Here is a 115,343-nt window from a genome sequence, read left to right as displayed (position 1 = left end):
GTTCCAGAAGATTGAGGGCTTCTTCAATCTGTTTTTTCAGTGCGGGCAATTCCTGATTGAAACCATTCAGCATCAGGATACAAAGATTCCGGACGGTTGGTTTGAATTCCTTGACGTATTTGACCAGGAATAGCGTCTTCAACAGCTGGATTGCAAAGGGACCATCAAGATGGTTTTCTGCCTGGATGATGACTCTCTGGATATTTGATTTCAGCGCAGTGCGAATGCCTTCAAACATCAGATCAAAAGTTGCTAGCTGACCAATGTCGTGCTCTCCGATCTGGATCGCCACCTGTTGAAATACACCAAGCATGGAGCGTTCACCCACCGAGCTGTGTTTGCCCTCAAAAGCATTATGCTGCGACAGATTTTGAATGGCCGATTGAAACAGTGCAAACTGATACGGAATGAACGGGTAACTGTGAATAAAATGTTCCCGGTCCTGAAAATTCCGGTAGGTTTGCGAGCCGTCGGCAAAATCAAACAGGGTCTTAAAATTATTAAACTGTGCATGATAAATGTCTGAAAGCCATTGAGCGCCTTCTTCGGTTTTCATGAGCAGACGTTTCTGGATAACTTCAGCCACGTCGGCGCTGGTCAGCTTCATGCGATTGGCAAACCGTGCCTGAATTTTTGAGAAATCGTTGCCTTGCTGTCTGCCCATCTCGCCAACAACCGATACCATGTCTTCCTGGGCGGTTACGATGATCCATGCGCGCCCCCGGCATTTGGTGGCCAGACTTTCGGCGATGGTTTGGAGGTTGGTCATTAGTTTGATGTTTTCAGCGATGTACTGACCCACTTCATCGACAAAGAAATTCAAACGGAAATCGGTGGATTGCCGCTCGATATATGCATGAATCTGTTCGGCAAAATCTTCGATGGAGACACGGTATTGATTGCGGTATTTGTCGAGTATACCCATGGCGGATGCTTCGTCACCACCGGTTGCCTGGGCATAGGCTTTGGCAATGTTTTTTGCTTCGAGCAGCGCCTGTTCGCGCCCTTTCTGCCAGGTTTTGCCAGCTGTAGACTCATACGCCGATTTAAACTGTTCATAGTGGCCACGATTGTCGAGATCGCGCTCAAACTGGGCGAGGTGCCCCTGCTTGCCGTAGTATCCACACATTTCATCGAAAACTTTGACGAAGACAGCGAGGAGTGCATCGATCTGGGTTTTGCTGATCACATCCGCTTTCTGGTCAATGTTGAACAGGATGCTTTTCGACGGGATAGAAACCGCTCTCTTGAGATCACCACGCAGGATTTCGTTATCACCACATTTGGGCAGGAACAGGTCAAGAGCCGAGGCTCCGTCTATTTGGCGGTTTTCAAGTAACAGCGCCAACATTTTCAGCAGATGGGATTTGCCTGACCCAAAGAAGCCGGAAACCCAGACACCATTGGCTCCTTCGTAGTTGTTGTAGGCATCCAGGAAAGATTCAAGCCGCTTCTCCACTTCGTTGGTCAGTACGTATTCTTCAATCTCGAGGCGAAGGCTGGCTTCATCGTCAGCTTTAATGACACCTTCAATCGGGCGGTCAACTGGCTTGTTAAAGATGGTCTTAAGCGTCATCATCTCTCCTTGTTTATGCTTCGCAGTGAAAAATATTGAATGCCCGGTAATACTTGTCGTCATGCAGTCTTCCGAATAGATCGAGCGACGCACCTGCTTCCTGAGAGTGGGTGTAAGCTCCCGGAAAAAACATGACAGTCGGTTTTTCCTTTGCCGTACTTTGCAAATTATTCAAAACATTGTGTGAACGGATATAGGGGAACACCTCGCCTACGCCGGACAGAAAAAGAACCTCGAAATCCGTGCTATCCAGCTTGATCGCGATGGCTGGAACAAGATGCGCTTCAGGGTCCAGTACGCCTTGCAGCAGTTCTTTAAGCTGTTCCTTGGAAACCGATTCCTCCATCTCAAGAATCTGATTCCAGATATCACGTTCCTTGAGAATTTCTATAGCAAGGTCATACAGATTGATTTCCAGAATCCTGATGCCAGCTTGTCCTAGACGATTGATCAGTTGACGCTGGAGTCGCTCCATTTCAACAGCTTCTTCCGGTTTGAAAGGACAAATGAAGAATGGAATTTCGTTACCGAGACCTTGTTTGTTGAGAAAACGTTGGCCCGAGATTACGGCAAAGAGATGCTGAAATCTGTCTTGTATTGGCATTCTGGCGATATCCGATTTCACTGCGCTATTCTCTTTAAGTCTGATTCAAATATTGGGAAGTAGAGTAGATCCCGGCGGTTAGTGCGAACTACCAAGTCAATTAACTTTGGAGTGAGTATGGTGGTATTTATCATGTTGTTCGCTGTTAGCAGGCCAGCTTCGTGTAGCATTTTGAACAAAACCTGCCGCAATTTATTTCTTGTTGTTGGGCGAATCACATCAAGCTCCGTGTGCCATTCTGATTTTCTGTTTAGAAAGGCATCAAAATCTTCGTGGTTCAGATCAGTTTTTAAAGTGATAAAGCGTTCTCGAAGGACTTCTACTGCAAAATCTGCAATAAACTTGTATCGACGACATGCAGCGATCCAAAGCAGATAGCTCTGCTCTTGACGACTGGCATCGATCAAAAACCTCAATTCTTCAATGCTGAATGCTTTTAAGCGCGCGATAACCTCGCGGCATATCCGCTTCTGGGTATTTAGTGTTCTGGCTTGTAAAAGGTTTTCATCAATTACTTTATTTCGTACCGCGATCCAGTCTCTGAATTCAAGATACAACCCGGCCAGCTTCGCTGATTCGCGGTGAAATAGCCCACCGGTTGTAAAAGACATGATGTATCTATCGTGACTCATTCGTGATCTTGAATCCTTTTGTATGCTTGACCGAACCATTGATCAGCAATCGATAAATTTAACAATTATATCCGGTTCAGAATGATCTGTAGAACACGAAACGACACAGGGCTGAGTATTTGTTTCTTTATTAACTCAAGAAAGCTGTTTTATTTATCAAATTCCTTAATTGGTAAACCAGGTAAAACCTAATTTCAAAAGGTTAGATGCCGTCATTAATGAGATGTCAGAACAACGAAATTCCCGGCAAATGGACTCAGATCAGCAAACCGCACCGCAAAACCTGGAAGCTGAAGTGTTACGAAAAATCGGTAGGAATCTGCTGATTTTCCAGCAGATTGAATATATGCTGAAAAGAATTCTAGGTAATTCTCGAGTGCAGGGGTATGTCCATGAACTGGCAATTAACAAAGAAAATCGTGTCAATGGGATTCAGAAAGATATGCTGGGGCAGCTTTTTCAGCGGTATAAGGATGAAATTTTATCGAATCCTGATGAAGAACAGCAAGGGCCGTCAGATTTGCACAAACCCTGGATTTCTTCTTGTTTCAAAACCATCGGTGATAATGATTTTTATAAGCATCAATGTCAATCCTATGAAATGGTCCGTGAGGAGCGCAATAAGCTGGTTCACAATTTTCTGCCTTACTGGCGTCCTGATTCTCAAGAACATTTGATTGAGGCCATGAGTTATCTTGACGGGCAGCGTGAAAGAATCCTGCCTGTTTGGGAACATTTGAAATCAGTCTATGAAAATTTCAAGCGGGCAATGCAAATGCATGCCAACTTATGGGCTTCAAAGGAGTTGAGTCAGCAATTCGAGTTGATGTGGTTACAGATAAGTCCATTGGTTAATTTATTTTGCGATATCGCAAGCAGAAATGCCGGTGCTGATGGTTGGGTCTGTCTGGCTTATGCCGGAAGACTGGCGCATAAAAATGCTCCTGATGATGTTGCCAATATGAAAACAAGGTATGGATATCGCTCTTTCAAGAAGCTACTGATGGCGTCCGAATATTTTGAAATTTTCGACGAACCATTACCGAATGGAAGGTTCCGGACATTTTATCGATTACGGGATATCAATCTTCATCAATCTCACAATGAGTCTGGAAAAACCAGACGAATTCAATTAATCACTGAGATTAATTCTTCAAATAACTCGATTAATGATTCCAACACAACAGAATAGATAAAATTATGGGAAGAAGAAAAACCGGCCTTGTCGACGATATATTAACCATAACTGCAGCATTGCCCTGGTGGATAGGCATAACTCTTGCAGCTACCGCTTATGTTGCTCTGCACCATTATGCCTCACTTGACGCGCCTAAGACCAATGTTGCGCTTGGACAAGTGGGTCATATGATTATTGATCAGGCAGGAAAAAATCTCGCCTACTACGGGCAATATATTCTGCCAGCCCTGTTTTTTATCGGCGCCCTGGCATCTTTCTTCGGGCGAAGCAAGCGAAAAGACCTTGTCAAAACGGTTACTCATGATACTTCCGGCAATATGCTTCGCGAAATGGATTGGAAAGATTTTGAGTTGCTTGTTGGTGAGATTTTTCGAATGCAAAGTTATTCGGTTGTTGAAACAGGCGGCGGCGGTGCAGACGGCGGCATCGATTTAATACTTAAAAAAGACAATGAATTGTTTCTCATACAATGTAAGCAGTGGCGTGCGTATAAAGTTTCAGTTAACGTCGTGCGCGAACTGCTCGGAGTAATGGTAACAAAAGGCGCTACGGGCGGATTTGTGGTAACGTCCGGTATTTTTACAGCTGAAGCACAATCTTTCGCTAAAGGGCAAAATATCGATTTAATTGATGGTGTCAGGCTTACAGCTATGATTGAAAAAATCACCAAGGATAACTCGAACCAGACTGCTAATAAACTGATGGCTTCTTTGAAAACTTTGCCTGAAACTGAAATATCAACGACTGTACCGGATTGCCCAAAATGTGGACAGTCGATGGTAAAACGAATAGCCAAGAAAGGCGCAAATGCCGGAAGCAGATTCTGGGGATGTTCCAGTTTTCCAGTATGTCGAGGTATCCGGATCATAAACTGAAATAAGATAAAAACATTCTGAGAACTTCCTCATTCAAAAGAATTAACTTTCACTTTTTGATTTTAGGAACTGAACTTGCTATTCTAATTCTACTTTTTACTCATTGTGTCACAGCAAGTTAAGTACCTATGCGACCGTCAATTGCGCTCAATCTGAACTAGATACAACGATGCAAATTATCAGTGCATGTCTAATTACTAAGCAAGAGAAAAAAATTTATGAAGAAGGCTAATATAAAAGATGAATTGAGATCTGAATATAAACGAGAAGATCTAGGGAAAGGCATTCGTGGCAAGTATGCCATGGAATATGCTGAAGCACATAATATAATTCTACTTGATCCGGAAGTAGCTAAGGCATTTCCAAGCGATGAAGCTGTAAATAAGGCATTACTGTCCTTGATGAAAGAAGCGCACACATCAAAAGAACTTACCAAGAATTAGAACAAATACCAGCAAATTAGTGCGGCGCTTAGAACCTTGCAAAAAACGCTGTCAGGTTAAGGAATTAATCGTTCCAAATATTGATGCGCAGAATTTTTATATCTGCATGTTGTTTCAACAACTCGTCACATCAGTTGTAAGTGATTTAGGGTACTCCCAAATTGACTGTGTCAAATTTGTGTCAAGCCGTAACTGAAATACCGTTATTTGAGGTTTGTTGACACTGATTTTGGCTGTGGCAAGCGTTGTAAGTGTTTGATTTATAACTATCTATAATTTGCAGCCAAGTTTCGTAATCAGTAGGTCCGCGGTTCGATTCCGCGCAACAGCACCATTAATATGATGCAGTTATGTTTAGTTATTAATGGCCACAGTGACAAATAAACAGTACTGACTAAATTTTTAGTCCCAGTTATAGACCCAGTAAGCAGTTGACCTAGAATTATGTAAATCAGCTTCCAATATTTTCGTAAGCATCCAAAGAGACAATGCATACAGAAGAAATTAAATTTAAAATTTTAAATTTTAAATTTAATTATCAACATTAATTCTTCAAGATTAGCTAATGATCCAGAGTCAACTGACAACTCGAATTCGTTATCTAGTTTAATGTCACTGTTGTTGCCACGACACAGTTTCAGTTCATTACTGATTTTTGACAAATCAGTAATCTCGCCATCAATATTGATCGAGTAAGAATTTGGATTATTCTTAATTTTGGCAATAAACATTACGTCTTCTATAGCTGTATTTGCAAATACCTGTGTAAAGTACGGCAATCTGGATTTAGCAATGGTTAACTTAACGGAGCCATTTTTCTTCAGAGATTGCCATTCATTTGATAAGTCGTGCCTCATATTTAACATGCTATGCAATCCCGTCTCATTCAGTGCTTGCTCAATATTTTCAAGCTGTTTTGATAAAGATTGCGTTGCTGCCAATTTGAGACGTTCGCCACCTTCACTGGCAGTGTATTTCAGTTGGAGAATCGCATCGGCAATCGTATGGTAGTCATATTGGCGAATTGCGGGTAATTCCAGGCGCCATTTGCTGACAGCACCCGCACCTTCGAACGGCAGATAGCGTTCATCCCTGAAATTAAGTTCAAACATTCCGCTATCATTCTGCGCCGAACTCACAGCTACCGCACTGATTGGGATGATATAAGTACTAAAGCGCTCATCCGTCTCTTCGGTATTTTCTTGGTATCCCTTGCCACCTATCGCCGTGTTGCGGAATTTGTGCTCCAACAGACTGAGGGTTGCATTAATGCCAGTATAAGGACCGGCAACACAGGGAATTGATAGCGATACCGATTTGACGCGGCGTTTGTAATGACCGGGATAATCCAGGTCGAATAACACTTCCGGTATGACAAATTCACATTTTCCGGTTTCTCTCAACGCGATCAATGCCAACGGATCGAGTTGATTGAGAGAAATGTGCCTGGTGATTTCATAATCATAGCCGCGCTCATTTTGATAAGCAGCTTCCAGCTGTTTGAGTCCCACGTAAAGTTGCTCGCCCGCCAGCAAACCCTCGCGTCCTGCATCGAAATAACCTGCCTGAATGAAGTTGGCGCTACTGATGCCGCGCTCAAAACAATAGGTTTTCTCGACTTTTTTAGCGAGATCATATGCAAGATTATAAATCTGACGACACAAGGTTTTTAAAGTACCGTGCATCCAGGTATATAGCTCTTCGCTGGTGTATTTGTTCTTCAGGAATTCTTCAACTTCACTGGCATTGTCGATTGCTTTTTGTTGATTGGTGATTTCCTGATTGGCGATATTGATGCGTATTTCCTGGACGGTTATTTGCTTGTCAATCTGTTTGAGCTCATAACCGGCAGCATTCGCCTGGAAGATGCGCTCTTGCAAGGTGCGGGTAAAACCACCTTTCTTACCGGCGCTTGTTGATGCATAAGTGAGTTCACTGGCATCAAGTTGTAAAAATTTAGCCCACGCTTGTGAAGCGGCGCCAAAATTTGAACCGCCAACAGAAATTGACATGCCAATCCCAAAAGGCTGAATGTTTCCACTAAAGTTAGGAATAATATGCAAAATACTCGCAATTTTCTCTGGCAGTGCAGCTGCTAATTGTTTGTCCTGGGCTTGACCCGCCTTATCCATATCCTCTTTCTCAAACGGAATCAATTTTAATCCGCTATCCCCATCGACGGTCACAATGTCATTGGGTATTCCGTTGAATTCCACCGTTTCATTGGGCATCAAACTTTCATCCAGGCCGCTCAGTTTTAGGTAGTATTTCATCCTGGCTTCCGGCCCCTTACGGTTTTGTTGCAGGCTGTCGATATTCTTTTGCGCTTCCTCCAATTGTTTTTTCTTGATTTCCATCACCAGATTTTGCATCACGTTCTCATGCCTTGTCCGGATTAGCGCGATGGTTTCGTTGTCTTTTTTCTCAATTGCTGACAACATAGCGCCACCCAGTGATTTTAATTCATTGCATAATTCCAATGCCTTTTGTAATAAGTAATAGAAGCGGTAATTCGGCATCGGCGTATTAAGGTCATTTAAAACCGATGCGATGCTTAATCCCTGCGCAGCCGCTTTAACCAATAAGGCGGGATCAATTGGCGGTTCAAATAACGGAAGCTTACGGAATACGCCTTGTATATTGAGACAATGTCGTATCTTATATAGCCGGTCAGCCAATGTATCCCAATACCCCATCAGTTTTGGATTGTTGGGGATACAGAAATATAAAGACGAAGCGATACCATAAATATTGGCAAAAACCATTTCGTTATTGATCGTCCCAAAAGGTAAAGCAGTCTGATTACTGAAAGGTGCTGCCAACTCCAGTTCAACCACCGCATTGCCAAAGGCGTCCCACTTATCCAGTAAGCCAAGATAGGTTTGCGGTTTAATTTTGCCACGTTTGGGTATCATCATGGGTTTTGGTCCGAGGATATGCCCTGCCAACACATAAATTTGAGTCGCTCGATTAAGTGTTTCAATGGTGTCTTGGCGGAACAGATAATCACCCCAGGCCAGAAGATTATCGATGTATTTCATCACCACCCATTTCATGTAGGCAACCGGCCGGCTTCTGGCCACAACATGGGGCATGAAAGGCTTATTCCGCCATTCGTTAATGGCATCATTCTTCTCATTTGGTTTGAGATTATTAAAAATGCTATCCAGAACCTGCTGACTGTTAATTTCTTTGAATGGCTTGAATTGCCAGAAACGGTTGTCCGCATTACCTGCAGCAATGGGATTAAATACGAAGTGGAGCCACTGCATGGCCTCCTCAAATTGCTGGGCCTTACTTAACGCATCCGCCAGAAGAATGGGCGTATGAAAAAATAACTCCCAGTTGTACAACGAGTAAGGGCGTTTGAGCTCATGGTAAATGTCCGGGGTAGCCGCACTTGCATCCTGATCAAAAGGACCAAAATCATTTGCGGGCATTGATAAGTTGTCGCTAAAAAAAAGAGTTAGCTGACCGAGATTGATTCTGCCTAAAAGGCTTTGCGTTTTCGAATGATAAAATTCGCTTTGAGAAAAATCTAATCCCTGTATTTTTTCTTTTGCGTTATCTTCATAAAAGTAAATATCCGTATTTTGCCTTGTTAAGTTTGCAGAATCTATCTGCCATGAATACATCTTTCCATCATTTTGATTAAAATAATTAATAGGGATCGGTGACGTAACAACCGCAGTGCCAGTTCGTAGCGTATTGCCGTTAAATTCAAATGCGCCTTTAAATCCGCCATCACTATCCAGATTATCATCAACTTCAATCAGCACTTTTTCTTCATAGATAATGGGAACAAATTTGAAATACTGGATATCATTAGCAGCATCTCTTGGGTCCGATAAAACAGCACTCCTGCTTATTTGTTTCTGCGTCCATTTTCCATTGCGATACTCACTCCACCCCATTTTTATTTCATAATATTCCACGGGTTTGGAGGTGTTAACGCTATCCTCAGCCACGTCTTTTATTTTTTTACTGCCATCATTTGAAGGTTTGGTTTTCTTCATTATTTGCGGAAAGAAGATCAGCAAACGGCCATTCCAGACGACTGGAACAAGGTAGCAGCCATTTCCTTTTATTTCCTGTGTGAACGCGTTTTCCTCGTCGTAACTGGGGATATCCACCTGTATTTTTTCCCATGAATACCAATTCATTTCATCCAGTGCCAAATAACGGTAATAAAAGAAAAAAGGCGCATTGCGAGTACGCGAAAATACATGGAGTTTTGCACTGTTGCTCCACTTCACTCTACCTTCTGGCGTTGTTGTTCTCTGACCATCAATGTATAGACCCACAACTTCCATATTGGCCACGTCATCAACTTTATACAGATAAGATTTCAGGGCATCGGTGACATTCTGTTTATTGATGTCTTTCTGCAAAAGCTCACCCTCAAGCTCCTTGAAGAATGCGCTTTTATCATCGCGTAAATTGCTTTCTATCCAGTTTTCGGGATACAAAAATACTTTTCGATTGGCTTCCCATACCCGATAATGCTGCACCCAGTTCCAACGCGGCCTGTCTAAAACATCTGACTGAATTCCATTATGTTCTTCTTCCAAACCCAGGAAGCAACGCTGTACAAAGAGCTGAACGGATGAAATGGCTTGTTTGATGCGCGAGGTTTCCATGCAGGCATCCATCTGCACGTCAATCAGGAAATATTCGAACAGGCCATCGGCATCGGTGACATTCCAGGCAATTAACTCCGGTTGCTGCAGCAGATAGGCAGTCAAAGCATCGCGTTGATGATTGCGCAGTTCATCGTTCAAAGGTTTGACGACTTGTTCCCAATCCGTTTGATTATATTTGGCACGGATGCTGTTCTTGATGCCATCAGCTATTGCACGGCATTTTTTGAATCTGGAGGTCGGTATCGCCCAATCAAACAGCGAGTCAATATCCATGCCGATTTTGTCAGCGACGTTCAAGGCTTTTTGCAGTTTGAGCAGATTTTCTTCGTTACGATAATCTGCTAATTTAACGAGATTAAAATGATCCTCGGCAATCAATTTTTCGATGCGATCTTTCTTCCACGCCGTCAATGCAGCAATCTTTTCGCTGAGCCCGGCAGGGTCGGATGCGTCATCATAAACCCAATTCCAGAAATCGAGCATGTTCAGTATGGCTTGCGGCAACGAATTACGCAGCCGGACGTAAGCCTCCAGGCGCAACCAATGTTCAAGTGTCAGTGCATTGAAATCCAGATTTTCAAATTCAATTTTGTTTTTATCGAAGAACCGAAGCTCATCCGCGCTTAAATCAAAACCAGAAACCAGCATGGCGGCTTTTTTCAACGCTATCAAAGCCGGCTCGCATTGTTTGGAAGCAAAATCAGGTATCAACGCAGATGATGGCAGGACAGTAATTGCAGAAGCAGGCGTTTTCCAGAAAATATGTCTAAGCTCGATACCTGTCGTAGACAATTTATATAATTTACCGGCCTGGAGCGACAGCATCGCACTCCACCACTCATTGGTTGGATCTTCCTGCACGGTAAAATCCAAACTAACCCCATCAATACTGATAACAGGTTTATTATCGCTGTCTCTGGCAATAAATGTATAACTGCCATCTGCTGCAGGAATCAGGTATCCACTCCAATTTGCTTCAGCAGGCTTGCTGCTATCCTTGATTTTTTCAAAGGTGTCATAAACGGGCGCAACGGGCGTTCCCTGTTTGAGTATTTCTGATACCAGTACGTCGGTAATTTTACTGTCGACTCCGGCAAAATTGGCCAGTGTATCAATTACAAAACGATACGTTAATTGTTGGCGCAAATAAGGTAAGAAAATATCCAGGAATGCTACGCGTTTTTGCGGTGCCGTATTTGAGTCTGCCTCACCTTCAGGGATTTGGTCGAGTGCAACAGTAATGTCTCCTGATTTGATAATCGCTATGAGTGACGCTTTTTCGGCACTCGTTTTGGTTTTTTCGTCTTTAAAAATGCCGATTAGCAATTCCTTAAACAGTTTATCCTGTTGTTTCTGAATGCGCTCAAGCGCCTTGACCCACAATGGGTCATTGCTAATCGTTTGATAATTTGCCGCTTCACTGTCGGTTAAAATACCGGTGATCTGGATCGTGCCTTGCGTTTTGTCATATTTTAGTTTTGCTTTAAGTGTTTGGGTATCCGGCAAAGTGAAATCAAGATTTTTTGGCGCATTAGTTATAAATACATTGCTGCCTTCCAAATAGGCTAAAATTTTCTCAACAATACCGGCATCAAACAATAAACTGGCTTTTGCACGCACTAAAGTACTCGTACCCTGTTCCTGAATATTGATTTTTTTCAACGCTGCATCGGTAATCGCTGGATCGGCTGTCAAATCCTTGTGCGCTTCATCAATCGCATTCAAGCCATCGTACAGCGTTTTGCTGAGTTGTAGAATTTCCTTTTGAGTGGGCGCAAACGGTTTCCTTTTATCATCTACATTTCTTATGATGTAATTCAATTGCTGATGACTGAATCCGGCATCTTCCATTTTGCCCCAGCGCTTCATGAATGCCAGCGTCGCATGGGCATTTGCAAAGATATTGCCGAACAATGGCGAAACCCCGACAAAGGCAGGAATTCTTAATCCGAGTATTTTGGCTAATAACCGGTAGCGGTAAAGCAGGGATAAGTTATCAAGGGTAAGCTTATCTTCCATCGCAGTTGCTTCTTTGACTAACTGAATGTCATCGGCGGAATAATTGAGCGCCGCCATCACCACTGGAACGTGTTCGGACAGTTTGGCATCCCCCGATAAATAATTACCGCTACTATCCGCTCTGAAAATTTTGTCGATCCCCAAGACGTTGTGCGTCAGGAATAAGCGTTGATAAAGGGATTTCTCTCCGGAAGTACTGATTGCTGCCCAGAAACTCAGCAATTTGATGAGCTCAAGACCGGTTTTATCGAGCAGTTTTCTGACGGCTGCTAACTGATGGATAAGTTCAGGGGTAATATCAAAAACTTGAGCGCAGGCTTCCTCTTCGTAATCGCCACAATCACCGTCAACATCGCCACATTCATCGCTACCATCATCGCAGATGCTCTCGTCCGAGTGACTCAAACCGCCACTTTCCTGATTTCTGGCAACACTCAATCCGACAACCGCTTTGTCAATTTCGTCAATCGTCCAGCCCAGCTTGCGCCATAAACGAATAAAACGATGAATCCGGTCGTATTCCTCAACTGTCAGCGCAGTGCCATCTAAATGTTGCAATAATGCAGTATCTAAATTGCAATTATCTTTTTGTTCGGTAAAGGTCAGATAAACTTCATTTTCAATGACCAGGAAGATTCCTCTCTCACCTTTTTCGCCAATGAATGATAAATTTTTAAAATTATCTGGATTTATTTCTTCTGGATTATTATTTAATAATGTTATTTTTCCAGTTTTCTTGTCAATACTTCCCAGTTCTACAACTCGATCACGGAATTCATAAGAGATTTTACAGTCCTCAACCTTATACAATGCTGCAATACTGGAAGTGACATTCAGCATTGAAGGTGGATTATTACCACTCAGGATTCGCCCATCAACACACCCTTTTCCGCTCTCAATCACGATCATTTTGCCGATTTTTTCGAATTGGTATTTCACCCAGCAGATAATGTCCTTATCGCAAATCCCGGTTTCACACGAACGGGATTCCGGGCAACTCAACACCTTTTTGTTGGTCAGCAGTTCAATCTGTTCTTTGATTAATGGCACCCAATCGGCGAATTTTTCCATTTTCACCAGATCTTCTGCCATTTTATCGATACCATGAATCCTGGCGTAATTCTGCAAAAACCGGTAGCTGAAACGCAGGCTCTCCATGATCACTTTTGATCTGCCCTTAGGCAGACAGGGATTGATGGTCTGGGTTTTTAACAAATCGACTAAATTGAAGTAATCAATGCCGGTGCGCCGCAGAAACGTTTTCTTAATGAGCGTCAGTCCTTCCTCACCCAGCATCGTAGCTTCGTCATCATAACCGTAATACTCGTTAACCGGCTTAACGCCAATCAATGATTTGTATTCACCATCGGTATGGTTCCTGTTTTTCAGTCTATCCATCAATGCTTTGGTTTCAAAGCATTCTTTGGTCAAGATGACGTACTCTTCCATGGTTATCGCTAAGAATTCGGCATCCGCTGCCCGATTCAAGGCCTCATCCTTAAGGTCGGTCAGACCGGCATCTTCTCCGTCATTATTTTTTCGGAAAGTATCGATCAATTCATGGCGGCTGGTATCAAGGAATTTTAGATAAATTCGTGCTGCATCGATGGGTTGGTGATAAGGCAGGGTAAATGGATAGACTTCTTTTTTCAGGATGCAGTAGGCCTGATATTCGGTATGCTGCGGGGCGGCGAGTAACTCGCCACTGGTTTCATCGTTGACATTGAAGGGTTTTAGGTATTTAAAAGCGACATAATTTTCCATCACCTCGTTCACCAGATCGACATAAGGGATCAGCGTATTGGTATTCTGACAAGTCAATTCTAGGCAACCAAGGTCTGGCCTGCGATCAAAAAGCTTTTCCAAAGGCGTATCGGAAATATCCTTGGGATTGAATTTAATTGCTATCGAACCGCCTGCATCAGGATCAAGGTTGTTATTGCGCAAAAAATTGAGCAGTTCCACATAATAAGCCGCTGCACTATAGACTGAATTGCACTCGCCACACTCACAAAAATCCGCATCACCGAACAGCAGGTCCCACGAGAGATTGTGTTTGAGAATATTTTCATTGAGTTGATCTGCAACTGACTGTGTTTCAACCACTGCTGCGCCGACTGGCCTCAGGTTTTTAGCTGCTGCGTGTTCCGTCAAGCCCAGACTCTTATCGATCATTGCCACGCCTGTAGGCTGAGCCGCTTCTCTAATAGACATCAGGAAATGTTCATTGCGTACTTGCGCTTGCTGGGCATTGTCATGGATCTGCAACAGCGTATTTTCGTCCAGGTCACTCTCGTCGAGCGCCGCGATGAACTGTGCTTTGGGTAAGGCAGCAATACGCATTGCCGATTGCAAGTTGGCATTAAAAAGAACTGGTACTGCATCTGCTAGCGGGCTGACGGCCGCAATACGTTGCAGGTTTTTGAATTGCATTTTAACTGCTTCCTGCGATTCCACCGGAATGCCTTTCCAGACTGCTTCATTTTTAAAGAGCTCATAAATGGAAGTAGTCCTGATATTGAAATCGGGTTGCTTGACCAAAACCGATGCAACATTGGCGCCCACCGCATCATTTAATATCGGGATTTCGGGGTCTTTGATCATATTCACCAACATGGCTGTTGGTTCAAGATGAAACAACTCGCGATGCAGGTTCAGTGCAAAAGTTCGTCTACCTTCCTCGGACTCCCCCGGCGCAGCCACTTTTATTTTTTCGACGAGTGCGGTTTTGTTCAGATTCAATGCAAGGTCACGCATTGAATTGATTTGGCTGTCTTTCTGAAAGACAGAAACCAGCCTGGCGTTGTTATGGCTCCAGTCGGCCAACTGATGGGTAAATTCCAGATTCTGGATCACCGCATCAGTGAAACCTTCCTTCCCGGAAAGCTGGGATTTGATGGCGGCCCAATTGCCGTTATTTTCATTGAACACTGCTTCAAAAGCTTTTTGTTGTTTCTCGGCTTTTAAGTCAAATTTAAAGAAATTGATTTTTTGATTAAAAGTTACCATCGTATCCTCCTTAACAGGGGAAGGTTTTTATTTCAAATTAAAATTCAATAAAACAATTTTTCCACTTGCCTATTCTCGTTCAGCCATTGTCACACGCCACGTCCTCCTTTGGCGACGCTTACATTCGAACGTCGTCCGGTACACGGCCGTTTCTGCACAAAACGTATTTTGATAGCTTTCCAACGGTTGGAAAAATCATCATCGCCTGACGGCAATGTCCAAACCATGTGCATGTAATCCGGAAGCACCGCCCAGGCATCGAAATGAAACGGTGAATCGCGCCCGGCGGTTCCTTCTTACGGACTTCATCTTCACAACAATCTCATCGCATCGCGCGAGACATCAGGTACCCAAAACCTGCTGTAAGTCCGCCAACGATAGCAGCCCCAGCTAAAAGAGGCACAGTAACGGGTGCAGAAACAATCACTGCGCCTACAGCGGCCACTCCCATTGCGACACCAGCACCAGTAACTACAGCAGTGCCTGCTCCAATTCCTGTTGAAGCTGCTTCACTCATTCCGGCGTCTCTTGCAACGCTTTCTGCAACTACTCCTGCTGGAGCGCCTACTGCACCGCCAACCAATCCTGGTCCGGGAGCTCTTGCTCCTGAAGCTGCAGCGGCCATCAATCTTGGCAAACCTGCCTGTGCTGCCAATGGCACTAAAGCTTCAGTTGTAACAACTGCTTCAGCTGCTCCGGGTATCAGCATTGTGCCAACAGCGGTACCGGCGCCCGGGCCTCTTGAAACAGTAGGTGAAGATCTTGGAGCAGGCGTACTTGTTGGGCTATCAAAATCAAAAGATAATTGCACCCTCGGAGTTGAAGGAGTTGGCGTTGAAGCCGGGGGGGCAGAGCCAACACCAAGACGCGATGTAGTCCCAGGGCTCGTTGTAGAAAGTGAAATAGCTGGTGCAGGAGTACTGGGAGAGGGTGTCCAGGTAATAATGCTTCTTAAATCGGGCGAAAGCACGGTAGGCGGTGGGTTAGGTATTGGCGCTCCTGTGTGAGTCCTATCAGTCCGGAAGTATGCACCGGGTATTGCTGTTGCTGCTCTCCGGTCAGCCGCCTCCTGCGCTGATTGCGCCAGGTTTGCCAACCGGTGCTGTGGACCAAGCCACTGCACTCCGCCAGGGGGCGTACTCCATTGAGGCGTAGCAGGATGATGTCCCGCTTGATAATCACTGGGATTTTCGCCCCACATTAATGCGATATTCCTGACATAAAGCCGGATATTAGCTTCCTGGGAGAAAGAAGTCCGTGTTGCCCTGGTTTGAAGGGTAAACTGCTCAATTAGATGTATTTGAGGTGGCGGAGGTGTCGTCTCGGTTCCCTTTTCGTCTTTAAATAGTAAAGGATTCCCTTTAGCATAGATGTATATATTCACCCCATCTTTAATCCCAATTGGATCACCACTCCCCCACCTTCCCAGCCAAGGCAAATAATACCTCGCCGAGTGATATTCCAGTCCGCTTTCCTCATCCCGTTCCATACCCGTATAACGATAACGCTTGGCCGCCGCCTTAATCCCGGCATTCTTCGCCTGAAACGCCGTCGTGCCATAGGGATGGTATTCTTCGTAACTAATCACCTGAGCCGACTCATTCAGTTCCAGTGCCGCCGAACCGAGATGATTATGTAACTGATAGCGCACCGTTTGTTCAGGACTGGTGCGCCCTGCTGGTATGCCTACAATCACTCGGGGTTTGGTTTCGACATCAATCATCACAAAGCGGTGTTGTTGATCCATCAGGCTCAGACTGGTGCGTTCCAACCCGGCATCGGTACCGCTATGCTGCTTATACAATTCATAACCAGCGATATAAATCCGCTCGTTTTTTTTTGTCGGTTCCGCACCCGCATTTGCGGCATTCTCGGTAATTTTGCGGATGCGTTGGCCCTGGCCGTCGTACTGGTAATAAGTGGTTTCCGGCGTGCCGCCATCGGTGCGGCGCTGACGGATGGTCTTTATCAGCTCTTCTTTAAAATTCCAGCCAATGTCTTCCAGGTGCGGCATGGCCGTCATGAAGCCATGTTGCGCATGATGCGGATAAGTGTAGGTATTCACGCCGATTTGCGTACTCATCAATCGGTTGTTAGCCGCCTGATAATTGTAATTGCGCACCCAGGCATTACCGGATGCCTGATGGCGCATTTGCAGAATATTGCCGACCGCATCGTATTGATACGACTGCGTGTAATTGCGCATCGCCATCGGGTCGCCAGGATTTAACTGCTGGATATACGCAGCATCATTCCAGTTATCCTTACTGTCAAACGATAAAGGCTGATTGTTTTGCCGGCCGCTCGCTGCTGTCAGGCGGTATAGCGCATCGTACGTATACTGTGCAACGCTGGTAATTTTCTGGTTATCAAAAAAGACTACAGGACTGTTTTTGTCCTCGATATGCGTGATATTGCCCACAGCATCAAAGTTGTAACGCCAATCCTGCAACGGATCGCTGTTCTGCCGCCTGGTTTCCAGACGAATGAGGCGGAAAGTCTCTTTGTCGTAATAAAATTGGGTCATGACATCATTGCCATAGATAATCTTATTGCGCTGGCCTTTTTCGTTGTAATTGATGTCTTTGATGTAGTCCGTAGCTGTTGCCAGATGAGTATGTTTTACAGTTTCAGCATTCAATAAACCCGCTTCATTGTAGAAAGGGATAATGAGACTGCCATCCGGCGCGGTTTGGCTGGTAATACGCCCCAGTGCATCGGTTTCGGTGGTGAAGGTAAAGCGCTCCGTTTCCAGGTCGATAGCTAAATTGGCCTCCAGCCAGTTGGCTACGTTTTTGTAATCCTTAAAGAGCCTGCGGGTAGTGAATTTCGGCTGGCTTTTGAAATCATATTCCGGTGTTTCAATCACGCCGCCGGTGTCGTAGTGTTTAACGATCTGGCCTCGGAGATTTTTCAGTTCGGGGTCAGTTTCAGCTTCACCGTATAAAATCCGGTCGAAAATATGATCCAGCAGTGCGCTGCCATCGCCCCCGATGACTTTGCTGTGCGTGGCACGGTGCAAGACATCGTAAAAATATTGAAATTCGTGGTTGCGTTCGTCCCAGGTACGTAACGGGTTACCGAGAATATTGATCAATAGCCAGCGCTGACCGGCATCCATGCTGCGCTGATAAACCTTGTTACCGAGCAGGTCGTATTTGTACTGCATTACGACATTGCCACGGGCATCGGTCACTTTCCGTAAATTTCCTTCAAGATCGAGAGCGACTTGGGTGTGATAAAACTCATCCGCGCCGTTTGTCACGCTTCGATTATGATCGATCGACAGAATAGGCCTGCCCAGTGTGTCGAAATGCAGCACTGTAGGCGTATTGGCGTGTTTGGCTGCTTGATCGGCAGCGAATTTCTCTTTGTCAGGATCTTTGCCTGCCACAAGCAATTCAGTATCGATCAGATGGTTGGTTCGCTTTTGATACCAATCCGATTCCAGAACAGTGTCGTTGGGATCATAAACCACTTGTTTCCAGCTATCGAATTCAGTTCGTGAAAGCGTGCCGTCGGGCAGGTCGGTTCTAATCAACCGTCCCAAGGCATCGTAATACATAATCGGTGTCACCCCGGATTCGACCAGTTCCTTAAGGTCCTCATATTGGTGTGTGACAGAAAAATACGGCTCGTATTGCTTGACGGCGTTGCCTTTATTGTTCAGGATAATTCTGCCATTACCGATCCAGCGCAGTTGTTCAGGATTTAGCGCAGCCGTGTCGATATCGGTTATGGTGTAGCTATTATCCGGATTTACAATGGCTTGCCTGGCCACACCTGGCTCAGCTTGCACCTTTTTCATTACGACCTGACCGAGGCCATTGGAATATTCGAAACTCAGCTGAATGGGCGAATCACTGTTTTTCTGAAAATGCGCTTCCCGCAGAATTGAGGCGACAACGGCGGGTTTCCCAGAATGTTGATAGGCGTGCAGGTCATAAACAAACCGTGCTGTAGCGTGTTGCAACAGGCTTTTGCCATGTGTCACCAGCCTATCGGAAGTTGTGGCCTGAATAAAATCATCAACCAGATTATTTTCCGCATCTGTTACAAATTCACTCAAGCCATTGAGATCATCGGCCTCATTTCCCTTGCCGAATAAAGCAAACGCTTTGACGAAACCAAGTTCATCGACCATTACTTCCGAGAAATTATGGTTGGGATCTTGCATTCTTGTGGGCGCTAAAGTACGGAAGTTATACTGCGCTGCCTTTTGTCTGTTACCTAAGGCATCCTCGGTTTCTTCAATGAAAAGAAAATAATCGCTGTAATATCTGACCCGAGTTTTCGCACCATAGGGTTCAGTATACGAAACAGGCACATAGAAACGATTTTGCGCATCGACAGCATTTTCTGCGGCTTCGACATATTGCGTGGTGCCTGAACGAATCCACCAGTCGCCGTCGCCGGCAAACTGCGTAAATTTCCCTTCAAGCATTAGCGCTGAATCCACCTTATTCGAATAAATATCAGTCAAAAGATTTTGGGTGCAGGCCAGTTGGTAGTTCTCAAACGGCAATGCCAGCGACTCAAGCTGGTGCAGCGCTAATGGTGTGGTTAAATTGTTACTACGATAAAGTGTGCAAATATGCTCGATTAAACGTTTTTGTGGCGTTCCAGATACCGGATTGACATCAATCTGGTGATATTCCACCTCAACAGCTGAGGTCAAAATGTTTTTAAAGTCACTTACTGAGTACAGCGACTTGGTTTTTGCCACTCCCTTTAATTCATAGGTAACGGTTTCCGCAGGCATTCTTAACCGGTAAGCATCACCGGTATGAATATCGTTCGTGTAACGATTGTGCGTATACGTAATCAGCGTCTGATTTTGCGCAGCTTGTGTTTCAGGTGGCAAGGCAGTCTCGGTTTTTACCCTTGGATAAACCACCGAGGCGGATTCCAGAATATTGCCGTATTCATCCAGTTTGATATTCAGAGTATGCGCTATGCGCGGATCCTCGTTATCACGCTCATAGCCATAGGTAATGGCTTCGCTTTTCTTGACGATGAAAATGGCGTGCTGGTTTTGTCCTTTGGGTTGCAGCAATTCAATGACACAATTATGGGTAGCCACGGAATAGGGCGTGAGCGCTTTCTTCTTCGCCGCTTCAGTATTGCCGGATTTAATGGCATCTTTGGCAAATACTTCCGCGCGCAATCCCATACTCTTACAGGCACGTAACGCTTCCCGCCATTCATCGAAATTCAAATGATCTAAAATAGAAGAATCCAACCCTGGCGCTACAATCAATCGAGCGTCGTTCAGTGGCGTTTCGAGGTTTGATACGGTAAAGCCCTGCCGTCGCATTTCTTCATGCCAGTAGTCACTGGCAAATTGATTGAGGATTTTCTCTGTACTGATAAAAGCGCCGGTATGAAACCAGGATTTAGTAACCACAGGTTCCTGATGCAGTGTTTTGTCGGCAATATTCGTGGCATCGGCTTTTATCCAATGATCGAAATGTTCACTATCGGTTTGTGCCACCATGCCAAAGCCCCTGAATTCCCGTTCGGCTTGATCATAATAGCCATGATGGTAGGTATAAGAACTGACAAAACGATAACCGGATATGTTGTCCCGGGTTTCTGTTCTGGAAATGCAATGCACTGGAAAGTGTAATTGGGTGATCCAGGGTTTTCCGGCAAGCTTATCGTCAATATAAAACCTGGTGGAAGGGGTATACTCCAGCGAAACTTCCTTACCTAAATTGGTTTTGTAGAAGACCATGATGTGTGGTTTTTTACTGCTCATCAGGTCGATGTACTGCAATGGCGATCGGGCATTCTTAGTTAAACGACTGGACCAGACAATACAGGCCACCCCGTTACCAAGCAGGTCGGTTACAGTAATTTTTGCCTGGTTGTGAATGTCCGGAAAACTGTCGATTTCAAATGGCGTCGCGGCAAAGCTATTACCGCTCAAATTCATCCAGCAACTCAACTTATTTCTACCCAGATAAATGATATCTGTGGTGCCTGAGCCATCAATATCTGCCAGGCGTAAATAAGCTGAGTTGAAAGCATCAGGCGCATCAAATACCGGCGCATGATCCATCGCTATCTTCTGCCCGAATTTTCCATAACCCTGGTTCGGCCAATAACATACTTCACCATTTCGAATCCGAACGATATCGGTTAACCCATCGCCTGACATATCCGCTAAAAAGATGGTTTGCCTACTGTCCGCAAAAACGATATGCGAACCTGCTTCTTCATCAATCGGTTTTTCAGTTCTAAGTGCGGATTCGTAACCTTTCCTGCCTCTTGATTCATACCACGTAAACACTTGATCTTCGGTAATCAGAATGTCTGGTCTGCCATCTCCATTCAGATCAAGTATGCGCGTATTCGAATCGTTAAAATTGATATTAGGCAGATTTTCAAAGGTCCGGAACGACTCCCAGTCTTCCTCGTCATTCAACTCGAAATAGCCCCTCGGCTCCTGATTAAGGCTCACAAGCTGCTTACCTCCATCAGCGTCGAGATCCATTAATTGCAGTTGCGAACCCAGTCCGGCAAATGATGGCTTAGGCGTGACCAATTTGGCTGGTTCAAACTTTCCGTTGCCCAGATTATGTTTATAAAACCAGCCATTGCCTTGCTCGGATAGTATCCCCGAAAGCCCTTCATTGAATAAATCAGTGAATTGATAATCGGATTCATCCAACCCTGCTGGTGCATGCATTAAATCCTCTAATGGGAGAGATTTGATTTCATTATTCCAGGCATGTTGTTGATATTTAAATTCGGTGGCTGGCAGACTTTTATGGCTATAACTGCCATCTGGCTTTTTAATGTAACCGAAAGACGTAATCGATTTTAGAAAAGTAAAACCTTGTTGCCGAGATGTATCGTAAGCAAAATTCAGCGATTTAACCAATGCTGAACCACCCGGTAATTCGCTAAAAAAATGGAACAGTAAAACACGATTGCAAAGGCGGCTGGTTCTAATTTCAAAGCCGGACTTATAATCCGAGAAGGCATCCGCTCTAAACTGCCAATCGGCTATTTTCGAATAAGGCGCATTGTTATCGTACTCGCCATAATCGAATACGGTCTGGAACATGTAATCAGATTCAGCGGGATAGGAATCATTGAATTTTTTATAGGGTGTTTTGTTTCCATACAGTACCTTTTCCAAGTAGAGGTTGGTGTAGGTGATTTTGCCATTCTTAAGACGGTTATTATGGTGCAGTGCTTTATCTGAGAATCCTTTCTCGTCCTCTTTCCTGTAGAGATAATGCGCACAATTGCCTTTATCATCAAAAACAAATTCTGGAAGCCATTCATACACTTTACTGCTATCTGCCGGGTCAACAATGACCGAACCGGCGCTCCAGCCAAACAACGTGGTGACGTTTTCTTTGGTGATCACACGCCATTTGATCAGGCCGTTTGTTTTATTCTGCCATCTCTCAATCCGGGCAAATAATCCTTCAATGCGAGGCCGATAAAAACGAATAATAAATTGGCCATCGGCTGAATCAGTTTCCTTGATAATATAGTTTTGTACCGCATCCTTGCTAAAGCTGCCATCCGATTCTTTTTTGAATTCGGGCACAAGATCTTCTGCCTCAGAAAAAAGATAAACATCGGAATCTATATGATCGAAGTATTGTGGGAGTTTTTTGTCAGTTTTGCGCTTGATGGAAGGCAAGCTGATCGACCACCCCAACCCAAATACACCATTCCCGCTTCCAGAGCCATAAGATAAATTAAGTGCGGGTGATGTGCCCCGGGCAGGTGATACCGGCAAAGGAATAGAAAAGGAGGCCGTACCATTGACAGCATTGACAGAAAACTTTTCATCGATACCTTTGATAGCACCCCCACCTTTGGGCAATGCAATTGATGGAATTTCGATTGCATTGGATTCAGTTTTGCCGCCGTCCGTTTTCAGGATGCCAGGAGATGAATCTTTCTTTTTTGGCTCAGTTGTCATAGGAATCAGCTGTTGAAATAACGATTTAAGCTACGACTCATTTCTCTGCCACACCTGCTACAATTTCAATAATACATGATACCGATACAGATTCTTATAATTATTTACTGATGAATAATTAATTCAATTAAACATAAGCTTATGTACAATTATTCTGAAACATTAAATTCAAAATTTTCTGGGGTATTAATTAAAAACCCTTAAACCGAACGAATCAAATGCCAGTATTTCGCCTGTCTAAAAGAAGCAATGTGTAATAGCGAGGCAACAGTCGATGTCGCAGCAAAGGTTCTGGCATGATTTGAATGCCATCCCCGGCATAAAGACAAAAAAGTTATTTGATGAGCGCGGTCTCTATCTTGGCATTTCACCTGCAAATGGAAAATGGCGTAAATCTCGGCAAAAACCGCAAAGCGCAGAAATCAGCAAGACCCAACTGCGTGGCAAACAGCTTCGAGGTGGTCGCGCGCAAGTGATTCAAAAATAATCTGTAACGTGGAGGGAAAATCACAGTGATAGCACTATTCGAAGATTTGATCGGAGCTAATACAATTTACCCCTGAATCGGCGGTCGGAGACATACGATGTTATGACAGAGTCCCCTAGTAATTAGTCCGCCAGTTTCCCTTGGTAATCACACTAATGCACATTAGCCTGTTAACACTAAGGGTGACTTCCTTTACGCGTAAATTTGATCCGCGCTAGAGTTCTCCTGGAGCGCCAGGTCTTGGAGGCCTTCCTCGCTTGCTAAAACCTACACTACGACCTAAAGCAGACTCAATTTGTTGTTTGAAACGTTCATTACCCAGCGGCGTTCCAGAATGCAAACTTGCACTGATTAAATCAAGTTCATCCGCTTGAATTGAGGTTGCAAATAACGCTCGATAAGCCGCTTGCCGTGCTTCAGGCGTTTTGCCTAAGCCCACATAAATCTCATGTGGGCGAACAATGGCATTATCAATCCCCTGGACATTTGTTGCATAACTTGACCAACGATACATCGCACAATGCCCAACCATTCCAGCATGCACAGGGACACCTGGCAGGTAGAAGCGTCTTTTTCTGGGCATCAGGAACCCGCTAATGCTAGTGGATAACGAACCTTTAAGCCTTTAAAACGCTTAAAACCTTTATCAGTCGTCACCCAGATACAATTCCATTCCATTGCCAACGCCGCATGATACGCATCAGGTATGTCATTTCCTTTAGCATCGATTTGTTCGACACACTGCAAAAATATCTTCCAGTGCATAGGCCCCGGCGCGAGGCAGACTGCATGATTAGACGCTTTGATTTGATTAACAAAACAGATCGCACTGGGTAAGGCAGATGGCATTTCAAACACCCTAGGATGGGTAACTACTCGCAAAAAGCCACTTAACACTGATTCTGAATACCCATAAGCAGTATTACCATTAACGATTAATTCCAACCAATCGCGATAGGCTTCATGATGGGGCGTATCCTCTCTATGCGCATAAACCAATGTATTGACATCCATCAAAAACATTAACGACCAGCATCCATAATGTTGTTCAAGCTATGGCTATCACCAGATTAACACCATGTTTTAGGCCTGTGCCAGCAGCAGTTTCCAGCGTAACCGGTTCAGATTCCATACTCTGGCGTGCAAGTGACTCACGCAACGCATCTTCTATGACCTGTTATAAGCTGCAACCTTGTCGAACCGCCTGATGCTTAGCATAACTCAGCAACTGGTCATCGATATTTTGTGGTTCGCATAGATTAAGCCTCCAAAGAAGAAGAATTATGCCGCAAACACTACAAAATAACACATGCATGCATATATTTAATAGGATACGACCCCTTTTCATTCTTGGCCTTAACAATCAGTACTACAATTTCGCGGCTTTTATTGCGCAGCTTAATACCCAGTCTGTACTTATGATAACGCGAAGAACCGGCTACCACTTTCTCAAAATGCACCGCCACACCCATCGCCTGCTTATAAATGGGTAAAAGCTCAAAACGCGCCACTGTAAAATATTCCGATAACAGGAGGGGAAATTGAGTCAGCAAGGGGAAGTCTCCCCCTGCAACCCCCTCAAAAGGAGCGAAGCACTCGAATTACCAAAGCATCAACGTTGACGCTGATGACGTCCGAAGCCTAGCAATCCCGCTAGCCCCAATCCCATCAGTGCAATAGTTCCTGGCTCCGGCACTGACGCCGCGCCGACATCGCCCGAGTGAACAGCCCACGCGGACAAATTGAAGTCCTTGTTGGTAGCGCCCTGGTAGCCGACACTGACGTGGAAGAACAACGCGTTGCCTGGACTCGGCGCAAACTCCGTACCGGACCAGTAGTCGTTGGACTGGACGTTAGAAAACAGTGCCAGGTCAGGATCACCGCTACTTAGAATCGAGTTTTGTGCTGTGCCACCCAATTCGGTATAAAACAGATGCCCCATCTCGCTACCAGTACAATTGTATTCAGAACAAGGACCAGTTCCATCTGCATTCATTGCCGTAGGTAAACGCCAACCCGTTACACCACCCACATTAAGGCTGGCCGCCCAGGCATTGGCATTGTCCCAGGTCATGCGACCATCCGTCGCGCTGAACCCATCATCAAAGCTCGTTCCTGCCGCTGCGTTAGCGTCTGCTAACCACGATATGTCCCGATCCGTATCGTATACCGCTAAACCGCCCAGCGTCGATACTAATGCCGCATTGGCTGTTGATACCAGCCCGAGCGTCAAAATACTTGCACATAATATCCCTAAATTTAATTTTTTCGAATGACGAGTCATTTTTTTTCTTATTCCTTATGAAAAAAGCTTCTTTCAAAGAAGCAAGCGTTAGAAGTAGGCATTATCCATGCCAATATTACTTTACCATTACTATCAATAAATTAGAAATACTGGCTTTTATTTATCAGCCCGGTCTATAACACATGTCGGGGTCAAACACATGTCGGGGTCAGGTCTAAATAAGATGCCCCATGTCGCTACTATCAACCCCATGAGCAGACCCATAAGAATTGAATTTTCTGGTGCTTTTTATCATGTAACCACTCGTGGTGATCGTCGTGAGAATATTTATGATGATGATATTGATCGAGAAAGATTTCTAACCATTTTGGGGCAAGTCATTGATGACTTTAATTAGGTTTGTCATGCTTATAATATTTGGGGTCACCCATTAGCCTGCTTCTGTCAATAATGAAAATAAACCCCTGCTGTCAAACAGCATAAATTTAACTTTTATCCACCGTTATTACGCGCATCGCACCCGTTTCATCATTAACTTTGGCGGCTAAAGCATAATGCTTCGCACAAGCCACCCATCTGGATTGTTCCAAAGCTGAATCCTTATACGTTTCTGGAAACAATATTTGTTCAAGTCTGGCATCATCCCACTCATCCGGTAATGGCCAGACCAATCCAGCTTGCTCGGCCCGTCGCAGGTATTCGTTAACTTTGTTGGAGTTTACCCAAATCGGGGCGATTCACAAAAAGGCTTCTGCCGGGATTCTCCATCATCTGATAAACCTACACTGAACGATTGAGACAGCGCTTACAGATTCCATGTAATTCCAGTTGTCTATGCGTCAAGGTAAAACCAGTATCCTGAACGCTACGCTCAATCTCATCGACTATAGGTTTTTTCATACCAACTTCATTAACGCTGCCGCAGTGATCACATATAAGAAACTGCGGTGCTTCATGTTGATGATTACATGTTATATGCGCGCATGAGATATATTGGCCGGAAGTTTCCAGTTTATGCACCAACCTCTCGTTGATCAAAAAGTCCAACATGCGATAAACTGACATTACCGGCACCGATTCCTGAAATTGCACTTTGTATCTGTCGGCAATATCGTATGCAGAAAGCGGTGTTTTGGAATTTAATAACACTATCAACACATTTTTGCGCTTGTTGGTCAGTTTCACCCCAGCCAGGGCACAAGTTTCCTGTGATTTTTTGATAATTTTCTCAATCTCAATCGGCATTCCGTTAACCCAAGACAATTAGATAAATATTCAGAGACTTTTGGCTAATATACTTATCATAAAATGAAAGAAAAGTATGCATTTTGAATTCACAAATCACTCTTAATGGGCAATATCCAGTGACAACAACAATCGCATTCCATCTACATCAGGTGAGCGATGTATAACCCCATAATCTCCGTTCTCTTTCCATTTGTCACCTTTAAGCAAGGCAATATCGCCCGGGCTCAACCTTTGTACTGAATGAGAGTTTTCAGGTTTTTGGTTGAGTGTTTCAAGAAAATCCGATGTATTTGCCATACAATCAAGCCATTCAGTCCCTTCTCCAGAATATGTTGTAATTAAACGACAAGGTACTTTGTCGGTATGAAAACGCGGACACATGGTTTTGTTTAAAACACACAATCTAAAACCAATTTGATGGAGTCCGAATAAACATGCATACATTTCCGCCACAGTGTGCACATCCCTGATAAAAGATTGACGAAATTGATGTTGTGGCAGTGATACACACAGCAGATCAGTCAATTTATGCAATGGCACAGTTTGCGTTAATTGGAAATTATGAAGAGTGTTTTTTAGAAAAACTGCATATCCTTTAACATCAGCACGCATTGTGCGCTTATAAATACACAGTCTGATATGGGCATCATAGATTCTGGTCATTATTTCAGGTGTATATCCGGATATACATATACCTGATTCCGGCCGGGAACGACCACTCAAATCATCGTTTATTGCGAGCACTGTTTCCATATATCACGTCTGCCAGAGATCAAATGGATCTTCCAATGCAGCCCAGCAATCCGTTCCGGCCTTCAGCTCTTCATCCGTCAGCAGGCATTCATCCAGCCATTGACACAAAGCATGCCGATCAAGATTCTGCCCTATAAAAACCAGTTCCTGCCGCCGGTCGCCGTGGGGCTCCTGCCATTTTTCCATGATCGACTGCATATAGGTTTCATCTTGCGGCCATTCGTTTCTAGGTACCGCTTGCCAGAACATTCCGGCATAACCATAACGGGCAATACCGCCGGCCTGACTCCACTGCCCGGCGTAATCCGGCCGTGACGCAAGCCAGAAAAAACCCTTGGATCGAAGCAGTTTTCCATCTGTCCAGGGCTGATGAAGAAAGTCATAGAAACGTTGCGGATGAAACGGCTTTCTGGCCGAATAGCTAAAACTGCTGATGCCGTATTCTTCGGTTTCTGGAACATGCTCTCCACGCATTTCCTTTAACCAACCCGGCGCCTGCTGCGCATGCTCGAAACTGAATTTACCGGTATTCAGGATTTTAAAAATATCGACGCATCCGTTTTCGATTGCAATAATTTCAGCTTGTGTATTCAAATAACTGAGAATGCTGCGTAATTTTTCTAATGCCTCTGAATTAACCAGATCGGTTTTATTGATTAAGATCACGTCGCTGAATTCCACCTGCTCGATCAGCAGATCAGTAACACTGCGTTCATCGTCTTCTCCCAGGCTCTCGCCTGCTTCTTGCAGCATTCTGGCCTCTTCATAATCTTTCAGAAAATTGACTGCATCGACCACTGTCACCATCGTATCGAGACGCGCAATTTCAGACAAAGCAATGCTCTGTTTATCCGCAAAGGTAAACGTTTCTGCAATCGGTAACGGTTCCGATATGCCTGTCGATTCGATAATTAAATAATCAAACTTTTTCTCACCAGCAAGTTTGCTCACTTCGATTAATAGATCTTCGCGTAGTGTGCAGCAAATGCAACCATTGCTAAATTCAATCAATTTTTCTTCGGATCGATTTAATGATATTTCTTTACCGATAACTGCGGCATCAATGTTAACTTCACTCATATCATTGACAATTACTGCAACACGCAGCCCCTGCCGGTTTTTTAAAATATGATTCAAAACGGTGGTTTTACCCGCACCCAGGAAACCTGAAAGAACAGTCACCGGCAGACGATTATTATGCATAAATTTAAATATAAAAAAGTTGATATAAATTATGATATATCATATCATTTAAGTTATGCAACAGATTAAATTTTTCTTTTATTAAAAGCGTAATGCTTCTATAAGCCATTCTATATACAGCAAATAATAAAGAAATCCATCCTGAAGATTACAAAAAAGGAATTTTGAACTGACAATAAATCAAAAAGCACAAAATGGTAAAGAGAACCCACTTGCAATTCACGTTAATAAACTATCACTGTATTCAGAATGCATCCATTTGCTCGATTAATAGTGATTACCCTTGTTGTGTTATTTAACAACGTCTCAGTCCACAAAAACGCTTTAGCAGAAGATAAGACTAGTGAAGCAGTCCACCTTAATACCTCATCTGCGCCTGACGGAGAAAATCCCTTAATTAAGATGAATCCAATAAACGTTATTGGGATAAAACCGGAACAAGCACCAAAACCAGGTGCTTCCACGCTTAAAGGACGCGCGCTACAGTTGCAGCAGAATGATACGCTTGGTCAAACACTGAGTGAAGAACTTGGCGTCAGTAACGCATCTTTTGGACCCGGTGTAGGCATACCGGTTATCCGGGGTTTGACAGGTTCACGCGTACGTATTCTGCAAAATGGCATAGGCACACACGATGCAACCAGCCTCAGCCCCGATCATGCACTCGCGATCGATACTCTGTTTGCGCATGAAATTAAAGTTTTGCGAGGTCCCGAGACCATCCGTTATGGTGGTGGCGCGATCGGCGGTGTTGTCGATGTCAGCGATGACCGCATTCCGCAACGTCGTGCAAAAGAAACCGTAAGCGGCACAATCGAGAGCCGTTACAACACCAACGCAAACGGCACGCATTCAGCCTTTACGTTAAACACTGGAAAAGACCGTTTAGCATTCAATCTAGGCGGCTTTTTTCGTGACCGCAATGACATCAGAATACCTGGCAAAGCTATTGATGAAACTTTTGCAGTGCAACAGCTTGGGCTGACGGAAATATCCAACGCCAGCGGTAAAATACCAAACACTGACAATAAAGCTATTGGCGGTTTTACCGGCCTTTCGTGGCTGGGGGATCAGGTGATGGCAGGCATGTCAGTCTCCCATACCGACAATCGCTATGGTATTCCCAGAGGCAGCCATCATCTCGACCCGAATCATCTGGACGGCCTGGAGACAATCCTGCCAAGGCTTGACGATATTGCAGGGTTTGAAGACATTTTCGGCCCACAAGCTTTGTTTCCCAATATTCGTGTCAATATGCGGCAAACGCGTTACGATTTCAAATCCGAATGGTACGAACCGGTACAGGGCATTGACAGTATCAGTTTTCGATATGGCCTGGTCGACTACGGTCATACCGAGTTTGAAGGTGGATCACCATTTACCCGATTCAATAACAAAGCCGGAGAAGGTCGTGTGGAAATGCAACACAATTTGCTGCACAACCTCAGCGGCACCTTTGGTCTGCAATGGATCGACCGGAAATTTTCCGCACTTGGCGTGGAAACGTTTGTGCCAGAAACTAAACAACTGTCAATCGGCCTTTATACTACGCAAACGTACACCCTGAACAATTGGTCTTTGCAGGGTGGCCTGAGATTTGAACACGCTCAAGTTAATCCCAAAGAAAATGAATTAAAACTTCGCGGCAGCGCACTGTCGCCAGTGTCATTACCCGATTCACTTGATTTCCAGGCAATATCCGCTTCTCTGGGCTTGCAGTGGAATCCACGGCAGGATTTCACGGCTACGCTTACGTACAATCATGGCGTGCGCCCACCGGACATCCAGGAGCTGTTTTCATTCGGCCCACATTTGTCTACACGCAGCTTCGATATCGGCAACGTGCAGTTAAAAAACGAAACCGTCAATATGATCGATCTGGGTTTTGAATGGAAAACCGCGCGCGCAAGTATGCGCATCAATGGCTACTATAACCGCACCAGCGATTTTATTTATCAGCGCAATACCGGCCTGTTTTATGAAGTTGACAACGAAGTCATTCGTCAGCGCTGTGTCAGCGTTGCGCAATGTGTATCAATGTTTGCATACGACCAGCGCAGTGCAGAATTCATCGGTTATGAATCAAGCATCGACGCCACGCTTTACCAGTTACCTCAAGGCAATCTGTCGCTGACGTTATTTTCGGATTATGTGCGCGGCCGTTTCGTCGACAATGATCGTAGTGACGTGCCTCGTATGCCGCCCCTGCGCTACGGCAGTGAACTTGGGTTTGGCAACCCGGTCTGGAATATGGCACTGCGTTATACCCGGGCTGAGGAACAACTCCATCCCGGAACAAACGAAACATCGACACGTGGATACCATTTATTGACAGCATCGGCAGACTATCAGCTCAAAGCCAATCAGTGGATGGACTTATGGTTTTTCGCGAAAGGATACAACCTGCTCAATGAAGAAATCCGCAATTCGGTTTCTTTTTTGCGCAATTTTGCGCCGGAACCAGGTCGCAGTTTCATTCTGGGTGTGCGTGCTACCTTTTAATATGACTAATAAACCTGAAAAACTGCCGACATCAATGAGCCTACGATTACCACCCTGCACAGATGGATATTTCCAGAATCATTTTTTCTATCTTGTGCTCGCAACCGTACTGATGACTGGCCAGTCTATTTCTGCCCAACATCTGGATATCGAAGTCTGGGGACAAGGCAATGCTTTGTTTGCAGGTTATTGTCGCACGTCCGGCGCACTTGGCTGCGATCTGGGCGGTTTAACAGACACACTGGAGCTGCCGGCAGGTACACTGACGATAGAAACAGCAACAAAAAAACTCATTTTTCCGGTCGACTTTCGCGATTTGAGCGGTGGTAACTTCAGCACCAGGAATCCAGGTTTTCAATCCGTTCGTACTGCGCTGCTGCCCAATGAGCTGCTCAGTTACCGTGCTTTAGGCAAACTGAAATATTGGGACCCGGCAATATCCACCTGGGATGATGCACCACCAGATGTGCAAATCCGGTTGTTCGGCGGACTCGAAGCCAGCACCGAGATACTCAACGATTTTTCTCAGTGCGCCGGTCAATTACTCTGTTTCAACGAAAACATCCTTGGCTTTGACGGCAGTACAGTTTTTTCGAGAAACGGTATAAGTGGCAGCCAGGAACTGGTCGTCGATATCACCGACACGAATGGCATTTTACATACGCATCTCAGCTTTTTTCTGGAAAATCAGGTTGGTGAAGCCGGCGGTCCAATCGGTGCTTATTTGATTGAAATGCAATTAATCTCCAATGCACGCTTCTTTCCATCCGATCCGTTTCTGATCCTGTTTAATGCCGGAATCGACCCCGGTGAATTCGGTGCGGCTTTGAATGCACTCACGGGAGACTCAGAAAACAATGATCTGCCACAACAACCTGAACTACCAGTATCGATTCCCGGTGATGTGGATCTGGACGGCGATGTTGACCGCATTGATGTCGCCTTGATTCTTCTGGCCGCTCAGAATAACGAAACGTTAAATACGACCAATGCGGCATTCGATGTCGACCAGGATGGCTTCATCACTCGGGCCGATGCAATGCTGGCAAAAACGCTATGCACACTCAGGCTTTGCAATATTCCGGTTGAAGCGCCGTCAACCGCATTAAACGTGGCTGCAATTTACGACCAAACATCTGGCATGTTAAGTCTTAATGATATACAAACGGATGGCAATCATTACCGTGCGCAGCTGCAAATACAGGGTGACCATACGTTTGCTTTGGTCACCCTGCAACCCGATATCTCCCGATACGCAACGCCGGTTCAATATGATGCAGTATCTGAAATGATTGAAATCCCGGCGGTTTTTGTCAATGGAAAATTCTACCGGGTTGCTCTGAAAAACACCGGAAATTCACACTTTAAGATAGAGTCTCTGGAGGAAATTCATACCTTATCCAATCAAATTGCTGAATAAAAAAAAGTACTTGGTTCGACTAACTGCGGATATCAATTACCACAGTAAAGTAAGGATCATGCCTGTAACACCTCAAAACCAATACTACAACCAACCAAGGAGATCGAAACATGATAAAACAGTTAAAAATTGTTGGTAACATTGCAGCCTTAGTTTTATTGTTTGTGACAGCAAATGCAGCAGCAGAAGATGATAATCATGATCTGCATGCTGGCGACATTCGGCCATGGCGCGCTGGTGCCGAGATTTTTGTCAACAGCACGTTGTTTGAAGCCGATTTTGGTGATCTGAGTGGCGGCCCGTTCGTTACTGATGATCCGGGTATAGATGTCAATATTCAGGAGGGCGCATTCACACCTGGTAACTGGTTACGTTTTCAACCTGTCAGCCAGCTGCTCTACTGGGACGGCACGCAATGGAGTGAAGCAGTACCCAACGGCGAAAGGATTGAGATCACTGATGCACTAAGCAATGCTATTTCGTTCAGCGCCAACAGCGTCAGCGAATCCGCAGGCGTAATAGGTGAAATTGATAGCAGCGGTGGTCTGCATACACATCTGAGTTTCAAGATATTCGATGCATCGAATACGCCCAATGGCAGCGCCGGCGCGTACCGCATACAGTTCAAACTATTTGAATCCTCGCCACAAAGCGATACGTCGGTCTCTATCACCGCGTCTCCGATTGCCATTGTGCTCAATCGCGGACTGGAAACAGAAAATTTCGAGCTGGCTGTATCAGCGGCGGACTATCTGGACGAAAACACAGTGTTTGTGGCTGAAACCGGCGCACTTACTATTAAGCGGGTTAAAGTTTCCGGTACCGCCTACACAGTAAAGATGCAATACATCGGTAACAACCAGTTCCAACTGGTCGAAGCTGATGAAGTCATCGATGAGCATTAGATGGCATTGCCAACTTCATGATAAACAGGTCAAACCATAGGCATGAAAGCTATTAATCAGTTATGTCATGGATACCTGTTTGCTGTGGCAATTATCAGTCACGCCGTCTGGTTATATCATCGCTTCTCTCTGAGTTTTCGCGACGTTTAAGACCTTTTGGCCGAACGCGGGATTGCCGTCTTCAATAAATCTATTCGTCAATGGTGTAACCGGTTCGGGCCGGCATTTGATGCGGGCAGTTCACTATCGCCAATTTCGCTGAAAAGTACTTTGTGAGTGGCAGCAGGTGGCGTGCGCTTAAATTATGACTTTTATAGTATGGTGCAACCGTCTATCGGCACTCATTTTTTTGATATAGCCAGCTTGACAATGCCATCAATACAGGCGCTTCCGATTTCCATCGAGGTAAAAAGCAATTCAGCCATATTGCGCTTTGTCGAAAAGTCGCTGAATCTGAAACGCCATTCTCTCGCCCAATGATTTCTTGTGCACATATTTAATTTCATAAATATCGGCATCTTGGCTACTTTCCAGCAAATAGTCATCACTGGTTTTCAGCTCATCGACCAGCTTCTTTTCCAGTGCGCGTGTTCCGGGCCAGCTTTCACCGGTAGAGACCTTCACGATGTCGACATCGGGCCGGTGTTGAACAATAAAATCTTTAAACAATAAGTGAATATCCTCTATTTCTTCTCGAAATTTAGTCTTCGCTTCATCAGTATTTTCACCAAACATGGTCACGGTTCTTTTAAATTCACCCGCGGTAAACTGTTCGTATTCAATGTTGTGCTTCTTCAACACTTTATTAAAATTGGGTATCTGGGCAATTACGCCAATGGAGCCTATGATAGAAAATGGCGCAGCCATAATACGATTTCCGACACATGCCATCATATAACCCCCACTGGCAGCCACTTTATCGACTGAAACCGTGAGCGGAATGTTTTTTTCCCGAATACGCATAAGCTGGGATGCCCCCAGTCCGTATCCGTGGACTACGCCACCACCACTCTCCAATCGCACAAATACCTCATCATTTTCGGTGGCCACCGTCAAAATAGCGGTAATTTCTTCTCTGAGTGAAGATACGGCTGTGGCACGAATATCCCCGTAAAAATTCAATACATAGATGCGTTTTTTTTGGGAGCCATTTTTTATGCTTTTAACAATTTCTTTCAGTTTTTCTTTTTCATCTTTTAGATATTGTTTGAATCCCTCTTTGTGTAACATGCTGGCATTCATCATCATCGCCATATCATCATATCTTTTATTCAATCTTCTGATTTCAATAGACTCTTTTTTGCCCGCCTGCTTTTTACTGGCCATAAACGCAAAAAACACTGTAACCACTGCAATAGCAGCTACAATTGTTGCAGTTTTTGCCAAAAATAATCCGTAGTCAATCAAGAATTCTGTCACTGTCTGAATACCATCCTATAAACTAAAGAAGTCAATTGTTTCGCCATCTGTTAACAGCCAAAACCCAAAAGCCGGTACAACCATCTCTTCATTGCGCATGCAAATCTAATTCGGAAAGAAAAGTAAAAATAAATGCATTATTTCATTGAAAGGCAATGTACTGAAAACCCACTATACAGTCAAACAACATAGTAGTGTAGTCAACAAACGGGCATCTACTTTGAACAGAGAAATTACTGAGAAAATGGTCAGCCCGACCTCAGATAGTTAATTCCAGGTTAATTTTCACAGGGCACCCCACTCTGAGATTATCTCACTCAATTTAGTCCCGGTTATATTCCCGGTTATAAATCTGGCTGGAATGAGCATACTCACTTCGTCAGCTTCAACAAATCAAACACCACCTTCGCAAATCCAGCAGCTTTGGCTGGATTAGATAGTAACTGCATCATTTGATTCTGATGTGCGTCATTACTGTCCATAATGGCATCGTCAATTGCTTTGGGGAAGTCGCCCAGCATCGCCTGTTCAGGGGTGTTGTTGGCGATCTGGCTCATGACCGCTGCATTCTCGCTGACTTTGTCCCGAATGGTATAGGCATAGTTCACCAGATCTTTCTCTGTCAGATGATCGGTAACAAACAGCTCATTCAGGCGGCTGATAATGCGCGATAAAAATTCCTCGTGTTTGTCTTTAGGCTTTGCCGTTCCCAGTTCATCGCCCGGTTTCAGTCCGTATTCGCCGGAATTCTCTTTTATTTGTAAAGCCTGCTGGCGGATTCTGGAGAGGCGGTAATGACTCAGTACGACGTTACTCAAGTCCACATCGTCGTCGTCATCAACGCTGACTTCACGCAACATCGGACGAAGGTTCTTCGCATATAAACTCAGTTTTTCAAGGTCCTTACTGTCATAGTCAACGATCTGCGACATGAATTCATAGAAACGTACAAAACTGCCCAAATCTTTTTTGAATATTTCCAGCGCATCTTTTTCCTGTTTGCATTCCTTAAAGCTGTTTTCTGCGTTGGCAATCAAAACCGCATCGCCGGTTTTTTTGCTGCGCTCGAACATGTCTCTGGCCTGGCGATAGGCCTCGCTGGCGGACTGATAGCGTTTCTGCCAGCGCTCCACCGCCGGTTTACAGATGTTGGCAATCGCGGCATTACTTTTATTTTTTTGGAAAAATGCCTGACAAAACTGTTCCACTTCCTGCCACAGGAAAATACCCGCCGCGCGCAGTTTGTCAAACAAGTCGAAGATCAGGTCGGGATCAGAGACATCGGCCAGTTCCGCGGTCTGGTAGTAAGGCCGGAATGCCGCGAGAATGTCTTCTGGCTGATTGAAGAAGTCCAGCACAAAAGTACCGCTCTGCGCTTTGCCGGGATAAATGCGGTTTAACCGCGACAGGGTCTGCACGCACTCCACCCCGCCCAACAGGCCCATGACATTATCTTTGAAATGTTCAATGATCACCTGCACCTTTTGCGCAATATTGTAGTCATGCAGGCGCATCCATTGGTTGAGTTTAATCTTGGCTTTTTTACTCTCCACTTCCCGGTCGGATGCCTGCACCTTGAGCGCCAGGTTATACGCCACCTTGTAGTTGGTGTAATTCTTTAACACATCCAGAATAAACCCCTCTTCAATCGCCTGGCGCATGCTGTACACATGAAAGGCTTCAGGCTTGTTGGTGCTGGAAGGCGGTTCGGCAGGATCGGGCAGGCGGCCAAACAACTCCAGGGTTCTGGTTTTGGGTGTGGCGGTAAACGCAAAATAACTCAAGTTGCTGGACGCGCGGCGTGAAGCCACTGCCGCATCCAGAATATCTTCTGACGTCAGTTCCTCTTCGTCATCTTCCCGAACATCCGTCATCAGCACTTCTTTGAGTTGCCGTGCAGTGGTGCCGGTCTGCGATGAATGTGCTTCATCGGCGATGATGGCGTAATGCCGTGCTTTTAAACTGACACTGTTTTCAATCGCCTTTAATACATACGGAAAGGTCTGGATGGTGACAATAATAATCGGCTGGGAAGTTTCCAGCGCCATCGCCAGTTTTTCCGACTTGGCGCCTTCGCCTTCGTTGCGATTGATGCGCGCCACTACCCCGTCCTGATGTTCAAACTGGTAAATGGTATCCTGCAACTGATCATCCAGCACCGTTCTGTCCGTCACCACGATAACAGAATCAAACTGCTTATTGCCCTCCTCGCCATACAGGGATGACAATTGATGCGCCACCTAGGCAATGGAATTGGACTTGCCGGAACCGGCGCTGTGTTGAATCAGGTATTTATGGCCGGGGCCTTCGGTACGTGCGGCGCGGATCAGTTGATTGACCACATCCCATTGATGATAACGGGGAAAGATCATGGTCTCAGTTTTGTATTTGCGCCCTTCCCAGGTTTCTTTCTCTTCAATCTGCAAATGCACATAGCGGGCGAGGATATTTAACAGGTTATCGGGCAACAACACCTCGTTCCACAAATAGTCAGTGGCGTACTGGTTGACATCCTCAGGTACCTCATTGCCTGCCCCGCCGTCTTCGGTGCCTTTGTTAAACGGCAAAAAGAAAGTCTCATCCCCTTCCAGTCGGGTGGCCATAGCGACTGCATACTGGCTCACCGCAAAGTGCACCAGCGCGCCGCGTTTAAAGGTTAATAACGGTTCGGGCTTTTTAGTGACAGGGTCGATGGGCAAGCGCGTTGTTTGGTACTGTTTGATGGCTTTATCCACCGCCTGCTTGAATTCGGATTTCAGCTCCAGCGTTGCCACCGGCAGCCCATTCACAAACAACACCAGATCGATGCGCCAGGCTTTGGCTTTCATACCGGTTTCGGCCAGATGTGCTTCGGTCGCCCACGGACTATAGACCAACTCAGGCACCACGCGCAGACGATTTTTCTGATACCGCGCCAAAGTGTCCGGGTTCAATTCATGCTCGGGTTTGAACTGGCACAGACTAAACCGCGTACCCCGGTCACGCAACTCATGGCGCAATACCCCCAGAGTGCCAAACGTGCGCAGCTCGGTATTCGCGGCATTGGGGTCGGCCTTGTTTAACTGTGAGGCGACGCGCGCCAAAAACTTTTGTTCCGGGTTGTTTGGGTAGATTTTGCAGTACTGTTGCCATTGCGCATCCTGGGTGTCTTTGACAAAACCCAGCACATCCTCAGGATACAACGCCAGTTCACGATGGTAGTTCTCCGGCTTGCCCAGCAACCAGCCATTGGCGAGCAATTGCTGGATCATATCGTTTTGAAAGGTAAACTCGTTGGCCTTGTCGCCGCCGAATAGACTCATGCGACGGCTTCCTGGTTGGTTGAGCTTTGTTCCGGGGCTTTCCAGTTGCGGACGTCGATCTTGCCGGTGACGGCGGCGAAGATTAGGGCGGTGCGGCGTTCCTTTAGTAGCTCTATCGAATCTTTAGCTCTAGACTCAAGTAACGAGAATTTGCTTACTACTTTTCCCATATATTGGACTAACTGCATTTGTTCATCTTTCTCAGGTGGATAAGCAACTGGGATATTCCTTAAAGCATCTGCTGTTAATTTTGGCTGCCTCATGCCAGTCACAAAGAGATGTAAAGGTGTTTGCTCGATACATTCAGCCAGTAAAGACGGTTCGACAACATCAGCTCTCAAGATATGCGCGTGATTATTTACCCATATCTTCCCGTTAACTGGACGAGCCACAGGCTGTGATCTCAACATAAGATTCCAACCATCTTCACATACCAAGACTAAAGGTTCATCGAACAAATAGTCATCCACATAATCAATGATCCCTGATGTCCCATAATATGGATATTCGCCCTGTCGATCACCCCGCACTCCTGCTTCTATAGGAACGCGGCATTGATCTAATGAACTGGAACAGTACGCAACTTTCCCGACAATCCAATGTTTCGGCACTTCACCCAACCACTCAACACCGGAGTCGCGCATGGGGGCGTTGGGGTTTAGGCCTTTGGTGACGGCATGGCTAATCACTGTCTGGCGTTTTTCTTTGAGCAGTTTGATGAGTTGTTGTTGTTTTTCGATCAGGGTATCGATTTTGGCCGTTTCGTGGTCGAGAAAGTTGGCGATTTGCTCTTGTTCATCGACAGTTGGCGTACAAATTAAAAGTTCTAATAAATCTGAAGCATATAACGCTGACCTGACACCTTGCCCACCTATGTCGTTATAAATTCCTCTCAAATAAAGATCGAAATAAAAATAGTAAAAAAACCTTGTATTTACCTTTTCATTTGGCGTGGCCCGAATATACGCAGGACTCATTATTCCTTTCTTAGGAACAATTCCGACTCTACTTGTTTTAAAGTTTTCTAGGTCAATAAGTTTAAAAACCAAATCACCCTTTTCAAATATCTGATAACCGCTGAACTCTGCAGGTTGTAAGCCTTCATCAGATTCAATACTTCGCTCAATGACTCCATTCATTGTTAGAGCCAATCGCTCCATACATTGAAGTTCTTTATTAACTACTTTTTTATTAGTAAATTTAAACTTACCTCTAATAAGATTCCAGTGTTCTGGAATATCACCAATCCATTCAACTAGCGTACTTCTATAGCCAGAATAGTTTTGATACCTACCCATAAACACATCCTCCTGGTGAGGATTTTTTCGTGAGTGCAAGGCGTGTCTGCACGCAGCGAAGGAGCGTATGTGTAATACGTGACTGAGCGAGTACAGCCACAACGCAGCAATCGCGGGAAAAGACCATCAGGAGTGCACCTCTTGTAGTAAGGCCATGATCTCCGCGCTGACCTTATCCAAATCGGCATCAATCTCCGCCAAATCTCGTGGCGGCTGATACACATAAAAATGCCGGTTAAACGGGATTTCATAACCAACAATCCCGATCTCGCCATCCTTCTATCGGTTTTACTGGCATCGATCCAGGCATCGGGCACATGGGGCTGCACTTCTTTGGCGAAATAGGCTTCGTTGATTTCATTGACGGTTTTTGACGGGTCAAGCGCGACGTTTTCAAAATCGCGCAGGTCGCCATCGGCTTTGTACTCAATGACTTTGCCGCTGACTTCAAATAGTCCATACATCGGATTGGCTTTGCCTTTGTGGATTTTCCTGATGACTTTTTTCGCCTGCGGGTTCTTCCAACTCACCGCGCTGGTGATTTGTTTCTTCTCGTTGGCGTCGAGTTTGATACCCTGCTGATTACATGCGGTTTTCAGGGCGTCTTCATAGCCGTTCATATCATCGTGTTGTCCGGTGCCGATGGCTTGTTGCAGTTGTCTGGCTTTGCGCAGGATTTGTTGCTGGTTTTGCCAGGTTTTTTTATCCAGCAGGTCTTTGATTTGTTTTTCTTTGAGGTCGGTGAAATGTTTTTTGATAGTGTTGCGAATGGTGTCCTGGTGTTCTTTCAGGTCGCCATAGTGGTTACAGTCGGCGGCATCTGTCCAGTACCGGCCGAATTCCTGATAAATCCATTGCATGGGCGCGGTGAATGGTTTGGGGGCAAAACGCAACCCGGCAAGCCGTTCATCGCTGAACTGGTAGGATTCTCTTAACGGGCGCTCAATGGTGATACGGCGGTAGCCAAATTCATGGGTGGCGAAGATCTTGCTGGCAAAAGTTTTCGGCACTTCGATTTTTGCGTTGTCTGACTGGCGGCCACGATTGCTTTTTTGTTCCTGGGGTTTGTCCAGTTGCTGGTGATCAATGGCTTCAAAGCGGCCGAAACAGCGGGTAATGACAGCAATGTCTTCATCGGCCATGACATTGCGTTTGGAACCCAGGGATTTGCGCATTTTGCCGCAGAGGTTGACGCCGTTAATCAGTTGTACCTTGCCTTTGCGCTCGCTGGATTTTTTGTTCGACAGTACCCACACATAGGTGGCAATGCCGGTGTTGTAGAACATGTCGGTGGGCAAGGCGACGATGGCTTCCAGCAGATCGGCTTCGAGAATATAGCGGCGGATTTCGGATTCGCCGGAACCGGCGCCACCGGTAAACAGCGGTGAACCGTTGAGGATGATGCCGATGCGGGCGCCGCCTTGCGATGCATCTCTGAGTTTGCTGATGAGGTGCAGCAGGAACAACAGCGAGCCGTCGGAGACTCTGGGCAGACCGGGGCCAAAGCGGCCGTCAAAACCTTTGAGCGTGTGTTCGTCTTTAATATTGCCTTCGATCTTTTTCCAGTCGACGCCAAACGGCGGATTGGACAGCATGTAGTCAAATTTGTCGGCATAGAGCTGGTCAGTGGACAAGGTGTTGCCCAGTTTGATGTTGTTCACCTCCTGGCCTTTGATCAGCATGTCGGCTTTACAGATGGCATAACTCTCGGGATTAAGCTCCTGACCAAAGGCGCGCATCACTGCCTGTGGATTTAACTCATGCACGTATTCCATTCCCGCAGACAGAAAGCCGCCGGTGCCTGCGGTGGGGTCATAGATGGTGCGGATAATGCCCGGCCTGGTGAGCGCGTCATCATCTTCCATAAACACCAGCGCGGTGGTAAGGCGCACAATATCGCGCGGGGTGAAGTGTTCCCCGGCGGTTTCATTGGAGCTTTCGGCAAAACGCCGGATCAGTTCTTCAAACACCAGACCCATTTCATGATTGGTTATGGCTTTGGGGCTTAAGTCCATGGTTCTGACTTTCTGGACGATTTTGTACAGCAGGTTGGCGTCATTGAGCTGGCCGATAAACTCACCAAATTTGAAGTATTCAAAAATCTCGCGCGCATCTTTGGAGAAATCGCGAATGTAGGATTCCAGATTGTCCTTGATATCGGCCTCACCCAATCTGGCAAGATCCATTTTGGAGATGTTGAAAAACGATAAACCGCCGGTGGCGCGTAACAGCAGTTTTTCCTGCGCCTGTTCCGGCAGGTTCATTTGCCGGACTCTCTCATTTTCGGCCAGCACGGCACCCTTGCCGGGCGCCAGCACGCATTCCAGACGGCGCAGCAAAGTAAACGGCAAAATCACGCGGCCATACTGGCTTTGTTTGAAATCGCCGCGCAACAGGTCAGCCAGAGACCAGATGTAGGCGGCCAGGTTGTTGGTGGTTTGGGTCATTTTATTGTTGGTTTTTTTGTTTATGTTCGATTCAGGGTGCAGTGAAAATCGGCACCCACCCGGCCCGACTACAAGCAGGGACAGACTTCAGATTTCTTGAATGGCCAGACGATTACTATGTAAAACCCGATAATGTACTGGAATGTACGGAATAATCCAAATGATTGGATCATCTGCCCGGGGAAAAGCATGGCATCTGCATCGTTCCGGGTTTACAGTCTGGCGTGGGTTGACGGGTGAGAAGATTGAATACATGAAGAAAACAATTCGAGTGTTAACCGTTTCAGCGGGTTAACCTGGCGATACCACTGACTAAGCCTGCATTGACAACGCTATTATTCCTTAGTAGTCTTACCCTATGGGTTAGTAGGGTTATATTGCTATCAGTTGTTGAAATTAATTTCTAAAATTAAAAGATTGTTTATTAATCAAGTGGTTAAACTATTCTCGGTTAATCAATAAATTCTTTATTACCATACGAGCGGGAAATTCAATAACTGACTACGACATCGCCTTAAGTTTCATCTGAATGAAAATTAAATCATTGATCCAGGCTCAATAATCCAGTCGTTTATATTGGCCTATCTTTAGGGGGGCAAGAATGAAATCCGACTCCGTAATCCATAAGGCAGTGAGCCCTTTTCTGGACTCTCAAAATCACCCTTCCCTGACAGATAAAGGGGTGGTTGACGAAAATTTTTCAGCACACTCGCATTTCGAATCACAGACCCCCTTCTTTGCGTCATACCAGGAACTTGAAGGAATGGATGGCGCATCCGATCCTCGCCAGACCGAAATAAACGCATTGATGTCTGATCTCTATGTCGAAGAATTTAATGACGAGATTTATCAACTCGTTGCAGAGGCATCCGAATTTTATCACAACCGGCTTCCCAAGCACGATGCTGGCGACGGCGAACTTGCAGAAAGACAGGCCTGGCGGGAACTAGAAACCCATTTTGCGCCGCTCCATGAAGATTTGGAAATCATCCTTGAGAGCATGATTGGTGAAGTTGACGCGGCAGACCTTGAGGGTATGAGCGACCACGAGAAGGATCTTTGGGTTGATTCCTTCTTCTCGGGAGAAGGGGAATTAGAAGAAGAAGCGCCAGAAATTGAGCATGGGTGGTTAAAAAAGAAATTAAGGAAGGCCCGAAAAAAACTCAAAGGTATTAGAAAAAAAGTCGGCAAACTGGTCAAAAAAGTCGGCAAGAAACTCAGCAAGCCACTGCTAAAAGTTATGTTGCGGCGACTGAAAAAATTTGCCAAAAAACTGCTGATTCATGTCCTGCAGGTTGCCAGCAAAAACAAACGTTTTCCCAATCGTTATCGTCCGCTTATTGCCATGCTTCGCAAGAAGCTTGTCAAGAAAGAGTATGCTGACGATGTGATACAGGAAGAATGGGTTGCAAACAGCGTGGCGTCTCTGCAAACTGAACTGGATTATTATCTGGCTACCGGGCTGCTGGGAGAACACGCCGCTTCTGGTATGGAAGAAGAATTGCTTGAACTCGACTCTCCGTATGAAGAAACATCGTGGCAGGATATGGAAGAAGCACGCCAGCTATTTGTCGAGCAGATGCTTGCCCTGGAAGAACATGAGGACCCTGCTCCGCATATCGAACAGTTTGTTACTGCTATCTTACAGGCTATCAGAGTCATAGCCCAGCCTGTCATTGCAGCGGTTGGCCGGGACAAAGTCATCCGATATCTGGCAAAATATGTTTCCAGAATTACCGGGAAATTCATTAAAAAAAAGAACCTCAACAAATTAATTGCTACGGCTCTGGTAGATGTTGGCCTGCGGCTAATGAAACTTGAAGTTCAGCCGGAGGATGAAAAAATGGCTGCTGCAGAAGCGCTGGCAGGAGTGGTTGAAGATACCGTCATGAACAGCCTGCAATTACCCGCCGCAGTTTTTGAGAACGAACAATTATTAGAGGCTGAAGTGGTCGCAGCTTTTGAAAAAGCTGCTGCCGATAACCTGCCTCCTATGCTGCCCGAAGAAATCTATCGTAAGCGACCGCATTTGCGGCCATCCGGCAGTATGAAGAATGCCTGGGTTCAACTGCCGCACAGAAAGTCAAAACATCGCAAGCGCTGCCGGTGTTATAAAAAGGCAATCAAATCTCCCTCACGAAGAATCAGTGCACATACTGCCAAGGAAATCAAAACCTTTGATGAAGTTTCTCTGGAAATGTTTTTGGAAGAGCAGCTGGGCATCGAAATCGGTGGTGGACTGGATGCGCAGATTCATCTCTACGAAGCGCTTCCAGGCACGGCGCTCTTTGATATTGCGAACCAGGAGAGTTATGTACCAGGACTTCGCAGCAGGCACGCCTGTAATTACAACATGTTGCACCCTTTGACTACCCACGCGGCAGGGCTTCTTCTTGGAGAGCCTGCGCTGGGTAGAAACGTCCCGGCGCCTTACCTGATGCATCGTCATTGCATTTTGCCTGGACAGCGCTTCTACTTCCTGGAAGTTCCGGGTGTTCAGCCACAAACCTTTTTGGAAGAGGGATCACTGAGACTAAGGCGTCCCTCCAAGACAAAATTAAGTCTCGATTTTATTCGAAATGAAATCAAGATCGATCTGTTTATCAGCGAAAAGGCAGCCCAAAGCATTGCTGTGGACATGAGGGAAAAACAAATCAGCCCAATCGCCTCGAATAAAGTAGTTGGCATCTTGTCGGATGGGTTAAAGCAAAACTTTTCACAGATAGGACAAAACACAATTCATGTTATTCATCCTTCAGTCATACCTGGGTGGGGGTCTGGATTTGCATTGAGGCGACTTCCTCTCTACGTCATCGAGCTGCTTGCTTCCAGCATACAAAATTGGGCTGTGAGCGCGTTATCCAAAGGACTGACCAACCAGATGGAACAATTTGTTTCGGCGACGGAACACCTTGAGGACGGTGTTATGCTGCGCATTCAGTTGGTCAGCATTCCTGGATTAGATGACATTGGAAAGGCCCTGGGCAATGTCCGTAACATTCTTTCGCATCCTTTTGATGGAATACCCGGTTCAGCTCGTCTGGAAATTTATCCAGGGTACGTTTGATTATGACGCATCTGGAGATCAACACATACACGCAGCTGGAACGGCAGATTGAGCACTGGATGGCTGCTGTCAGCAGACTGGAAGATCTGGAACTGTTTGCTGCCACCGATGCCTGGGCGGAACTGGAAGACTATTTAAGCCTGCGCTTGAAAGAATCATTACGGGGTTCTGTTGCTAATTTAAAGCAAGAAATCGTGCTGCTGCGCAGACTGTTGATGAACGCAGGCACTCATCAACCTTTAGAAAAGTTAGCGCAACGGACTGTGAAGGTACGTGTTCGTTATCAGAAGGTAGAAACCTTACTTGATTTTTATATTGACGCCATCAACACACGCGCCAATCCACATATGGCCTCACTCTTAACATCCTGCGACCGAATGGTTATTCATAGTATGAAAAACATTTTAGTTGCCTTGAATAAACAAACGCCTCCAGTTCTGACATATATTGGCGAGGGTTTAGGGGCTGCTATCTTAAAAGCAGGACTTCGGCTCTGGGATGGCCGCACGGAGAGCCCCGTAGCATCTATCAAGTTAGCACGGCATAATTTATACCGGCCTACGGCTCTCATTCACGAAGCAGGACATCAGGTTGCGCATATTCTGGGATGGAATGTAGAACTTGCAGAAATTCTATCTGACGAATTACCTCAGACAATCGCACCCACCTGGGCAGGCTGGGCTTCGGAAGTTGCTGCTGACACCTTTGCCTTTGCCAATACAGGGTATGCTGCCATTGCCGGTCTGCACGATGTGGTAGCGCATACTCCTCACTCGGTGTTCCGTTTCCTTGATGGCGATCCTCACCCAATCAGCTATATACGTGTCCTTCTTGGAATTGAGATGTGCCGCCAGTTCTACGGTGCAGGCCCCTGGGATGGAATGGAAAAAGCCTGGCAGATTCGCTATCCCCTGTCGGAAGCTGATCCTTCGACTCAGTTTTTAATCCGCGAATCGATCCGTGTTTTACCCAGGATCGTGTCGCTCTGTTTACGAAAGCAATTACGTGCATTTGATCAAAAGACACTGGTACATTTTGTCAACCCAGATAAAGTTGCGCCACAAGTACTTTTGACGATGGAAGAAAAACATGGAAAGAACCTTTTTCACTCAACTTACTGGCTGGAGAATGAGCCACTACGTTTACTGGCACTAATCGGTTATCGAATTGCTGTTGAGCCTCGTCAAAGTAGTTTATTAATCCGACAGCAGGAAGAGTGGATGTTGCGTGCAGGTTCTAGAATCAAAAATGCAGATGTTATTCCATTAAATTTCTCTACGAAAAGGTATCAAACGATATGAACACGAAATCAGCGACGGAATACAAAAAATCGACACAAACCACATCAGGATCAGCGCAAATGAATCAGGCAAACATTGACAGTTCTAACCCGCCGGAAAACGCGGTAACCAAAGAAATAAAAAATATTGAAAGATTACGAAAACTGGTGGAAGGGCCGGAGCCATTGTGGCCAATCCCCGTGCCAGATGAAAAACAGGTCACAAACCTAAAATGAGTAATCAGATGCCATAATTCAAAAATCTATAAGGAATAGTCGTCATGTTCAGAAGAATTGTCGTGGATAATACAGGAAAAATTGATCTTGAACGTTTGAATGCTTTGTTCCAGGCACATCCCATACAGATAACCACACTTCTGGAATTAGCGTGGAGAGCTCGGGAACATCAGGATTCTGCTGAACTTCTTCTGGGTCAGCCAGATCGTCGAAGTGATTCGCGCGGCATTCCCGATTGCCTTTTAGATGGATTAATGTGCACCCTTCGGCAACGCGGTTCAGATGCCACCCTGGAACCTTTTAATCGTGCTTCCTGGACTAATGTTCAGCTCTGGATGCATCTGATTTATGCGTATTTAATAGAAAATACGAGAGTCTATGAAATTTTCCGCAAAGTTATTTACGAGTTTCGGCATGGTGAGAAATTAGGTATTCCCCGGCCCGAAACTCAGCACTGGATGCGTATCACGGAAGAACTGTTTTACCGCTCCCCTGCTCCCTTCTTCATTTTTGCAATAGACAGCGATATACGCCCTGATCAGGGGGCCACTCGCAGGAATGCATATTGGAGATTGTTTGGCATGGAGCTTAATCATCCTATGAAAGAAGGTATGCCTTACGCTTTTGTCAAGCCTGAGACTTCAAACATAGAGTTCGTAAATGTACTGGAGAACCTGCTTCATCATATCTATATTGGCTTAATAAACGTTAGCAACGAAAGCGGTGCGAAACCAACTGACGATGCCATTATCTTCAATTATGCCAATCAACTCTTTGATTTGATGATAACACGTAAACAATACGGCATCCTGGCACGTGAAGAATTTTGGTTTGTATCCATGATGTCCTGGTTCCATCTCACTTTAGAGCAGAACACATCTGTAGTTTTAGATTTACGTGCAGAAGGATCTAGTCCGGAACAGCGCTTGTTTAATATTGCAAAACGAGTAGAGATGCCAGCACATAGTAAATCTGAGCAATTTTTTCGAATGGCCCCCTTGTTATCCGAGTTGTTGATATTCATTGAATCAAATGGCGTGAGTAATGCCCCTGCAGCGCAGACGCTATATGACGATGTACCCGGAAGTTTACGTGGCATCAATTACCAGATTATAGCTGATTGGGAACAAGCCACGGGCCACAACATCCGCAAACGTGATTACAGTAATGTTAAATAAACATGTCTAAATCTAATAAATCCAGCCATCTTGAAATTTATTCTGAATTTTTGGATGATGAACTGATTGAAAGCAAACTGATTTCGAAAGAAGCAGTTAGTTCTCGTCCGAATTTTGAGAGTTCATTTTTAGAAAATTTTTCAGGCGCTGTTTTTGAAGAATCTACTTTAGACGAATCAAACGAAAATAGTGAGCGCGAGGTAGAAAGCTTTGAGGAAACTGACTGGGAAAGTGAAGGTCTGGAAGATAGTGGTATTGAAAGTGACGACTTATATGAAGATATAGAAAATGAATCGAGAATTGAAAATGATTTTTCGTATTTTAACTTTGAAGCGGTAGAAGATGAAATCGAAGAAACAGGTGAAATCGGTATCGAGTCTGAAGACCTGCATAATGATGAAACACAATACGAATTAAACGATGACGAAGACGAATTGTGGAAAGTAAGCGATCGGGAAGATGAACTGGGCATAGAGACCGACGGCTTATATGATGATGAAATCCAAAACGAATTGGATGATTATGAAGACGAGCTGTGGGATGAAAGTGACCAGGAAGATGAATCCAGTCTTGCAGGCGAAGGCTTCCATGATGATGACGACACACAAGATGAATCAGGGGTTGAAACGGAAGGCTTATATGATGACGAAACACAAAGCGGATTAGAAGAATATGAAGACGCATTGTGGAATGAAAGTGATCAGGAATTCGAGTCCTATCCGGATAGCGCGTATTCTAAAAATGAAACGTATCTGGAGGAAGAAACACTTTCAGCCAGCCAGTTAAATAGCGCCATTGAATATAACCGGGTCAAGATGAAGACTTTGGGCTGGCAAGAACACTTTGATGAGATTGTCAGCAATATACTCAAACTCAATTACTCTCCGGACGAAGGGGAATTCGCCCAAAAGGTGGCGGACTGGCAAGACAGTAAAGGTTTGACTCCCGATGGCAAAATCGGACCCGGTACCTGGAAAAAAATGAAGCCGATTCTAGGAACCGGTTCTTCAAAAAGTACAACAAAGCCCCCCTCCTCTACCAGGGCAAAGGATTTGATAAGTTTCAAGATGCCTGTCTCAGTGGGCAGCAAATATATCGTAAATGCATCTTCAAGGGCTTATGGAATTGCTGAGGCCATCGAGGCCATTGAATGGATTGGAAATCAGTGGCATAAAAGCAATCCGGATATAGTACTTAAAATAAGGGATATCAGTAAAAAAGGCGGCGGGCCATTAAGAAATGGAACCAAAAATGGTAAGCCTTCGTACCACAAATCACATCAAATTGGTTTAGATGCAGACCTGCAATTACTAAAAAACGGGGCAAAGATCAATACACTTGCGGGCAAATCCTACACCCTTGAAAAGCAGAATATACTGCGAAACTTCATCAAAGTGATTTTAAGCAATCCCATCCTCGGCATTAAGATCATTGGCTGCACCGACAGCGTTCTGGCAAAAGAATTTAAAAAAGTTTCAGCGTGGTCTGGGCACAATAAACATCTTCATGTCCGCTTTTGTGTTTTAGAAAAATACCGGTCTATTTTAAAAAAGGTGTCTGTTCCATCGATTTCCAACTATCAGTGCAAAGACTCTCAAGGTGAAATCGGAGAGAGCCCCCATGTTTTGAATGATGGGGCCCATATGGAAGAAGAACAGCTTTCGGCCAGCAAATTAAATAGCGCTATCGAATACAACCGGGTCAAAATGAAGACTTTGGGTTGGCAGAAACACTACGATGATATTGTCAGTCAAATATTAAAACTCAATTACTCTCCCGACGAGGGCGCATTCGCCCAGACGGTCGCAGACTGGCAGGACGGTAAAGGGTTGACCCCTGATGGCAAAATCGGTACGAATACCTGGAATAAAATGAAGGCGATATTGGGTATTGGTACTTCAAAAAGCAAACCCGCAAGTTCTGCTTCTAAGGTTTCTTATAAAAAAATGGATTGGAATACATCCGAAGAAGACAGCCTTTTTGAAAATTTTTTAAATAATTTTCATAGCACCCGATTCTCAGATGCCAGTGACATCAATTCCTTTTTCAAAAAAACAACGGGTTATGAATTTTGCCAATGGTTTAGAGAAAAAATAGGCAATAGTGGTTTTTTTGGAAGCATGCCTTATGACCCTACTTATACCGGAAAAAAAGGAAGAACGCCCAAAAATATTCCTAAAGGCCAGGAACCTAATTTTATTAAAGTCTTTGACAATATACCCCTGCTGTTTAATGGGAGCCAATACAGTAAAACAAAGATCAACTTTTTTCAATTTTTTGCCCTGACTTCGATTATTATCAATGAGCATGCTGGAAAATTTACAGTTGGAACAGAGCTCGGTAATTTGCCCTATTTGTACAGATACAATTCCAAGGCAAACGGAAATCAGGGCATCGCGTATAATCTGCTTCACAACCCGGTCTTTTTAGCGGCGCATGGCCACAAAGGAAATGTTCCCGCCAAACCCTATAGCAATAAATGGAAATTAAAGGGGAAAAGCAATTACCCCTTGGCGCACCCCAAATCAGTAAGTTCGGGTGGAATCATTGCGGAAATGGACTTCTGCAAATTCAGAGGAAGGGGTCTCACTCAAATTACATTCAGAGGCACGTATAAATGGTTGATTAACCATATTATAAACGGTGGTTATAGTAGTTCAAATTTGTTGGTGAAGAGTTTTAAAAGCAAATACAAAGAAAAAGGACTGGACGAAATAGCCACCCGGTCTTCTAACAAAGAATGGGATGATTTATTTCTTAAGACAGATTATGAAATTGCCTGTCTGGCAACTTACATTTTTCAGAAAAATAAGAGGAATTTTTTAGATCTAGGGCTGGGAAAAACTCTTCTAAAAAAAGAAAGCACCAAAAGTTCAGGCACCGGGTCATTATTTTATGTTGGTTACCGGCAGGGAGGCACCAGGCATTATGGGAGAGTGGTCAAAAAAAGAGTCCTGCAATTGATGGAGGGGTTATTAAACAGCTATTGACATTGACAACCATCTCTTCATAGAGCTCATTCAGTAGTTGACGAAATAAAATGGTGTTAAACCGTTTTCTGCGTCCTCGAGAATTTCTGGCATCCTCGCCCTGATACAAGCAATTCCTTTGGGGATCATGACGCCATATTCTAATAATAACCCTCGGATCTCGTTCGCTTGCGCAGTCCGCCGGGAAACCAGCAGACTCCGTATGCGATGGATACCTTGTTTTTAAAGCGTCGTGCTGCTCGACAAAAGTAGATGCTTAAGCTTCAATGGCTGCAGTAAGCATTTTTCGTGCGCCTTCCCGTAATACTTCCCGCAACGGATCATTTTTTTCCGGTTTGTTCAGCCTGAAATATTACTATCTGTCATCGCGGTGTTTTCCTTTTTTATTGGTTGATTTTCCCAGATATTCACCAACAGGTTACACCGCTTCCTTCTCCATTGTCATACACCAACCAGAAATGATCATAGCTCCAGTTTAATTCAGATGCAGATAGGAGTTTCATCAATTTATTCATTGGTTTTTCCAACTAATTATGCAAAACTGTAGATTGATTCAATACCTTAATGATTATCTGACAAGAGAGTCAACAGATATGTTATCTCTAATGTATAAATTCGAATCTGAGCGTGTTGTTGTTAACCTGGCAATTAAATTCGCCTGATAATAGCTCTTTTATGCCTTGCTTTTAACAACGCCATAAATATAACGATTGGTCAAAATATCGTGAAATGATAAATACACATTTTTCTATCCGGTTTGTTTGGTATGTAGCCTTTTTACTTTTCGGTTTTTCTGGATTACTTGTTTTTTCCAGTGCTGTTTTGGCGCATGAAACCTGGATTTTAACGCCCGAGCAAATTGATTACTGGAATGCTCAAAAGCTACCAGACATTTTTACTCAAGTATCTTCTCTTAATGTGTTGATGATTTCGGCTTTTTTAGCTTTTATCATCGGCTGGGTATGGCTTGGTTTCACAGGAGCACGTGAACTTTTTCCTGATTTGCAGGCAAGACTGTCTTCTTATGGCGATCATGTGCCGCGTATATTGCGCGTGTGTGTGGGCTGGATTTTATTATCTTCGGCTTTCGGGGCGGAACCACGTTTTGGAGTAGAAGCATTTACCTCACCTACTTTTTTAGCGCCTGATCTTGAACTAAATCAGCTAGGTTCTGAATGGGCCTGGATAAGGTGGGCTGAAATTATATTAGGCCTAACCATTTTGTTTGGCGTTTATGTCAGATTTTTTTCTTTCCTGCTGATATTGTTAAGTCTTTTAGGCTGGTATTTATTTGGCGAGGCTATTTTTCCCTATTTAGGCGCCATAATTGGCGCAAGTATTTTTCTCGTTTTACAAGGTGCGGGTAGGCATTTTTTACCACTGCCGATCCCGGCTGCCTTTCGTGGTATACAATCTTTTCTGGCTAACCAACCCCGACAACGTGCTCAGGCCATAATGCGCATTCTGACCGGCACTACGATATTGTACCTGGGGGTATTCTATAAGCTGCTGCAGCCCAATCTTTCAATGGGCATAATCGAAACTTATCAGTTACCCATTCTGTCGATCCACCCTGAAGCCTTTACATTGCTAATGGCGCTTGTTGAAGTAAGCGCAGGCGTTTTGCTAATTGCTGGGATATTGTTACGTCCTCTGTCGATTTTTTTAATTAGTGCCTTTTCTATTTTTGCTTTATTACTTCCGGAAACACCTACCGCACATATTCTTTTTTACGGGGTTGTTTTGTCATGCTTTATAAATTCTGCCGGTCATTTGCGTCGACCTGTGCCAAGAGACAAAGCCGCTGACATTGTCATCATTGGCGGAGGCCTTGCTGCCCTGCAAGCTGCTGTTAAAATAGAGAAACTCATCGGCCAGTACTCCAATGTCCGTATTACACTGCTTCATGAGCAGGGAAACTTTTTGTTCGCACCGTTCTTACCCGAAGTTATCGGCGGTACGGTACAACCGGGCAATGTGGTAAATCCATTTCGTCGTATTGTTCAACGAACAAATGTCGTTGTTGCACACTTGGATGCTATTAACGAGAAAGAACAAAAAGTAATCGCAAAACGAAAAAACAATGAAACTATAGAGCTAAAGTACGATAGCTTGATATTGGCATTGACACCATCGTCTCATATTACGAAGATTCCAGGCATGATGGATCATGCATGCCCAATCGACTCGATTGCTGACGCGCTTCGCATCAGGCAGCGTGTTCTTGATCTGGTTGAAGAAGCAGAAATGGTTAAAGATGCTGACGAGAAAAAGCGTTTACTTACTTTCGCTATCATTGGTTCGAGTGAAATTGCGTCCGCAATCGCTGTCGAAGTCAGTCAAATACTGCAATCGGCAGAACCATCGTACCCAGCTTTACAAAACTCAGGGTGGCAGGTTCATCTTTTTAATGAATACGATAAAAGCAGAACCAAATTTGAGCATCAAATAAGTTCAAAGCGATCTCAATGTTTGAAAAAGGCCGGTGTTATCGAACACCTGGAAGAAAAAATTTCTGGGCTTACTCAAAAAGGACTGGTTTTTGAAAAAGGAGACCCCCAGGCATTCGGTCTGCTAATAAACGCCTCTTTCGAGTATCCAACCATTCGCTTTGTTGAACATGGTAGTTTGAACTGGCCTTTTGTAATTGACAACGAATTGCGTTTGCAATCTTTTAACAACATTTGGGTGGCAGAGTCGCATCAAAATGCGACAACTCCTCAATTTGTTTTTGCCAGTGATCAGGTCAATTTGGGGCAAAGTACCGGCTTTAATGCCTGGGCAAATTCACAAGGATTTTCCCGGCGCCCATTCAAGCAACAACGACATTTTGTCCAGCCATACAACATGCGTCAATTTTCCTTGTGTCGCGTGAGTGGGTTAATTTTTACCGGAATACTAGCCTGGTTTATTTCGCGTTTTATAAATCTGCTCTCAGTACCTGGATTGGAAAGGAATCTGCGCATTATTATTGATTGGTTTTTAGTGCTGGCATTTCGTAGCGATATTGCAGTCTTGGCACAAACTTCTTCATCTAGTTTGGAAAAATCACATTTTAAAGCAGGCGATGAAATTTTCAGTCAAGGTGACACCGCTAAAATGGCTTATGTAGTTGAATCCGGACGTTTAAAAGTAATCCAGAACGGCATAAAAATAAGAGAACTGGGTCCCGGAGACCATTTCGGTGAAATATTGCCGATACATCAAAATAAACGCACAGAAACAGTCCAGTGCCTTACCGATTGTGAATTAAAAAATGTTTCGCAAGAAGATCTTGGTGCATTGATAAAAAGTGGTTGGTTGATGAGTAAGGCAATCCGGAATCTAAGGGATTTTCAACCTGATACTTCGTTAACAGATACCTCGCTTGGGCTGAAGCGACTAACCTACGTTAGTAAACTAAGTGTACCGCTTGATCAGAAAGGAATTCTTGAGATAGGACGTAAAGCAAGTTTGAACAACCAGAAGATAGATGTAACTGGCATCCTAATTGGAGTAGGAGATTATTTTTTTCAGATTTTGGAAGGCGAGGAAACAACTATCAATGTGCTGATAGAGAAAATAAGTCGCGATCCACGGCATCGTGATGTGACCATACTCAGCGCAGAAACCGGTTGTGAAGAGAGACTTTTTTCAGACTGGAACATGAAGGCAGTAACTCTCAATGAAAGTAATGATCTCATACTGCTGGCCATCAGTTTGATGTTACAAAACATTGCTCAGTCACATAATGCCATGGGGCGATACACCCAACCGGCCTTGCTTAAATTCCTAATGGAAGGGATTGATCCACTGACTATTCCAATAAAGAGCGCGAGAAAAATAGTCGTTTCAGGAAGTCTTACCGACTTTGTAGCGCTACGGAACCAATTCTCTGACGAGGAACTCGTTTGTGCAGTGAATAACTTTCTGGAAATTTGTTCGATAGCGTGCATTGAATATGGCGGTCAGGTAATAAAGTATTCTGGTGGGTGTTTCGTCGCTCATTTTGAAATACATCAAATAGATTCTGCGATAGCTTCATGCGTCGATGCATTTAACAAGTTCAAAGAGCAAGCAAAATTATATCCGAGTGATAAAGTAATGAATTGTGGATTTGGTTTGGCTTCTGGAATGGTAGCAGAAGGCAATATTGGTTCGTCAATAAAAATGGATTACACAATTTTAGGTAATGCGGTAAATCAAGCTATCCGGTTAGGTGAAATTGCTCGAAACATAAATAAAGTTATCCTCATTGATGAGTCTTTCCAGATTGATATTGTTAAATCTTGGAAATTTGAAGACGCAGGGACATTTGAGTTCAAAGAAACCAATGAATCAAGACGTGTTTACGCACTGGAATACTCAATTGATAGTTAACGTGTCAATCTACAATCAAATTTTACCATCTGTCTACATCCAGCAGTTTTCAGTCAAAATTTTTAACCCATTGTATTTTAATATACTATGAAATTAGGTAGAAAATCTTGAATATAGATTCCGATCCTTTCCTGGCAATTGTTGTATGTTAATTAGCACACCTGAAAATAGTTTGACCAGTTATAAACCGGTATCAACCATTTGAGTCGTGGTTTCACGATAACTGATATTCTCAATACCGTGGCGATCACTGCCACCCAGGCGAAAACAGGAGCAGAAGACAGATGAACATACTGGTTCTGAATTCAGGTAGCTCGTCCATCAAGTATCAATTGCTGAAGATGCCAAGTGCTATGTTGCTGGCTGTCGGACAGGTGGAACGTATTGATGAAGTTGAAAGCCGTTTGACACACCGTCGACGCAATGCGGAAGGCAAGATGGAAGTACATGTTCACATGGCCCACATTCGAAATCACCGTGCAGGCCTGGTGGCGATTACCGAGTTACTGGTCGATACGATGCAGCTTACAGCCATTGGTCATCGCGTGGTGCATGCCGGCGAAGCATTCAGTGCACCGATACGTATTGATGCACAGGTTATTGAAATTCTACGTGGTGTGAGTGAGCTTGCGCCTTTGCATAATCCGGCCAACCTGGCCGGTATCGAGGTTTGTCTTGAGTTGTTTCCAGATATTCAACAGGTTGCAGTTTTTGATACGGCTTTTCACCAAGGCATGCCGGCACATGCTTATCGATATGCCTTGCCCAACTCGCTGTATTCAAAACATGGCGTGCGCCGCTATGGATTTCACGGCACTTCTCATACTTATGTCGCCAGACAGGCTGCACTGCATTTGCAAAAACCGCTGGAAACGCTCAATCTCATCAGTCTGCATCTCGGTAACGGCGCAAGCGCTGCCGCAATTCATGGTGGACGTTGCATCGATACTTCCATGGGAATGACACCGCTGGAAGGCCTGATGATGGGTACCCGCTGCGGCGACATTGATCCAGCCGTTGCGTTTTATTTGCAGCGGGTTACCGGACAAAGTAGCGCAGACATCGAATCACTTTATAACCATGACAGTGGGCTCAAAGGTATTTGCGGTGAGAACGATATGCGTGAGGTGTTACGCATGGCCGATGCTGGCGACAATGCTGCACAACTTGCTATAGATATGTATTGCTACCGCATTAAGAAATATATCGGTGCCTATCTCGCTGCGCTAGGTCGCATCGATGGCATCATATTTACCGCAGGCATAGGCGAGAATGCACCGCGTGTTCGCCAGTTAAGTTGCCACGGTCTTGAAGCACTCGGTATCGTCATAGACGAAAACAGAAATGTCCGGGCCCAAGGCGATGTTTGTGAGATTCAGTCTTCGAATGCAAACATTAAGCTGCTGGTGGTGCGAACAAACGAAGAACTGGAAATTGCGCGACAGACAGTTGAATGTATTGAGTGTTAAACTGGTTGGTGCATTGTAATCAATAGTAAACAGCCAATCGTTATTATTAAATAGTATTAACAGAACCAGAATAGAATAGTGCTTTCCTAAATGTGTGCCATTCAGAACAATATAGATCAGTGTTAACCTGAACTGATGAGCCCACAGTCAGCCGATACACTATGGCTTTGCAGATGGTTAATTGTTAGCGCAGGAATCCAGATAAACTTCAAACCCTGAGGTGCTGCAAATGACAACAAGTAATAAAAAATCCGCCGTTCAAGCCAGTTCACTTTCTGCCGACGAACTGCGCAAGCTCGACGCTTACTGGCGTGCTTGCAACTACCTCGCCGTTGGCATGATTTATCTGCGGGACAATCCTTTACTGCGCGAGCCGCTACAGGCTGAACATATCAAGGTGCGCCTGCTCGGTCACTGGGGTGCAAGTCCGGGGCTGGCGTTTATGTATGTGCACATGAATCGCTTGATCAATAAATATGGCCTCAACGCTATTTTTCTCGCAGGTCCCGGTCACGGTGCACCCGGTGTGCTCGCGCCGGTATATCTGGAAGGTACCTACTCTGAAGTTTATCCAGACAAGAGCGAGGATGAGGAAGGCCTGAAACGTTTCTTTAAACAGTTTTCTTTTCCCGGCGGCATTGGCAGCCACTGCACGCCGGAAACGCCGGGCTCGATCCATGAAGGTGGCGAGCTTGGTTACAGTATTTCACATGCCTTTGGGGCTGCTTTCGATAATCCGGACCTGATTGTTACCGTAGCGGTGGGTGATGGCGAAGCCGAGACTGGCCCGCTAGCCACGGCCTGGCACTCCAACAAATTCCTGCACCCGGGACACGACGGCGCCGTATTGCCCATTTTGCACCTGAACGGTTACAAAATTAATAACCCGAGTCTTTTATCGCGTATCTCCCACGAAGAACTGGATAACCTGTTCCATGGCTATGGTTGGATTCCGCATTTCGTCGAGGGTGATGATCCGGAAACCATGCATCAGCTCATGGCTGAAACCATGGAGCGCTGTATACTTGAGATTCGGGAAATCCAGGTGAAGGCACGTAATGGAGGTGCGATCACACGCGCCCGTTGGCCAATGATCGTACTGCGTTCACCCAAAGGCTGGACCGGCCCCAAGGAAGTTGGCGGGCATAAGGTCGAAGGTTCCTGGCGAGCGCATCAGGTGCCCTTGTCCGGTATGCACGATAATCCGGCCCATCTAACACTACTGGAACAATGGATGCGCAGTTATCGGCCGGAAGAGTTGTTTGATGTCAACGGTCGTCTTATCCCTGAACTAAAAGCAATGGCGCCCCAGGGTACGCGTCGTATGAGTGCTAATCCCCACGCTAACGGTGGACTGTTACGCCGGAATTTGCGCATGCCGGACTTCCGCAACTATGCCCAGAAGCTGTCGAAACCCGCCGTTGAAAGAGCGATGAATACCAAACCTTTAGGCGTCATGTTGCGCGATGTGATGTTCCGGAATATGGATAACTTCCGTGTGTTTGGCCCTGATGAGAACTCCTCCAATAAACTCGATGCAATTTACGAGGTGAGTAAAAAATTATGGTTGGCGGACTACTTGCCTGAAGACAAAGACGGTGGTGAACTCAGTCCTGATGGGCGCGTGATGGAAATGCTTTCGGAACATACACTGGAAGGCTGGTATGAAGGTTATGTGCTCACCGGACGCCACGGATTCTTCGCAACTTATGAAGCCTTCGTTCACGTCATCGACTCCATGTATAACCAGCATGCCAAGTGGCTGGCCATCTGCGAGCATTTACCCTGGCGTGCGCCAATCGCCTCCATCAACATGCTTATCACTTCTACAGTATGGCGACAGGATCACAACGGCTTTACTCACCAGGATCCGGGCTTTCTGGATGTTGTGGTTAACAAGAACCCGGAGGTTACACGCATTTATTTGCCGCCGGATGTCAACTGTTTGCTTTCAACCGCAGATCATTGTCTGCGCAGTTACAATGACATAAACGTGATTGTTTGTGACAAACAAATGCACCTGCAATACCTGGATATGGATGCAGCCATCAAACATTGCACCAAGGGCTTGGGGATTTGGGAGTGGGCGAGTAACGACCAGGGCAATGAACCGGATCTGGTCATGGTCGGATGCGGAGACATTCCAACACTGGAAGCGCTGGCGGCAACCGCCTTGCTGCGCGAATACTTCCCCGAACTAAAAATCCGTTTTATCAATGTAGTCGATCTGTTCCGTATGGTGTCAGCCGGTGAACATCCCCACGGGCTTTCCGATCGTGACTTTGATAGTTTGTTTACCATCAACAAACCCATCATTTTTAACTTCCATGGTTATCCCTGGCTGATTCATCGTCTTGCTTATCGGCGTACTAATCATCGTAATCTCCACGTGCGCGGTTACAAGGAGAGAGGAAATATCAACACACCTCTGGAACTCGCCATCGAAAATGAAATCGACCGATTCAAACTTGCAATAGATGCCATCGATCGCGTACCTCATTTACAGGTGGCCGGTGCTCACGTCAAAGATAAACTGCGAGACATGCAAATCGATTGTCGCAACTATGCCCACGAGCACGGTATTGATAAACCGGAAATGCGTAACTGGGTGTGGCCGTATTGATGGTGAGTTGCAGGTTTGATTTTGATCACAGTCCTGTTTGTCATGTGGTGACCTTACAGGTTAGTCTGGTATCCTGGATAAATTGAGCTATGTGTGATTCTCACAAACCGGTGGTGCTTTACTGTTTCATTTACTCTCCATACTTTATGAACATACCACTGTCATTATTACGACTAATCTGGTGTTCGCAGAATGAAGCAGCATATTCATCGACGCCAAAATGACCACTGCGCTGCTGGATTGATTAGCCCATCATGGTCACATTATTGAGATCGGCAACGAGTCTTTACGCTACAAACAGAGTACCGCTAATAGCAAAAATGAAAATACAGGAAAGAGAAAAAACACATTATCACCAAAGAATAATCTTGGCGAATTATAGCGGGTCCCGATCAAATTAGGACATCAACAGGAAGCACAAAACCAATTCAGTCTGGTCAATTTTCAACCGTAACGGGGGCCAGTTTTAAGCCGGCATCAACATGGAAGGAGCTCAACATGAAATTTTATACTTCAATGCAATTCTTTCTCGCTTTGCTAAGTATCCCTTTCTTATCTCAGGCTGCCGAAATCAATACCAGTTTTGAATTCAACAACACCAGCGGCTCTTTTACACTCACTGACGAATCAGCTTCCGCAGTATTTAGTGGCGGCGAAGCCAAATCAGTAGGTAATTTCTCACTCTATCATACGGGTTTAAGCGCCTGGATGGTCTCGCCAGGCGCAACAGGGAACATCGATTTTAATCCACCCGCCGAACAGATTACGGTATTTTTCCGTACAGAAAACGGTAACAATAACAGTATACTCGAGCTTTTGGATAGTGACGGTCAGATTCTAATCAGTTTTCCAGGTTCATCTTCCAATTGGGCAGAAGTTATCGCCAATACGGCGTCACTGGGAAAGCCTGTCGCGCGGGTGATTCTGCGAAACGAGTCAAGTCAAGGTTATGCCGTGCTTGATGATTTAATCACTGTTACTTCACAAGCACCGACAGGCCAGCGCCTGGAAAATCCGATTCCCGCATTGATCCAGAAAGGAACTAATCGGCTCAGACTCAAGCAGATTACAGACGGTCTGACCGCGCCGAACTGGGCAGTTGCCGCCCCCGGAGACAGTCAACACTTGTATGTGAGCGATCAGAACGGAAAATTATGGCGTATTGATTTGTCCAATGGCGACAAAACCATTCTTCTGGATCTTTCAGACCGGCTGGTGCCATTGGGGGCGTTTGGAGTCAGTACATTTGACGAGCGCGGTTTTTTAGGTTTTGCCTTTCATCCACAGTATGCTGAAAATGGCTTGTTGTACACGTATACCTCGGAGCCGGCGGATGAAGCGAGTGATTTCTCTACAATACCGGAGAATTCAGCTCCGAATCACCGTTCGGTAATCCGGGAATGGCGATTAAGCTTTGCTGACTCCATCCAGGATCAGGCAACTGTGGCAGAAGAGCGTGTGTTGCTGACTGTTGATCAGCCCCAGTTCAATCATAATGCCGGTGGACTTAATTTTGGTCCTGACGGCATGCTCTATATCGCTTTCGGTGATGGTGGAGGGGCTGATGACCGCGATGGTCAGGAATTTGCAGGAAGTCCGATGATCGGACACGGCATGGCAGGGAATGCGCAGAATAACGCAAACCCACTCGGCAGTCTGCTACGGATTGACCCAATGGGAAATAACGCAGCAAACGGTAAATACGGCATTCCCGCTGACAACCCATTTACTGGATCAGAAACCGAACTGAACGAGATATACGCTTACGGCTTTCGCAATCCATTCCGGTTTTCATTTGATACGGTAACCGGTTTACTGGTGCTTGCGGATGTCGGACAAAACGATATTGAGGAAGTGAATCTGATTCAGGCTGGCGGTAATTATGGCTGGAGTACTAAGGAGGGTAGCTTCCGTTTCGATTCCAATGGAAATGATGCTGGTTTTGTGACCAGCGAGCCGGCTTCAGGGAACTTGATCGATCCTGTCGTTCAGTACGATCATAACGAAGGTACCGCAATAATTGGCGGTTTTATCTACCGTGGTGAGTCAATTAGCACGTTGCAACAGTCCTATGTGTTCGGTGATGTTGCCAGAAGGGGCAATGGTGATGGCCGAATATTCTATACCCGTGGCGCTGAAATTCTTGAACTCGACCTGACGCTGCGTGATACACCCGGTTTCTGGGTGCTTGGTTTTGGACAAGATGCAACGGGTGAACTCTATGTCCTTGGCAATGCAACCGGTATACCGTTTGAAACAACTGGCGCAGTTTACAAGCTCGTTTCCAATGCCGCTTTCAGTGCTGGGACACTCAATATACCGGCTATCGACCTGATACAGGCAGGCGGTAATGATGCATATCGAGCGCGACTGCAAGCTGTACAGGGTAGTCAACCGTTGCGTTTCGAACTGATTCAGGCGGAAAAACTGGCTGAAAGTTTTCGCGGAGATAATGCCACGTTCGATCAAGAAACCGGTATCTTGAATATTCCGTTTGTTAATATTTCAAATGCAGATAATTCGGTATCGACCTATTCGGCGAAGCTTGAACTGATACCTGGTTTGCCATTGTTGACTTTCGAACTGAAACAGGTGGTTCTGGTAAAATAATTGCAATTAGTAATTGAGAAAGCCGGATTGAGTAAAAGTCTGTACGGTTTTCATCTTTTGCATTAATTGGCTCGGTAAATGTCGGTTTGTGGATGAAACGCGTACCACGCGAACCAGAAGTATACTGGATTCCGGGAATCTCAGAAAATACTCTAATCGTCGCAGACAAATATAAAACCAAAATTACTATATAACATTTGGTCCTTTCCTAACTTTTTACCCTTACTTGACATACTCGTATCTTATGATATCGACTGTGGGTTTTTTCACATCGTTGATATTCAACTTATTGGTAATCTACAAACCTGTTGTAGAAATTGTTCTTTGATTTTTGCAATAGAGCCAGGTTTATAGGCTAAAGAATACTCTGCCAGACGGGCTCAAGTAGTTCTGAAATAATCTGGCAAAGTAGATGATTCATAACCACCAATAAGGAGGTAGTGATGCCTAATATTTCTGAAGCACTAAACAGTGCAATTCAAGAAGCTGTGAGACGAGAAGTCGCTAACCTTTCGCAACAATCGGTAGCGTCCGAAGTTGAAGCAGCTGGTAAGCAGCTCGGAATTACTCAACCAGCAGATAATGTGCGTTACGTAATTTACTGGACTGCAGCGGCACCAAATCTTACTAATAGACAGGTGTAATTTACCGGACTGCATTTAGTGATTAATTGGGAATTCCCCTGGCATTTAAGTTAGGTTCAAGGGGTGTTTCCGTAGGTGTCTGGGAGATTGTTGAGAATTGTATGCTATGTTCATGACAACATGTCAGACATCATAAACTAAACGCAGAAATACCAAAACCCCATCGTGGATGCCTAGCAGTATTTCATTACACGATGGGTTTAGGATTACTTCAGGTCCACAGGGTTTTCTTCAGCTCCAGATCTAGGCAGTTAGTAGCCTATGAAGAGTTTGCTCTTATATCTAGCCCTCAAGCCTGCAATGCCGTCTTCTGTGCCTTCTTGGAATCGACCTTGATGCCAATAGAATGTTGATTTCACCGAGACCGCTTTATTAATGGCCATATATTCAGGAGGATAACGATGATTAATTCAAACGCTTGGAAGGGAGTAATATCTCTACTAGATAATTATTTAGAACTGCGTTCAGATGACACAGTTGTTGTGGCTTATACGAGCGATAGTCACGAGGCAGCCGCCTGGGTATCGGTCGCGTTGGAGATGCGAAATTTATCTGCTACGAAAGTATGGATGGCACCTCTGCATGATGTCGAATTTAGTAATCGATTTGCAGCAGCACTTCCTGATCCCAATGAGCTTCCGGGGCGACTTGTTATTATAACCTTTGAAATGGATACGCTGTCGCATGACCGTATCATTCGTTCCGAATTATCGAAATACGACGCTAATAACACCATTGTATTTAGAGCTATTAGTGCTTGCGAGAGTTTGTTTTCAGATGCGCTAAACGTTACTCCGCAACAGCTATCTGCGAGAAACACGACAATTCTTGAACGTTGTATGGGGAAAAAACAATTACACATAACAACGGAAGGTGGGACCGACCTGCGTGTTGAAGTGGATTCTAGTAAGTATCGATGGGTTAGTAACCGTGGAATCTGGCGACCAGATAGTTTTGTAATACTTCCTGCTGGAGAAGTTGCGACTTTCCCTGTTTCAATTGAAGGGATTTTAGTTGCCGATTTTGCATTTAATTTGAATGTGATTACGGATATGGATGTACGACTCGATCAGTATCCGGTGACTGTATGGATAGAGGGAAATCGTGCTGTTAGATATGAATGCGACAATAAATCCATGTCAAAATTTCTTGATGAATGTTTCAACACTGACTGTGCCCACATTGTGGGTGAGCTGGGTTTTGGAACAAATATCGGGGTGAAAACCGCCATTTCTCTGAACTCTCACATAAATGAACGTCATACTGGAATTCATTTAGGTTTTGGTGAAAGTAATCAACCGCCTAGTGTTGTAGGTTATTCGTGCAATATACACTTAGATTTGATTGCGAGAGGAGGAATGGTTTGGGTTGACGACAGTCTTGAACCGCTCGATCTGCAAAATATTACTCCTTCATCCCTACCACACCCAACGCGTACTCTTGATGAGGATGCTAGTTCGCCAGATGGGATAGCTGATGTTGGTTGTCAAGACGATTGTTGCGGAATTCTCACACAAGATGGAATGAAATTGTGGCGCGATCGTTATAGCGAAACTTAGCGTTTCAATCGAGTGAAGCCAACGTCTGTTGTGTGACGGGACATCATGGTTAGAAATATACTGACAGCGGTGTCGTTTATGGCACCTGCATGTTAATAATGTATTCGGGTTCTCCAAATGAGAAAAACTGAACAAATCAATGACGTGTCGAATTTAAATCTTGGTGAGATTCTCTCAGAACACCAACCAGTCATATTTAAGAATATAAGCTCAGATTCATTATTGCTGGGTAACAATAGCTCAGCCGGGGAGGATCTGATGAATAAATTATCCGATGAAATTGGCTCAAAAGTTGTGTCTGTCATGTCGGGTTTTTATGAAGATGGAGGATTACTCAGCTACTCTAATCCCAACGTAGATACACGAACGAGAAATACTTTAATCGGCCCATGCGCTTTTGATAAGTTCGCGAGACAAGTCTTAAAGATGTCTAGAGATGAGAGGCCTGGATATCTCTACAGTCAGTTATTGGATATTGGCAACTCAATGCCAGAATTACTCCCTATGGTTCGGCCGTTGGATGCAAAGCTCAACGTTAAGGGTGAGGCTATATGGAACCTCTGGTTAGGATCAGGAAAGCACCGAGTGAATACACATTATGACAAAGTCGAAAATTTCTATTTTGTATTGCACGGAAAGAAGGTATTTAATATTTTCGAACCAAAGTTGTTACCGGAATTATACTCTGGGCCATATGAAGGAGGCCCTTCAGGGATTCCGGAAAGTGTTGTAGATTCAAACAACCCAGACCACAAGACATTTCCGAGATACTCAGAAGCGCTTGAAAACAGCCAAGTCGCGGAAGTTTGCGCTGGAGATATGCTCTATTTACCGGCGAATTGGTGGCACAATGTCAGCTCGGAAAGATTGAATGTTTCTGCAAACTTATGGTGGAGTGATATTGGGAAAGTGGAGCGATTTCGAGCCGAACTTGCATTTTTACAACTATTATATTCGGTAAAAGCACTTCCGAAGCATTGGAGAGATTACTGGATGACAAACATTGATCACTATGTTTTTTGTAAAAATGGGAATCCTTTAGAACACCTTCCGAAGGAAAAACAAGGAATAGCAGGGGAAATAGAAATAGAAGTATTGACAGGAATAAAACAAAAAATACGAGACCTTGAGCAAGAGATTTTTCGCCTTGAATTAGATATAGATCTATCTGACGATCGGTTGAAATTAAATTGTTCGCATCTTTTGAATATCAAAATTGAAAGTATTGATTATATAGAAATAAGTATTGGTACACACCAGGTTTTCACTGAAGAGTATAATGTTTTGGAGATATTGAGGGCATTTTCTGGAGGGCGGCGTCCTTTGGAGGTATACGAGGGAAAAATTGCGCAATTGTATAAAATTGATCAATTCTCAGAAAAACTTGTGAAATTTATTCGACATGGTGTGCTTGTTATGAGCCATGAGTGAATTGAAAATGATTCAGATTTTCCTGATTAGTTTTGTTATCTGCCTCAGAAATCTGAGCTGCATCGGTTCGGTTTTTCCGGAGACGTTTTAGTTTGAATAAGTTTTATTGCCAATCAGCGTTGAAGTTCTGCCGATTTTTCCAAAAAATGGCGTACATATTTACCAGATGAAATTTATACCGGAGCCTAGTGACTGGAAAAACGGATGCTGATACCGGAAAATATTGGAAGCTGATTTATAATTAAGGCACAACAGTGTGGCTGACTCAAAGACAAATGCGGGGTGTCATGGCAGATTATTCCGTCAGAAATAAGCGCGTAGATGAACAATCTTGATCCTACGAAATCTGGTCGAGTGATGCAAGCCATGCTACAAATGGGAAAAATTGATATTAAAGTCTTACAACACAAGTTTATGCGCAATAATAATGGTATCGCTAATAGATAGCGCCTAGAGAAGACCAATAAAAACCCATGAACTTGCGCACATATGCAGTGACAAGTGCTTTATATGCCATCTGCTTAACGAAAGCAAGGATGGCATTATCGTTCTAAATTTTCCCAGTGTTAGTCAATCAAGTATGCTTCGAAATTAGGCAGTTTTAGAAACTCTGCGTCATTCTTTTGCGATTAAATTTTACAGGGGTAACACAAAATTTCTAATATTCCCCTACGTAACCCACCGTACTGAGAAAAAATTGCATGGCGCAGCTGCCTCATCAGATAGAAGAATACCTCATTTTTTGCAGCGTTCCTTCAAATCAATGTCAGATTAGCAGCGACGCTTTCCCCTGCAGTTAATTCAAATCCATGTAATTATCCTTATTTTCTAACAACTGTCCTCGAATCACACCGGCTGGAAAAGCCGTACTATGCACATTCGCATAGATTTTTCCTGCACGCATTGCAAAAGCTAAAGAAGCAATGTTATTGAGCGGTACGCCACATGCATCCATAGTTTCAGGTAGTATGATATCGCTATTGTCCAGGGTAACTTCAAGTGCTCCATTGCTCACATCCACTGGCGGATCTACAGGACCGAAGAGGAAGGCCACTACTGGCCCATTCACACCGCAGGTGCACAATGAAAATGTGCTTGTGTGATTCCGGTACCGTTACGCACAGCAATACGGAACTGCACTTTGGTTAACGCCTTATCAAATTCGACTGTAATTGCGCGCCGGTAGTGTCAGTAACAACCCCGCCTGCCGGATTAGTAACCTCTTGCGCGCCACTTGAATGATGTTGATCGGCCAGGTTAAGCCACCGTCTGTATCATACGCCGTTTACGACATGAAGGATAGAATCCGCGCCGTTTGCAAGATAAAGCAGCAGTTTCTCATGGTGGAGCCAGAATAGAGTGTAATCTGATAATTACACTCTATGTAATACAAGACACCTTTATAACACAGCTTCTTTATTACAAATTGCGATGACAGGTAACATTGGTTCAGTGCAGTCCAGCAACCAATATTGACTTATACATACCTACTCAGTTATTGTTTGTTGGGACTATTTCTGTTAATACTAATAAACAGGAAACAAACAATGACAACTACAAAGTTGGATTCAAGTACTTCAATTTGGGAACACTTTTTTAGCGTTTATCCTTTGGTGTTAATAGGCAGCCGAGACCCTGAGGGCAGTTACGATCTGGCGCCCAAGCACATGGCGATGCCGGTCAGCTGGAACAATCATTTTGGTTTTGTTTGCGCCCCACATCACCGGACGTACCAGAATATCCGTGACAGGCATGAATTTACCGTCAGCTATCCCCGGCCCTCGCAAATTGTACTAACCAGCCTGGCGGCAGATCCCAGGACGGAAGATGACACCAAACCCGCGCTCAAAGTACTGCCAACTTTCAAAGCGGAAAACATCGATGGTGTTTTCATCGAGGATGCCTATTTGTTTCTTGAGTGCCGTCTGGAGAAAATTGTTGACAATATTGGTGGCAACAACCTGATTATTGGAGAAGTCGTTGCAGCGCAAGTGGATAATGAATTTATACGCATCGTGGAACGCGACGACCAGGAACTGATTCACGCATCGCCACTGCTGGCTTATCTGTATCCTGGCCGGTTTGCCAAAATCGAGCAAAGCTTCTCCTTTCCTTTTCCAAAAGGCTTTAGCCGGTAAAATCCCATGCCACAAACCCGCGCTCGTGAACTTCTCGCTTGGTTTCAGCAACATCAGGATGAAATGGTCAATTTTATCCGTCATCTAGTCGCACTGGAATCGCCTTCTGATGTTCCGGCTGCACAACAATCTGTTTTCGATCTGCTTAGCCAGGAATTAAAAAAACTTGATTACCGCATTATACGGATACCGGGCAGGCTTTCCGGTGGTCATTTATACGCCAGGCCGACAAAGCGTATCAGAAAAAAACCTGTGCAGCTTTTGATCGGGCATTGCGATACGGTGTGGCCGGTGGGAACAATCGACACCATGCCTGTCGAGTTTAAAAGCGGCAAGCTCCACGGTCCGGGAATTTACGATATGAAGACCGGGCTGGCACAAATGATTTATGTGCTTAAAGCCCTAAAGGCAATTCAGCATGAGCCTGAAGTGACACCGATATTATTCGTTAATTCGGACGAAGAAGTGGGCAGCAAAGAATCATCCCGTTATATTCATCGCCTGGCGCGTGTTGCCAACCGCAGTTTTGTTCTGGAGCCATCTATGGGGCCTACAGGACAAATCAAAACCGCACGAAAAGGGATTGGCCGGTTTACCATTACAGTCAGAGGCAAAGCGGCCCACGCCGGTTTAGATCCGGAAGGTGGCGCCAGTGCAATTTTAGAACTGTCGCATGTCATCCAAAAATTATTTGAGCTGAACGATATTGACAAAGGGATTACAGTCAATGTCGGCATGATAGATGGCGGCCTGCGCCCCAACGTCATCGCGCCTGTCAGTACAGCGATCTCCGATGTGCGCGTGCTGACGCAACGTGACGCTGAGCACATCGAACAGGCGATATACAATATCCAACCTGCCACGCCAGGGGTCAAGTTGGAAATTGAAGGAAAAATTGGCCGGCCGCCACTGGAAAAAACGTCAGCTAACCGTAAACTCTGGAAAGTGGCTGTTCAACTCGCGCAGCAGCTGGACTTACAGTTGGAGGAAGGCACAGCAGGTGGTGGATCGGATGGCAATACCACCAGTTTGTACAGTGCCACCCTGGACGGTTTGGGCGCAGTGGGCGATGGCGCTCATGCCATGCATGAGCATATCGACCCAAGTAAATTGCCGGAACGCAGCGCATTGTTGGCGTTATTAGTACTTTCGCCCGCTTTGCATCAATCATGAATAAACGCTTTGACCTGTGCCGAAACACATTCGACAAAATTTCATAAGGAGGCATGCTGATGAAATGCCGTTATATTTCTACCTCGTTAACCCGAATCAGTAATCTGGATGCGTGTGACTTTGAGGTCAATGCGTTACCGAGAGAACAATGGGAAACCGGGGATTATGTTGTCGGCCGGGTATTAAATACCAGCGGTTGCCTGCGCCATATAGAATTACCCAATGGCCGCATGGCTGAAGTGTCGGAGGACGATCTGTTAATCGGTGCTTTTGGTCAGCGCGCGGCGACTCTAGAAGCGGTCGGCGATTGGCGTGACATCGCACCGGACAATCGCTTCGACATCATGACTTCGGCCGGGCTATTCGGAAAAATCACTTCACGGTCAACTTATCTGCCGCAGGCCATGTCGCTGGCTTATCAGGGGCATGTTATGGTTGCCGAAAAAAAAAGCTGCATGGCCAATTATGTCAGACCCGCGATAACAGAAACCTTCGACATACCGGTGATACTGTTGATCGGCACGTCAATGTCTGCCGGCAAAACCACTTCGGCGCGCGTGATTATTCGGTTACTCAAACAGTCCGGTTACAAGGTGGCTGGCGCCAAGCTGACCGGCGCCGGCCGTTACCGGGACGCTTTGTCCCTTGCAGACGCCGGTGCTGACCATATTTTTGATTTCATGGATATCGGCCTGCCTTCCACGGTTTGCGACCCGGATCAATTCCGTCCGCTACTGCGCCAGCTGATGTATCGTATTGACGATACCAAAGCCGACGTACTGGTTGCCGAGGCTGGCGCTTCTCCCCTGGAACCCTATAATGGCTCCGTAGCTGTTGAAGAACTCGAACCCTGGGTTCGCTGTACGGTTTTATGCGCTTCCGATCCTTATGCGGTTGCCGGTGTGATTGCGGCATTTGCAAGCAAACCCGATATCATTGCAGGCGGCGCAGCAAACACCTCGGCAGGCATAGCTTTAGTGGAAAAACTGACCCATCTAAAAGCAATGAACTTACAAAATAAAAATTCCATACCTGAACTGAAGAAAATTCTATCCCGGTGCCTTGGTTTCAATTTATAAGCAATAAAGAAAAGGAATTCAGGTTCTTAGCGATAAAACGGATAATCTCCAGTAACATGTATGTAACTGGATCAGTCTGAAACATTCCTCAGTAGTTCATTTCTTATTAGTACTTCAAAAAAATGTTTTCAGAATAAATCCAATCACTGCACAGGCTGAAATGACTTCAATCACATTGCGTTTAAAGCGAAACAGCGCAATAGCAGCCATCAGAGCAATCAAGACCGATGTCCAATCGAAGGCTCCTGTAAAACCTTCCGGCCATAGTACGTGATAACCAAAAAACATGGCCAGATTAAGAATAACTCCGACAACAGCTCCCGAAATTGCAGTTAGTGGTGCAGTAAATTTCAGTTTACCATGCGTAGACTCCACCAACGGGCCGCCAACAAGAATAAAAATAAAAGATGGCAAAACCGCATATGCGCCTCCGAAAGTCAATAAAGCAGCCTTGGTAAAAAACCATCCCATTTGTGTCAGAGTGTGACCCCATCCATAGCCTGTCGTCAGAAGCATCATTGCAGTAACCACAACAATCCACCAATAGAGACCACCTTAGCCAGTCGTGACCAAAGAAAGCACGCATGCTCTGGTTTTGGTGTATGGTCATCTATCAATGCTGCGCAATGAGGTTATTAAACCGAGGGCACCAATACTGAATAGCAAAAAGATTGGAGGTTCTGGTACTGCAGATATAGATTCTGAGAAACTAATTCCGTTTATTGGGAGAAAACCGTTAGTGTTGGTTCCGTCGAGATTGATCGTAGCAGATGCAGAAGTTGCAGTAAACAGGATACTTGTAACTCCGAATGCACTGTCCGTTTGGATACCCTTTAGATTGGTAATTGTTCCGATAGACTTTGACAGTTCAATCCCGCCAATGACTGAAGGAGTAACCGTTCCGCCACCAGACCCAAATCCCTGATTAACCAGATATGAATCATTATGCCAGGTCTGGAACAGATAGTCTTGCCCAATAGTAAGGCCGGTTATGGAAACAAAGGCATCCTGATCTTGCGTTGCGACCAGATCCTCAAGTAAGTCATTAAACGAAGTTCCTGTAATTTGACCTCGCTGCTGTGATGAGCCCCCTCGTGCTTCCCAACCATCACTGTCACCGCCAAGTGTGGCGCTGATACCAGCCGCAGTTCCATCACTTGTCAATACCAAATCAAAACCACCCGCTCCTGCAGGACCAGTTGGTAATTCTTGCGGGGTCCATCCAGCTTGAGTTTGCTGGTTTGCCGCGCCAATATTCTGTAAGTCAACCTTGATGAGGCTAGCACCTGATGATTCAGCCCATACAAAAAATAGTGCTGGTAGAAGTTTGAAATAAGTATTCCTCTTCATATTGAACGCCTCCCGGTTTGTACATTGACAGAATTGAATTGATAATAGTTGATGAATGTGGCTTGCCTAACGGGCGAATTCACTAGCAGTAATATAGTTTAACGAATTGACGTTCGTTGGAGCTGTGCATATTGTATATGCAGGGTCAAGTCTTGCAATATAATATACTTATTCGATTTTTTAACAACCCGACAGAAAACAGCATAATAATACACCCCAAATTCATCCGCAATGGCTTCTTAAAGGGTATCAAAGCGGTCATCAATCCGCTGGATAAATTGTAAATAGACCAGCTGGATGCATGCATATTCATTATTTCAAACTTGTCGGAAATAAACATATTTACGTGCAGAAGTACAGAAGGCTTTTAAGATCGCCCTCCCCCAATATAGCTAAACTCCCTGCAGTTTCAAAGATTATGATTCCACATGAAAACCGATTCAATGAGGCTTTCACCGATGCAGTGAAAGACCGCGGCATTGTTATCAGCCCGGATGGCAAGGCACCTGAAGAAACAATGTGTTTGTCGAGCGTTAGTGGCGCAGTGTAAAGTACGAGGAGGTTTATCTCAATGCTTATGAAACAACGTCTGAGGGCAAACAATCACTGGCAAGATATTCTCGGTTTTACAATGAGATCCGAAAACACCAGACCTTGATGGCAATACCGGATCAGGTCTATTATGAGTCCATTAAGCTGCCTAAGGCAGATTGATGCGAAAGAAAATAGCTTCTTAGATACCTGTCCAGAAATGGGGCCCACTTCGGTGTGTATCAGGTTCACGATGTAGAGGACCAAGGCCAGACTGCGCTGTTTCAACACTTACATTGATTGATTGTTACGTTTTGAGTCGAGACGCATTATCCAGTCGACTGTTTGATCAAGCAATTCTTTTCGCCACTCCAGTCGGGAGAAGGTATGATCTGCATCTGGAATATCTTTTAGAGTAACTTGTCCCGAAGCAATTATTTCTTGCCAGATTTCAGATGATTTAAGATAATCTTTAAATTCTCTTGCAATGAAATCAAACCCACTTGTCAAAATAAATATCTGGCCCTGAAATTTTTCACAACTTTTAGCCAACCGTTCTGGCAGGGGCAACTCGATGAAATTATCGCTCATTTCGGAATGTGAAACATTTTCTGGTCTTGTAAAAATTGATTGCATCATTTTCACGATAGATTTCAACGAGTTTGTTGCTGAAAACTTACCAGACATGACTTTTTTCCAAAAAGATTTTTGCATTATACGCTGCCAGTAGTAATGCTTGATTATGGTTTTCGCCAGACCGACATCCGTTCTAATCCAGGGATTAACCATAAAAATACCTTGGACACGCGTGTCCAAGTAGCTAAAGAATGCGCTGGCGGTCGCAGATTCGCATTCTCCCCACAAAACAACCTTCTCAATCTCAGGCACACGGTCGAATAAAGTATCGATTGCACTTTGTATGTCCGCATTCATATCTACAAAGCCTCGCAATTTACCTGTGCTGTCTCCGGTGCCGCGATGATCAAATCGAATGGAAGCAATACCTCGTCCAGCGAGTAATCTTGCAAGGGTTACAAATTGTCTGTGAGCACCAACACGATATTGCGGCCCTCCGGCCACGATAATAACAACGCCTGTCCTGCAAGCTTTCACCGGTTTGTTGACAATTCCGATTAGGGTCTCTCCTTCGCAGGGAATAGAAACCGGTTGTTCAGACTGATTCGGTAACATAGCGTACAGTCGCATCAACCAATTCTGGAACCAGCGTACGTTCGTGTGCCAACCAGAACGGCGGGCCTACAATTTCCTGATGATTAACTGCCACACCTTTTTGGCGCCACTTCTCAATCATCATCAAGTCTCCACGTGGCGTTTTCCTGTCTGTACTGCTGATTACAGTAAACCAGCCAACAGGCACAGACACAGCGTCAATATAAGATTCAAATTTTGCAGCTTTAATACCTCTAAACAAGTCCGGTCCGACTTCGTATCCTGATACACTGATATACTGACCGTTTTCAATCTGCTTTTCCATCTCTTGGGTCGTTTCAACTTTTTCATCCCGCTGCATTGATGCTGCGATTTTTATACGCAGAAACTGGGTCAGTGTTGCTTGCCCATTAATAACAGGTTGCCAGAAAATCAAGCGTTTCAAGTTTTTAATTGCACCAGAAATTTGCATTGCCTGTAACGCACCCAGTCGCACACCCATTATTGATACTTGTTTATAACCAAGTGTATCCGCATAAGAAACCGCAGTCATCAAGTCTTGACAGCTTTGTTCCCAATTAGAATCCCTGAACTCTCCATCGCTATCACCTGTGCCATAAGCATCCACTACTAAGAAACCAAAATTCTGTTGCGTCAATTGTTGAGCGAGCATTGTGCCCATATAACGACAGCGATTCATTTCTTCTGCAAAAGACGATGCCACAACAAAACACTCAGATTCGCTGGTAATGCAGTCCGGCGCATAGTGTATGGAAAATAACTTTCCTACACCGCCTTGAATGAAACTGGGTGTAATTCTCAATCTTGGGTGCATACGGTATCTTCTACAGTTTTGATTCTACCAGCTGCGTTAAACTGCCAATTGTTTTAAAAACATCAGCAGTAATCTCGTCATCTTCAAAAACACAGCCATATTCTTCTTCTAACGCAGTAATAATGGCCACCACCGACATTGAATCAAATTCAGGAATATCACCCATTAAAGCTGTTGATTCGCTAAAGTCATCCGCCCGGTCTCCAAGCACCAACACATCACGCACAATATTGATTATTTCATCTTCAAGTTTCATTTTTTTGATTGAGTTCTTACAAAGATTATAGATCCAGTGTTACTAATTCACTGTATAAATTATGAATGCTATCGGCTGACAGTTCCTTACTCAAAAAAAACTTTCGAGCACCCTGTTCCGGATCTAGCCATGTTTTCATCCGAATGTTTTCTAATAAACGTGCTTCAATTTTGCTGGTAAACAGACCATGTTTAATAAGTAAATGCGTCCGTATAGCAGGCCAACACTGACAAAATAAAGCGGCATCACTCACATACATAATCCATGCACTGGCCAGTCTTTTATAACGTTGTTTTTTAAAAATTAAAAACCCGTATCGGTCCCGTTCGTTAAAAAACATGAAATTAAGCCAGGGAAAATCAATGTGATCCACATAATGTTGTGTAGCATGCTCCGGTAATAATGCCTTAATTTGCTTAAAACTCTGTAGACTCGGGATCTTCCCGGCCCCAAGCAGTGAAGGCATATTTAAAAATATTAAGATCTGATCATCTAACGGTTTGAATTTTAAATACTTGAAAATCTCAATCCCATCTTTATTAGGTGAAAACATAGTATATGTGTATCCTTCCTGACGTATCAGCGACAACACCAGATCAATACTGCGCGTACGAAAATCGGATAGTACACACCAACTATGTGGATTACAAAATCGTTTCAAACAACCTGCTATATTTTGTTCAGAATAAATAGCGCATAAGGTACCTACAATTTGCGAATTACATCTTAGCATGAAGCCAAAATTAGGCGCATCAGGCAGCCATGACTTACTGATACCCTGTTTCCATTCCTGCTGTGTAAAACGACTATTCATATGATGATGCAAAAACCCGGCTACCTCATCAAGATCATGATGAGTAATTGCAGTCACCATTGTTTTATCGGTAATTAATCGATCATTTGTCATTTTCTAACGGGATAAACAATTCATCAAGTTAAGTGCATCCAGCATAACTTCAGTTGTGTTCTGCGTCGAATCGGTACCCAGACCGCTGGTTTGGTCTGTCAACATTCTCGGCAGTCTTGGCGCGCAAAATACCCAGCCAGAATACTTGGCAGCCAGTTGCCGCACTAAAGCTTCAACCGCAGCCTTTGATGCAATATATTCATTAAACCCCTTTTGAGGTTGTTCCAGAAAAATTGTAGAAGGAGTAAAAACAGTTAAAAAATTTCTACTGTATGCAACATCAGATAGAAATTTTTCAATGAGATTAACAAAACCATTTATATAATAGCTGCAGAATTTCTGAAAAATTGCATCATCCCAAATTAGATGATCCCCTTTCTCAATCAATGGAGATGCAAAGTAGTAAATATGCGTTATACGTTTGCCCGGAAAACAGCTCGTAATGTCTGATTCCGCAGAGGATAAGACATTATATGAAATTGTATCGCATTTTCCGCCATGAGACCGGATTTCATTGACGATTCTGGCCGCATCGTCCTTTCCCTGATGATAAGTAATTACAGAATGACCACCGCCTGCCGCAATTAATTTAGCCACAACCTCACCAATACCACGCGATCCTCCTATGATAAGCGCTATTTGACCTGCAAACTGATCTTTTGACACAAGTGCCTGGAATTCTGTGTATTTCTCCTGAGAAATCGGTTTGGGTCGAAAAAGCGCAGTGATTTCGCCACTCGCTTTATTATGCGATATGCCAATGGTCACCATTGAAAAACGGCTATCGCTACGGATTACTTTAAAATGCATTTTTGCGTCACTGGAAGATTCATTCTGGACAAAATGAACATTAAATCCGGCAAAAACAGAATGCAATCCAGGGCACTGCATACCCACAATGTTGGTCAAACCCAGTAATACAGCAGACTGATTGTCTGGTAAATACTTTTTAACATGCGGAAACAACGATTGTATTGAATCTGGATCCCACACAAGATTAAACTGGCTTTCCAAAGCCGTCGCATCTTCAAACTGTAAGTCTACAGGTTGAGGCCTGTTTACCGGAATCGAGATATACTTTGGCATCTCTGACTTTTTGTCAGAGTCTCCCATCCATATCAGATCAATATCCTGCGCACGTTTCCCATGAACTAACAATCTGAGCTTCAGGGCGTGCGCCGCGGATTGATGCATGACAACTTCTACGTTGTCATTAGGCAAAATGGGCCTGGTGAATTGAACCTTTATAGAAGCGATTGATACCGGACAACCTAAATGCCCACATAGAAGATCGAGTGCTTTAAAGACACCGCAAACACCATGTATCACAGTTGAGCCAAATTGGTAGCGACGTGCAAGAATGGAATCAACATGTAAAGGATTAAAATCACCCGACGCCTGTGCAAACCGACAGCTAGTCGCATGATCAACCTGAAATGCTCCAATTTTATTCCAACTCATCGTCATTAACTAACCACCATTCATCTGATTAAAGATGATTTTTCTATATTCAAGGGAGGATTTTTCATGTGATATCGATCTGTCAGAAGCTCCCAGACTTCTTCAGAATCACTTGAGTTGATCAACTCAAATCCAAGTTTATGATAATGTTCTTTTACCAGCTTGTTTTTTTCAGTAGGACGATAAAAACCACGTAATTTATTGATACCGTACGAACGAGCAAGTGCAACTATCTCATCGCACACAGCCTCTTCTACCCTGCGCTTAATAACGCGGCAACTCATCAACCAGGTGTCGATTTCCCAATGATCATCGTAAACTTTGCAAATAACAACGCAAACCATACCATTATCACCAAACTTATCTTGCAAATGTACTTGCAAAGTTACAAAGTGATCAGATTTTTCGAACTCCAATACGTCAGCTTCTGTGTAACGACGTGTAGTCAAATTAAACTGGTTTGTTTTATTAATCAATTGCACAATCCGCTTACGGCCCATTTCATCAAAAGGTACAAAACGGATGTGCATCTCCAATGAAGCCAGATACTCCGTCAGATTGGGAGTAGTTTGCAGCATTTCCTGACGCCGAAGATTGCTTTTATACTGCGCACTGCGTTGTGCATCGTCATCGGTAAAGTCTATTTTTTCAAAATAACGTGCCGCACATAATATGCGCAAAAATTGCGAAGGATCTTTTGGTAACTCCGGGACACTGATTTCAGGTATCATCGTTCGTATAATTTCTCGTTCGGCCGGATTATCGTCGACAAATACCATCGCATCAAGGCCAATGTTCAGTATTTCTGCTATTTGTCGAATATTTGACGCCTTATCGTTCCAATTTGCAATAAAAACAGCAATATCGTCTTCCTCAAGCAACATACCCGAATGTTTGTTAAATGCTTCCAGTGCTATGTTTTTTTCATTCTTGGAACATATCGTAATAATGATTCCCAGATCTTTAAGTGCCTTTACCCACTGCTGAACAGCCAAAAACGCTTCACCCACCGGGTGCCCCTGTCCGACCTGAATTCCTTCGAGTCCATCATCGCCAATTACTCCGCCCCACAGAGTATTGTCAAGATCGAGAACCAGACATTTTTTGCTTTTTCCACGTAATGCAGCAATCAATTTTGTTAGATATTCGGTATAAAGCGGGATAAAAGTATTGGCCATCGGCACTCTTGACATATACCATTGTCTCTCATCGAACCATTGATTTACACCGACCATATTCGCCAATGCAGCTATATCAAGCATAACATCGGCACACGTTCTTACGTCTTCTGTCAATGCAAAATTAAATTCTGATAGCGCCCTACGCAGCATGCCATCAAGCTGGGCATCAAAATTTCCACTTAATTCGTAAGGTGGACAAGCCAAAGTTTGCGTGATACAGATCATGCCACCGTAATTTGTGAACGATTCTCGTATTTGTTGTAAGTAACCCAATGCTTCATTACTTAGGGATTTTTCATTGGAGCTGCTGAATTCACCGGCAAAAATTGGATAAGCACGATAGTCAAGAGCGAGCAAAACAGCATCCAGATGCGACTGGTTGAGTTTAGAAACCGGATCAAATGCCTCTTGCGCCACTTGCCCAAAATCTGCAGTAATTACTTCAAGATCTATACCATTTCGAATGGCTGCTGTTACCATTGACGGTATCATCAAATCCATAGTGCCATTACTCGCGATACCCAATCTAAATGGCGTCAAGGTACCGGATAATACAGCACGTGTTTCAGCACTTAATTTTTGTAGTGCACGATATAACCGATTAGACTGATTAACAGATAATGCAGCATTAGCTAACGCGAGCACTTCATCGACAGGTGACAGGCTATCTGCTAATTGCGCGCAACGCTCATTAAAATCGTCTGCGGGCTTGAGTAACCAGGGAAGATCATGCATGAGAAAATACAGAAAAAACCATCATTTTAATTTCTCATGTAGAAGATCTACAATAGTAGCCACATCCGTCATATTTCCGATTTCATCCAGATCAAACTGGATACCAAAACCTGCTTCAATGGCAGTCAACAATCTTATATGACTTAAACTGTCCCATTCTTCTACATCATCTCTGGTCGTATCAATTGAAAAAGTGCAGCTGTTTTCAATAAAGGTATCTTGGAAAATCAGCGCTAGCTGATCAAATATTGCTGCTTTGTCTTGGCTCATGGTTTGAATCTTCCAATTTTCATAACAATTTAATCAAAATTTTTTTATATTAACAGGACGTTAAAAAAATTCTCGAGACAGGCAATGCAAGACACAAGACATAATTATGCAAAAAACCAGTTATATCTGATAAATAGGCCTTCTGAGCCTGTTTCAACGTCACAGCGGCAACCCAGATAGTTTTCAACAGACTGTCAAATCATCATATACGAACGAAATCAATTTCAATTTATTATTTTAACGCTATAACAAAAAAATAAACCATACAGATAAGCAATCAGATCTGCTTGTGCCTTATGGGTTTACCTCCACAATAGAATTATGTCTTGCAAAACCGCTTATAATACGGCCAGATGGATTGCGTACTTGAACAACCTGCCCTTCGGCTGCATCCGCCAGTGCCTGGCCTTCCGAACTTACGCTAAAGCCTTGCCCCTTTACTTGCAATTTTACATTCTGCCCTCGCAAAATGACATAGGGTGCCCGCAACATATTCCCACGTAGAGGCTGCCCTGATGGCAGGTTCATCACTGCAATCTTCCCAACAGCCTGCATATACTCGGTAAGAACGCCTTCAGGCATCTGAGTCAAATTGACAATCTGCAGCGCAATATCTCCGTAATCAATCGTTTGATCACGTGTTACAGGGCGTGCAATATGCAAAACATTCGCCATGACCTTGACTTCCGCTTGTACATATATTGTCCAAGATACATGTTCATTACAACGCACGCCTACCGAAGTTTTTCCCCATAATCGGCTGCCAGGCGGCATAAAAGGCTCAAGCCTTGCACACTTTGGCAATGTAATACGCTTATCGATCTGACCAACTTCAGCTTTTACTTCGCCCGATGGACTGACTGAGTGACTGTAAATAAACTCTTCAACCGCTTTCTGTATTAAAGGTATTTCCTGATATTGCGATAACAAACGATGATTTTCTGCAAATACTGGCACTGCAAATTTTGCAAACATCAAAAAAACCGATAATTTTAATATATAGCACCGCATCATATTTTCCTAAATGTTCTTGCCGCTTCTTGCCGCATTCGGCAATTATTGCCATCAAGACGATATATTAAATATAAAAAGTGATCTTAGAATTTTGAGCTAGCGGTAATTTCCTGTTCTTTTCGTGCATTTATTAGTGGCATTTATGCAATAGCATAGTTGGCACACAAAATGCATAAATTGAGATGGAACATTTAACTCAGGAATTCAAATGATCAATAAGTTAGACAAAACAGTAAACTTTCATCAACAAGCACTCAGTCTGCGCGCAGCCAGGCAAGAAATACTTGCCAGCAATATTGCCAATGCAGACACACCTCAGTTCAAGGCTAAGGATATCGACTTCTCGAGCGTGTTGCAGGAAACGCTTTCATCCAAAGCAAAAGCAACAACACTCACCACAACTTCATCGATGCATATCAGCACAAATAAGGGTAATGGTATCAGTAACAATACTCTGTATCGCGTTCCTCTCCAACCCAGTGCGGACGGAAACACGGTTGATATGGACTCAGAGCGCACCCGCTTTGCTGATAATTCAATCAAATACGATGCAAGTTTAACCTTTATCAGTGGTCAATTCAGAAACCTAATGTCCGCAATTCAGGAGCGATAATCATGTCATTATTTAATGTATTTAATATTGCAAGTTCTGCAATGACCGCACAATCTCAGCGTTTAAATGTAGTCGCCAGTAATCTTTCTAATGCTGACAGCGTTACAAATTCCTCTGGCGAGCCTTATCGCGGTCGTCAAGTTGTTTTCAGTACGTTAAAAACGGACGCGAATGGTGCAAGTGGCGTCAAAGTAGCTGGTGTCGTACATGATGCATCGCCAATGAAAAAGGTTTTTGAACCAAACCACCCTCTGGCAGGCGAGGACGGCTACATCATAAAACCCAATGTCAATATTGTTGATGAAATGGTCAACATGATGTCTGCATCGCGTTCCTATCAAAATAATGTCGATATGATGAATACAACCAAGTCATTGTTGCAAAAAACGCTCACCATTGGACAATAGGAGTCACGCAATCATGAGTTCAATTCAAGAAACCAATAGCCAGCTAATTCCCACAGCAAACATCAAATCTGCGTCTGAAAAAAATAGTGTTGATAATCCCCAGGACCGGTTTCTTAAACTACTTGTTACACAGATGCAAAACCAGGATCCCCTTAACCCGCTTGATAATGCAGAAGTTACCAGTCAACTGGCACAAATCAGTACGGTAACAGGCATAGATAAGCTGAACGACACGCTGGAACAGCTACTCGCAGGTGTTGAAGATAGTCGCACCATGGAGGCAGCCAACCTGATCGGACACAATGCATTAGCCCCCGGATCAATGTTATCACTTGAAAATAATGCAGCCATCGGTGGATTTGAATTGCCACAATCTGTTGATAACTTAAGCGTTACTATTCTGGACAGTACAGGTGTTGCTGTACATACGCTTAATTTAGGTCCACAGCCATCTGGGGTGAACACATTCATTTGGGATGGTGTTACCGATAGTGGCGCCAATGCAGCCAATGGGAGCTATAGCTTTGCCATTAATGCAAAACAGGGTGACCGCGAAATCACTGTCGACCCACTTGCATTAGGTCTCGTCAAAAGCGTTTCTCCCGGTAAACATGATGCGATTCTAGACATGGGAGCTCTTGGTTTCATCAACATGGCTGATATTAAACAAATATTTTAAAAAGGAGTAAATAATGGGTTTTCAACATGGACTAAGCGGGCTTCACTTAGCATCGAAAAGCCTTGACGTGATCGGTAATAATGTCGCAAATGCCAACACAGTCGGATTTAAACAGGCACATGCACAATTTAGCGATATTTACACGCATTCTTTGTCAGGTTCAAGCGGCAATCAAATAGGCATAGGTGCCAAAGTATCAAATGTTGCACAGCAATTCTCCCAAGGAGCCGTCGAAAAAACTAACAATCCGTTAGACATTGCAATTAATGGCAATGGTTTTTTTCGCATGAATGACAATGGCGCGATTTCCTACAGCCGTAATGGCCAGTTCCATATTGATGACAGCGGTTTTATTGTTAACAATAATAATCTGAAATTGACCGGCTATTCCACAGATGCTACAGGCAACATCCTGGCTGCCAATCCCACAAACTTAAGAATTTCTACGGCTGCATTATCACCTAACCCAACCTCTTCCTTTAGTACAGGGTTAAATCTAGATTCTCGTGTCGCTGTACCTGCACCCCTGCCAGCCTTCGATGCGACTGATCCGACGACATACAATGGTACGACTTCCGGAACTATATTTGATAGCTTAGGAAATACACATATTCTTTCATTATATTTCCAGAAAAATGCTGCGAATTCATGGGATATGTTTGCCACAGTAGATGGTGAAACGTCACCCGCCGGGGTGCCAGTGGGCGTAACGCTGGGCGGTGGCGCTTCTCAAGCACTGACTTTTGACAGTAACGGCAACTTAACAGCGCCGGCAGCGCCGATTGCAGTGTCTGTTGATCTGGCAACAATTGACCCTGCATTAGGCGCCACTTCGCCACTGGATTTTGATTTGGATTTGACAGGATCGACGCAATTCGGCACTTCATTTGGCGTCAACGCCTTAAGTCAGGATGGCTATTCATCAGGCAGTATTGCCGGTTTTGCGATTGATGGCGATGGTTTTGTCAACGGAAACTACACAAACGGTGAATCAAGAACGCTCGGCCAAATCGTATTAGCCAACTTTAGTAATCCCCAGGGTTTAACACCAATTGGCAATAATCAGTGGACTGAAACCCCGGCTTCCGGCCAAGCGCTGGTGGGCGCGCCAAGAACAGGCACAATGGGTGTTCTTCAATCATCATCCGTTGAAAGCTCAAATGTGGATTTAACGACTGAGCTTGTAAATATGATAACCACGCAACGAACATACCAGGCAAACGCCAAAACGATTGAAACACAAGATGCGATTTTACAAACACTCGTAAACCTCTAACAGGTAAATAGACTATGGATCGCTTAATCTACACAGCAATGACCGGTGCGGCACATACGCTGAATCAAAAAGCGACTGTTTCCCACAATCTGGCCAATGCAGCAACAACGGGGTATCGTGCCGAAACAAATGCCTTTCGCGCTGTTCCAGTTTATGGTGATGGGCTGCCAACACGTGCCTTTGTTGTAGACTCCACAACAGGGGCGGACTTTACACCCGGCCCTATCCAGCAAACTGACCGTGAACTTGATATCGCTATTCGCGGCTCAGGCTGGATCGCCGTACAATTGCCCGGTGGAGAGGAAGCTTATACACGTCATGGCAGTCTGCAAGTTGGCCCTAACGGCATCTTGCAGACACATAACGGATTTAATGTTATAGGTGATGCCGGAATCATCTCTCTCCCCCAGGATAACCGTATCACCATTGCCAAAGACGGTACAGTTTCGGCTGTACCGATAACACCCCTACCCAATACAGTGGCCATCGTTGGCAGAATCAAGCTTGTTGATCCGCCTGAAAACCAGCTTATGAAAGGCCCTGATGGTCTGTTTCGTATGAAAGATGGCACTGTTCCATTGGCCGATGCCAATGTTAGCCTGGTAAATGGTGCGTTAGAAGGCAGCAATGTTAATCTGGTTCACGAAATGGTCAGCATGATTGCACTTGCCCGTCAGTTTGATATGCATATGAAAGTACTTGAAAGTGCGGAACGTAATGCACAACAAGCCAGCGAAATAATGGTTGTCAGAGCATAAACAGCAAGCTGACAAACAGTTGATCCACAAGAAAAAAACAACGGAGTAAATTATGATACGCTCATTATGGATTTCCAAAACAGGTCTTGATGCCCAGCAGACAAAAATGGACGTCATTTCCAATAATCTGGCTAACGTCAGCACTAACGGCTTTAAACGCGCACGTGCAGTTTTTGAAGACTTGCTTTATCAGACGATACGTCAACCGGGTGCCCAATCATCACAACAAACGCAGTTACCTTCAGGGTTACAACTCGGCGTAGGTGTTCGTCCGGTCGCTACAGAAAATATTTTCACACAAGGCAGCCTGCAACAAACAGGAAACCCTCGAGATATCGCGATCCAGGGAGAAGGTTTTTTTCAAGTCTTAATGCCAGATGGAACGACGGCTTACACCCGTGACGGCGCATTTCAATCTGATGTCAATGGGCAGCTTGTCACCTCAAGCGGTTTTGTCATACAGCCAGCTATCACTATTCCACCTAATACATTGAGTATTACCGTAGCACGTGACGGCACAGTGTCGGCACTGGTGCCAGGTTCTGCAACACCTATTCAGGTCGGTAATGTCCAGCTGGCGAGCTTTATTAACCCAGCCGGTCTGCAGAAAGTGGGAGAAAATCTTTATTTACAAACAGCCTCTAGCGGAGTGGCCAATCCAAATGCACCTGGAACAAACGGCCTGGGTTTACTAAATCAAGGTTTTGTTGAAACTTCGAACGTAAATGTTGTGGAAGAACTGGTTGGCATGATTCAAACTCAGCGTGCATATGAGATTAACTCGAAGTCTATTGAAACATCAGATCAAATGTTGCAAAGGTTAGCACAATTATAAAACGATTGAGAACTGAAACGACCGATGACTTACGATCAGCTATTGCAAACTAAAATACCAACGCTAATTTTATTGACGATGGTGTTTTTGGCGTCTGGATGCGCAATAACACCATCAACCACCATCCATCAACCCATTACTTCGCGACCACAGCAACCTGTAGTCGCCACTGAAGCAAATGGCGGGATTTTTCAGGCGATCAGTAGTGGTCCCGTTGTCCGTTATACACCTCTTTTTGAAGATAGACGTGCCCGTGGCGTAGGCGACACAATTATTGTCACCCTGAACGAAAAAACTAATGCCAGTAAACGTTCAGGGAGCAATGTCGATCGATCCGGCAGTATCGATTTTTCAATTCCCACTGCTATCTTGGGCGTGCCTTTGAATTTCTTAGGCGGCACAGAACTGGAAGCTGCGTCCGGTAATAAATTTGATGGAAAGGGAGCCAGCTCCAGCAACAATGATTTTACCGGCACGATTACAGTTACCATTATTGAAATACTTCCTAATGGTAATTTATTGGTGAGTGGAGAAAAACAGATTGGTATTAATCAGGGACACGAATATATCCGTCTGTCTGGAATCATCAACCCGATTAATATCATGAACAACACCGTTTCTTCAGTCCAGGTGGCTGATGCACGTATTGAGTATCGTGCTAATGGTTATCTTGATGAAGCGCAAACAATGGGATGGCTGTCAAGGTTTTTTCTTAATGTTTCACCATTCTAAATCTGCAAAATTTAATGCTCGACAAATAAAAATGAGAAGGTTGCTATCATGATTCGAATCAAGGTGATTTTTATTGTAGCTTTTCTACTGTTATCGCCATGCATCAGCCAGGCTGAACGTATCAAAGATCTGGCCAGTATACAAGGGGTTCGCAACAACCAGCTAATAGGTTATGGGCTTGTCGTTGGACTAGATGGCAGCGGTGACCAGACAACACAGACACCATTTACTGTTCAAAGTATTATCAACATGCTTGGACAACTAGGCGTTAACTTGCCGCCCGGGACCAATCTTCAATTACGTAACGTTGCTGCGGTAATGGTAACAGCAACCTTGCCGGCATTTGCGCGGCCAGGACAAATGATCGACGTCACTGTCTCATCAATGGGCAATGCAAAAAGCCTGCGTGGCGGAACACTGTTGATGACGCCATTAAAAGGGGCTGACAATCAGGTTTATGCGATGGCTCAAGGCAACATACTGGTTGGCGGCGCAGGTGCTGCTGCCGCTGGAAGCAGCGTGCAAGTTAATCATCTAAACGCCGGCAGAATCAGCGGCGGTGCCACTGTTGAACGTGCTGTTCCTTCAGCACTTGGTCAGGCTGAATATATTAACTTGGAGCTCAATACGACCAATTTCACAAACGTCAAACTTATTGTCAATGCCATTAACGGCTTTTATCCCAACGCCGCCGCTGCTATTGACGGTCGATCAGTTCAGGTTAGAGCACCCATTGACAATAACCAGCGCGTCATGTTTATCTCGCAGATAGAGAGTCTTGAGATTACACCGGCCAGAGATGCAGCAAAAGTTATTGTTAATTCTCGCACCGGCTCAGTCGCCATGAATCAGGCCGTCACACTTGAATCCAGTGCCATAGCACACGGTAACCTGTCCATTATCATTAATAACGAACCCGTGATAAGTCAACCCGGTCCATTTGCCCAACGCGGTGAAACAGTTGTAGCACAGCGTGCACAAGTTGAAATCCGGAGTGATGAAGGTAATCTGATGCTCTTATCCACTGGAGCAGACTTGGGTGAAGTTGTAAAAGCATTAACAGCTATCGGTGCAACTACACAGGATTTATTATCTATTTTGCAGGCATTAAAAGCAGCGGGCTCTTTACGTGCTGAACTAGAAATAATATAAGGTCACAACGATCATGATGAATTCACTTGATTTAACCAGCAGACTTGCTATCGATACGAAGAGTGTCGACGATCTTCACCTGTTGTCAAAACAGGATTCAAAAAAAGCATTGCGCGAGGCCGCCAAACAGTTTGAAGCATTGTTTCTACAGATGCTGATAAAAAGCATGCGGGATGCAACACTTAAAAGCGGCTTGACAGACACGCAACAAACACAGTTTTACACAGAAATGTACGATCAACAGCTGGCCCAAACCATGTCGGCTAAAGGAATCGGACTGGCAGATATCATGGTTGAGCAATTAACACGCACTTATAATGCACCGGAACATTCAGAGTCATTGACTGGTATAACAGAAGATCCTGTGTCAAATAACTCAATAAGTAAACCTAATACTTCTTCCGCAATTAACCCATTTCAACAGCCTTGGTCAATTACTCACCCGGGATTGATTATGCCAAAATCTGATGATGCAGTCACCAACTCATCAACGCCTGTGTCCGACAAGTCTCGACAGCTCTGGACAGGTGAACATACCCCAACACATACACCGGAACCTGTTAAAACGGCTAATTTAGAAGAAAAACTCTCTATTTATAACATATCTAATAACTTAGTAAGCACTTCTGCCAATAAAACAACCGATTTTATTAGTTCGCTCATGCCGCATGCCAGCCAAGCGTCAGAATCTACTGGCATCCCTGCCAGATTTATGCTTGCTCAGGCAGCACTTGAAAGCGGCTGGGGGAAACATGAAATACGTCACCCTGATAATTCACCAAGCCATAATCTGTTTGGGATTAAAGCCGGTAGCAACTGGAAGGGTGAAACAGTTGAAACGATTACAACGGAATATGTCAATGGCGTACCGCAAAAAACGGTTGAGAAATTCCGTGCATATCAATCTTACGAAGAAGGGTTTCGTGATTATGCCAGGTTATTGTCAAACAATCCTCGATATGCAGACGTGCTCAATACGAATAATGCTGCTGATTTTGCTAATGGACTACAACAGGCTGGCTACGCAACAGATCCTCGATATGCAGATAAGCTCATACGTATATTGAATAATTCAATTTAATACTCTCAAAAAACAATTTAATCTACGCACTTTTTTGCCGTTAAAACATACAGGTATTTTTTGACAAATCATTAAGCACGCAATCATAACGATGGGTATTCTAAGCACAGGAATCACAGGTTTAAATGCAGCACAAGCCAATCTGCTAACAACCAGTCATAATATAACAAATGCGGACACACCCGGCTATACACGCCAGCAAGTGCTTCAAAGCACCAGCACTCCTCTCTCTACAGGAACGGGCTTTATTGGTCGTGGCGTTAATGTAACAACAGTACAACGTATCCATAATCAATTCCTGACCACCCAATTATTGCAGGTACAAACACAAAGCAGTCAATTGGAAAGTCATTATAACCAGATCAAACAAATTGATAATTTATTTGCCGATCCGGTGTCTGGGTTGTCACCCGCGCTGCAGAATTTTTTCAGCGGCGTAAATGACGTAGCAGCAAACCCTTCATCAGCCCCTTCCCGTCAAGCAATGATCAGTAATGCGGAAGCATTGGTTTCTCGATTTCATAGCCTGGACCAGCGTTTATCTGAAATGCAAGAGGGAGCAAACACCGAAGTCCGTACGCATGTTAATGAAATTAATTCACTGTCAAAACAAATCTCAGAACTCAATCGTAATATACTCCTGACAGAGGGTAGCACCAGCGGCCATCCAGCAAACGACATGCTCGATCAGCGTGATGAAATGATCAATCAACTAAGCAAGCTAATCAATACGGATGTCGTAAAACAACGTGATGGCACTTTAAATGTCTTTATAGGCACTGGCCAGGCTCTGGTTGTCGGAACACAATTTATGTCACTTAAGGCAATGACATCGCCAGACAATCCTCAGGAAGTGGCCATTGGCCTTGTTACCGGCAACAAAACGATTCTCCTGCCAGAGAACCAGATTCAAGGCGGCAGCTTAGGCGGCATTTTGAACTTTCGCAATGAATCACTCAGTGAAACACAAAATTCATTAGGTAGAATTGCGCTCAACCTTGCGCAGACTTTTAATGCGCAACACCGCCTGGGATTAGATCTCAACGGTGCTTTGGGCACTGATTTCTTTTCGACACCTGCTCCACAGGTCTTTTCATCTGCCGGCAACAACCCTGCATCCAGTATCTCTGCCAGCATCAGTGATGTAGGTGCCTTAACAAACAGTGATTATCAGTTTTCATATGACGGTGCCAACTATACACTCACTCGATTATCGGATAACAATTCGATCAACAGCGCTGTTGCGCCTTCAGTTGGTTCTCCATTGACTATGGATGGCGTCAGTATTACAAATGCTGCTATTAATGCCACTGAAAGTTTTCTGATTCAGCCCACGATTAACGGTGCAAAAAGTATTTCGGTAAATATTTCGGATACAGCAAAAATAGCTGCGGCTGCACCTGTACGAACTGAAGCAGCATTGACTAATGCAGGCAATGCCACCATTAATCAGGCCAGCGTCAATCCACTGCCGATTGATCCAAATCTACAGCAGCCAGTAACAATCACATTTCATACACCCTATGATGGTCAATTTGATGTCACTGGAACAGGTACCGGATTGCCTGCTAATAATCAGGTCTATACAGAAGATGCCGATATCAGCTTTAATGGCTGGACAACCCAGATTCGTGGCACACCTGCTGCAGGAGATGTATTTACAATTGAACCCAATAACAATGGTAACGCAGACAATCGCAATGCGTTATTGCTAGCCGGTCTTCAAACACAAAAAACTGTGTCCGGAGGGACAGCTTCATTTCAAGCATCTTATGGAGAAATGGTCAGCCTGATTGGCAACAAAACAAGGGAACTTGAAGTTACCAGCAAGGCACAGGCAAATCTGGTCACACAAACGGAACAATCCATACAAGCTATTTCAGGTGTTAACCTGAACGAGGAAGCAGCTAACCTATTACGTTACCAACATGCATTTCAAGCTTCAAGCAAAGTAATTCAAATTAGCAGTTCCCTTTTTGAATCTATACTTAGAATCGGTTAAAAGACCAAAGGATTAAATTATGCGAGTCAGTACAAATGGAATGTATGATTCAGGCACAATCGCTATGCTACGCCAGCAGGATGCATTAATTAAAACACAACAGCAAATTTCAACGGGCAGACGGATTCTGACCCCGGCAGACGACCCGATTGCTGCCGCTCAGGCACTCAATGTTTCTCAAGCTGCATCCATAAATTCACAATATTCTGTTAATCGCGGCCATGCTCTGACATCGCTCGGGCTGGTTGAAACCACATTACAGAGTATTACCTCTAACTTACAGGATGTTCGGCAAGTCGCTGTAAATGCAGGCAACCCCACCTTAAGCGATACAGATAGGAAAAGCCTTGCGATTGAATTGCGCGGACACTTTGAAGCTTTACTAGGACAGGCAAATATTACCGATGGGACAGGGAATTACTTATTCTCCGGCTTTCAGGAAAACACTCAACCATTCACCCATAAAGGATTCAATGTTCAGTATAACGGTGACCAGGGACAACGGTTAAACCAGGTAGGACCTTCCCGTCAAATCGCTGTCAGCAATTCTGGAACAGATGTTTTTGAACGCATCAAAAATGGAAACGGTATTTTCGTCACAGCTGCAAATGCCACAAACACGGGCAGCGGTGTTATAAATTCCGGCTCAGTGACTGCACCAGCCAGTCTCACCGGTCACAGCTACGATATTACTTTTTCTGTCTCCGGAAATGTCGCGACTTATGATATTGTCGACACTACATCAGGCGCCACACTCTCTTCGGGCAATGCATTCGCCAATAACAACACTATCAGTTTTGACGGTCTGCAATTCAGCATTAAAGGTGATCCGGCAAACGGTGACAAATTCACTGTGTCACCAAGCACCAATCAAAGTATATTTACCACAATCGGTAATTTGATTACCACACTGGAAGCACCATCAAGTGGTCAACCTGGCGGCACACTACTAACCAACAATCTGAATTCCGCACTGCGAAATCTGGATAACAGCCTGGAAAATATACTTTCCACTCGTGCATCAGTAGGATCAAGGCTCCAGGAAGTCGAAGCACTTGAAAGTATGGGAGAGGACTTTGAGATTCAATATGAACAAAGACTTTCTGAACTGCGGGATGTGGATTTCGCTAAAGCAATCTCAGATCTCAACCGACAACAAGTCTATCTTGAAGCTGCACAGAAATCTTTTGCGACTGTAACAGGCCTGTCCTTATTTGATTTTATTTAATTATCCAATCGATAAACTATGCTTGACGGTGGTGTCAGAATCAGGGGAACAGCAAATATCCCTGATTCTCCAAACGATGGAATAATAGTTTCCATAAATGGTGTTAAAGAACCTGTTGATCCACTGGTTTGAGTAAATCCTTTGTTATGGATTATCTTATCGAGTACAAACGAATTCGTCTTGGCCAGATAGTCAAAAATAAGTATATTGGACACTGGTTGAATTCGGCTTGTTCTGAATGAAGAAAATGTCCCCCGCGATGCACTCAAATCAGTATAAATTGAATTTACAGAGATAAGTAAATCCTGCCCGTTAAAATAACCTGTAGCCTCAATGCTCTCCAGTCTAAATGGCAATCCCCCTGATCCGACTGCTTCAGGAATTCCAGCAAAACCGATTGCTGTATCTCTATCAATACAAACACTCTGACCATCATTTACAAATCTGGGCAAACCACCAGATAAGATTAAGCGCACTATTCCACCGTCAAGCACTTCAATGACTTCAAATCGGCTAACAGCAGGTATATTGGTCGGAGTTGGGTCATTCGTATTCGCTGCACTAAGGCATTCAAAACCCTGATAAGTAATCGCTTGAGCAACAGTTTTTCCCGAAAACAAAAACAGCGCAGATATCATGGCAAAAAAATATATGACTTTCATAATACCTGCTCCTTAAAATTGCTGTTTCTATTGCTGTTTCATTTTCTTTTTTTGACACGTAATCTTCTGGCTTCTTTGGGATCCACAGTTAACGGTCGATATATTTCAACACGATCACAAGACTGCAATACAGTTTCCCGTTTAACAAACTTACTGAATATACCAAATCGATTATTGTTTAAATCAATTTCGGGAAATTGATGCATGATACCGGAATGATGAATAGCCTCTTCAACGCTGGTGCCTGCCGGCACCTGTAATTTTTTCAGCACTTGACGTTCAGGCAAAGCATAGGCGATTTCAACTTCAATAGATTCGCTCATTTATTGCCATAAACCGCATCCGCACGTTCAATAAACGATTCTACAAAACTGTTGGCTATCATATGAAATACGGGACCAACCAGTTTTTCCAGAATTTTATGTGAAAACGTGTAGTGCAGACGAAACTCTATTTTACAGGCTTCATCAGATAACGGAATAAAACGCCAGTGACCGTCCAAATGTTCAAAAGGCCCATCCAGCAAAGTCATTTCAATCAATTCAGGTGGATTTCGTTTATTCTCAGTGGTAAAACTATGCTTTACATGATGATAGTTAATCTTGACGGTTGCATGCGTAATGGTTTCATTTTGCTGGTCGACTACCGTACCACCACACCAGGGAAGAAAATCTGGATATTGCTCCACGCGATCGACCAGATTAAACATCTGTTCTGCTGAATATTCCACTAAAACTGTCTTTTCTATTTCTGCCATAAAGTCAGTCACCTCTCCTTCGTATGAGGTCTATTACTGAAAAACTGATAAAATACACAAAATTTACAGAACAATCACCTTTTTTATTATTTTTGACTACCTGCATGAGTATTATTCAGAACAAAAAAGCCTTTCACGATTATTTTATCGAAGAAAAATACGAATCAGGTTTGGTGCTTGAGGGCTGGGAAGTCAAAGCTATCCGGGCCGGGCGTGTTCAGTTAAAAGAAGCCTATGTTATCGTCCGAAATGAAGAATTATACCTCATAGGTTGTCACATTAGTCCATTGAAAACAGCATCGACCCATATCTTTCCTGATCCGGTCAGGACCCGCAAGCTATTATTGCATGCAGAAGAGATCAAACGACTCATCGGCAAAGTTGAGCGCGCCGGTTATACACTTGTTCCGCTGGACATGCATTATAAAACAGGCCGGATCAAACTTGAAATCGGTCTTGCCAAAGGCAAAAAGCAACATGACAAACGTGAATCCGAAAAACAAAAAGAATGGGAACGAGACAAACAGCGTTTAATGCGCTCTAAGTAAATTATACCTACCAAAACAGATACCTTTCATTTATTTTTTCAATTTTTTGTAACTGATTTACCCATGAATACAGAGAAAAAACCTATTGCAATCTGGCTGTTAATTTGCTGCGCCCTGGTCTTTGCCATGATCGTAGTCGGCGGTGTTACACGGTTAACCGACTCAGGACTTTCCATTGTCGAATGGCAACCGCTGGTCGGCACGATGCCACCGATAACGGAGCAAGACTGGGATGAGTTGCTGGAAAAATACCGCACGTCCCCGCAATACCAGCAAATCAACAAAGGCATGAGCGTTGATGAATTCAAAACCATATTCTGGTGGGAGTATTTCCATCGGCTGCTGGGGCGCCTTATCGGTGTCGTTTTTTTCGTCCCTTTCGTTTATTTTTTAGTCAAAAAGAAAATAGACAGGCCTCTGGGCTACAAACTCGCCGGTATTTTCGTTCTCGGCGGACTGCAAGGTTTCATGGGCTGGTATATGGTCATGAGTGGGCTGGTTGACAATCCAAATGTCAGCCAATACCGGCTGACCGCGCATCTGGGACTTGCGTTTATCATTTTCGCAGCCCTGTTCTGGGTCGCATTGGGATTATTATCACCACCAGCTCACTCTGTTGAGACGACCGGCCAGAATACAGATACGTTAAACGGATTAAGACGCTATGCGTATGGATTGTCATGGCTCGTTTTTATCATGATTTTATCGGGTGGTTTTGTCGCAGGAATCCGCGCAGGACTGGCTTACAATACTTTCCCACTGATGAACGGTCATTTCATTCCACCGGACCTGTTTATACTCGAACCCTGGTACCGTAATTTTTTTGAAAACATGACAACCGTGCAATTCGACCACCGCATGATTGCCTGGATACTTGCTTTTACCGTACCACTGTTCTGGTTTAAAGCCATCCGGGCGAATCTATCGGGTACAACACACCTGGCCTGCCATCTGTTTTTGTTGATGCTGATCGTCCAGATCAGCCTTGGTATTGCTACTCTTTTGAAAGTTGTGCCTATTCATCTGGCTGCAGCGCATCAAGGAGGGGCAGTATTGCTGTTTACTGCATCACTCTGGGTAAGTCAAAGACTAAGCAGGCGCATATAAAAACAGTTGGCTATCACTGACAAGAACTGATTAAACAAATCAGTTCTTGTCCATATAGCAGGCTCATTTTACGACGATCAGCAGCACCAGGAGGTTAAAGCGAGATTCCCAACGCTCTGGCCACGCCTTCTCCGTAAGCTTTATCCGCGTTCAGACAATTATGGATATGACGTTTTCGAACAGCATCGTCAACGCTTGCCAGCTCGGCCGCAGTATTCTCAAACAAGATTTTTTGTTGAACTGACGTCATAAGACGAAATAACATACCCGGCTGCGTATAATAATCGTCATCATCTTCGCGGTAATTCCAGTTATAAGCTGCGCCATTGAGTTCCAGCGGTGGCTCTTTAGCTTCCGGGCACTCTTGCCACAATCCCAGACTATTTGGCTCATAACCTTTGGTACTTCCGTAATTGCCATCAACACGCATCATACCATCGCGATGAAAACTCGCCACCGGGCAGCGCGGTTTGTTTACCGGTATTTGTGCGTGATTTACACCCAATCGATAACGTTGCGTATCGCCATATGAAAACAACCGGCCTTGCAGCATTTTGTCTGGCGAGAAGCCGATTCCAGGCACAATACTGGCCGGATTGAACGCCGACTGCTCTACTTCGGCATGGTAGTTTTCAGGATTCCGGTTCAGTTCCAGCACGCCGACATTGATTAGTGGGTAGTCAGCGTGTGGCCACACCTTGGTTAAATCAAACGGATGGAAACGGTAATTTTCCGCATCTCGCTCAGGCATGATCTGAACTTTGAAATCCCAGCGCGGATAATCGCCGCGTTCAATAGCCTCGTACAAATCGCGTTGGTGGCTTTCCCGATCATTGCCGATAATCGCTTCGGCCGCAGCATTGCTGAGGTTCTCGATACCCTGCTGACTTTTGAAATGGAATTTTACCCAGCATCGTTCATTATTTGCATTGATGAAACTAAAAGTATGACTGCCGAAGCCATGCATATGACGATATGTACGTGGAATACCGCGCTCGCTCATTACTATCGTGATCTGGTGCAAAGCTTCCGGTAGAAGTGTCCAGAAATCCCAGTTGCTCTGCGCGCTGCGCAGATTAGTGCGGGGATCACGCTTTACGGCATGATTAAGATCCGGAAACTTGAGCGGGTCGCGCATAAAAAATACCGGCGTATTGTTTCCCACCATGTCCCAGTTGCCTTCTTCCGTGTAAAACTTCAAGGCAAAACCGCGTATATCACGCTCTGCATCGGCTGCACCACGCTCACCCGCCACAGTCGAAAACCGGGCAAACACCTCGGTTTTCTTACCCACCTCGGAAAAAACTTTTGCTTTGGTGTACCGGCTGATATCGTGGGTCACGGTAAAGGTGCCATAGGCACCGGAACCTTTGGCGTGCATGCGTCTTTCCGGAATCACTTCACGATCGAAATGAGCCATTTTCTCCAGAAACCAGAAGTCCTGCAAAAGCAGGGGGCCGCGCGGTCCGGCAGTCATCACATTCTGATTGTCGGCAACAGGACAACCATTGGAAGTGGTCAACCGCGTCTTTTCATCATCTTTCATGTGACTTTCTCCTTTGGTACATTGTGAGAATGATTATATATAATTGACTGATAGTACACCGTCATCAACCTGATAGTGGCAAACACAGCATTCACAGGAGATTCCACCACCATGCACGGTTGCAGTTCATGGACAGACGTGGTCATTGGCTCATGTTGCGACACGATGACTGCGTATCCTGTGATTGCCTCCGGATTAGGGATCAGCGTTCCAACGCACTGGTCGTATTGGGTCTTAGGACAAGAGAATAGTCTCTGTCGGCAAAACCAGCTTCAGCTGTCTCAATTGATGGCATGCCAGAAGCCGGCTGTGCAAAACCGACGACTCAGGGTTGCAAGGCCTGCTCGATGGCGCTCACAATGGTTGGATCAAACGGCTTGGTGCGCGGACTAAATTGTGTGATTAGCTTACCATCGCGCCCGATTAAATATTTGTGGAAATTCCAGGTCGGATAGGTGCCTGATAGTTCGGCCAAATCTGTATAAAATGGATGTGCGCCCTCCTTTTTCACCGTGATTTTCTCAAACATCGGAAATTTGACGCCATAGGTCAGTCGGCAGAAATCCTGAATTTCGGTTTCTGTTCCCGGCTCCTGCCCCATAAAATCATTGGACGGAAAGCCCAGCACAACAAGTCCCTGCTGTTCATATTTCTGGTATAACTTTTCCAGCCCATCATATTGTGGCGTGTTGCCACATTTGCTCGCGGTATTGACAACAAGCAGCACTTTTCCAGAATAAGCTTCGCACAAATTTACCGTATCCGCTTGCGCTAACTTACGGAAATTCTGGTCAAGTAACGCACTGTTGCAGCCAAATGCCGGATAAATCACAAAGGTCATGATCATCAATAGAAAAATCCGCATAGTAACCTCCCCGTCCCTTAAAATTAAACTCAATAGAATATTGCATTCCTGTATTTAATTAGATCAGTAATATGACTGATGCGTTCAGTATTATTAGTCAAAAACAATCTGCATCTGACAGACCGTTGAAAAACGTTTTCGAAACAGGTAATGCAATCCAACAAGGTGACAAAATTTCTGCAAGCAGCTTGAACCTGTTTTTAATGCTGCAGTCGTATTGCAGACATTTTTTCAAAAAACTGTTAACGCACTATGTAATGACTGGCATCCTTTCACGACATTACGCATTTTTCGGTTTTTTCTTGATTTTTTTATTGCCTTTGGAAGATTTATCAATGGTTGGTGGCTGGGTATGCTCGTTTGTCCCTGTTGATCTCATCTCATCCAGCGTCTGCATGAATGCTTTTTTATTCGCGGGTGAGACCATAATCACTTTATCTTCGCCATATTTTATTTCCAAACGATCAAATGACAATGCCGGGCTCATTAATGCGTTTTGAACCTCCTGCACCGATGTGATCGATTCTATAGGAATTTTCCATGAGAACGGCCCGCTTATAATGTCCAGACTTTCGTTTTTTAAAATGTACTTGGTAGAAGTCAGTATCTGCAGCGGAAAACCTGCACCGGCAATCAAGGTAACCGCTGCCAGGACATAATTGAAAAGTCCGCCCACCTTCAGCATCACGGATGCACCCAGCACGCAGGCAATAATTGATAGAACCAGGCAAATTAATAACCCTTTGTCGATCTTAGATTTGAATACGTTCATGATTAAATTTTGTCGCAGTTAAAAGTCTTCGAATGTGTAAAGCGCCAACCATTCATTTAGTTATTGCGCACTCAACGATACACTTTTTTGTCAGATTTTTCACATCGTATCAACGCGAATAGCGAATAGTATCCTACCAATGCAGGATTATTGAATTTTAACGTCATTTAAACAGGACATGACTACGGCGCTTATCAATAAAATAATGACTCCAGTAACAGGGCTGCCGATTACTTTCACCATTGTATGATATGCTGCGGCACGTCGACTGGAGCAACCCGGGCTAATCTTGCCATTGCATCTCAAAATTTCTTTTCGTAAAGGGCAGAGTAGCAAATATTTGTTACGTTGCCCTCGTGCTAAACGCACGCGCCGCGGGCAATTTGTCCGACTGCAACCGCTTGTTATCAGCATGTTTGGAATATTTCATTAACAACATTTTGAAGATTATTGTAAGTCGTTTTTATTGGATCCAGTTTCAGCAAAGAACCTAATCTTAAAGATTTCTGGGAACCAAGTTTTTCGTTTATTGTACTTGCCGATATGCAGTAAAACTCCCATTGATCTAAATTTAGTGGATCAATAGTTGCTTTGTCCTTGTGTGCAAGTACACAAAACACATAGACGTCAGCTTGGCGCATTTGAATAGTCGAGAATTCGTTTTCCTTTGCGTCCCACCCATAGGTTTGGCCTATACCAAAACTAATGGGAGATAGTTTTTTTTGGTGCCAACTCTGAATATATGCGCCAGACTTGACTTCAATCTTTATTCCCTCTGCTGTTTTGATATCGCATGCATCCCACTCTGTGCGGACGCTGCTTTCACAACCCATGGCACAAGCAACTAAATATTCCGCTATTATGCCGCGAAGGGCGTTACCGACTATATCGGAAGACGACCACTGCCAAAACGAAAGCAGATTAAAGCCAGTTTTATTTGAACTGAAGTGAAATGGCTCTGCTCCGGTATGCCGTTTTACTTCTATTGCATGGAGATCTTTAGGATTCATACAAGCCGATAACGCCACACATCAGTGGAAGGCAACCGCATCGCGCAGCGACGCGGGACTGCCCGCTGGATGTGATTGTTATGCACTTTTCCTTCTCATGTCTGCGATTACTTTCCACTTGTTTGTTCCAGGCAATAAGCACTCCCAAAACCTCCAACCATTAACTGCATTTTCAGTGATTGCTACTGCTGCTGCAGAAGGTGAAGTAAATCTTTCACCATTTACAACCAAAGCACCATTTTCAACTTTGCCGGTATATAGCTGGCCTTTATAAGTTGACCTGAACTCTGTGCCATGTGGAAAAGAAACACCCTTACACACCCAAGGAAAACGGCCTGTTTCGACCGCTACGGGACGGGAAACAGAGGCTGAGGATGATTTATTGAGTCCAAGAAGAACCCGAATAACGTCATTTTCTGTTACGGATTCAGAGGTACGACGGGCCGTAAGTTCTTTAAAAACCTCAAAATCTACTTCAATTGTTGCCATGAATAACCCTCCTACTAAGTTATAGTAGGAGTAATAGTAGCATTAATAGCAAAGGTGTCAAGCTTTTATTTGCCCATAACATAATGTATACGACATTTTGTCCAATAATCTACCTTCAGATGCCTTCTACATTGTGCAAATAATGAATTATCAATTTGTATTTGAACAATAATTAATCTTTATCAAGACATTTTATGCAAGCAAATACAACAAAAAAATAAGGGTCATGGCGACGATTCGATGCCTGGGTAAACACCCCATTCAATTGGCGCATACCCTTCGACAAATTGCCATCTGGCGTTTCAATCAACAAATGATAATGGTTGCTCATCAAACAATAAGCATGACAAACCCAATTAAAGTCTTCAATGACTTGCCCCAAAATGGTTAGAAACTATGCTCGATCAATATCATCATCATAAATATTTTCACGACAATCACCACGAGCGGTCAAATGATAAAAAGAAAGCATCAGAAAATTCAATTCTTATGGGTCAACTCATACGGCTGATAGTAGCATACACGGAACAACTTATATAGACCTGACCCCGCTGCGCTGTGCGCCAGCCGGGACTGACCTGAGCTGATTCCGAGTAAATTCAGGTATCTCTTCAACTTGTGAGTATTGATGCCTGAACTCCTCGATTTCTTTATCCGATGGCTCTCTGACCTTTGCAGCGATAGCGCAATCATAAGGATCATTGAAATTTGCTGGCGAACCAAAATACAAAGTCTGCGATTTTAGATTTAGTAGACTTTGCACGGTTATTGGCTCGTATTTGTATAGCTTTTCTGGTTTCTTCATATCGTTTACGATGTGGCTTAACTGACCGTGCTCACATAACGCAATATATACGACATTTTGTCCAATAATCTACGACAGATATCGTATAAGGCCAATGATAATAAATTAACATCGATGAGACTGCGCATTGTTTCATAAACAGACATGTTCTAAATTCAAACGCGGCACCACTTCCCTGCAGAAATCACGCCTATTCATAGGCAATATTCGACAAGCGCTATGGTTCACACAGAATTCACCTACCCTCTCATTACGCTATAATCCGCCACCAGCCGAAATTCCTGCCCCGGCGCAATGGCGATGACATCACTGGCAGCATTGGTGGTTTCTACGCATAACAGCCGTTTATAATCCGTATCTTCCAGATCTGCCATTTCTGCCGATATTTTTTCCCATGGATTCCAGACCACGGCGGTTTTATTGCCTTGCGAGAGTATCTGGATGCAGCGGTTCAGTGCTTTGTCGTCGATAATCATGGTATTGCTGACATCGTGATAAATACGGTCGACTTCGGATGCGATCGTGATAACGCCTTCCTGTTTTTTTTCCGCGCTGCTATTAACCTTGTCGATATATGTACAATCCTGCAACCCCATGACGCTGGTTTGTGTGATGTCACCCACTTTGAAATAAGTATGAAACGCTTGCGTGATGCTGAACAGTTCAGCGCCGGTATTGCGCGTAATCAGTGTCAGATTCAACGAATCACCGACTACAATCTCCTGTGTCAGTTCAAATGCATGCGGCCAGATTTCCCGTGTTTCCGGGGTATCGGTCAGGCCGAGTGTTATTTTGATATCATCGTCTGGGGTGGCCTCAGTACTGAGAACATTCCACGGGCGATTACGCACAAAACCATGACCGGGCCGCCCCTTGCCTTCCGGATCGGGGCCAAACCAGGGCCAGCAGACTGGCGCGCCGCCTTTGATTGCTTTGCCGTCCTGATAATAGGCTTTGCTGCTCAAAAACAGTATGTCTTCCTCTCCGGACGGCTGATAAGACAATACCTGGCCTGCATGGATGGAAATCAGTGCATTGGCTTTGGGTGTGCTCACCTGAATCATGGTTAAGCCACCGTTACCCTCGATAAATTCAACCTGACCGGCAATACCGTGATCAGCATTTAATTGTTCATTATTCATTATTTTTCCTGTAAATGTTGTTTGTGCATTCAGATTAGATTGCTATTGCTGTTGATTTTACGCATCAATGCTTTTGACGAAAAGTACAGACGTTAAGCTTCATGATTCACTTTTTCTATCGGTATCACTTTGCTGGCGGCGAGCTTGGCGCGTACCCTGGCTTCATCAGCATTTGCACCGTTCGCTAATGCCACACCCATACGTCGTTGCTGAAATGCTTCGGGCTTTCCGAATAAACGGAGATCGCTTTGCGGCACATTGAGTGCATCCTGCACGCCGGAAAAAGCGATTCCTTTTGAATTGAGTCTGCCATAAATCACCGCACTTGCACCCGGTGCACGCATGGAGGTATCCACTGGCAAACCGAGGATGGCGCGCGCGTGCAGATCGAATTCATTCTGAATCTGACTGCAAAGCGTAACCATACCGGTATCATGCGGGCGCGGACTGACTTCGCTGAACCAGACATCATCGCCACGAATAAACAGTTCAACACCAAATACGCCCAGGCCACCGAGCTCATCGGTGATTCTTCTGGCATAATCACGCGCGCATTGCAAAGCGGTTGCTGACATCGCCTGCGGCTGCCAGCTCTCGACATAATCGCCGTGCACTTGTAAATGTCCAATCGGTTCGCAAAAATGTGTGGCGATATCGCCATCCGCATTTTTCGCGCGCACGGTCAATAGCGTGATTTCATAATCGAATTCAATTACACCCTCGACAATAACACGTCCCTGATCCACCCGGCCACCGCTTGCAGCATAGTCCCAGGCCGTTTTGACCTGGGAAGCATTGTCAACTTTGGACTGGCCTTTCCCAGAGGACGACATGACGGGTTTGATAATACAGGGATAACCGATTTTATTATCGATAGCTGCCTGCAGTTCATTAAGGGTATTTGCAAACACGTAAGGTGAAGTAGGCAATTGCAGTGTTTCAGCCGCCAGAAGACGGATGCCTTCCCGGTTCATGGTCAATTGTGCGGCGCGGGCAGTCGGAATAACGGTTGCCAGGCCTTCCTGTTCAATTTCCGCAAGCATATCGGTTGCAATGGCTTCGATTTCCGGCACAATGATATGCGGCTTTTCCTGTTCAATCAGCGCGCGTAATGCCCGGCCATCGGCCATATTGATCACATGCGCACGATGTGCAACCTGATGACCCGGCGCATCGGCGTAACGATCCACAGCGATGGTTTCAACACCCAGACGCTGCAGAGCAATAATCACTTCCTTACCCAGTTCACCGCTGCCGAGCAGCATGACTTTGGTTGCATTTGGGCTTAATGGCGTACCCAGTATTAATTGATCATTCATTGACATCTATTCGGTAGACTCCTTATTTTCTTTTTTGTATTGTTGTTCCAGTGCCCACTGCACATGTTCGCGCACCATTTCGGAATCGTCATCCAGCCGTGTCTGCAGCGCTTGTATTATCTCCGGTGAATAAGGTGCATTACCCAGCCCTACTGCAATATTACGCAGCCATTGTAGATAGCCAATGCGGCGAATCGGGCTGCCTGCCAGCCTGGATTCAAATTCTGCTTTATTCCAGCTGAATAATTCAAGCAGCGTAATATCATCCAGACCATGACGCACATGAAAATCTTCTTCATCCGTAAGATGAGAAAATTTATTCCAGGGACAGACCAGCTGACAATCGTCACAGCCATAAATACGGTTGCCGATAAGTGGTCGCAAAGATTCGGGTATACTTTCTTTCAGTTCAATGGTGAGATATGAAATACAGCGTCGGGCATCAACCTGATAAGGCGCGACAATAGCCTGGGTCGGACAGATGTCGATACATTTAGTACAACTGCCGCAAAAACTGCCTTTTGTGCCAACAGGTGCATCAACAGGCAATAACAAATCGGTATAAATCTCACCGAGAAAAAAAAATGAACCGGCCTGACGCGACAGCAACAGCGTATGTTTGCCGCGCCAGCCAAGGCCGGATTTTTGCGCCCATTCTACCTCCATCACCGGAGCACTGTCGGAAAAAACGCGATAATTGAATGATCCAATAGCGTGCTGGATTTTTTCAGCCAGTTTCTGCATGCGTGCGCGTAGAACCTTGTGATAATCACGGCCCAGCGCATAACGGGAAATAAACGCCTGATCACCGTTGTTGATCACCGTCCAGCTCTCTTTTGCTTTTGGCGGATAATAATTCATTCGTACGGAAATAACCCGCTTCGTGCCGGCAACCAGTTCATCGGGACGCGAACGTTTGGTGCCATGTTTTCCCATATAATCCATTGCACCGTGATATCCTTCATCAAGCCATTTGAACATCCCGGCTTCCGCTTCGGACATATCTGCATGCGCGTCGGCGATACGAATTTCCTGAAAACCCAGTTCCTTGCCCCAGGCTTTGATGTTTAGAGCCAGGCCGGCAACATCAAGTCCGGAATTGTCTGACATATTATGGGAGGTCTTTTCTTGCGCAGTATCCATGATCCAGATTCTAAATTAGGATTGTCATTTTATCTCGCCAACGAAGCAGATACGCTGACTTTAGGTAAAAAAATTTCCACTGTCTTAAAACCGAATCTGATTATTTTCCTCAATGGAAATCTAGGTGCCGGTAAAACAACACTGGTACGGGGTATTTTACATGGACTTGGCCATCAACACACCGTAAAAAGTCCGACCTATAATTTAGTTGAAATCTATAAAATTTCTAGGTTATACTTGTATCACTTTGATTTCTATCGATTCAGTGATCCTTATGAATGGGAAGAAGCAGGTTTCCGGGATTACTTTAATGCAAATTCAGTTTGCTTGATAGAGTGGCCGGAAAAAGCTGCCGGACTTTTGCCGGCAGCCGATTTACAGATCAATTTTCAAATACTTGAATCCGGCCGCAATATCTCGATTCACGCTGATACGGATGCAGGGGAGCAATGTTTACTATGTTTAAGGCATCGGCAAAACCCGGATTGACCATGACTGCAGCAACACCAACGTTTATGTCATTTACACGCTTACGTTGTGTATTGCTTGATATTTCTGTCCGCAGAGCATATTACTTGCTGTTCATACTGGCGCTGCTGACCTGCTTCATATCATTTCACAGCAAACCGGCGCTCGCAACCGATACCATCATTACCGCAGCGCGGGTGGGTCTGGCCGATCATCATACCCGCATCACACTGGAATCCGATCAACCCATCCAGTACGAGCTAAGCATGCTCAGCAACCCGGGACGCGTTGTTGTTGACCTGGTAAATGTAACACTTAACCGGACAATCAAGTCTTTACCTGCCAAGATAGACCCAACCGACCCCTTTATTGCGCAAATCCGCTACGGGCGTTTTAAACCGCATATCCTTCGTCTGGTCTTTGACCTGAAAGCCGATGTCGTGCCAAGGACATTTTTAATGGAACCCGCCGACGATCACGGATACCGGCTCGTACTGGACATCTTTCAGCCCGACAAAGCCGCTATTGCTGAGATGGACACAAATATAAAAGAAACCAGCACTAGAAAGAACGTGGACGGTGACGCACTCGGTGATTTGGTTGCATCTTTGCTCAAGAAGAAGCCTGAACGGCAGACATCTAGGCAAACATCCAAAGACACAAACAGATTTTCACCTAAAAGTTATCAGGTTGCTCAATACCACAAACCCACTCCGCCCCGAACCATCATTGTCGCGATTGATCCAGGACATGGCGGTAGAGACCCTGGCGCAGTTGGCGACAACGGCACAAGAGAAAAGGATATTACGCTGGCGATCTCCCGCAAGCTGAAGACTATTATTGACAAGGAACCCTTTATGCGCGCAATTTTAACGCGCGATGGTGATTTCGATCTTCCACTCAAGCGTCGACAGGAAATTGCACGGCAACAAAATGCTGACTTGTTCGTTTCCATTCATGCCGACGGCAGTCCCCGGCCGCATGCACATGGTTCATCCGTTTACACATTATCAGAGCATGGCGCAACGTCCACCACTGCAAGCTGGCTGGCACAAAAAGAAAACAATGCGGACAGCAATCTGATAGGTGGTGTTAATATAGCCACGAAATCAGGGGATATGCGCGAAATCATTCTGGATTTATCCATGAGTGCCACTATCAGTGACAGTGTCAAAGTGGCTGAGCTTGTTCTGAATGAACTCGGGCAGATTAACCGGCTACACAAAAAAACAGTTGAACAGGCCGGTTTTGTAGTACTCAAGTCCCCGGATATTCCTTCCATTCTGGTTGAAACCGCCTTTATCACCAACCCCAGTGAAGAAAGGAAATTAAAAAATCAGGATTATCAGAGAAAAATGGCAAAGGCGATTTTTGGCGGCATTAAAAATTACTTTGCTTCAAATCCTGCGCTGGCGCGAACTGAGGTAGCGCGCGCGCAATAGATACGAAACACCGCATTACTTTAAATAATTCTCCATAAATTTGAATGTTACTGACTAATTGATATACAGTAGACGATTCAATTTACAATTTTGTCCGCACTGCACCGCACCACCTCAAACGAACCTTGAAATTACTTTGATGCCGATGAGCACACAAAAATCCGGCAACGACTGGTATCAACTGATCGATGATGACCATTCGGGCCGCCTGCTGTTAACCGGGGATTTTACACTGGTTGCATTGGAAAACAGATACCGGCACATTGCAGCAGCGCTCGCCCGGCATGCAGAAAATCGTGACCTGTGCTGGGATTTGAGTGGCATCCGCCATCTGGATACTGCAGGCATCGTTTTACTATGGCAGGTTTGGAACGCTCAGCGTCCCGAGCATTTAATAGTACGGCCTGAACATGAAAAAATGCTGCGGCGCATCGAAAGCCTGCCGAATAAAAAATCACAAACAGAAAATAAAGATTTTTTCTGGCCGCTACGTGCTGTCGGCAAACTGGGATTGCTGCTGTGGGACAATTTGACCAGCATCATCATCATGATCGGTCAATTACTACTCGACTGCCTATATTTTTTACGTCACCCGGCATACATCCCCTGGCGCGAGATTTCAGCAAATCTCTATCGCACCGGTGCGCAAGCCCTGGGAATTACCGCACTGGTCGGGTTTTTAATTGGAATTGTACTCAGCTACCTGTCTTCTGAGCAATTGCAGATGTTTGGCGCTGATATCTTTATTGTCAATATTCTGGGAATCAGCATTATCCGGGAACTCGGGCCTCTGCTCGCCGCTATTCTCGTTGCTGGCCGGTCCGGCTCATCGATGACCGCACAACTGGGTGTCATGCGCGTAACTCAGGAACTGGACGCCTTAACTGTCATGGGGATTTCACATAGTCAGCGACTGATTTTTCCAAAAATTATCGGCCTGGGTCTTGCGATGCCGCTGCTCGTCCTCTGGACCAGTGCCATTGCTTTATTAGGCGGGATAATTGCGGCTGAAATCCAGCTGGGCCTCAGCTACTATTATTTTTATCATGCACTTCCGGATTCCGTACCCATTGCAAATTTATGGCTTGGGCTTGGCAAGGGCGCTGTAAGTGGCATGGTTATCGCATTGATCGCATGCCATTTTGGTCTCAGAATCAAACCGAATACTGAAAGCCTTGGAGAAGGTACAACAACGTCTGTTGTAACATCCATTACCGTGGTGATCATCATTGATGCAATTTTTGCAGTTGTATTTTCAGATGTAGGGATTATCTAGCCTGACTTATGGATCAAGCGCCTGACATCATTGAAATAGAAGGTCTTCACACTCAATTTGGACAGCATATCGTTCACCAGGATTTGAACTTAAACATTAAACAAGGCGAAGTACTTGCGATTGTCGGCGGTTCAGGCAGCGGCAAAACTGTGTTGTTGCGTCAAATACTGGGGCTTGAACAGCTAGTCAAAGGAAGTGTCAAAATTTTCGGCTGCTCACGTTATAATTGTGACTTTGCTTTGCACAAAAGTATTCGAAATCGCACAGGTGTATTATTTCAACAAGGCGCGCTGTTCAGTGCTTTGACAGTATATGACAATATTGCACTACCATTGCGCGAATTACGAACACTTGATGAACGAACGATTCATGATCTCGTAATGATCAAGTTGAATATGGTCGCGATTGAACCTGAACATGCTCATAAAATGCCAGCGAATCTATCCGGTGGCATGATTAAACGTGTTTCTCTGGCGCGTGCACTGGCACTCGATCCTGAACTATTGTTTCTGGACGAACCAACCGCAGGCCTGGACCCCGAATTAAGCGCAAGTTTTGTACGATTAATTCAGGATATGCGCAGCGAGCTGGATTTAACAATCGTGATGGTCACGCATGATATCGATACCTTAATTGCCTTATCCGACCGCATTGCTGTTTTAGCAGACAAACAGGTTGTCACCGTTGGCTCATTGCAGCAAATACGTCACCACTCACATCCATTTATAGAAAGCTTTTTCAAGAGTGAACGTGAAAAATTTCAACGTACCGATAACAGGGAACAATCATGGAAAACCGGGCACATGCCCTCATAGCAGGTCTTTTTGTCATTTGCTTTGGTGCTGCCGCACTCATTGTGGCGCACTGGTTCAAAGGTGATTCTATCGAGCATGATCATTATCAGGTGGTTTCGCGGGAATCGGTAACCGGACTTGGGGTACAGGCATCGGTATATTACCGGGGCGTTAATATCGGCAAGGTGAATCGAATTTATTTTGACCCTGATAACATGAACCAGATTCTGATCGATATTGCAATTGACGGCAGTATCCATTTGCCAAGTAATATTTATGCTCAATTGGGCTATCAGGGTATCACCGGACTGGCCTACCTGCAGCTCAGAAATGATACTGAACATACTAAAATTCCACCCGAGATACTCCCTGAGGACGCACGCATTCCGATGCGTCCTTCACTGCTGGATGAAGTCACCGGTTATGGTCAGAATATTCTCAATAATGTCAATGAACTGGTCATTAAGTTGCATCAGTTGCTAAACGACGAGAATCAAGAACAGATTGCCAACATCCTGCAGAATATTGGCAAAGTAACACGGGGATTTGACGACATTGCAAACAATTTACAACCGGGACTCGAGTCATTTACCAGGTTAACAACTGAATCTACTATCCTGGTCAGCCATCTGGATGACTTACTCAACGAAATCAATGAATCCATGAAAAAAGTTAATCAACAGGACGGAATTATAGACAGTCTGACGAACAGCACACAGGAAATCGCAACCACCATTCCTCAATTACGCAAAGCCAGTACCAGTTTAATGCGAAATTCTCAAAGTCTGAACCGCGTATTGCACCAACTGGAAGAAAACCCCCAAATGCTGTTATTCGGACACACAGAATCGCTGCCGGGGCCAGGCGAAGCAGGTTTTATAGCGCCTTCAGGAAATATGCAATGAATAAAAGTGTCGCAATCATACTTGGAATCCTGCTGTTGTCAGGATGTACGCTATTTCCAAAACCGGGCAAGGGCCCTGCGTTATACAATTTTGTAGATATTGTTGGCAGCCATATCCCTGAACAAGCACAGCAATCAGGGTTGGAAACCCGTAAAAATGGCAAGAAAATTCTAGTTGCACAGGTCATTGCGCCTTTATGGCTGGATACCCAGGCAATACATTACCGTCTTGCTTACCATAATGCTTCTCAAGCATACACTTATGCAGACAGCCGCTGGACTGCACCACCCGCCTTTCTATTGACGCAACAAATAAAACAAAAAATTGCAGCTGATACGGCTCATCTCGTTATTCAGGACAGCAATGTGGCTAAGGCAGAATTTGAATTACACATTGAATTGGAGGATTTTTTTCAAAATTTCGAAACATTGACAGATAGCCATGTATGGGTACGTTTTCGCGCAAGTCTGATCAATAACAAACATAGACTGATCGCCCAGAAAAGTTTTAACGCCAGCCAGTCATCGCCGACAGCAAATGCCGCAGGTGCTGTCAAAGCTTTTTCGATTACCAGCGATCAATTAACCGATGATTTGGTTCGCTGGTTGAATGACGAACTGGAAAATATCCAGCGCACCATAGTTTTATAATTTTTAACAAAAAGTTAAACAAATCTTACGATTTCTTATGATAGTATCCCAAGCCTGTTAGTGTGAAGGAGATTATTTGTGCATTTATTGATACGATTATTTTACATAACTTTTTTTTTGGTACTGACACTGAATTTATTGGTTGCTTGTGGCAACAAAGGGCCACTTTATCTACCTGAAGGCGAGGCACCCACTATATCTATGGAGCCGACCACGCCACCGGCAGCCGTTACCACGGGAACTGAAGAATGAGTGATTTTCCTCACTTTGAATATCAACAGAATGCGTTGTATGTCGAATCCGTTCCACTTGAAACAATTGCCAGCAAATTTGGCACACCTTGCTATGTATATTCACGTGCGGCATTAATCACAACTTATCAAGCATTTGAGCAAGCATTTGCGGACGATGATTTTTTGATCTGCTACGCTGTAAAAGCCAACTCCAATCTTGCTATTTTGAATCTGCTTGTTCGGCTGGGCAGTGGGTTTGATATTGTCTCGGGCGGAGAATTGCAAAGAGTAATCAAAGCGGGCGGTGACCCGCAAAAAATCGTTTTTTCGGGTGTGGGTAAACAGGCTGATGAAATGCGCATGGCCCTGGCTACAGATATTCTCTGCTTTAATGTTGAGTCCGCCGCAGAACTGCAACTACTCAACCAGATTGCAGCAGCCATGAACAAAGTTGCGCCCGTCAGTCTGCGCGTCAATCCAGATGTGGACGCCAAAACACATCCGTATATTTCAACCGGCCTGAAAGAGAATAAATTTGGCATACCGCTAGAAGAAGCCGAGCAGATTTATTTTTCAGCCGATCAATTTCCGCATATCCGATTTACTGGTCTGGATTGCCATATCGGTTCACAATTGACAGAACTGGCCCCTTTTACACAGGCTGGAGAAAAATTAGTCAACCTTTTGCAACGCCTGAAATCCGGGAACCAACAGATAACGCACCTGGATCTCGGCGGGGGATTGGGGATACGCTATTCGACCGAAACACCCCCTTCCATTCAGACCTATGTCAATGCACTGCGCAAAACATTGGGAACGAACAAAGTACGTCTGCTAATTGAACCAGGCCGTTCGCTGGTAGGAAATGCAGGGCTGCTGCTTACCCGGACGATCTATCTCAAACATACTCCGGATCGTCATTTTGCAATTGTCGATGCTGCCATGAACGACTTGATGCGCCCTTCCCTGTACAATGCTTATCATGAAATTTTACCTGTCTTAAAAAGAAACGGCGACTTATGCAATTATCAGGTTGTCGGCCCGGTCTGTGAAACAGGCGATTTTCTCGGACATGACCGTAAATTCAGTCTGGAAGCAGCCGACCTGCTCGCAGTCATGTCCGCAGGCGCTTATGGAACAAGTATGAGTTCAAACTACAATACGCGACCGCGTGCAGCCGAAGTCATGGTTGACGGCGACATGGTTCACTTGATCAGGGCGCGTGAAACGATTGATCAACTGACTGCATCAGAGACGATCCTGCCCGCGTAAATGTTTTGCTACATTTGGCTGCTTCTTGATAAATTGTCCACATTCGCGATGAACACGGCAAATTCCCGGAAAAAACATGCAACAAGACGGCATTTATACCTGATAAATAATCATTTTCAGCCAGCTTCTAACATCAAAATCATAACTGTAACAACATTTCAAAAACCGCATAATCTGTCTCGATGTACAGGCTTGTGTTGTAGTAATATATTCGCTTCCTGCTCAACAAATTTACCATGATCAGTCAATCGCAAAATTTTGATGAAGCCCGGTATCAGAATGATATTTTAAAAGACGTATCACGCACATTTGCGCTGACAATTCCTCAACTGCCCGAAGCACTTCGACAGGTTATTGGTAATGCGTATTTATTATGCCGGATTACCGACACCATTGAAGATGATAATGCGCTTTCTTCAGCGCAAACACGCCAGTTATCCGATATGTTTTCCGAAGTTGTATGCGGCCGTATCGCGGCAGAAAAATTTGTTGATGAGCTCTATCCGCTGCTTTCAGATCATACCATCCCGGCAGAACATGATTTAATCAAAAACACACCCGCCGTTATTCGCGTGACACATAGCTTTAACTCAGCCCAACGTAACGCATTGGAGCGTTGTGTGCGGATAATGAGCCGCGGTATGGCCGATTATCAGGACACTGAAACGCTCGATGGCTTGAAAGACCTGCCCGCGATGAATTTATATTGCTACTATGTTGCAGGTGTTGTCGGTGAAATGCTGACAGAACTTTTTTGTGATTATTCATCCGAGATCAATCGCCATAAATCCGAATTGATGAAACTGTCTGTCTCATTTGGCCAGGGTTTACAAATGACTAATATTCTCAAGGATATCTGGGATGATCGCAGGCGAGGCGCCTGCTGGCTGCCACAGGATATTTTTCTTGAAAAAGGATTCATTCTGAGAGACCTGCATCCTGATCATTCCGATATCCGCTTCCAGGATGGCCTGTCAGATCTGATCGGCGTAGCCAGGAAACATTTGCATAACGCATTAACGTATACCTGCATGATTCCACCCCATGAAAAAGGCATCCGCAAATTTTGTCTGTGGGCGCTGGGTATGGCCATTTTAACTTTGAACAAAATAAACCATCACCGCGACTTTAATGACGGAAAACAGGTTAAGATCACACGACGCACCGTTAAAGCAACAATCTTGACAACCAGTATTTTCGCCACCAGCAATTGGGCATTGACGCAACTTTTCAAAATGACTTCGCGAAATCTTCCAGAAACTGAAATATCGGATGAATTATTATTAAAAAAATGAATTCGGGAAAAATATAATTTTTTACATGTTTATTAATGTACAAAACAAATAGAGCGATCCTTATATGAAATCACTAGTTACTGGTGCGACGGGTTTTCTCGGTTCGGCGGTTATGCACTGTTTACTCAACGCAGGACACGATGTGCGGCTATTAGTCAGAGCAAATAGCGACCGCCGCAATATTGAAAATCTTCCGGTTGATGTTGTAATAGGTGACTTGCTTGATCATCAGTCGCTTGAAAATGCAGTCAATGGTTGTGACTATCTCTTCCACGTTGCAGCGGATTATCGTTTATGGATACCCGATCCGCAAACCATGTACGACATTAATGTGCACGGTACGAAAGCCTTGATAATCGCAGCTGCCAATGCAGGATTAAAACGAATTATCTATACCAGCAGTGTCGCAACCCTGGGCCTGATTCCAGATGGAACACCCGCCAACGAAGAAACGCCTTCCAGTCTGCAAAGCATTCATGGCCATTACAAGCGGTCAAAGTATATTGCAGAACAAACTGTCATGGATCTGATGAATCAACACCAATTGCCGCTGGTAGTCGTTAACCCATCAGCCCCGATCGGACCCCGCGACATCAGGCCCACGCCAACTGGTCGTATCGTGCTGGACACCCTGAGTAACAAGATGCCGGCTTATGTCAATACCGGCTTGAATGTGGCACATGTAGATGATATTGCCTATGGTCACTGGCTGGCCTGTCAACATGGAAAGATCGGTGAACGCTATATTCTTGGTGGCGACAATATGACGCTTCTGGAGATACTGGACACTCTCGATGATATTACTGGTCAGCGAAAAAAACGCATCAACCTGCCCATTAATCTAATGCTGCCAATTGCATGGACAATGGAAAAAATCGCTACTGTAACGCACAAAGAACCACGTGCAACACTGGACAGCATTCGCATGGCGCAAAAACTCATGTACTTTACCAGCGACAAGGCCATACGCGAACTGGGTTATCAATATCGCCCTGCCAGACAAGCCCTCGAAGATGCGGTTAAGTGGTATCAGGACAACGGTTACTGCCACTGAAATGTGTGTCAAATACAGACTCGGAAAATAATATCCAGAACTGACGATACCGTTTCTTAAATCCACACGGACTATTTATCAAGTCAACCATTTTTATCGGGGAATATGCGACCGTTATCCCCACAAAATATGGACCTGACAAACCATCTTGAAATGGAACTTGGATCAGAAACAGTTATCATATCGACATGAGATTTATCTTTTTTATTATCACGTTGTCGCTACTGTTTCCTGCCAATATGCTTGCGCATGAACTGCCGGATCTTGGGGATGTTTCTCAAGCAACTATTACACCGCGTGAAGAACGACAGATCGGATTACAGATCATGCGTCAGATTCGTGCTGACCCGAGTTATCTGGATGATCCTGAAATTAACAGTTATCTCAATAGCCTGGGACATAAACTGATATCCAGCTCCAGCGAGGCTCGTCCGGGACAGTCATTCGAGTTTTTTGCACTGCAGGATTCCAGCATCAACGCATTCGCACTACCGGGTGGTTTCATGGGGTTTAACAGCGGTTTGATCATTGCCGCCCAGAGTGAATCCGAGCTTGCCGGTGTCATGGCGCATGAAATCGCGCATGTTACGCAAAAACACCTTGCACGCATGATCTCTGGACAAAAATACAGCATGATTACCTCATTGGCAGCCCTGGCCGTGGCCATTCTTGCTTCCCGTTCAAATCCGCAGGTTGGTCAAGCTGTAATTACTGCCACTCAGGCCAGCGCAATTCAATCACAACTGAATTTTACCCGCAAACATGAGAAGGAAGCAGACCGTGTCGGCCTGAATATTCTAGTAGATGCCGGCTTTGATCCGCAAGGTATGTCAGCATTTTTTGAACGCCTGCAAAAAGCCAGCCGTTTTTATGAAAATGGCGCACCCTCATATCTACGCACCCATCCCCTCACTTTTGAACGGATTGCAGACATTCAGAACCGCACGCATGAAATGGCTTACCGGCAAGTACCTGACAGTACCGATTTTTTGCTGGTGCGCGCAAAACTGCGTGCATTACAAGGCAAATCCAGTGACGCCGTCAGTCAATTCAAAGCACGTCTGGAAGACAAACGTTATACCAATGAAGCTATCGAACGTTATGGTTACATACATGCTCTGTTGCGTGACAAGAGAAACAGACTGGCAAATGACGAACTGGCACGTTTGTACACCCTGATTCAGAATGATGGCAAATCAGGTTTGATTCTTAAAGACCACCAGCTTGGCAAAACAATCCAAGTCGAGCAAAAAAGCCTGCAGGCAGGCGCCATGGTCGAAACACTTGCAGCCGCAGTCAAACTCGCCAATGGAGAAACCGCCGATGCGCTCAACATCTACCGTACGGCACTCAGAATCTACCCGCAACACAAAGCGCTCATCCATGGTTATGCCAATGCCCTGCTGCAAAATAACCAGATTGAGACGGCTCTGGAACTTATCAACCGGGAATTACGGATTCACTCAAACGATATCCAGTTATATCAGTTACAGGCCCGTACCTATAGTCTTCAGGACAAGTTGATGCTAAAACACCGTGCTCAGGCTGAAGTATACATTCTGCAGGGTTATTATGATGCCGCCATTGAGCAGTTGCTGATTGCGCTCAAGCATGACAACGGAGATTTCTACCAGTTATCAACCGTTGAAGCGCGTCTGCATCAATTGCAGAAATTTATGGAAGAAGAAAAAGAAGAATAGCGTTCGACGATTCTTAACTGTGAAAAACAACAGCCTGTTAAAGCTTCATCAAAAAATTGAGCTGTTTTTCTTGTTATACTGGGCAATAATAATCAAGCTTATCAAGAAATAATTTATCTTTGCAGACGAACAATCATTCATCAGACAACAGGAGCATTCTTTGAAATTACATCTCGCAAACTTCGGTCAACAGAATATTTTCTCGGGCTATGGTGACGGTTATGTCATGATTAACAAAGTACGCCATGAAAACAATCTGATTGTGTTACCTGATCAGATCATGGATGAATGGCCAGTTGAGTCGGTTGCACAATTAAGCGTCGAGCATTTCGATTGCATTTTGCCGCACAAGCCTGAAATCATTCTGCTGGGAACCGGTGAGCAAATCAATTTTCCCGATTATGGCCTGATGGCTAAAATCATACAATCTGGCATCGGCTTTGAAGTCATGGATACACAGGCGGCCTGCCGCACCTATAATATTCTGGTTGAAGAAGACCGCCAGGTCGCTGCAGCGATTATTTTGTAACGTTTATTTAGTCGTATATCATTTTCAGGACATAAATTTCGTCATGAGCGCAACATGTTCAAGGCAAGAACTGGTTTAAACGCGGCGTTTACACATCGCGGATGAGTATTTAAAATCAGTTTTTAACGCCGAAATTGCAAGCGCTATATAAATTTATCCGAAACCGGGCCAATAATGACTATCAGGCAATGGTCTTTTGCCAAAAATAGCCTGACCGACACGGACAACAGTAGCACCCTCTTCGATCGCCAGTTCGTAGTCTCCAGACATACCCATGGACAACTCTTCAAAAGACAAACCTGCAGGCGCATTCTGGCGCAGCCGGTCTCTTAGATCACGCATTCTGACAAAACATGCACGTACGCGATCCAGGTCGGTTGAGAAAATAGCCAATGTCATAAGTCCTTTGACTTGCAATGACGAGTAGTTCGGTAATTGTTTGACAAAATCTTCAACTGCTTCCGGCGGCAACCCGAATTTGCTGGCTTCTCCCGAACTGTTAACCTGTACATACACATCCATGCCGCGCCCTGCCGCCTGCAGACGTTTATCCAGCTCGGCTGCAACTTTAAGGCTGTCGAGTGCCTGAAACTCATGCGCAAAACGGGTTATATACTTGACTTTGTTGGTCTGCAAATGGCCAATAATTGACCATTGAATATTGAGATCACCAAGCACTTCCGATTTTTCGCGTGCTTCCTGCACCTTGTTTTCGCCCATCTCATGACAGCCTGCGGTGTATGCAATGCGCAATCTTTCCGCAGAAACAGTCTTAGTTACTGGAAGCAGACGCACACTTGACGGTTCGCGTCCGACCTTGATACAGGCATCGACGATACGCTGCTGAACAGTTGCCAGATTATTTTTGATTTCGTTCAGTTGTTCTTCTACTGTTGCTGCTTCCAATATTTTCTCCAAAAATTTTCTCTAATTTTATGCTTTCTTATTGCTGTTTGGTTGCTTGATGAAAGACCATTTTCCAGCTATCGCCATGGCGTTGCCAGATCGAACTTCTCAACGACCCTTTGTTGGTTTTTGAGTTTATTTCCGGTGATAAATTTATTTTCTCCGC

At 44.7% G+C, this 115,343-nt stretch carries 93 protein-coding genes and 4 pseudogenes (2 of these 97 cut by a window edge); 52 read left to right on the top strand and 45 right to left on the bottom strand.

Features of this window, described 5'->3' with window-relative positions:
- The 3 genes in view from brxC to C8R11_RS08240 are tightly spaced (at most 13 nt apart) and all read right to left on the bottom strand, a layout consistent with a single transcriptional unit that may run on beyond the window.
- A protein-coding gene (gene brxC / locus C8R11_RS08250) for a BREX system P-loop protein BrxC (protein WP_181258202.1) crosses the window boundary here: on the bottom strand, positions 1-1,576 show its 5' end (the start). It extends 1,964 nt beyond the left edge of the window; the window shows 1,576 of its 3,540 coding nt (coding positions 1-1,576); it begins with the start codon at positions 1,574-1,576; the stop codon falls past the left edge of the window.
- Between the two features lie 13 nt (positions 1,577-1,589).
- Positions 1,590-2,201: a DUF1788 domain-containing protein gene (locus tag C8R11_RS08245; protein ID WP_219908570.1), complete on the bottom strand. Its 612-nt coding sequence runs from the start codon at positions 2,199-2,201 to the stop codon at positions 1,590-1,592.
- Positions 2,198-2,791 (bottom strand): DUF1819 family protein, encoded by a 594-nt coding sequence (locus tag C8R11_RS08240; RefSeq protein WP_219908569.1) that lies wholly within the window; start codon positions 2,789-2,791, stop codon positions 2,198-2,200. Before C8R11_RS08240 ends, C8R11_RS08245 begins: the two co-directional genes overlap by 4 nt.
- Positions 2,792-3,035: 244 nt before the next feature.
- Here C8R11_RS08240 and C8R11_RS08235 point away from each other — a divergent pair, with 244 nt between their 5' ends.
- From C8R11_RS08235 to C8R11_RS08225, 3 genes are all read left to right on the top strand, one after another.
- The gene (locus C8R11_RS08235; RefSeq protein ID WP_146159096.1) at positions 3,036-4,004 is read left to right on the top strand and encodes an OST-HTH/LOTUS domain-containing protein; all 969 of its coding nucleotides are present in this window, start codon (positions 3,036-3,038) and stop codon (positions 4,002-4,004) included.
- Between the two features lie 8 nt (positions 4,005-4,012).
- On the top strand, positions 4,013-4,885 hold the full coding sequence (locus tag C8R11_RS08230) for a restriction endonuclease (RefSeq protein WP_107795283.1): 873 nt from the start codon (positions 4,013-4,015) through the stop codon (positions 4,883-4,885).
- A gap of 218 nt (positions 4,886-5,103) precedes the next feature.
- Positions 5,104-5,328 (top strand): hypothetical protein, encoded by a 225-nt coding sequence (locus C8R11_RS08225; RefSeq protein WP_107795282.1) that lies wholly within the window; start codon positions 5,104-5,106, stop codon positions 5,326-5,328.
- A 518-nt stretch (positions 5,329-5,846) separates the two neighbouring features.
- Here C8R11_RS08225 and C8R11_RS08220 read toward each other — a convergent pair.
- The 3 genes from C8R11_RS08220 to C8R11_RS08210 form a co-directional block, all read right to left on the bottom strand.
- Entirely contained in the window at positions 5,847-14,999 is a 9,153-nt protein-coding gene (locus C8R11_RS08220) for a Tc toxin subunit A-related protein (RefSeq protein ID WP_107795281.1), read from the bottom strand.
- A gap of 89 nt (positions 15,000-15,088) precedes the next feature.
- Positions 15,089-15,226 (bottom strand): hypothetical protein, encoded by a 138-nt coding sequence (locus tag C8R11_RS16965; protein ID WP_219908568.1) that lies wholly within the window; start codon positions 15,224-15,226, stop codon positions 15,089-15,091.
- A gap of 95 nt (positions 15,227-15,321) precedes the next feature.
- Positions 15,322-22,950 (bottom strand): SpvB/TcaC N-terminal domain-containing protein, encoded by a 7,629-nt coding sequence (locus tag C8R11_RS08210; RefSeq protein WP_107795280.1) that lies wholly within the window; start codon positions 22,948-22,950, stop codon positions 15,322-15,324.
- A gap of 274 nt (positions 22,951-23,224) precedes the next feature.
- Here C8R11_RS08210 and C8R11_RS16145 point away from each other — a divergent pair, with 274 nt between their 5' ends.
- Positions 23,225-23,437, top strand: coding sequence for a hypothetical protein (locus C8R11_RS16145; protein ID WP_107795279.1), 213 nt, complete (start codon positions 23,225-23,227; stop codon positions 23,435-23,437).
- Positions 23,438-23,651: 214 nt separating this feature from the next.
- On the opposite strand, the gene C8R11_RS08200 is transcribed toward C8R11_RS16145, so the two are convergent.
- From C8R11_RS08200 to C8R11_RS08185, 4 genes are all read right to left on the bottom strand, one after another.
- Entirely contained in the window at positions 23,652-24,020 is a 369-nt protein-coding gene (locus C8R11_RS08200; protein ID WP_107795278.1) for a hypothetical protein, read from the bottom strand.
- Positions 24,020-24,460, bottom strand: a complete 441-nt coding sequence (locus C8R11_RS08195; protein ID WP_107795277.1) for a type II toxin-antitoxin system VapC family toxin — start codon at positions 24,458-24,460, stop codon at positions 24,020-24,022. Before C8R11_RS08195 ends, C8R11_RS08200 begins: the two co-directional genes overlap by 1 nt.
- Before the next feature lie 272 nt (positions 24,461-24,732).
- Positions 24,733-24,990: a four helix bundle protein gene (locus tag C8R11_RS08190; protein ID WP_146159095.1), complete on the bottom strand. Its 258-nt coding sequence runs from the start codon at positions 24,988-24,990 to the stop codon at positions 24,733-24,735.
- Positions 24,991-25,049: 59 nt separating this feature from the next.
- Entirely contained in the window at positions 25,050-25,721 is a 672-nt protein-coding gene (locus tag C8R11_RS08185; RefSeq protein WP_107795275.1) for an Lcl domain-containing protein, read from the bottom strand.
- Between the two features lie 211 nt (positions 25,722-25,932).
- On the opposite strand from C8R11_RS08185, the gene C8R11_RS08180 reads away from it, so the two are divergent.
- Positions 25,933-26,079, top strand: a complete 147-nt coding sequence (locus C8R11_RS08180; protein WP_219908567.1) for a hypothetical protein — start codon at positions 25,933-25,935, stop codon at positions 26,077-26,079.
- Positions 26,080-26,167: 88 nt separating this feature from the next.
- On the opposite strand, the gene C8R11_RS08175 is transcribed toward C8R11_RS08180, so the two are convergent.
- The 4 genes from C8R11_RS08175 to zigA all read right to left on the bottom strand — a co-directional run bounded on the left by C8R11_RS08175 (position 26,168) and on the right by zigA (position 28,886).
- Positions 26,168-26,353 carry a hypothetical protein gene (locus C8R11_RS08175; protein ID WP_107795274.1) on the bottom strand — a complete coding sequence of 62 codons (186 nt, stop codon included), beginning with the start codon at positions 26,351-26,353 and terminating at the stop codon, positions 26,168-26,170.
- 109 nt (positions 26,354-26,462) lie between these two features.
- The gene (locus C8R11_RS08170) at positions 26,463-26,927 is read right to left on the bottom strand and encodes a Fur family transcriptional regulator (RefSeq protein ID WP_090703238.1); all 465 of its coding nucleotides are present in this window, start codon (positions 26,925-26,927) and stop codon (positions 26,463-26,465) included.
- 102 nt (positions 26,928-27,029) lie between these two features.
- Positions 27,030-27,683: a DUF1826 domain-containing protein gene (locus tag C8R11_RS08165; protein ID WP_107795273.1), complete on the bottom strand. Its 654-nt coding sequence runs from the start codon at positions 27,681-27,683 to the stop codon at positions 27,030-27,032.
- A gap of 3 nt (positions 27,684-27,686) precedes the next feature.
- Positions 27,687-28,886: a zinc metallochaperone GTPase ZigA gene (gene zigA / locus C8R11_RS08160; protein WP_107795272.1), complete on the bottom strand. Its 1,200-nt coding sequence runs from the start codon at positions 28,884-28,886 to the stop codon at positions 27,687-27,689.
- 402 nt (positions 28,887-29,288) lie between these two features.
- Between zigA and C8R11_RS08155 the strand changes: the two genes are divergently transcribed.
- From C8R11_RS08155 to C8R11_RS17145, 4 genes and pseudogenes are all read left to right on the top strand, one after another.
- The gene (locus C8R11_RS08155) at positions 29,289-31,388 is read left to right on the top strand and encodes a TonB-dependent receptor (RefSeq protein WP_181258201.1); all 2,100 of its coding nucleotides are present in this window, start codon (positions 29,289-29,291) and stop codon (positions 31,386-31,388) included.
- A gap of 34 nt (positions 31,389-31,422) precedes the next feature.
- Positions 31,423-32,808, top strand: coding sequence for a dockerin type I domain-containing protein (locus tag C8R11_RS08150; protein ID WP_219908566.1), 1,386 nt, complete (start codon positions 31,423-31,425; stop codon positions 32,806-32,808).
- Between the two features lie 110 nt (positions 32,809-32,918).
- Positions 32,919-33,713: a hypothetical protein gene (locus C8R11_RS08145; RefSeq protein ID WP_107795269.1), complete on the top strand. Its 795-nt coding sequence runs from the start codon at positions 32,919-32,921 to the stop codon at positions 33,711-33,713.
- Between the two features lie 42 nt (positions 33,714-33,755).
- Positions 33,756-33,935, top strand: a pseudogene (locus C8R11_RS17145) (hypothetical protein); the annotation flags it as partial.
- 195 nt (positions 33,936-34,130) lie between these two features.
- Here C8R11_RS17145 and sohB read toward each other — a convergent pair.
- The 5 genes from sohB to C8R11_RS08125 all read right to left on the bottom strand — a co-directional run bounded on the left by sohB (position 34,131) and on the right by C8R11_RS08125 (position 42,179).
- Positions 34,131-35,132, bottom strand: a complete 1,002-nt coding sequence (sohB, locus tag C8R11_RS08140; RefSeq protein ID WP_107795268.1) for a protease SohB — start codon at positions 35,130-35,132, stop codon at positions 34,131-34,133.
- Positions 35,133-35,503: 371 nt separating this feature from the next.
- The gene (locus tag C8R11_RS16450; protein WP_219908564.1) at positions 35,504-37,372 is read right to left on the bottom strand and encodes a DEAD/DEAH box helicase family protein; all 1,869 of its coding nucleotides are present in this window, start codon (positions 37,370-37,372) and stop codon (positions 35,504-35,506) included.
- Complete coding sequence (locus tag C8R11_RS16445; RefSeq protein WP_219908563.1) at positions 37,373-38,434, bottom strand: type I restriction endonuclease; 1,062 nt, start codon at positions 38,432-38,434, stop codon at positions 37,373-37,375.
- The gene (locus C8R11_RS08130; protein WP_107795267.1) at positions 38,431-39,732 is read right to left on the bottom strand and encodes a restriction endonuclease subunit S; all 1,302 of its coding nucleotides are present in this window, start codon (positions 39,730-39,732) and stop codon (positions 38,431-38,433) included. Before C8R11_RS08130 ends, C8R11_RS16445 begins: the two co-directional genes overlap by 4 nt.
- Positions 39,690-42,179, bottom strand: a complete 2,490-nt coding sequence (locus tag C8R11_RS08125) for a type I restriction-modification system subunit M (protein WP_219908562.1) — start codon at positions 42,177-42,179, stop codon at positions 39,690-39,692. Before C8R11_RS08125 ends, C8R11_RS08130 begins: the two co-directional genes overlap by 43 nt.
- 160 nt (positions 42,180-42,339) lie before the next feature.
- Between C8R11_RS08125 and C8R11_RS16960 the strand changes: the two genes are divergently transcribed.
- The 6 genes from C8R11_RS16960 to C8R11_RS08100 all read left to right on the top strand — a co-directional run bounded on the left by C8R11_RS16960 (position 42,340) and on the right by C8R11_RS08100 (position 50,930).
- On the top strand, positions 42,340-42,474 hold the full coding sequence (locus tag C8R11_RS16960) for a hypothetical protein (protein WP_280523883.1): 135 nt from the start codon (positions 42,340-42,342) through the stop codon (positions 42,472-42,474).
- A gap of 306 nt (positions 42,475-42,780) precedes the next feature.
- Positions 42,781-45,246 (top strand): hypothetical protein, encoded by a 2,466-nt coding sequence (locus C8R11_RS08120; RefSeq protein WP_146159094.1) that lies wholly within the window; start codon positions 42,781-42,783, stop codon positions 45,244-45,246.
- 2 nt (positions 45,247-45,248) lie between these two features.
- Positions 45,249-46,547, top strand: coding sequence for a hypothetical protein (locus tag C8R11_RS08115; protein WP_219908561.1), 1,299 nt, complete (start codon positions 45,249-45,251; stop codon positions 46,545-46,547).
- Complete coding sequence (locus C8R11_RS08110) at positions 46,544-46,762, top strand: hypothetical protein (protein WP_107795265.1); 219 nt, start codon at positions 46,544-46,546, stop codon at positions 46,760-46,762. Before C8R11_RS08115 ends, C8R11_RS08110 begins: the two co-directional genes overlap by 4 nt.
- Positions 46,763-46,806: 44 nt before the next feature.
- The gene (locus C8R11_RS08105) at positions 46,807-47,940 is read left to right on the top strand and encodes a hypothetical protein (RefSeq protein WP_107795264.1); all 1,134 of its coding nucleotides are present in this window, start codon (positions 46,807-46,809) and stop codon (positions 47,938-47,940) included.
- A 2-nt stretch (positions 47,941-47,942) separates the two neighbouring features.
- The gene (locus C8R11_RS08100; protein WP_107795263.1) at positions 47,943-50,930 is read left to right on the top strand and encodes a penicillin-insensitive murein endopeptidase; all 2,988 of its coding nucleotides are present in this window, start codon (positions 47,943-47,945) and stop codon (positions 50,928-50,930) included.
- 75 nt (positions 50,931-51,005) lie between these two features.
- Here the strand turns inward: C8R11_RS08100 and C8R11_RS08095 are convergent.
- Positions 51,006-51,143: pseudogene (locus C8R11_RS08095) on the bottom strand (IS110 family transposase); the annotation flags it as partial.
- A 516-nt stretch (positions 51,144-51,659) separates the two neighbouring features.
- Between C8R11_RS08095 and C8R11_RS08090 the strand changes: the two are divergent.
- The 8 genes and pseudogenes from C8R11_RS08090 (at position 51,660) to C8R11_RS08055 (ending at position 65,625) form a co-directional block, all read left to right on the top strand.
- Positions 51,660-55,289, top strand: coding sequence for a BLUF domain-containing protein (locus C8R11_RS08090; RefSeq protein ID WP_107795262.1), 3,630 nt, complete (start codon positions 51,660-51,662; stop codon positions 55,287-55,289).
- A gap of 284 nt (positions 55,290-55,573) precedes the next feature.
- Positions 55,574-56,758 (top strand): acetate/propionate family kinase, encoded by a 1,185-nt coding sequence (locus C8R11_RS08085; RefSeq protein ID WP_107795261.1) that lies wholly within the window; start codon positions 55,574-55,576, stop codon positions 56,756-56,758.
- 229 nt (positions 56,759-56,987) lie between these two features.
- Complete coding sequence (locus C8R11_RS08080) at positions 56,988-59,381, top strand: phosphoketolase family protein (protein WP_107795260.1); 2,394 nt, start codon at positions 56,988-56,990, stop codon at positions 59,379-59,381.
- A gap of 70 nt (positions 59,382-59,451) precedes the next feature.
- Positions 59,452-59,763 (top strand): annotated as a pseudogene (locus C8R11_RS16440) (ATP-binding protein); the annotation flags it as partial.
- A gap of 116 nt (positions 59,764-59,879) precedes the next feature.
- Entirely contained in the window at positions 59,880-61,991 is a 2,112-nt protein-coding gene (locus tag C8R11_RS08070) for a PQQ-dependent sugar dehydrogenase (RefSeq protein WP_244907605.1), read from the top strand.
- Between the two features lie 443 nt (positions 61,992-62,434).
- On the top strand, positions 62,435-62,635 hold the full coding sequence (locus C8R11_RS08065) for a hypothetical protein (protein WP_090700196.1): 201 nt from the start codon (positions 62,435-62,437) through the stop codon (positions 62,633-62,635).
- A gap of 401 nt (positions 62,636-63,036) precedes the next feature.
- Positions 63,037-64,194: a CgnE/CgnB domain-containing protein gene (locus C8R11_RS08060; protein WP_107795259.1), complete on the top strand. Its 1,158-nt coding sequence runs from the start codon at positions 63,037-63,039 to the stop codon at positions 64,192-64,194.
- A 117-nt stretch (positions 64,195-64,311) separates the two neighbouring features.
- Positions 64,312-65,625, top strand: a complete 1,314-nt coding sequence (locus C8R11_RS08055) for a cupin-like domain-containing protein (protein ID WP_107795258.1) — start codon at positions 64,312-64,314, stop codon at positions 65,623-65,625.
- 796 nt (positions 65,626-66,421) lie between these two features.
- Here C8R11_RS08055 and C8R11_RS08050 read toward each other — a convergent pair.
- Positions 66,422-66,709, bottom strand: a complete 288-nt coding sequence (locus tag C8R11_RS08050; RefSeq protein ID WP_107795257.1) for a CHRD domain-containing protein — start codon at positions 66,707-66,709, stop codon at positions 66,422-66,424.
- 463 nt (positions 66,710-67,172) lie between these two features.
- Between C8R11_RS08050 and C8R11_RS08045 the strand changes: the two genes are divergently transcribed.
- The 3 genes from C8R11_RS08045 to C8R11_RS08035 are packed head-to-tail and all read left to right on the top strand — an operon-like array spanning position 67,173 to position 70,015.
- Positions 67,173-67,763, top strand: coding sequence for a flavin reductase family protein (locus C8R11_RS08045; RefSeq protein WP_107795256.1), 591 nt, complete (start codon positions 67,173-67,175; stop codon positions 67,761-67,763).
- Positions 67,764-67,769: 6 nt separating this feature from the next.
- Complete coding sequence (locus tag C8R11_RS08040; RefSeq protein WP_107795255.1) at positions 67,770-68,936, top strand: M20 family metallopeptidase; 1,167 nt, start codon at positions 67,770-67,772, stop codon at positions 68,934-68,936.
- 59 nt (positions 68,937-68,995) lie between these two features.
- Positions 68,996-70,015, top strand: a complete 1,020-nt coding sequence (locus tag C8R11_RS08035) for a DEAD/DEAH box helicase family protein (protein ID WP_107795254.1) — start codon at positions 68,996-68,998, stop codon at positions 70,013-70,015.
- Positions 70,016-70,129: 114 nt separating this feature from the next.
- On the opposite strand, the pseudogene C8R11_RS08030 reads toward C8R11_RS08035, so the two are convergent.
- A pseudogene (locus C8R11_RS08030) lies at positions 70,130-70,635 on the bottom strand (chromate transporter); the annotation flags it as partial.
- Complete coding sequence (locus tag C8R11_RS08025; RefSeq protein ID WP_107795253.1) at positions 70,622-71,365, bottom strand: hypothetical protein; 744 nt, start codon at positions 71,363-71,365, stop codon at positions 70,622-70,624. The pseudogene C8R11_RS08030 and the gene C8R11_RS08025, both read right to left, overlap by 14 nt.
- Before the next feature lie 418 nt (positions 71,366-71,783).
- Here C8R11_RS08025 and C8R11_RS16955 point away from each other — a divergent pair, with 418 nt between their 5' ends.
- On the top strand, positions 71,784-71,915 hold the full coding sequence (locus C8R11_RS16955) for a hypothetical protein (protein ID WP_280523882.1): 132 nt from the start codon (positions 71,784-71,786) through the stop codon (positions 71,913-71,915).
- Between the two features lie 272 nt (positions 71,916-72,187).
- Here the strand turns inward: C8R11_RS16955 and C8R11_RS08020 are convergent, their stop codons facing one another.
- The 8 genes from C8R11_RS08020 to flgA all read right to left on the bottom strand — a co-directional run bounded on the left by C8R11_RS08020 (position 72,188) and on the right by flgA (position 79,686).
- Complete coding sequence (locus tag C8R11_RS08020) at positions 72,188-73,087, bottom strand: hydrolase 1, exosortase A system-associated (RefSeq protein WP_181258200.1); 900 nt, start codon at positions 73,085-73,087, stop codon at positions 72,188-72,190.
- Entirely contained in the window at positions 73,068-73,901 is an 834-nt protein-coding gene (locus C8R11_RS08015; protein WP_107795251.1) for a hydrolase 2, exosortase A system-associated, read from the bottom strand. Before C8R11_RS08015 ends, C8R11_RS08020 begins: the two co-directional genes overlap by 20 nt.
- Positions 73,902-73,911: 10 nt before the next feature.
- Entirely contained in the window at positions 73,912-74,157 is a 246-nt protein-coding gene (locus C8R11_RS08010) for an acyl carrier protein (protein ID WP_090700221.1), read from the bottom strand.
- 25 nt (positions 74,158-74,182) lie between these two features.
- A complete protein-coding gene (locus tag C8R11_RS08005; RefSeq protein ID WP_107795250.1) occupies positions 74,183-75,064 on the bottom strand; it encodes a hypothetical protein in 882 nt (293 codons plus the stop codon).
- Between the two features lie 3 nt (positions 75,065-75,067).
- On the bottom strand, positions 75,068-76,525 hold the full coding sequence (locus C8R11_RS08000) for an SDR family NAD(P)-dependent oxidoreductase (RefSeq protein ID WP_181258199.1): 1,458 nt from the start codon (positions 76,523-76,525) through the stop codon (positions 75,068-75,070).
- Positions 76,526-76,545: 20 nt separating this feature from the next.
- Positions 76,546-78,441, bottom strand: a complete 1,896-nt coding sequence (locus C8R11_RS07995; protein ID WP_107795248.1) for an HAD-IIIC family phosphatase — start codon at positions 78,439-78,441, stop codon at positions 76,546-76,548.
- A gap of 21 nt (positions 78,442-78,462) precedes the next feature.
- Complete coding sequence (locus C8R11_RS07990) at positions 78,463-78,711, bottom strand: acyl carrier protein (RefSeq protein ID WP_107795247.1); 249 nt, start codon at positions 78,709-78,711, stop codon at positions 78,463-78,465.
- 294 nt (positions 78,712-79,005) lie between these two features.
- Positions 79,006-79,686: a flagellar basal body P-ring formation chaperone FlgA gene (gene flgA / locus C8R11_RS07985; protein WP_244907604.1), complete on the bottom strand. Its 681-nt coding sequence runs from the start codon at positions 79,684-79,686 to the stop codon at positions 79,006-79,008.
- Between the two features lie 247 nt (positions 79,687-79,933).
- Here flgA and flgB point away from each other — a divergent pair, with 247 nt between their 5' ends.
- From flgB to flgL, 11 genes are all read left to right on the top strand, one after another.
- Complete coding sequence (flgB, locus tag C8R11_RS07980; protein WP_090700233.1) at positions 79,934-80,338, top strand: flagellar basal body rod protein FlgB; 405 nt, start codon at positions 79,934-79,936, stop codon at positions 80,336-80,338.
- Positions 80,339-80,340: 2 nt separating this feature from the next.
- Positions 80,341-80,745 carry a flagellar basal body rod protein FlgC gene (gene flgC / locus C8R11_RS07975; protein WP_090700235.1) on the top strand — a complete coding sequence of 135 codons (405 nt, stop codon included), beginning with the start codon at positions 80,341-80,343 and terminating at the stop codon, positions 80,743-80,745.
- 13 nt (positions 80,746-80,758) lie between these two features.
- On the top strand, positions 80,759-81,424 hold the full coding sequence (locus C8R11_RS07970) for a flagellar hook assembly protein FlgD (RefSeq protein ID WP_107795245.1): 666 nt from the start codon (positions 80,759-80,761) through the stop codon (positions 81,422-81,424).
- 13 nt (positions 81,425-81,437) lie between these two features.
- Entirely contained in the window at positions 81,438-82,700 is a 1,263-nt protein-coding gene (flgE, locus tag C8R11_RS07965) for a flagellar hook protein FlgE (RefSeq protein WP_107795244.1), read from the top strand.
- Positions 82,701-82,714: 14 nt separating this feature from the next.
- A complete protein-coding gene (gene flgF / locus C8R11_RS07960; protein WP_090700240.1) occupies positions 82,715-83,458 on the top strand; it encodes a flagellar basal-body rod protein FlgF in 744 nt (247 codons plus the stop codon).
- Between the two features lie 52 nt (positions 83,459-83,510).
- Entirely contained in the window at positions 83,511-84,293 is a 783-nt protein-coding gene (gene flgG, locus C8R11_RS07955) for a flagellar basal-body rod protein FlgG (RefSeq protein WP_090700243.1), read from the top strand.
- A 24-nt stretch (positions 84,294-84,317) separates the two neighbouring features.
- Positions 84,318-85,025: a flagellar basal body L-ring protein FlgH gene (locus C8R11_RS07950; RefSeq protein ID WP_107795243.1), complete on the top strand. Its 708-nt coding sequence runs from the start codon at positions 84,318-84,320 to the stop codon at positions 85,023-85,025.
- A gap of 48 nt (positions 85,026-85,073) precedes the next feature.
- Positions 85,074-86,177: a flagellar basal body P-ring protein FlgI gene (locus tag C8R11_RS07945; protein WP_107795242.1), complete on the top strand. Its 1,104-nt coding sequence runs from the start codon at positions 85,074-85,076 to the stop codon at positions 86,175-86,177.
- Between the two features lie 13 nt (positions 86,178-86,190).
- Complete coding sequence (gene flgJ / locus C8R11_RS07940; RefSeq protein WP_107795241.1) at positions 86,191-87,258, top strand: flagellar assembly peptidoglycan hydrolase FlgJ; 1,068 nt, start codon at positions 86,191-86,193, stop codon at positions 87,256-87,258.
- A 91-nt stretch (positions 87,259-87,349) separates the two neighbouring features.
- Positions 87,350-89,260 carry a flagellar hook-associated protein FlgK gene (flgK, locus tag C8R11_RS07935; protein WP_244907603.1) on the top strand — a complete coding sequence of 637 codons (1,911 nt, stop codon included), beginning with the start codon at positions 87,350-87,352 and terminating at the stop codon, positions 89,258-89,260.
- Positions 89,261-89,279: 19 nt separating this feature from the next.
- The gene (flgL, locus tag C8R11_RS07930) at positions 89,280-90,488 is read left to right on the top strand and encodes a flagellar hook-associated protein FlgL (protein ID WP_107795239.1); all 1,209 of its coding nucleotides are present in this window, start codon (positions 89,280-89,282) and stop codon (positions 90,486-90,488) included.
- Here the strand turns inward: flgL and C8R11_RS07925 are convergent.
- The 3 genes from C8R11_RS07925 to C8R11_RS07915 form a co-directional block, all read right to left on the bottom strand.
- Positions 90,485-91,126 (bottom strand): hypothetical protein, encoded by a 642-nt coding sequence (locus C8R11_RS07925; protein WP_146159093.1) that lies wholly within the window; start codon positions 91,124-91,126, stop codon positions 90,485-90,487. The two genes, flgL and C8R11_RS07925, sit on opposite strands and share 4 nt — an antisense overlap.
- A 62-nt stretch (positions 91,127-91,188) precedes the next feature.
- On the bottom strand, positions 91,189-91,473 hold the full coding sequence (locus C8R11_RS07920; protein WP_107795237.1) for an RnfH family protein: 285 nt from the start codon (positions 91,471-91,473) through the stop codon (positions 91,189-91,191).
- Entirely contained in the window at positions 91,470-91,907 is a 438-nt protein-coding gene (locus C8R11_RS07915; RefSeq protein WP_107795236.1) for a type II toxin-antitoxin system RatA family toxin, read from the bottom strand. Before C8R11_RS07915 ends, C8R11_RS07920 begins: the two co-directional genes overlap by 4 nt.
- Positions 91,908-92,011: 104 nt before the next feature.
- On the opposite strand from C8R11_RS07915, the gene smpB reads away from it, so the two are divergent.
- Both smpB and C8R11_RS07905 read left to right on the top strand, forming a co-directional pair.
- Positions 92,012-92,455, top strand: a complete 444-nt coding sequence (smpB, locus tag C8R11_RS07910) for an SsrA-binding protein SmpB (RefSeq protein WP_090700339.1) — start codon at positions 92,012-92,014, stop codon at positions 92,453-92,455.
- Positions 92,456-92,518: 63 nt separating this feature from the next.
- Positions 92,519-93,562 carry a COX15/CtaA family protein gene (locus C8R11_RS07905; RefSeq protein ID WP_107795235.1) on the top strand — a complete coding sequence of 348 codons (1,044 nt, stop codon included), beginning with the start codon at positions 92,519-92,521 and terminating at the stop codon, positions 93,560-93,562.
- Between the two features lie 94 nt (positions 93,563-93,656).
- Here the strand turns inward: C8R11_RS07905 and C8R11_RS07900 are convergent, their stop codons facing one another.
- The 9 genes from C8R11_RS07900 to queG all read right to left on the bottom strand — a co-directional run bounded on the left by C8R11_RS07900 (position 93,657) and on the right by queG (position 102,620).
- Positions 93,657-95,108 (bottom strand): catalase, encoded by a 1,452-nt coding sequence (locus C8R11_RS07900; RefSeq protein ID WP_107795234.1) that lies wholly within the window; start codon positions 95,106-95,108, stop codon positions 93,657-93,659.
- A 325-nt stretch (positions 95,109-95,433) separates the two neighbouring features.
- Entirely contained in the window at positions 95,434-95,973 is a 540-nt protein-coding gene (locus C8R11_RS07895; protein ID WP_107795233.1) for a glutathione peroxidase, read from the bottom strand.
- 280 nt (positions 95,974-96,253) lie between these two features.
- A complete protein-coding gene (locus C8R11_RS07890; protein ID WP_107795232.1) occupies positions 96,254-96,745 on the bottom strand; it encodes a PH domain-containing protein in 492 nt (163 codons plus the stop codon).
- 407 nt (positions 96,746-97,152) lie between these two features.
- Complete coding sequence (locus tag C8R11_RS07885) at positions 97,153-97,755, bottom strand: hypothetical protein (protein WP_107795231.1); 603 nt, start codon at positions 97,753-97,755, stop codon at positions 97,153-97,155.
- 78 nt (positions 97,756-97,833) lie between these two features.
- Positions 97,834-98,244 (bottom strand): DUF2924 domain-containing protein, encoded by a 411-nt coding sequence (locus tag C8R11_RS07880; RefSeq protein ID WP_107795230.1) that lies wholly within the window; start codon positions 98,242-98,244, stop codon positions 97,834-97,836.
- A 172-nt stretch (positions 98,245-98,416) separates the two neighbouring features.
- The gene (locus C8R11_RS16435; protein WP_425320578.1) at positions 98,417-98,626 is read right to left on the bottom strand and encodes a transposase; all 210 of its coding nucleotides are present in this window, start codon (positions 98,624-98,626) and stop codon (positions 98,417-98,419) included.
- 662 nt (positions 98,627-99,288) lie between these two features.
- Positions 99,289-100,191, bottom strand: a complete 903-nt coding sequence (locus C8R11_RS07865) for a D-hexose-6-phosphate mutarotase (protein WP_107795228.1) — start codon at positions 100,189-100,191, stop codon at positions 99,289-99,291.
- Between the two features lie 92 nt (positions 100,192-100,283).
- Positions 100,284-101,510, bottom strand: a complete 1,227-nt coding sequence (gene purT / locus C8R11_RS07860) for a formate-dependent phosphoribosylglycinamide formyltransferase (RefSeq protein ID WP_107795303.1) — start codon at positions 101,508-101,510, stop codon at positions 100,284-100,286.
- Between the two features lie 6 nt (positions 101,511-101,516).
- The gene (gene queG / locus C8R11_RS07855) at positions 101,517-102,620 is read right to left on the bottom strand and encodes a tRNA epoxyqueuosine(34) reductase QueG (RefSeq protein WP_244907601.1); all 1,104 of its coding nucleotides are present in this window, start codon (positions 102,618-102,620) and stop codon (positions 101,517-101,519) included.
- A gap of 3 nt (positions 102,621-102,623) precedes the next feature.
- On the opposite strand from queG, the gene tsaE reads away from it, so the two are divergent.
- The 12 genes from tsaE (at position 102,624) to C8R11_RS07795 (ending at position 114,271) form a co-directional block, all read left to right on the top strand.
- The gene (gene tsaE / locus C8R11_RS07850; protein ID WP_090700343.1) at positions 102,624-103,142 is read left to right on the top strand and encodes a tRNA (adenosine(37)-N6)-threonylcarbamoyltransferase complex ATPase subunit type 1 TsaE; all 519 of its coding nucleotides are present in this window, start codon (positions 102,624-102,626) and stop codon (positions 103,140-103,142) included.
- A complete protein-coding gene (locus tag C8R11_RS07845) occupies positions 103,112-104,563 on the top strand; it encodes an N-acetylmuramoyl-L-alanine amidase (protein WP_244907600.1) in 1,452 nt (483 codons plus the stop codon). The genes tsaE and C8R11_RS07845 overlap by 31 nt, the downstream gene beginning before the upstream one ends.
- 139 nt (positions 104,564-104,702) lie before the next feature.
- Positions 104,703-105,839 carry an ABC transporter permease gene (locus C8R11_RS07840; RefSeq protein ID WP_107795225.1) on the top strand — a complete coding sequence of 379 codons (1,137 nt, stop codon included), beginning with the start codon at positions 104,703-104,705 and terminating at the stop codon, positions 105,837-105,839.
- A gap of 8 nt (positions 105,840-105,847) precedes the next feature.
- Positions 105,848-106,654, top strand: a complete 807-nt coding sequence (locus C8R11_RS07835; protein WP_107795224.1) for an ABC transporter ATP-binding protein — start codon at positions 105,848-105,850, stop codon at positions 106,652-106,654.
- A complete protein-coding gene (locus C8R11_RS07830; RefSeq protein WP_107795223.1) occupies positions 106,627-107,538 on the top strand; it encodes an MlaD family protein in 912 nt (303 codons plus the stop codon). The genes C8R11_RS07835 and C8R11_RS07830 overlap by 28 nt, the downstream gene beginning before the upstream one ends.
- Positions 107,535-108,188, top strand: coding sequence for an ABC-type transport auxiliary lipoprotein family protein (locus C8R11_RS07825; RefSeq protein WP_107795222.1), 654 nt, complete (start codon positions 107,535-107,537; stop codon positions 108,186-108,188). The genes C8R11_RS07830 and C8R11_RS07825 overlap by 4 nt, the downstream gene beginning before the upstream one ends.
- A 78-nt stretch (positions 108,189-108,266) precedes the next feature.
- Positions 108,267-108,440: an LPS translocon maturation chaperone LptM gene (lptM, locus tag C8R11_RS07820; RefSeq protein ID WP_090700292.1), complete on the top strand. Its 174-nt coding sequence runs from the start codon at positions 108,267-108,269 to the stop codon at positions 108,438-108,440.
- Positions 108,437-109,693, top strand: a complete 1,257-nt coding sequence (lysA, locus tag C8R11_RS07815) for a diaminopimelate decarboxylase (RefSeq protein ID WP_107795221.1) — start codon at positions 108,437-108,439, stop codon at positions 109,691-109,693. The genes lptM and lysA overlap by 4 nt, the downstream gene beginning before the upstream one ends.
- A gap of 236 nt (positions 109,694-109,929) precedes the next feature.
- On the top strand, positions 109,930-110,988 hold the full coding sequence (locus C8R11_RS07810) for a phytoene/squalene synthase family protein (RefSeq protein ID WP_107795220.1): 1,059 nt from the start codon (positions 109,930-109,932) through the stop codon (positions 110,986-110,988).
- A 64-nt stretch (positions 110,989-111,052) separates the two neighbouring features.
- The gene (hpnA, locus tag C8R11_RS07805; RefSeq protein ID WP_107795219.1) at positions 111,053-112,042 is read left to right on the top strand and encodes a hopanoid-associated sugar epimerase; all 990 of its coding nucleotides are present in this window, start codon (positions 111,053-111,055) and stop codon (positions 112,040-112,042) included.
- Between the two features lie 188 nt (positions 112,043-112,230).
- On the top strand, positions 112,231-113,742 hold the full coding sequence (locus C8R11_RS07800) for a M48 family metalloprotease (RefSeq protein WP_107795218.1): 1,512 nt from the start codon (positions 112,231-112,233) through the stop codon (positions 113,740-113,742).
- Positions 113,743-113,902: 160 nt separating this feature from the next.
- The gene (locus C8R11_RS07795; protein ID WP_107795217.1) at positions 113,903-114,271 is read left to right on the top strand and encodes an Mth938-like domain-containing protein; all 369 of its coding nucleotides are present in this window, start codon (positions 113,903-113,905) and stop codon (positions 114,269-114,271) included.
- Between the two features lie 153 nt (positions 114,272-114,424).
- Here C8R11_RS07795 and C8R11_RS07790 read toward each other — a convergent pair whose 3' ends face one another.
- The gene (locus tag C8R11_RS07790) at positions 114,425-115,189 is read right to left on the bottom strand and encodes a YggS family pyridoxal phosphate-dependent enzyme (protein ID WP_107795216.1); all 765 of its coding nucleotides are present in this window, start codon (positions 115,187-115,189) and stop codon (positions 114,425-114,427) included.
- A 25-nt stretch (positions 115,190-115,214) separates the two neighbouring features.
- Positions 115,215-115,343 carry the final stretch of a nuclear transport factor 2 family protein gene (locus C8R11_RS07785; protein ID WP_090700308.1) on the bottom strand. It continues 249 nt past the right edge of the window, so 129 of the gene's 378 nt are visible here — the last part of the coding sequence; its start codon lies beyond the right edge, outside the window — the gene reads right to left on this strand; it ends in the stop codon at positions 115,215-115,217.

Source organism: Nitrosomonas aestuarii, from assembly GCF_003046585.1.
GTDB classification, from domain to species: Bacteria; Pseudomonadota; Gammaproteobacteria; order Burkholderiales; family Nitrosomonadaceae; genus Nitrosomonas; species Nitrosomonas aestuarii.
This window is presented reverse-complemented; position numbering and strand designations above follow the sequence as displayed.

Coding starts and splice junctions, on each gene's coding strand:
- C8R11_RS08130 (WP_107795267.1), bottom strand. CDS start 39,732: ATGGGTAGGTATCAAAACTATTCTGGCTATAGAAGTACGCTAGTTGAA.
- C8R11_RS07835 (WP_107795224.1), top strand. CDS start 105,848: ATGGATCAAGCGCCTGACATCATTGAAATAGAAGGTCTTCACACTCAA.
- C8R11_RS08200 (WP_107795278.1), bottom strand. CDS start 24,020: ATGCCCAGAAAAAGACGCTTCTACCTGCCAGGTGTCCCTGTGCATGCT.
- C8R11_RS08165 (WP_107795273.1), bottom strand. CDS start 27,683: ATGGAAACAGTGCTCGCAATAAACGATGATTTGAGTGGTCGTTCCCGG.
- C8R11_RS08015 (WP_107795251.1), bottom strand. CDS start 73,901: ATGCACCCAAGATTGAGAATTACACCCAGTTTCATTCAAGGCGGTGTA.
- C8R11_RS07830 (WP_107795223.1), top strand. CDS start 106,627: ATGGAAAACCGGGCACATGCCCTCATAGCAGGTCTTTTTGTCATTTGC.
- C8R11_RS08110 (WP_107795265.1), top strand. CDS start 46,544: ATGAACACGAAATCAGCGACGGAATACAAAAAATCGACACAAACCACA.
- C8R11_RS08000 (WP_181258199.1), bottom strand. CDS start 76,525: ATGAGTTGGAATAAAATTGGAGCATTTCAGGTTGATCATGCGACTAGC.
- C8R11_RS08150 (WP_219908566.1), top strand. CDS start 31,423: ATGAGCCTACGATTACCACCCTGCACAGATGGATATTTCCAGAATCAT.
- C8R11_RS07995 (WP_107795248.1), bottom strand. CDS start 78,441: ATGCATGATCTTCCCTGGTTACTCAAGCCCGCAGACGATTTTAATGAG.
- C8R11_RS07840 (WP_107795225.1), top strand. CDS start 104,703: ATGCCGATGAGCACACAAAAATCCGGCAACGACTGGTATCAACTGATC.
- C8R11_RS08025 (WP_107795253.1), bottom strand. CDS start 71,365: ATGAAGAGGAATACTTATTTCAAACTTCTACCAGCACTATTTTTTGTA.
- C8R11_RS08080 (WP_107795260.1), top strand. CDS start 56,988: ATGACAACAAGTAATAAAAAATCCGCCGTTCAAGCCAGTTCACTTTCT.
- C8R11_RS08040 (WP_107795255.1), top strand. CDS start 67,770: ATGCCACAAACCCGCGCTCGTGAACTTCTCGCTTGGTTTCAGCAACAT.
- C8R11_RS07945 (WP_107795242.1), top strand. CDS start 85,074: ATGATTCGAATCAAGGTGATTTTTATTGTAGCTTTTCTACTGTTATCG.
- C8R11_RS08055 (WP_107795258.1), top strand. CDS start 64,312: ATGAGAAAAACTGAACAAATCAATGACGTGTCGAATTTAAATCTTGGT.
- C8R11_RS08145 (WP_107795269.1), top strand. CDS start 32,919: ATGATAAAACAGTTAAAAATTGTTGGTAACATTGCAGCCTTAGTTTTA.
- C8R11_RS08185 (WP_107795275.1), bottom strand. CDS start 25,721: ATGACTCGTCATTCGAAAAAATTAAATTTAGGGATATTATGTGCAAGT.
- C8R11_RS08045 (WP_107795256.1), top strand. CDS start 67,173: ATGACAACTACAAAGTTGGATTCAAGTACTTCAATTTGGGAACACTTT.
- C8R11_RS07845 (WP_244907600.1), top strand. CDS start 103,112: ATGTTTAAGGCATCGGCAAAACCCGGATTGACCATGACTGCAGCAACA.
- C8R11_RS08120 (WP_146159094.1), top strand. CDS start 42,781: ATGAAATCCGACTCCGTAATCCATAAGGCAGTGAGCCCTTTTCTGGAC.
- flgJ (WP_107795241.1), top strand. CDS start 86,191: ATGATGAATTCACTTGATTTAACCAGCAGACTTGCTATCGATACGAAG.
- zigA (WP_107795272.1), bottom strand. CDS start 28,886: ATGCATAATAATCGTCTGCCGGTGACTGTTCTTTCAGGTTTCCTGGGT.
- C8R11_RS16445 (WP_219908563.1), bottom strand. CDS start 38,434: ATGAGTCTATTCGGCGGCGACAAGGCCAACGAGTTTACCTTTCAAAAC.
- C8R11_RS07865 (WP_107795228.1), bottom strand. CDS start 100,191: ATGAATAATGAACAATTAAATGCTGATCACGGTATTGCCGGTCAGGTT.
- C8R11_RS08100 (WP_107795263.1), top strand. CDS start 47,943: ATGTCTAAATCTAATAAATCCAGCCATCTTGAAATTTATTCTGAATTT.
- C8R11_RS08240 (WP_219908569.1), bottom strand. CDS start 2,791: ATGTCTTTTACAACCGGTGGGCTATTTCACCGCGAATCAGCGAAGCTG.
- C8R11_RS08010 (WP_090700221.1), bottom strand. CDS start 74,157: ATGAAACTTGAAGATGAAATAATCAATATTGTGCGTGATGTGTTGGTG.
- C8R11_RS08090 (WP_107795262.1), top strand. CDS start 51,660: ATGATAAATACACATTTTTCTATCCGGTTTGTTTGGTATGTAGCCTTT.
- C8R11_RS16965 (WP_219908568.1), bottom strand. CDS start 15,226: ATGGTTTGGACATTGCCGTCAGGCGATGATGATTTTTCCAACCGTTGG.
- flgB (WP_090700233.1), top strand. CDS start 79,934: ATGATCAATAAGTTAGACAAAACAGTAAACTTTCATCAACAAGCACTC.
- C8R11_RS08070 (WP_244907605.1), top strand. CDS start 59,880: ATGAAATTTTATACTTCAATGCAATTCTTTCTCGCTTTGCTAAGTATC.
- C8R11_RS07880 (WP_107795230.1), bottom strand. CDS start 98,244: ATGGCAACAATTGAAGTAGATTTTGAGGTTTTTAAAGAACTTACGGCC.
- C8R11_RS07885 (WP_107795231.1), bottom strand. CDS start 97,755: ATGAATCCTAAAGATCTCCATGCAATAGAAGTAAAACGGCATACCGGA.
- C8R11_RS08035 (WP_107795254.1), top strand. CDS start 68,996: ATGAAATGCCGTTATATTTCTACCTCGTTAACCCGAATCAGTAATCTG.
- flgC (WP_090700235.1), top strand. CDS start 80,341: ATGTCATTATTTAATGTATTTAATATTGCAAGTTCTGCAATGACCGCA.
- C8R11_RS08195 (WP_107795277.1), bottom strand. CDS start 24,460: ATGTTTTTGATGGATGTCAATACATTGGTTTATGCGCATAGAGAGGAT.
- C8R11_RS07905 (WP_107795235.1), top strand. CDS start 92,519: ATGAATACAGAGAAAAAACCTATTGCAATCTGGCTGTTAATTTGCTGC.
- C8R11_RS08235 (WP_146159096.1), top strand. CDS start 3,036: ATGTCAGAACAACGAAATTCCCGGCAAATGGACTCAGATCAGCAAACC.
- C8R11_RS07800 (WP_107795218.1), top strand. CDS start 112,231: ATGAGATTTATCTTTTTTATTATCACGTTGTCGCTACTGTTTCCTGCC.
- C8R11_RS08155 (WP_181258201.1), top strand. CDS start 29,289: ATGAATCCAATAAACGTTATTGGGATAAAACCGGAACAAGCACCAAAA.
- C8R11_RS07895 (WP_107795233.1), bottom strand. CDS start 95,973: ATGCGGATTTTTCTATTGATGATCATGACCTTTGTGATTTATCCGGCA.
- C8R11_RS07900 (WP_107795234.1), bottom strand. CDS start 95,108: ATGAAAGATGATGAAAAGACGCGGTTGACCACTTCCAATGGTTGTCCT.
- C8R11_RS08220 (WP_107795281.1), bottom strand. CDS start 14,999: ATGGTAACTTTTAATCAAAAAATCAATTTCTTTAAATTTGACTTAAAA.
- C8R11_RS08180 (WP_219908567.1), top strand. CDS start 25,933: ATGAGCAGACCCATAAGAATTGAATTTTCTGGTGCTTTTTATCATGTA.
- hpnA (WP_107795219.1), top strand. CDS start 111,053: ATGAAATCACTAGTTACTGGTGCGACGGGTTTTCTCGGTTCGGCGGTT.
- C8R11_RS07920 (WP_107795237.1), bottom strand. CDS start 91,473: ATGAGCGAATCTATTGAAGTTGAAATCGCCTATGCTTTGCCTGAACGT.
- C8R11_RS08170 (WP_090703238.1), bottom strand. CDS start 26,927: ATGCCGATTGAGATTGAGAAAATTATCAAAAAATCACAGGAAACTTGT.
- C8R11_RS07825 (WP_107795222.1), top strand. CDS start 107,535: ATGAATAAAAGTGTCGCAATCATACTTGGAATCCTGCTGTTGTCAGGA.
- C8R11_RS08060 (WP_107795259.1), top strand. CDS start 63,037: ATGATTAATTCAAACGCTTGGAAGGGAGTAATATCTCTACTAGATAAT.
- C8R11_RS08115 (WP_219908561.1), top strand. CDS start 45,249: ATGACGCATCTGGAGATCAACACATACACGCAGCTGGAACGGCAGATT.
- C8R11_RS08210 (WP_107795280.1), bottom strand. CDS start 22,950: ATGACAACTGAGCCAAAAAAGAAAGATTCATCTCCTGGCATCCTGAAA.
- C8R11_RS08230 (WP_107795283.1), top strand. CDS start 4,013: ATGGGAAGAAGAAAAACCGGCCTTGTCGACGATATATTAACCATAACT.
- C8R11_RS08225 (WP_107795282.1), top strand. CDS start 5,104: ATGAAGAAGGCTAATATAAAAGATGAATTGAGATCTGAATATAAACGA.
- tsaE (WP_090700343.1), top strand. CDS start 102,624: ATGGGAGGTCTTTTCTTGCGCAGTATCCATGATCCAGATTCTAAATTA.
- flgG (WP_090700243.1), top strand. CDS start 83,511: ATGATACGCTCATTATGGATTTCCAAAACAGGTCTTGATGCCCAGCAG.
- C8R11_RS07925 (WP_146159093.1), bottom strand. CDS start 91,126: ATGATATCTGCGCTGTTTTTGTTTTCGGGAAAAACTGTTGCTCAAGCG.
- C8R11_RS16955 (WP_280523882.1), top strand. CDS start 71,784: ATGATTCCACATGAAAACCGATTCAATGAGGCTTTCACCGATGCAGTG.
- purT (WP_107795303.1), bottom strand. CDS start 101,510: ATGAATGATCAATTAATACTGGGTACGCCATTAAGCCCAAATGCAACC.
- flgK (WP_244907603.1), top strand. CDS start 87,350: ATGGGTATTCTAAGCACAGGAATCACAGGTTTAAATGCAGCACAAGCC.
- flgA (WP_244907604.1), bottom strand. CDS start 79,686: ATGTTTGCAAAATTTGCAGTGCCAGTATTTGCAGAAAATCATCGTTTG.
- queG (WP_244907601.1), bottom strand. CDS start 102,620: ATGTCAGACAATTCCGGACTTGATGTTGCCGGCCTGGCTCTAAACATC.
- C8R11_RS08105 (WP_107795264.1), top strand. CDS start 46,807: ATGTTCAGAAGAATTGTCGTGGATAATACAGGAAAAATTGATCTTGAA.
- C8R11_RS08085 (WP_107795261.1), top strand. CDS start 55,574: ATGAACATACTGGTTCTGAATTCAGGTAGCTCGTCCATCAAGTATCAA.
- C8R11_RS16960 (WP_280523883.1), top strand. CDS start 42,340: ATGATTGGATCATCTGCCCGGGGAAAAGCATGGCATCTGCATCGTTCC.
- C8R11_RS08065 (WP_090700196.1), top strand. CDS start 62,435: ATGCCTAATATTTCTGAAGCACTAAACAGTGCAATTCAAGAAGCTGTG.
- C8R11_RS08020 (WP_181258200.1), bottom strand. CDS start 73,087: ATGTTACCGAATCAGTCTGAACAACCGGTTTCTATTCCCTGCGAAGGA.
- C8R11_RS07915 (WP_107795236.1), bottom strand. CDS start 91,907: ATGGCAGAAATAGAAAAGACAGTTTTAGTGGAATATTCAGCAGAACAG.
- C8R11_RS07810 (WP_107795220.1), top strand. CDS start 109,930: ATGATCAGTCAATCGCAAAATTTTGATGAAGCCCGGTATCAGAATGAT.
- smpB (WP_090700339.1), top strand. CDS start 92,012: ATGAGTATTATTCAGAACAAAAAAGCCTTTCACGATTATTTTATCGAA.
- flgE (WP_107795244.1), top strand. CDS start 81,438: ATGGGTTTTCAACATGGACTAAGCGGGCTTCACTTAGCATCGAAAAGC.
- flgL (WP_107795239.1), top strand. CDS start 89,280: ATGCGAGTCAGTACAAATGGAATGTATGATTCAGGCACAATCGCTATG.
- C8R11_RS07950 (WP_107795243.1), top strand. CDS start 84,318: ATGACTTACGATCAGCTATTGCAAACTAAAATACCAACGCTAATTTTA.
- C8R11_RS16145 (WP_107795279.1), top strand. CDS start 23,225: ATGTCGCAGCAAAGGTTCTGGCATGATTTGAATGCCATCCCCGGCATA.
- C8R11_RS07890 (WP_107795232.1), bottom strand. CDS start 96,745: ATGAACGTATTCAAATCTAAGATCGACAAAGGGTTATTAATTTGCCTG.
- lysA (WP_107795221.1), top strand. CDS start 108,437: ATGAGTGATTTTCCTCACTTTGAATATCAACAGAATGCGTTGTATGTC.
- C8R11_RS07970 (WP_107795245.1), top strand. CDS start 80,759: ATGAGTTCAATTCAAGAAACCAATAGCCAGCTAATTCCCACAGCAAAC.
- flgF (WP_090700240.1), top strand. CDS start 82,715: ATGGATCGCTTAATCTACACAGCAATGACCGGTGCGGCACATACGCTG.
- C8R11_RS08125 (WP_219908562.1), bottom strand. CDS start 42,179: ATGACCCAAACCACCAACAACCTGGCCGCCTACATCTGGTCTCTGGCT.
- C8R11_RS08005 (WP_107795250.1), bottom strand. CDS start 75,064: ATGACAAATGATCGATTAATTACCGATAAAACAATGGTGACTGCAATT.
- C8R11_RS07990 (WP_107795247.1), bottom strand. CDS start 78,711: ATGAGCCAAGACAAAGCAGCAATATTTGATCAGCTAGCGCTGATTTTC.